Origin of the sequence: Solimonas soli DSM 21787 (assembly GCF_000474945.1) — a bacterium.
GTDB lineage: Bacteria > Pseudomonadota > Gammaproteobacteria > Nevskiales > Nevskiaceae > Solimonas > Solimonas soli.
Genome location: NZ_AXDW01000004.1, coordinates 285,776 through 387,160, shown reverse-complemented (window position 1 = coordinate 387,160; position 101,385 = coordinate 285,776). Strand labels below are relative to the sequence as shown.

Below are 101,385 nucleotides of genomic sequence, written 5' to 3'. Positions count from 1 at the left end.
CTGATCATCACGATCCCGGTGCAGACGCACGCGGTGAAGCTGGACATGCCGCAGGCGACGCCGCCGGCGACGGACGCACCGCCGCCGCCGTCCGTGGAACTGGAGATCGACTTCGACGGCACGTACATCTGGAACGGCGAGGCGATCAGCCGCGACGTGATGAAGTACCGCTTCCAGCAGGCGGCCAAGGAAGATCAGCAGCCGGAGTTTCACATCCGGCCGAACCGGCTGGTCGAGTACAAGTACGTCGCCGCGGCGCTCGCCGACGCACAGCGTCTCGGCGTCACCAACATCGGCATCGTCGGCAACGAACAGCTGTAGTGAGAGGAAGCCATGCGCGCCAGTTTTCGCACGTTCATCATTACCGGATTCCTTTCGATCGCCCTTGGCGCTGCCCAGGCTGCTGACAAGCCTGTGCTGCGTTCCGAGGTCGGCAAGCCGCTGCAGGAGGCGCAGACCGCGCTGCAAGGGAAGGACTATAAAACCGCGCTCGGCAAGATCGACGAGGCGGGACGGATCGACAGTCTTACGCCCTACGAGGCGTACATCGTGGAGCGCATGCGCGCAATCGCCGCCACCGGCGCCGGCGATATGAGCCTCGCGCTCAAATCATACGAAGCGGCTCTGGCTTCGGACCAGATGCCAGAGGGCGACAAGCTGCAGGCGTTTGACGCCGCGGCCAAGCTCGCATACGCAGAGAAGAACTACGGAAAGGCGGCCGACTACATCGGAAAATATCGCAACGCCGGTGGCGACAGTGCGCAGACGCTCAGCCTTCTTCCGCAGGCGCTATACCTGTCCAACGATCTCGCGAGTGCGCAGAAGGAACTCTCGGCGCTGATCGCGAAAACGGAGAAAGCCGGGCAGACGCCGACGGACGTGCAGCTGCAACTGCTGGCGAGCTGCGCAAGCAAGCAGGGCGACAATGCCGGCTACCTAGTGTCCTTGCAGAAGCTCGTGCGCTACTATCCCAAGGAGAGCTACTGGAAGGACCTGATCCTGCGGACCGCGGGCAAGCCGGGTTTCTCAGAGCAGTTGACGCTCGACATGTATCGCTTGATGAAGGCGACCGGCACGCTCGACAAGGCCAACGATTATATGGAGGCCGCGCAGTACGCCTTGAAGGCCGGCTTTCCCGGCGAGGCCGACCAGTACGTGCAGCTGGGATACGCGCAGAACCTGCTCGGGCAGGGTCCCGACGCCGACCGCCACCAGCGCCTCAAGGTCATGGTCGCGCAGAAGATCAAGGAGGATCGGAAACTCCTCGCTGAAGGCGAGAAGGCCGCGGCAGCACAGGCGGCCGGCGATGCGCTGGTGGCGACGGGACTGAATTATGTGGGGTACGGGCAGTACGACAAGGGCATCGCGCTGATGCAGCAAGGCATCGCCAAGGGCGGACTGAAGAAGCCGGACGAAGCGAAGCTGCATCTCGGCTATGCGCAGATGCTCGCCGGCAGGGCTGCGGATGCGAAAGGCAGCTTAAAGCTGATCACCGGTGAGAACAGCGTGGCCGACATCGCCCAGCTTTGGACTTTGGTGAAGCAGCCCGGAGAACCAGCGACTTACCGCGCTGCGGGGCAGCGCGACATGAGCTCGCCGTAGGCGCTGTCGAAAAATCAATGTTTTTCTGAAAAAAATCATAGAAATCGTTTATGTAAATTTTTTCAGCCTAAACCTCATATAAAAACCAAGCCCCCGACCCCTGGGGGCTTTTTGCTGGGCGGCGGTCATGGCTCGTCGTGCGATTGCATCGAAAATGTCGATTCGTGCCCATGTCGAAGGGGAAGAAGCGATAACGACTTTATCGATGCATCTTCATGTGCCGCGCCGACGCATCCTCGTGCATCGCCGGAAAACTTTCCTTGAGGGTCTGGTTTGTTCCATTAATTTCAAGAGAGCTGGTGCTAGAAAAACGCATTTTGCTTTAATTTTGTGCGGGTCAAAGGGATCGCTATTATCAATCCTGTGCACTTGAAAATTTTTTTGCTTATTGCCCCAAGCCGGAGATCGGCACGAAACTTGCTTTTACGATGATATCCGCAATGCAGCGGTTTTTCTCGTTGGTCCTGCCGTGGGGAGTGCGCATGGACGTTACGTCCAAAGGGGTATTTGAGGTTGACGAGGCTCAGCGATGCAATGGCGCATCGGAGGGCGAGCCCCTGTCGGTACCCGCCGCGATCCAGCGATACCATGGGTCCTTGCTTCAATTTCTGCGGCGGCGGCTACGTTGCCCCGAAGATGCTCACGATGTCGCGCAGGAGACTTACATCCGCATGATGCGCTACGAAGGGACGCGCGACATTCGCTCTCCTTCGTCAATGCTGTTTCGCATCGCCAGCAACGTCGCGAATGACCTGGAGCGGGCGGAGCAGGCCCGCCACGTCACCGGCCAGTGCACTCTCGACGACGTCGATCTCGCCTCCGACAATCCGTCGCCCGAGCGAGAACTTGCCGGCCAGCAGAATCTTGCCTTGCTCTATGAGGCGATTGCGGAACTGCCGCCGAAGTGTCAGCAGGTGTTCTTACTCAGTCGGGTGCGTCACATGACGTACCCCGAGATCGCCCGGCATTGCGGCATCTCGGTCAAGATGGTCGAGAAGCACATCAGTCGTGCACTTGCTTTTTGCGCCAAGCGGGTAGGGGGAGACGCGGACGTTACGTCATAGGCATATGGTGGATGACAAGAAAGAAGTAATGGAAAGGGTGCTAGAGGAGGCCGCCGACTGGCATGTCCGGCTGTCGACGGCGGATTGCGGTCCGAAGGATCGCATCGATTTCGAGCGCTGGCTCGCCGGGAGTGAGGCGCACGCGCGCGCGTATACGCGCGTGAGCGGCGTTTCGCGGCAGCTCGACGTGCTGGCCGAACGGGATGCGCGCCTGCGGGCGCTGGCCGATCGGGCCTACGCGGCGTCGGCGGCCGTTCGCACAGTGCGGACGAAGCGGCGGCGCGTACTCTGGGCGCTTGCGGCCAGTGTGGTCGCGAGCTTGGGCGTCGTGTCGCTTCTGCGCTACGAACTGCCCGCACACGGCGATATCGCTCGCTACGCAAGCCCGCAGTACGAGCGCCGCGACATCGGGCTCGCGGACGGCTCGACCGTCACGCTCGACGCGGACAGTGAAATGACGGTCGATCTCGCCGGTCATGAGCGTCGCATCGAACTGTTGCGCGGGCGGGCGGTGTTCGAGGTGCATCACGATGCATCGCGTCCGTTCGTCGTGCATCTCGGGCGCGAGCGCGTGACGGCGCTCGGCACCGTTTTCGAGGTATGGCGCATGGACAGCCAGACCTTGGTCACGCTCGAGGAAGGATCGGTATTGGTAGCGAACGAATCCCAGTCCGCGGGTCAGGGCGAACGACTGGCGCCCGGCGAACAGATCAGTGTGCCGGCGGGATCGCCGCCGACGTCGTGGAGCCGCCGGTCCGTCGATGCCAAGCTGGTGACGAACTGGTCGCAGGGCCGCCTGGTATTTCGTGGCACACCACTTGCGACAGCGCTTTCCGAGATCAACCGTTATTCCGCGAAGAAGGTCCTGATCGGAAGCCCGGCCCTGGCCGATGTCCCCGTGAGCGGCAGCTTCGTGACGGGCAACAACGATGTCGTGGTACCGGCGCTGGCGGCGCTGTTGTCCGTTGATGCGATCGATAACGGCAGCGAGTTCGTTCTGTATCAGCGGAATTAGGAATTAGGTTGTGAGCGTCACGCGCGTCGGCTCAGGGAAATTTCATCTAATGCGATGTCAGAGTAATGTGCAGCAGATGCAAAGGCGTTCCCTTCGGCGTTCTTCGCCGGTTAGCACGAGAGCGATCACGCCATTCTGACAAGCCCGTGAAGCGCGACAGGCGCGGACGAGGCCGGGTCGTATTGTGTGGCGCACTGCAATGGGCGTCCATCGCCTGCCAGGGACTTGCGTGCCCGGCGGCATTGTCGGCCACTCCCGTCGCCGCCACGGTCACCGCCTTGGCGAGCTTACGCACCGTGGTCAGCCATTTCGATATCCCAGCGTCCAGGCTGATCGACGCTCTGAATCGGTTTGCCGAACAGAGCGGCCTGCAGGTCGTCTACGACGATCGTCTCGTCGCCGACCGGGAGGCGCCGGAAGTTAACGGCACGATGAGCGCCGAGCAGGCGATGCAGATGCTCCTCGCCGGAACGGACTTGGTCTGGCAACGGCTCGACGATTATTCGATGGTCGTGCACGGGCCGACGTCCGTGGGGTCGTCATCGCGCGCAGAGCGACCGCTTCCGCAACTGCCCATGCTGGACACCATCGTCGTTCTGGGTCAGCACGGGCAAGCCGAGAAAGCGACTCCCGACGTAGCCAGCAGCGCTAGCTTCGGCCTGCCCAAGCGCCTGTCGGAAACGCCGCGATCCGTCACTATTCTCGACCGCGACACCATCGACCTGTTCGGCGTCGATGCGGTCGAAGACATGGCCCGCATCGTGCCGGGCACGTACACCACGACGCGCTTCGGCATCCAGGGCGGTATCGACGTGCGAAACTCCGCGGCCGACACGTTCTTTCGCGGGATGAAGCGGCTGAACCTGCAGGGACACGCGCCCTCGGTGCTGTCGGCGATGGACTCGATCGAAATCGTGCGCGGTCCTCCGTCACCGATCTACGGAATGAGTCGTATTGGGGGCTACAGCAACATGGTGCCGCGCTCAGCACACGCCGCCAATGGCGCTTACCTCGACAAGCCGCAAGGTGCGGTGCAGACCGGGTTCGGCAGCTACGACGAGAAGATGACGTCGATTGGCTACGGCGGTCCGCTCGATCTCGCGGGCCACAAGAGCGGCTACTACCTTTATTCGCTACTCGACAATTCGAACACCTACACTGAGTACGTTCCGTTGCATTCCGCGCTCGGACAGGCTTCCATTGCCATAGACCGGTTCGCGGGGCCGATGCGCCTCGAAGCGGGAGTGACCTACCAGCGTTCGCGCACCGCCGGCGCCATGATCGGCCGCGTCACGCAGGAACTGATCGACAGCGATCGCTACGTGCGCGGCACGCCGCTGATCGATCTGGACCTGGATGGCAGCGGTTCGATCAGCTACCTCGAGTACCAGCAGGCCTCGCCGGCGCGCGGCACGCTGGCCGCCGGCAATCAGCCTTTGCGCCAGTACTGGAGCTGGCCGCGCGACGCCAACGGGAAGCCGCTCAACGTGGAGCGCTTCCCGACGGTCGCCGGCATTCCCGAATCGATGCACGACTACCTCGATGCACACCCGGAGGCAGATCCGACTGGTGTGCTGCGCGCGCAGCCCGTGGGAGGGGTGGTGCCAGCCTCTGGGTTCGTTCCGATCGGCATGGTGCTGGATCCACGCTCGGTGGGCTACGACAAGCTCGACCTGCGCCGTGGCGCGTCCTACGAACGTGATCTGCTCGCACGGTTTCTCACGCTCTATGCTGATCTGATCTACGACAGCGATCCCGCTTTCACCGTCAAGAACCAACTGTTCTTCGACAGCATGGACCAGTACAAAAGCTCGAATCAGCCGTTCGGCGATATCCAGAAACCATGGGTGGCGGAAGAGAAGCTGACCGCGACGCGCGACATTCCCGGAGTTCCATCCTGGCTGCGCGTCAACGCGCTCGGCTCGATCAACTTCCGCTACACGTATTCGCCTAGCGACATCTGTTCCGGCGACTTCAGCAACACGCGGACCGATGCAATGGCGCCGACCTGGCATGACGCGCCGGGCGGCATGACGGCCAACACGACGTTCGTGAACTGCGTCGAGAACAGCGATATCTTCAATGGCGGCTATCCGTTCACGAGCGTCGGCCTGACGAAGTATTCGCAGCTGGGCATCGGCACGCTGTTCGATGTCCGGCTGTTCGGAACCACGGATCTGATGGTTGGCGGGCGCTGGGACGGCTCGGAAGCAAGGAACGTGGAGTTCGCAAGCGCGTACAACCTCAATGCCGGCACCTCCGCGTCCCCGGGCGCCCCAGGTGTCGGCTCGAAGGCGAGCGGCTGGGACGACGGCACTACCTGGTCCATCAGCCTGTCGCAGGAACTGCCTTATGGCCTACGCCCGTACCTCACCCTGGCACGCGCCAGCGTGATTCTCGACAGCTCGACCAACCGCATCACCAACAGCGTCATCAACAAGGGGCACATCGGCCAGTCGCAACTGCGCGAACTCGGACTCAAGGCCAGTCTTTTTGACGAACGCATGCTATTCAGCATGGCCGCCTACGACCAGCGGCGCATCGGGGTGACGGACGCCGACGACGCGAGCCTCGGCTCGGCCGAAGTGTCCTCGACCATCACGCGCGGAGCGGAGGCTGAGCTCAGATGGCTGTCGCCGCGCGCGATGCTCTCGCTCTACGCGCTGCGCCAGACGACGGTCTTCAGTCCGAACCGCGGCGGTCCGATGATGATCGACGCCAGGGCACTCGGCTTCCAGGACGTCGTCGATCCGCAGACAGGCGCGATTGTCTATCCCGCGGAAGCCTTTCTCTACGGCGGTCAGGCGCTCATCGTGCTTCCTGACAATGTCGCGGCCTACCGTCGCAAGCAGGGAAGTCCGAGCACGCAAGTCGGCTTGAATGCGGCTTACTCGTTCTCAAGCGGTATTGGCCTGACCTTGGGCGCTCAGTATCTATCGAGTACCTATGCGGGCCGGCTCAAGCGGATCGCGCTGCCATCGTCGTTGGTCGTTGATGCGGGTCTGTTTTGGGAATCTGGTCCACTGCGCATACAGCTCGATATCTCTAACGCTCTGGGCGAGCGCTACTTCCGCGGCCGCAACACGGACTCCTATACCGACTATCCGGTCACGGCGATGGCGGATCGCCACATGCGGACGACGATGCGCTTCGATTTCTGAGACTTCACGTCAATGCTTCGATATGCACAGGTAGGGTGAAGAAGAACCTGCATCGTCCTTGGTGATGACGGTCGTGCGCATTCTGCGGCGGCCGAAGTTATCCAGGGAGATGATATGCGTCGTCGTCGATCGAAGCCGTTCGCACCGAAGCGGCTCCTCCATGTTGCAACGTACGGGCTGTTCTCATCGTATGCCGCACTGGCTCCTGCACTTGCGCTGGCGCAGCAGATCGCCGATGCGTCTCCGGCGGCAACAGGTGACGCAACTGACGACGTGACTGAAGTCATCGTCAAGGGCGAGAAGCAAACGCCGCTCGATATTTCCACCGGGTCTTCACTCGGCTTTGACAAGTCGCTTCTCGAAACGCCGCGTTCCGTTTCGTTCGTCGATGCCGAGCAGATCGATCTGCTCGGCATCTCATCAGTGGAGGACCTGATGCGTGCCGTGCCTGGCACCTACACGACGACGCGTTACGGTCTGCAGGGTGGAATCATGGTGCGTGGTATTCCCGGCGACATGTACTTCCGCGGCATGAAGCGCCTCAACATGCAGGGCCATGCGCGCACCGACCTTTCGGCGATGGATAGCATCGAGGTCATCAAGGGGCCGCCGTCGCAGATTTACGGCATGGGCAAGATCGGCGGCTACACGAACCTCACACCGAAAGCGGGTCGCGCCGCAGACGGCTCCTATTTAGAAAAGCCGACCGGCTTCCTGCAAGGAATCGGTGGTGACTACAACCGCTCTGAGGCTTCCGGCGGCGTCGGCGGCCCGATGTCGGTGCTAGGCAGGAAGGGCGGCTACTATGTCTATGGCTTGCTCGAGGATTCCGACTCGTACGTCGACAAGGTTGGCGTCCAGCAGCGTATCCTGCAGGGCTCGATGAGCGTGAACAATGCCGTCGGTCCGTTTCGCCTCGAGACGGGTGGCCAGTGGCAAAACTCGATCACGTCCGGCGCGTACATGAACCGCGTGACGCAGGATCTGATCGACCACGGAACCTACATCAGCGGCATGCCGATGGCGAATCTAGACGTCAACAGTGACGGCGCCATCGGCTGGGCCGAAACACATCTCGGTTCACCAATTCTCGGACAGGTGAGCTCGGGCAATCGCCCGTTATACCAGACGTTCAGCTGGCAGAAAGATGCGAGCGGCAAGGCGCTGCCGCTCAGCCAGTGGACAAAAAGGCCGGGCATTCCGCAGACGATGCACGATTACCTGATCGCGCACCCGGAGGACGATCCAACCGGGATTCTTCGCGGCCAGCCCATTGGTGGGCCGACGCCCGCATCCGGACAGCTGCCAGTGGGCTTCATGCTCAATCCGGCGGACACGGCTCTCACTCCGGTGAACTACCATGGCAACGGTTCCTATGAGCGCGAGCAGAACGCCAAGCTCGGAGTTCTGTTCTTCGATCTGGTCTACGACAGCAATCCGGACCACACGCTGAAAGCGCAGTTCATCAAGGACGGCATCGATTCGTGGAAGAACTCGCAGCTGCCGTATGGCGAAAAGCAGGACATCCACGCGTGGGAAGAGAAGATCACGGGAACCTTCCGCGTCCCGGACGAAAAACTGCCGAAATGGCTGCGCATCAATACGCTGGCATCGATTAACTATCGGCAGACCACGGGCCTCATCCGCAGCTCCGGCGGCGACTACGATTATCGTCAGGACGTGATGCATCGGCCGTATCCGCAGACGCCCAACACGCTGTTCTGGAACCAACTCGACGACCAGAGCCTCGAGACCGGCGCGCCAAAGACGACTGACCGCTGGAGCAAATACAGCGAAATGGGCATCGGCTTCATGTTCGATGTCGATTTCTTCGAGCAGACCAATCTTGTGGCGGGCTGGCGTGTCGACGGCTCGGATGCCAAGGGCCACGACTACGCGCGCTTCAACGAAAACGCCTCGTACGTCGTCTACAACGAGGACGGCGACGCAGAATACCATCCAAGTTACTTGCCGTATCAGGAAGCGAAAGGGTGGGACGATGGCGTGTCGTGGAGCGTCAGCCTTTCGCAGCAGCTGCCGTGGAATTTCCGCCCATACGTCACCTACGCGAAAACGAGCACTGTGCTCGATTCGTCAAACAATATTCTCGACGTCTCGACCATAAAGAAGGGCCATATCGGGCAGGCCGAGCTCAAGGAAGCGGGTATCAAGGCCAATCAATTCGGCGGCAAGCTGTCGTATTCGGTCGCCTATTATGATCAGAAGAGAAGCGACGTCAGCGCCGCCGACGATCCGACGCTGGGTGCCGAAGTCTCGAGCACCGAAACGAAGGGTTGGGAGGCTGAAATCAGATTTCAGCCGATCCGGAACTTCTATGTTTCGGCCTATGCGAACTTAATGCAGGCGAAGTATCTGGTCGTCGCCAATACGACCTATCAGATCACCGCCCGCCAGCTAGGCTTCGAAGATGTCGTCGACCCGGATACCGGCAAGGTGATCTATCCGGCCGAAGCCTTCGTCTACGGCGGCAAGACCAACATCACGATCCCGGCGGACATCATGAAGGACTATCTGGATCGTGTGGGATTCCCCGAGCATCAATATGGCATCAATGCCAATTACAACTTTAAGTGGGGCCTGGGCGTCCTGATCGGGGCGCAGTGGTACTCGTCGACCTATCTCGACCGCCTGAAGAGCATCGAACTGCCATCGTCGACGATCGCCAACACGGCAATTACCTACGACTATCAGAACTGGCACATGAAGGTGAACGGCTACAACATCTTCGATGAGCGCTACTGGCGCGCCCCGATCAGCGATACCAACCCGAACTTGGTCTCGGCCATGCCGGGTGTTCGCTGGGAGTTCACGGCGCGCTACGACTTCTGAAATCGTACGTCAGCTGCTTCGCTTCGATGCCCATCCGGGATCCGCCACTGGTGGCGGATCCCGCGATATCGCTCCAACTTCCGGAACGCATCGCAAGAGCGTCGTTAGCATCGCCGAGCGCGGTTTCTCTTTCCGATGATGCTGCCCGTCGACAAGCCCGACACGGCTTTCGCTCTATTGCCGGCAAGCCTCAAGTCGTTCCCGTCCTGCAACTTCACATGAGCTTTCCATGAATCCGTCGCGTCTCTGTTTCCAGTCGCTGGCGATCGCACTTGCCTGTTCTGCTTCCATCGTACAGGCCGCGACGCTGAATCTCGATACTGCCACCATCGCCGATGTACAGGCCGCCTATCAGGCGGGCCTCAGTTCGGAAAAGCTCACGCTAGCGTATCTCGCCCGCATCGCCGCATATGACAGGAAGGGGCCGGCGATCAATGCCGTCATCACGCTCAATCCGAAAGCGCTCGACGAGGCGAAGGCGCTTGATGCCGAGCGCAAGGCCGGCAAGCTGCGTGGTCCGCTACACGGCATCCCGGTGGTGCTCAAGGACAACTACGACACCCGCGATCTGCCGACGACCGCCGGCTCGCAGTTGCTGCATGGCTCTATCCCACCCGATGACGCCTTCGTCGTGAAGAAGCTGCGCGAGGCCGGCGCCGTCATCGTCGCCAAGGTCAACCTTTCCGAGTTCGCCGGCAGCGGCGGCAGCGTCAGCGGAGCGACCGATCCGGACATTCTCAAGAAAGGCCGTGTGCCGAACGGCTTCAGCTCCGAAGGCGGCCAGACCCACAATCCGCACGACCTGACGCGCGGCCCCTCGGGTTCGAGCGGCGGTACCGGTGCGGCGATCGCGGCGGCGTTCGCGCAATTCGGTCTCGGCACCGATACCGGTGGCTCGGTTCGCGGGCCTTCGTCGGCCAACGGCATCGCCGGCCTCAAGCCGACGCGCGGCCTGATGAGCCGCGACGGCATTGTGCCGCTGGCCCTGTCGTACGATACCGGCGGCCCGATGGCACGCAGCGTGTACGACGTCGCCGTCGCGCTCGGTGCGATGACCGGCGTCGACCCGGCCGACGCGGCGACGCAGCCGAGCGCGGCCTACGCGAAGACCGACTACACGCCGTACCTCAAGAAGGGCGCGCTGAAGGGCGCACGCATCGGCCTCGGGCGCGACTTCATGGGCCGCAATGCCGGCACCGATGCCGTCATCGAGAAAGCCGTCGCCACGCTCAAGTCGCTCGGCGCGACGGTCGTCGACATCAAGTATCCGGAATACATCCTCGCGGCGCAGGGGCCGAACTACAACCTGCTGGTAGCGTCCGAGTTCAAGGCGCAGATCACCGACTACCTGCACACGCTCAAGCCGGGCTTCCCGCGTTCGTTCGACGAAATCGTCGCCAAGGCCAACGATCCGGCCACGCATTACCGCAGCCCCGAGAAGGCCTTCGCGCTGAAGTACACCGCCTCGCAGGCACTCGATCTGAACGATCCGCAGTACCTCGCGCTGAAGAACCAGGAGATGACGGCGATCAAGGCCGGCATCGACGCGCTGTTCGCCAAGCACAAGCTCGACGCCATTGTCTATCCGACCTCGCCGACGCCGGCGACGCCGATCAAGCCGGAAGATCCGCCGCCGAACGGCCGCAGCGGTCCGCGTTCGGCGACCAGCCTCGCCAACCAGACCGGATATCCCGATCTGATCGTGCCGGCCGGCATGACGCCGGAAGGCCTGCCGGTGACGGTGTCGTTCTTCGGCCCGGCCTGGAGCGAACCGAAGCTGCTCGGCTATGGCTACGACTTCGAGCAGGCCACGCACGCCATACGCCTGCCGAAGAACACGCCGGCGCTGCCCGGCGACCAGATCAGCTACTGAAGCGCCGCGACCGCCGGGAGATCCCGTGACAAGACGGAAGATGAAGAAGACCCTGCTGAGCCTGCTGGCCGGGGCGACGCTCGTGGCGGCCGGTCACGGCAACGCGCAGGCAGCGACCTTCGAACTCGAGACCGCTGGCGTTCAGGACATCCAGGCGGCGGTGGACGCCGGCGCACTGACGTACGAAAAGCTGGTCCGGCTCTACATGGCGCGCATCGCGGCCTATGACAAGAAAGGACCGGGCCTCAACGCGGTCATCACGCTGAATCCCAAGGCACTCGAGACGGCGCGAGCACTCGACGTCGAGCGCAAGGCCAAGGGTCTGCGCTCGCCGCTGATGGGCATCCCGGTGCTGGCCAAGGACAACTACGACACCGCCGACATGCCGACCAGCGGCGGCGACTTCCTGCTAGCCGAATCGGTACCCTACGCCGACGCGCCGACGATCAGGCAGTTGCGTGATGCCGGCGCGATCGTCCTCGCCAAGGTCAACATGGACGAGTTCGCGCACGGCGGCGTCGGCTTCTCCTCGCGTCTCGGCCAGACGCGCAATCCGCATGACCCGCGCCGCATCCCGAATGGCTCTTCCGGCGGCAGCGGCGCCGGACTCGCGGCCTGGTACGCGCCGCTGGGGCTCGGTTCCGACACCGGCGGCTCGATCCGCGGTCCCTCGTTCGCCAACGGCATCGTCGGCATCAAGCCGACCAACGGCCTCGTCTCGCGCACCGGCATCATGCCCTGCGTGCTGAGCTTCGATACCGGCGGTCCGATGGCGCGCACGGTCTACGACGCTGCACTGGAGCTGGGTTTCCTGACCGGTGTCGATCCGCGGGATCCGCTGACCAGCACCAGCGCCGGTCTCTACTACCGCGACTACACGCAGTTCCTGAAGAAGGACGCGCTCAAGAGCGTGCGTCTCGGTGTGATCCGCGATCTGTCGGGCACCGATCCGGAAGTCGATCGCGTGTTCGATGCCAGTCTCGCGGAATTGAAGAAGCAGGGCGCCGTCGTCATCGACGGCCTGCACTATCCGGAGATCGTGCTGGCCCGCACCGCCGTCGCGGACCCGATCCGCGACGAGGTCAAAGACAACTACATCGCGTATCTCGGCGGCCTGCGCCCCGGCTTTCCGCGCACGGTGACGGAGATTGCCGAACTTGGCCTCAAGCTCACGCAGCCGAAGGGTGAGTTCAGGCCGCATTCCAGCGTGTTCAAGCGTTTCAAGGCGCTCGGCGAAACGCCGCCGACCACGAGCATCAGCTACACGTATGCCAAGCAGTACGGCATGAAGGCTGTGCAGGGCGGCGTGCTGGGACTGATCGAGCAGCATCAGCTTGATGCCATCGTCTATCCGACGCGGCCCAAGCGTCCCGAGCTGATCGATCCGAAGACGCCGGAGATCGTCGATCGTCCGAAGGCGCCGTCGCTGACCAACATCGCCAACGTCACCCAGTTTCCTGACGTCATCGTGCCGGCCGGCGTGACCAGCGATCACATGCCGGTGACGATCTCCTTCTTCGGTCCGGCGTACAGCGAACCGCGTCTGCTCGCATACGCGTACAGCTACGAGCAGGCCACGCATCACCGCGTGTCGCCATCGACCACGCCGGCGCTGCCCGGCGAAAAGTTCGAGTACTGAGGCAGCGGGACAGCAGGGTAGGGAGCCGCCCGCCGCATACGTCTCATCGATGTGAAAGCCCGGCCGTTCGACGGCGAAGGAGAAACGATGCGCCGTCCGTCCGCGCACACCGTTGCACGTTCCATCTTGTCCGTGTTGTACCGCTTGCGGCATGCGATCGCCACGATGCTGATCGCCGGTACCGCCATTCTCCATTCCGCCGTGGCGGCGGCCGAGACGCCGCAGGTCGAAGAGGCGACGATCGAACGGATTCAGCAGGGCATCCTCGCCCATCGCTACACGGCGACCGACGTTGTCAAGGCCTATCTCGAACGCATTCGGGCGTACAACGGCACTTGCGTGCATCAGCCGCAAGGCGTGCTCGGGTCGGTGACGACCATCGCCGACGCGAGACAGGTCAATGCGCTGATCACCCTGAATCTTCGTCCCGCCGCGCGCAAGAAGTGGGGCTTCGACGCGCACAAGGCGCGCAGCATGACGGATGCCAGGGACGACGACCCGCGCATGCCCGATGCGCTGGAGGTGGCGGCGGCGCTCGATCGCGATTTCGCCGCGACCGGCAGGCTCGTCGGTCCGCTGCACGGCATTCCGGTGTCGATCAAGGACCAGTACGACACCTTCGACATGCGGACGACGTCCGGCGCCGACGCGCCGTACGCCAATGATCGTCCGTCGGAAGACGCAAGCTTCGTGAGCAAGCTGCGCGCCGCCGGCGCGATCATCATCGGCAAGGCCAATATGGGCGAGTACGCCAGCGGCGACCGCAGCTCGTTCGGCGGTGTGAGCTGCAACCCCTACGACACCGAGCGCAGTCCTGGTCGTTCGAGCGGCGGCTCCGGCGCCTCGGTCGCCGCCAATCTGACGATGTGCTCGGTGGGCGAGGAGTCCGGCCCGTCAGTACGCAATCCATCGAAGAACAACAACATCGTCGGCCTGGCACCGACGCAGGAACTGGTCAGCCGTGCCGGCATCGTGCCGGCCTCGTTCCTCAACGACCGCGTTGGCCCCATGTGCCGCACCGTCGGCGACGTGGCGCGCGTGCTCGACGTGATCGCCGGCTACGATCCGAAGGACGAACTGACTGCCTTCGGCGTCGGCCGCAAGCCCGCGCAAGCTTACGCGAGCAGCGCGAGCGCCACGCCGGGCCTGGGCGGCGTGCGCATCGGCGTAATGCGCGAATACATGGACAGGCGCCTGTTCACGCAGGCCGACGCGCAGAGCATCGAGATCGTCGAGCGCGGCATCGAGGTGCTGAAGCAGCTGGGTGCAACGATCGTCGATCCCGGTCCGGGCGGCGCGCTGTTCCAGGATTGCGTCGCGCGCTACACGCCGTCGGCCTTCAATTCCGGCTTCACGCGCCAGTATCCGCAGCTGTTCCCCGCCGGCGCCGATCAGCTTGCGACCCTGGTGGCGATGTCGGCCGATCCGGCGCTGTTCCCGCACGACGGCAAGGCGCCGACCATCCGCGGCATCGGCGGCGATCGTTCCTCCGGCGAGGGCCGCTTCGTGCTGGATCTCTATCTCAAGAAGCGCGGCGACGCCAATATCACGAGCACCGCCGATCTGATCGCGAAGTCGACGTTCTACCGCGACATCCGCCAGGGCTCCGGCTACTCGGACAAGAAGAAGTCGCTGGAAGGCAAGAACGCCGAGCGCACGCTCGACCTGGCGGGCCGCATGCAGCTGCGCTTCGCGCTGCAGCAGATCGCCCTGCAATGCATGGCGGGCTTGCAGCTCGATGCGGTGACCTATCCGACCGGCAACGTGCCGGCGCCGAAGCTCGGCGCGCCGACAGAACCGACCGTCAACGGCCGCTCGGCGCTGGCCTGGACGCTGCTGGGCGCCAATGGCCTGCCGGCGATTTCGGTGCCCGCCGGATTCACGACCGAGGTCTACGACCGCGTCGCCGACGACAAGGCCGAGGACGGCACGCGCCTGGTCGGGCCGGTGAAGGCCGCGCTGCCGGTGAACATCGATTTCCTCGGCCGTCCTTTCGACGAGCCCACGCTGCTGCACATCGCTGCCGCCTACGAGGCGGCCACGCATGCGCGTCGCGCGCCGCCCGGCTTCGGCGCCCTGCGCGACTGATTTCCTTCCACAGACGGATTCGTCCATGCGCCTCGCTTCCGCGTTCCCTCTGTTCTCGCGCTATGCGCTGCTGTTCGGCGCGACCCTGGCCGGCGTCGCCGCTGCGCTGCCCGCCCGGGCGCTCGACATCACCACGGCGACCATCGCCGAACTCGGCGCGGCAATGCGCGACGACGCGCTGAGCGCGGAGGCGCTCACCCGCGCCTATCTGGCGCGCATCGACGCGTATGACCAGCAGGGGCCGCACGTCAATGCGGTCATCACGCTGAATCCGAACGCGATCGAGCAGGCACGCGCGCTCGACGCCGAACGCCGCGCCGGCCATGTGCGCGGTCCGCTGCACGGCATTCCCGTCCTGCTCAAGGACAACTACGACACTTACGATCTGCAGACCACCGGCGGCTCGCAGCTCTTGCTCGGCTCGATCCCGAAGGACGACGCCTTCATGGTGAAGAAGCTGCGCGGCGCCGGCGTGGTGATCCTCGCCAAGGTCAACCTGCACGAGTTCGCGTACAGCGGTGGTGCGCCGAATGGCTACAGTTCGCTCGGCGGCCAGACGCACAATCCGCACGATCCCTCGCGCGGCCCCTCCGGGTCGAGCGGCGGTACCGGCGCCGGTATCGCCGCAGCCTTCGCGCAGTTCGGGCTCGGCAGCGACACGGCGGGCTCGATCCGCAATCCGTCGTCGGCCAACGGCATCGTCGGCGTCAAGCCGACACGCGGCCTGCTGAGCCGCGACGGCATCATCCCGCTGGCGCTGTCGTTCGACACCGGTGGCCCGATGTGCCGCAGCGTCGCCGACTGCGCCATCGCGCTCGGCGCCATGACCGGCGTCGACAAGGCCGATCCGGCGACGGCGGCCAGCGCCGGTCATTTCGAGACCGACTACACGAAGTTTCTCAAGAAGGGCTCGCTGAAGGGTGCACGCATCGGCGTGATGCGCGATTTCTTCGGCCAGAGCCCGCAGACCGATTTCGTGATGGAGCAGGCCATCCTCAGGCTGCAGACGCTCGGCGCCACCATCGTCGATCCGGTCAAGCTGCCGGAGTTCCTCGTGCGTGGCATCGGCCCGATGCACACGATGATGATCGACATCGAATTCAAGGCGCAGATCGCCGACTATCTCAAGACGCTCAGGCCCGGCTTCCCGCGCACGATCGACGAACTGGTCGCCAAGGCTCGCGATCCGAAGACCGCCTACACGAGTCCGTGGAAGCGCGACAGCATGGCGAAGATGGCGAAGGCGCCGGGCATCGACGATCCTCTCTATCTCGCCGCGAAGAATCAGGGTCTGGCGCTGACCACAGCGGTGATCGAGGGTCTGTTCGCGCAGCACAGGCTCGACGCGATGATCTACCCGAGCGTGCCGCGCCCGGCGGGTGAAATCGGCGAGGCGCGTCAGGCGCCGGCCGCGGGCGGCGGCATGAGCGGCCCGGCGGCGCTTGCCAACGAGACCGGCTTTCCCGACATCATCGTTCCTGCCGGCATGACGCCAGGCGGCCTGCCGGTGACGATCTCCTTCTTCGGCCGCGCGTGGAGCGAAGGCCGGCTGCTTGGCTACGCCTACGACTTCGAGCAGGCGACGCACGCCATCGCGCTGCCGAAGTACACGCCGGCCCTGCCGACCGACATCGTCGCGCGCTGAGGCGCAACGTGGACCGGACGGTCGAAACCTCGCGCCGCCGCTTTTTGGCGGTGTTCTCCTCGCTGGGACTGTCCGGCACCCTGCTGCCTGGCGTGCTCTGGGCGCAGCTGCAGGCGCAGGGCGCGGGCAGCGTCGACGCCGCGATGATCCGCGACGCTGCCGCGCTCGCCGGCCTCGCATTCAGCGACGCCGAGATCGACGCCATGATCAAGCCGGTCACCCAGAGCCTCGCGCGCATGCGCAAGATCCGCGAGGCTACGATTCCCAACGACGTCGCGCCGCCGTTCTACTTCAGTCCGCTGACGCCCGGCATGGTGGTCGAGCGCCGGCACCGGCCGCCGCGCTTCGCCGCGACCGGCAAGGTCCGGCGTCCGGCGAATCTCGAAGCGGTGGCGTTCTGGCCGGTCACCCGGCTCTCGGCGCTGATCAAGAGCCGGCAGGTCACATCGCTGGAACTGACGCAGATGTATCTCTCGCGCCTGCGCCAGCACAACGCGCGGCTCAACTGCGTGGTGACGATGCTCGACGACGTGGCGATCGCGCAGGCGAAGCAGGCGGACGCGGAACTCGCCGCCGGCCACGACCGCGGTCCGCTGCATGGCGTGCCCTGGGGCGCCAAGGACATCATCTCGGTCAAGGGCTATCGCACGACCTGGGGCTCGGGCGCGTACAAGGATCAGGTCTTCGACTACGACGCCAGCGTCGTCGAGATCCTGCGCGAGGCCGGCGCCGTGCTGCTGGCGAAGCTCGCGACCGGCGAGCTCGCCGGCGGCGATCAGTGGTGGGGCGGTCGCACCAACAATCCGTGGAGGCTCGACGAAGGTTCCAGCGGTTCGTCGGCCGGGCCCGGCGCGGCGACCGCCGCCGGCTGCGTGCCGTTCGCCATCGGCACCGAGACCGGCGGCTCCATCCTCAGCCCGTCGGCGCGCTGCGGCGTCACCGGCCTGCGCCCGACCTTCGGCCGCGTCAGCCGCTACGGCGTGATGGCGCTGAGCTGGACACAGGACCGCCTCGGGCCGATGTGCCGCAGCGTCGAAGATTGCGCGGTGGTGCTCGGCGCGATCGCCAGGCCCGATGGCCGCGATCTGTCGGTCGGCGGGATCCCGTTCAACTGGGACGCGACGCTCGACTGGCGCCGGCTCAAGGTCGGTTACCTGCCGGCCGCGTTCGACGATGCCGGCCGCGATGCCGACTGGAAGCGCAACGACCAGGCCACGCTCGACCAGCTGCGCGAGATGGGCGTGACGCTCGTGCCGCTGAACGTGCCGGACTTCGATATCGAGACCGTGCAACTCAGCGTCGAGGCGGCGGTTTTCTTCGACGATCTGCTGCGCTCGGGCCGCTACAGGCAGATGACCAACACCGGCCGCGCCGACCGTTTCCGCGCCGGCCGCCTGATTCCCGCCGTCGATTATCTGCAGTCGCAGCGCATGCGCTCGATCATGATGCGCGAGCTCGCTGCTGCGACGGCGGGCGTCGATGTCTATCTCGCGCCGTCGACGCTGGGCGAGCCGCGTCCGCCCGAAGGCGCCGACGCGCCGCTTCCCAGCCCCTGCCAGCGCCATTCGCAGATGGCGAATCTCGCGTGCTATCCGGGCCTCGCGCTGCCCAACGGCTTTGCCGCCAGCGGTGCCCCGACCAGCGTGCTGTTCATGGCGCAGCCGTACGCCGAGGCGCGGCTGCTCGCGCTTGCCAAGGCCTACCAGGACGCCACCGCCTTCCACCTCAGGCAACCGCCGCTGTTCGCCGTCGCCTGATCCACGCCACCTCGCACATCCGGGATTTCACGCCATGACCCTGCCGCGGACCCCTTCGCTCCTGCCGCTCCTGCTGCTCACGCTGGCGCTCGCGCTGCCGGCCCGGGCCGCGCCGCTCGACATCGAAACGGCGACGGTGCCCGAGCTGGAGGCGGCGATGGCCCGGGGCTCGCTGACGTCGGTGGCACTGACCAGGGCCTACCTCACGCGCATCGACGCTTACGACAAGAAAGGACCGACGATCAATAGCGTGATCCTGCTCAACCCGAAGGCGCTCGACGAGGCCAAGCAGCTCGACGCCGAGCGTCGCGCCGGCAAGCTGCGCGGCCCACTGCATGGCATCCCGATCGTGCTGAAGGACAACTACGACACCTTCGACATGCCGACCACGGCGGGTTCGTGGCTGCTCAAGGGCAGTGTCCCGCCGGACGACGCCTTCACCGTGAAGCGCCTGCGCGACGCCGGCGCCATCATCCTGGCCAAGATGAACCTCTCGGAGTTCGCGGCTGGCGGCGGCAGCGTCGGCGGCGCCAAGGATCCCGAGGTACTCAAGGCCGGAGCGGTGCCGAACGGCTACAGCTCGCTGGGCGGGCAGACGCGCAATCCGCACGACCTCGACAAGGGTCCGTCGGGTTCGAGCGGCGGCACCGGCGCCGGCATCGCGGCCGCCTTCGCGCAGTTCGGCATGGGCACGGACACGCACAGCTCGGTGCGCGGCCCGTCGTCGGTCAACGGCATCGTCGGCCTCAAGCCGACCAACGGCCTGGTTTCGCGCGACGGCATCATCCCGCTGGCGCTGTCGCTGGATACCGGCGGCCCGATGGCGCGCAGCGTCACCGACATCGCCGTGGCGCTCAACGTGCTCGCCGGCGTCGATCCGGCCGACGACATGACGAAGCGCGCCGAAGGCCGCGTCGAGAAGGACTACACCGCTTACCTGAAGAAGGGCGCGCTCAAGGGCAGGCGCATCGGCGTCACGCGCGATTTCTACGGTCAGAACCCGGGCGCCGACGCCGTCTTCGAGCAGGCCGTCGGAAGCCTGAGACGGCTCGGCGCCGTCACGGTCGACTTCCGTTATCCGGACTACATGCTGGCGTCGAAGGACAACATCTACTCCCTCATTACGCAGTCGGAATTCAAGAAACAGATCGCCGACTACCTGAAGACCACCAAGCCCGGCTATCCGAAGACGCTCGACGATCTCGTGCGCATGGCGAACGATCCGAAGACCGGATATCCGGACCCGCACAAGGCATTCGCCTTCAAGTACACCGCTTCGGTGGCGCTCGACCTCGACGATCCGCTCTACCTCGCCGCGAAGGAGCAGGGCATGGCGCTGGTCAAGGGCGCCGTCGACGCGATGATGAAGAAGTACCGCCTCGACGCCATCGTCTATCTCAGCAGTCCGGCGGCCGCGGCGCCGATCGTGCCGCCCGCCGATCCGAAGCCGAACGGACCGCGCGCCCTCGGCTACAACATCGCCAATCTCTCCGGCTATCCGGACATCGTCGTGCCGGCCGGCATGACGCCCGAAGGACTGCCGGTGACGATCTCGATCATGGGGCCCGCGTTCAGCGACGGCGCCATCATCGGCTACGCCTATGACTTCGAGCAGGCCACGCACGCGCGACGCCTGCCGAAGTACACGCCGGCGCTGCCGTCCGACACGCTGAAATGAGCGTGCGGCCGCGTCGCCGTCTTGCGCTCACCGGCCTGATGGCCTTCGCTGTGCTCGGCGCGCCACCGGCGCGGAGCGCCATCGATCTGCATACGGCGACCATCGCCGACGTCAACGCCGCGTTCGCCGACGGTTCGCTGACGTCCGAGCAGTTGCTGCGCGCGTACCTCGCGCGCATCGATGCGTACGACAAGAAAGGCCCGATGATCAACGCGGTGATCACACTCAACGCGCATGCGTTGGACGAGGCGCGGCAGCGCGACGCCGAACGCAGGGCCGGCAGGATCCGCGGCCCGTTGCACGGCATCCCGATCGTGCTCAAGGACAACTTCGACACCTTCGACCTGCCGACGACGGCGGGTTCGCAACTGCTCGCCGGCAGCATGCCGCCCGACGACGCCTTTGTCGTGAAGAAGCTGCGCGACGCCGGTGCGGTCATCGTCGCCAAGCTCAATCTGCACGAGTTCGCCGCCGGCGGCGGCGTCAGCGGCTCGACCGATCCGGCCGACTACAAGGCCGCGGCGATTCCGAACGGCTTCAGCTCGATGGGCGGCCAGACACGCAACCCACACGAGCTGGACCACGGTCCGGCCGGCTCGAGCACCGGCACGGCGGCCGCCATCGCCGCCGGCTTCGCGCAGTTCGGCATGGGCAGCGATACCACGAGCTCGGTGCGCGGTCCCGCGTCGGCGACCGGCATCGTCGGCCTCAAGCCGACCAATGGCCTGTTGTCGCGCGACGGCATCGTGCCGCTGGCGCTGTCGCTGGATACGGCGGGACCGATGGCGCGCAGCGTCTACGACGTCGCCTATGCGCTGAACGTGATGGCCGGCGTCGATCCGGCGGACGCGATGACGTTGCGCGCTCAGGGGCGTGTCGAGAGCGATTACACGGCCTTTCTCCGGCGCGGCGCGCTCAGGGGGCGGCGCATCGGCATCGCCCGCGACTTCGGCGGCCAGAACGCGGACGTCGACACGGTGTTCGAGGCGGCCGTGCGGACGCTTCGTTCCCTGGGCGCGGCGACCGTCGACGTGCACTACCCCGACTACCTGCTGGCGGCGCACAACGAACTGGCGTCGATCATCTGCGCCGCCGAGTTCAAGGCGCAGATCGCCGACTATCTCAAGACCCTCGGCCCGCAGTTCCCGAAGACACTCGCCGATCTCGCGCGCCTCGCGAATGATCCGGCGACGCACTATCGAAGCCCGCAGAAAGCCTACGGGCTGAACTACACGCAGGCGCACGCACCAGCGATCGACGATCCCGCGTACCGGGTTGCGAAGAACCAGGGCATGGCGATGGTGAAGGGCGCCGTCGACGCGGTGCTGCAGAAGGACCGTCTCGACGCCATCGTCTACCTCAGCACGCCGAACGCCGCGCCGCTGATCGCGCCGTCCCCGAATCCGGGACCGGCGAAGCCGAAGTCCTCGGCCTATAACATCGCGAATCTGGCCGGCTATCCCGATCTCGTTGTACCGGCCGGCATGACTTCCGATGGCCTGCCGGTGACGGTCTCCTTCCTCGGACCGGCGTTCAGCGACGGCCCGCTGCTCGGCTACGGCTACGACTTCGAGCAGGCGACGCACGCGCGACGCCTGCCGAAGTTCACACCGCCGCTTCCCGGCGACCGCATCGGGCACTGAGCGACGGGCGATCGGGATTTTTTTGATTTCCCTGTCGGGGGACTGACGTGGCGCCCGTCCAATAGCCGAGGGACTTGCAAGCTTCCGCGTTCCAGCCAGGGGCATCGGCTTGCGCGGGCGTCTGCCGCCGGAATTCCGGAGTCCGAGGCACGTTAGACAGGGGAGCCATTCGATGTCGTCGATGCGAGCAGCGCTGAAGGCCTTAGTCGTATCCGTCTCCGCCTTGTGTGCCTATCCGGTACACGCGGAATTCCATCTTGAAGAAGCCACCATCGACGGCATGCACGACGCCATCCGCAGTGGCGAAGTGACGTGCAAGCGGATCGTCGAGGGTTACGTCGCCCGCGCCAAGGCCTACAACGGCATGTGCACCGCACTGGTCACGGCGGACGGCCGGAAGGCACCCTCGGTCATGGGCAGGGTAGTGGTCGGCCAGGCGCGCAAGTTCCCGACCGAGACCATCGCGATCAGCAGGATCGTTCCCGACTTCGGCAAGTACAGCGGCGACACGCCGGATTACGGCCGCATGGAGAAGACGGCTTCGGACCCGAGCGTCCACCAGCAATATGGCATGGTCGCCGGCATCCCGAATGCAGGGCAGGTCAACGCACTGGAAGTGCTCAACATCCGCGGCGAGCGCTCGGTGACCTGCAAGGGCAAGTTCGACGCGCCGCCGGGCCAGCCGCTGCCGGCCGGCGCGCCGACGGTCTGCGAGGAATTCCGCAAGCAGCCGGACGCCATCGAGACCGCCGCGGCGATGGATGCCCGCTACGGCCGCAAGCCGGACCTCAAGGCCATGCCGCTGTACTGCGTGCCGATGGCCAACAAGAGCATCTACGACTCCACCGACATGCGCACCACGGCCGGTGCCGACGTCAACTACGGCATGGATGCGCCGCCGAAGGATTCGACGCTGGTGTCGCGCCTGCGCAGCGCCGGCGCGATCATCTATGCCGAGGCCAACGAATCCGAGTACAACGCCGGCAGCGGCGATCCGGGCGGCGCGGCCAAGGTCGAGCATCCGTACATCGGCGCCGGCGGCTCGCGTTCGACCTGGGGCGGCACGATCTGCAACCCGTACGACACCGAGCGTGAGACCAGCGGTTCGAGCGGCGGCTCGGGCGTCGCGGTGGCCGCCAACCTGACGATGTGCTCGATCTGCGAGACCACCGGCGGCTCGTGCCGCGGTCCGGCCAACTACCAGAGCGTGGTCATGGTGGTGCCGACCAAGGGCGTGATCTCGTTCGCCGGCAGCATCGGCGCCAATCCGTATCAGGACCGTCCGGGCATCATGTGCCGCTCGGTGAAGGATGCGGCGACGATCCTCGACGCCTTCCGCGACCAGACCACGGGCAGCTATTTCGATCCGCGCGATCCGTTCACCGCGGCACCGCCGCGTGCGGTTCTGCCGACGGAGCCGGGAGCGTTCGTCGCCGCGGCGACGCGTGCCGGCGGCAGCAAGCCGCTGGCCGGCGTGCGCCTCGGCGTCATTCGCGAGCTCTACGTGAAATCGACGCCCGGCGCGGCGGCGGTCAGCGATGGCGTCAACCAGGAGCTGCAGGTACTGAAGGATCTGGGCGCCGAGTTGGTCGAGGACGTCACGCCCGAGTATCCGGACGATCCGTTGATGCTGAACATGACGTTCGGCTTCCGCGACGCCTTCGCCGAAATCCTGCCGTTCCACATGCCGGAGACCTTCTCGTGGAAGAAGGACGGCAAGCCCATGTTCACAGTGCCGGGCTGGGATGTCGGCAGCCGCAAGTACCTCGTCGCGGTATCGGCGCACAAGGCGCCGCTGCCGGACAACATGAACTTCCGCACCATCTTTGCCAATCCGCCGCCCAATCCGGACGAAGTGACCGGCTACACCTTCGCGTTCCAGTTCGCGCAGTACCTGACGCTGCGCGGCGACAGCCGCGTCTACGACTGGCAGACGCTCAATGCCAACGCCAAGTACTACAACGACGTGCGCCGCGCGGCGATGAAGAACTGGGAGAACAAGGAGATGGACATCCGTACCAATGCCATCACCTACACGATCAAGCGCCGCGACGCGCTGCGCATGGCGATGACCAAGGTGCTAGAGCAGAACCGTCTCGATGCCTTCGTCAATCCGGTGAACCTGAAGCTGCAGGGCAAGATCGGCGGCGCGCAGCTGCGCACCAGCAACGACGGCTTCGGCTACGGCGCCATGCTCGGCATTCCGGAAGTCTTCGTGCCGGCCGGCTTCGCCGGCTCGATCTATGACGGCGAGTTCAAGCTCTCCGCGGACGGCAAGAAGTACGAGAGCGTCGAGGCGGCCGCGCCAACCCGGCTCGGCGGCGTCGGCCTGCCGTACAACGTCGGCTTCTGGGCCGAGCCGGGGCAGGAGGCGAACCTCATCAGGATCGGCTCCGCCTATGAAGCCGCGACCCATCACCGCAAGCCGCCGCCGGCCTTCGGTCCGGTGAAGGGCCAGCCCTGAGTCGCGCGTCGCGCATTCCGCAGGTTTCTTGAAGGAGAACGCAGCATGTCCGTTCCATCCGCCTCCGCGCGCGCCGTCCGCCGCTCGAAAGGCTTGCGCTCCGCGCTCAGCCTGATCGTCGCCGCGGCGTTCACCGGCCTGCTCGCCATCGGCAGCGCGCCGGCCGCCGCCGCGCCCGGCGGTTTCCATCTCGAGGAAGCGACGATCGACGACATCCAGAGCGCGATCCGCTCCGGCCAGCTCACGTCGACGCAGCTGGTCGAGCTGTATCTCCGGCGCATCAAGGCCTACAACGGCACCTGCGTGAAACAGCCGCAGGGCATCCTCGGGCCGATCGAGACGATCCCGCACGCCGGGCAGATCAACGCGCTGTCGACGCTCAACTTGCGGCCGGCGACGCGCAAGAAATGGGGTTTCGATGCGCGCAAGGCGCGCAGCGTGACGGACGGCAGGGACGACGACCCGAAGATGCTGGACGCCCTGGAAGTGGCGGCCCAGCAGGACGCGTACTTCGCCAGGACCGGCCAGCTGGTCGGTCCGCTGCACGGCGTCGTCATGGCGATCAAGGACCAGTACGACACCTTCGACATGCGCACCACGGCAGGCGCTGACGCGCCGTATGCGAACGACCGTCCGCCGGAGGATTCCACCTTCGTCGAGCACCTGCGCGCCGCCGGTGCGATCATCCTCGCCAAGTCCAATCTCGGCGAGTACGCCTCGGCGACGCCGCGCAGCACGTACGGCGGCACCTTCTGCAACCCCTACGACACCGAACGCATCCCGCGCGGCTCCAGCTCCGGCTCGGGCTCCTCGGTGGGCGCCAATCTCGTGACCTGCGCGATCGCCGAGGAATCCGGTTCGTCGATCCGCGGACCGGCGAGCGCCGCGAGCAGCGTCGGCATCGCCGCGACCGAGGAGCTGGTCAGCCGCAAAGGCATGATCCAGATCGGCATCAACACGCGCGTTGGGCCGATCTGCCGCACGGTCAAGGACGCGGCGAAGGTCCTCGACGTGATTGCCGGCTACGACCCGAAGGACGAGCTCACCGCCTTCAACGTCGGCCGCACGCCGGCGAAACCCTATGCGTCCTACGCAGACGCCAAGAGCCTCGCCGGACTGCGCATCGGCGTGGTCCGCGAGTACATGAACAAGAAGCTCTTCACCAAGGAGGACGAGCAGACCATCGACCTGGTCGGCCAGGCCGCCGAGGACCTGAAGAAGCTCGGCGCCACGGTGGTCGACCCGGGTCCGGAGGGCGAGCTGTTCACGGCCTGCATCCAGAAGCTCGCGCCGCAGGACGACAACATCCTGTACACGCGCCGCTATCCGAAGGTCTTCTCGTTCGACGCCGACGGCAAGCCGGTGGACGACCACACACGCCTGCTGCTCGACATGAAGATGGATCCGTCGAAGATGCCGGAGCGCCTGACGCTGCGCGATTTCAACCAGAACGAGGCGGAAGGGCAGGCGAAGTACATGCTGAACCTGTACCTGCGCGAGCGCGGCGACAAGAACATCACATCCAACGCCGACCTGATCGCCAAGGCCACCTACTACGACGAACCGAATTTCCCGACGCCGAAGCGCACGCGTGAAAATTCCGAGAAGGACATGCAGTACGACATGTCCAAACGCTTGCTGCGCCGCTTCTCGATGCAGCAGATGATCCTGCAGTGCATGGCCGAGCAGAAGCTCGACGCGCTCGTCTATCCGACGGCGAACCTCCCGCCGACCAAGCTCGGCTCGCCCGCCGGTCCGCCGCCAAACGCGCGCGCCGCTGTCTGGACCTTCCTCGGCGCGCAGGGCTTCCCGGTCATCACCGTGCCGGCCGGCTTCACCACCGAGGTCTGGGACTGGGTGCGCGACCCGAACGCGCCGGAGATTCCGGAGTCGGCCTGGAAGAACACGGGTGGTGGTGGCGGCGGTGCCGCGCGCACCGCGCGTGACCGCAAGATCCGCCTCGTCGGCCCGACGCCAGCGGTGCTGCCGGTCGGCGTGGATTTCGTCGGTCGCCCGTTCGACGAGCCACTCCTGTTCCGCATCGCCTCGGCCTACGAAGGCCTCACGCACCACCGCCGTCCGCCGTCCGAATTCGGTCCGGTCAAGAACGAGCCGTAGCCAACCGGTTGGCCCGACCCCGTCGGGGTCGGGCATCGCTCGTGTGGCATGTGGAATGCGGATCCAGCACTGCATGGTTCCGGGTATTCACCCGGGCTGGAGCATGGCAGCATCGCGTTAGCGGCGAGCCCAGAAGGGCCGGGCACATCAGCGATGCGGCCCGCTTTTTCGCGTGTGCAGTGGTGAGCGCGCTATCGGCGCGATTTCATTTTTCGTGATGGAGGTCACGCCAGCTTTCAGGCTGTCGGTAGAGCACGTTCCTTGCCGCAGGATGGCGTGACGGGCGCGCAGATGGTTGGCACCGGCGTCGGCCCGAATCCAGTCATGAATCAGATTATGGTCGATCCACAGCACGCGCTCATTCTGATAGTTGAACTCGTCGGGCAGCACGCCGCGCCCGGGCCGGAAGCCCTGGCCGGCGATCGGAAAGCGCACGTCCACCGAACGGATGCGGATCTCCAGCGTGTCGCCCGGCTCGGCGCCGCGGATGTAGACGGGACCGTTGAGCGTGTGGTCGCCGCGGCCGTCGCCCTCGACGCCTTCGTAGGCCGCGTCTCGCTCATTGGGAATCTTCTCCTTCGGCACGCCGATTTACGGTGGCGGTCTCGAGCTTGACAATGTCGCCCGAATCCAACGTCAGCACGGACTGCAGCGTGGCGTCGAAGAAGCCGCGATGCACGGTCTTCGGCGAAGCGATCAGCTCGTGGACCTTCGGCGAGTCCGCATCCGCGGCAGCGGACAGTCTCAGTGCCAAGGCGGTGAGCGACGGAGCGGATCGTTTCATGGCGGTCTCTTGGAGGCTCAGCGCTTGTCGGCCAGCGGACCGAAGTCCGGTGGCGGCTTGCGATGGTGCGTGGCCGATTCGTAGGCGGTGCCGATGCGGATCAGCGCCGGCTCCTCGCCCTGGCCGGCGAAGAAGGTGATCGAGATCGGCAGCGGATGGGCGAGCTTGGTCTTCTTCGTATCCGGCGCGAGCACGGAGATGTAATCCGTGTGGTCCGCGTTGAGCGCGTATTGCGGCTCGTAGACCACGTCGCTGAAACCCGCCGGGATCACCACGCGCGGGATCTGGAAGAACGGCGTGATGCCGTCGAGGCTGATCGTGCCGACGTTCGGGCCGAGGATCTTCGGTGTCGGCACCGTGTTCTCGGGATGCACGAAGGCGTCGATGCGGTTCTCGTGCATCACCTTGAGCAGCGCGAGCCGCGCGATGGTGCTGCGCGCCAGGCGGTCGGCTTTGCCGGCTTCCTCGTGATCCTTGAAGGCGACCCAGTTCTCGGCGCCGGCGCGCGACTTGTCTTCGCGGAACTTGGCGTTGGCCACCCAGTCGGCCCAGGTCCTGATGCGCGCGTCGCCGCGGTCGGCGAGGTAGCGGTTGATGTCGAAGGCGAAGTCGGCGCAGAGCTGCGAGACGCAGGGCGTGGCGGCGAAGTTCGCGAAGTTGGTGATGTCGATGGCGCGGGTCAGCGGCGCCTCGTGGCGGCTCAGCTTGAGCAGGTAGTCGGCAGAAGTGACATCGTAGCCGGGCACGTCGAAATACAGTTTTCCATTCTTGTCGCGGCGCGAGAAGATTTCCGGCATCAGCCTCGGCAGCAGCTCGGCAAGCGCATCGGAAAAGGTGTAGCGCAGGTTCGGCACATCGGGATCGTCCGGGTAGTCGGGCGTTGTCGTCTCGACCAGCTCGGCACCGAGGCGGTCGCGCAGCACGCTCTTGATCTCGCGGTCTATCTGGTCGGAGATTGCCTCGTGGTTGTGCGTCTTCTTCACCATGTGCTCGCGCAGGATGGCGATGCGCATGCCGGCCAGCGGCCTGCCGTTCTTGCGCAGTGCCGCGTCGTCGACGATGAAGCTGGCGTAGGGCTGCGCCGGAATCAGAGCCTTCGGCACGGCGGCGAAGGGATCGCGGATGTCGTCGTAGGCGGCGCTCGCCGGGTCCTTGAGCGCGTCGAGCACACGCGCCGCGTCGGCCAGCGTGCGTGCGTGGATGCCGGCGCGGTCGTTGAACCACTGATAGCCGATTCCGCCGTTGTCGGGGAGCACGCCCTTCGTGGTGAGCAGCGTGGCGATGCCGTTGCGCGAGGCCGGGCCCTGGCACGATGCGCCGGACTGCTCGCAGATGCCGATGGTCACGAGATTGGCCGAGACCGCCGCACCCGAGCCGCTGCTCGAGCCGCGCGTCACGCGCGTGGTGTCGTAGGGATTGCAGGGCTGGCCGGCCCAGGCGCCCATGCCCTGGCCGCCGGCGACGAGATTGGTCTTCGCCTTGACGGCGCCGCCGGCGGGATTGCCGGGACCGCCGTTGAATTCGTGCGCGACGGACTTGGCGTAGATGATCGCGCCGTGCGCGCGCAGGCGCGCGACGACGGTCGAGTCGGACGGTGGCGCATCCATCGCGAAGGCGACGTCGTTGTTCGCCGTCGTGCGCATGTCCCGGGTGTCATACGGGTCCTTGATGGCGGTGACGACGCAATACATCGGCAGCGCGGCGAGGTCCGGCTGGCGGCCGTATTTCGCGTCGAGGGCGGCGGCGGTCTCGAGCGCGTCGCGCTGCTTGCGGAATTCCTCGCAGACCGCGGGCGCGCCGGCCGGCAGCGGTATGCCGGGCGACGCGTCGAACGCGCCCTTGCAGGTGACCGAGCGCTCGCCGCGGATGTTGAGCGTCTCCAGCGCATTGACCTGGCCGGCATCCGCAATGCCGACGCGCATGCCCATCTGCGCCATGACGCCGGGGTCCGAGACGGTCGGCTCCATGCGGCCGTAGTCGAGCGGCAGGCCGCGGTACTGGTCAAGCTGCGGCAGGACCTTCGACGCCTTTACCGTCTGCGTCGGAAACAGCAGCGGCCTGCCGGCACGCACGTAGCCCTTCGCCGGCGCGATGTCGGTGCCGTCCGGCGTGACCAGCGCCGTGCACACGCCGTTGTAGGCCTTCGCGCGATCGATGTACGCCTGCACGACGTCGCGGCAGGTGGTGGCGCCCGACTGGATCGCGGCGTGGATGCTCTCGACGGTCGCTTCCTCGATCTGGAACGCGCCTGCGGCCGCCATCGCCGGCGTGGCGAAGGTGGTGAAGGTGGCGAGGCCGAGCAGGGCGAGGCCGGACACCGCGGCGTTGCGGGCGCGGGGATGGGGCAGGGGACGGCTGTTCCGGCTCAAGGCGGACTCCCGGACGGGCGAAGACGACATTGGAGAAATGGATACCGCTCCCGCCGCGGGTCGGCGGCGGGAGCGGATGGGGCAGGGTCTGCGTCTATGGCTCGCCCTTCACCGGACCGAAGTCCGGCGGCGGCTTGCGATGATGCGTCGCGTCCTCGTGAGCGGATGCGACCTTGATGATGGTGGCTTCGTCGCCCCGCGCGGCACGCAGTACAGCGGCATGGCCTTGAGGTCCGGCTTGCGGCCGTAGCGGGCATCCATCGCCGCGGCGGTCTCGATGGCGTCCGGCTGCTTGCGGAATTCCTCGCAGACCGCCGGCGCGCCGGCCGGCAGCGGCTGGCCCGGCGGCGCGTCGAACTTGCCCTTGCAGGTCACCGAGCGCTCGCCGCGGATGTTGAGCACTTCCAGTGCGTTGACCTGCCCTGCATTCGGGATGCCGGCGACCATGCCATATTGCTGTGGCACGGTCGGGTCAGACGTCGTCGCCTGCATGCGGCCGTACCCGATCGGCCGGCTCTTGTACTGGCCGAAGTCCGGCAGGACGTCGGCGGCGGCCGTTTCCATCGGGAACTGCAGCGGCAGCTTCGCGCGCACGGTGCCGGGCGCCGGCGATACCGGCGCGTCGTCGGCGGTGACGAGACGCGTGCAGATGCCGTTGTAGGCGCGAGCGCGGTCGACATAAGCCTGGACGATGTCGCGGCAACTCGTGCGGCCCTCGCGAATCGCCTGATGGATGCCGGCGATCGTCGCTTCCTCGATCTGGAAACTGCCGCCGGCGGGCATCAGCTGCAACGTAGCGCTCATCTGCATAGTCCTCCCTCCCCGCCATCACGCACACGTGCGCGAACGACCTCGCCCGACAATGCGGGCCACGACAGTTGGGACGTAAACGGCATCGCGGCCCCCACCCGGGTGCGCGATCGCGAGCGTGCCGGCCGCAACGGGTAGGGCGTGGCCGGCGGCGGCCGTCTTCAACAGCAGGTCCGCCACGCGCGGGCGCTCCGTGACCAAACGGCGGGAGGCTGCGCATGAACAATCCGGACTACGCCAGCACATTGGCACGCGCGCCCGTGGCCGGCCTCGCGCCACATGCGACGCAAGACCCGGCCAACTGGATTCTCGGACCGCGACGCGACCTGCTATTCATCATCGCGGCACCCGTGCTCGTGTTCGCGCTGGCGCTGGCGCTGTTCGGTTGGCGCGGCGCAGCCACGGCGACCTCGATGATCCTGCTGACGCACGTGATCATGACGGTCGCCCATCACCTGCCGACCTTCATTCGCGTTTATGGCGACGTCGAACTGTTCCGTCGCCATCGCTGGACCTTCCTGCTCGCGCCGCTGATCCCGTTCGGCTTCGCGATGGCGGTGCTGAGCTACATCAATCTGCGCGGCTATCCAGTCGAGAACGCCCTCTACCTGTTCATCATCCTCGCGCTGTGGGATCCGTGGCACTTCCTGATGCAGCACTACGGCTTCACGCGCATCTACGACCGCCACTGCGGCGCCCCGCCGAGGCTGGCGGCGCGCATGGACCTGCTGCTGTCGGCGAGTTGCTTCATCGCCATCATGCTGCTGTGCGGCGACTGGCTGCCGTCGATTCTGGAAGATCTCTACACCACGGCCGATCTGCCGCTCGTGTTCGCGGTGCCGCCCGGCCTGCCGGCCGCGCTCGAGAAACTCGCCGTCGCCGTCGCGCTGCTGTCGGCGGGCGCGTATGCCGTCTACCTGCTGCGCTGCTGGCACCGCGGCTGGCGCGTCAGCCGCGTCAAGCTCGCGCTGTACGCGAGCTTCTTCGCCGTGATGTACCTCGCCTATACGCCGAACGCCTGGATGCGCGAATGGGCGCCGGGCTGGACTTTCAAGGTCGGCTTCGCCGTGGTCGGCATCGTGCACATGACGCAGTACCTGGCGATCGTCTGGCACTACAACCGCAACCTCGCGCGGCGCCAGGGCCGTGCCAGGCCGGGACCGTTCGCACGCCTGCACGCGCGGGGCGGACCATGGATCGGCGCCGGCTACGTGCTGCTGTGCCTGGCCTACGGTTCATTGTTGTCCGGCAGGCACGACGCGCGCTGGCCGATGTCGGTGCTGCTCGCGCTCGGCTTCACCTCGACGCTGCTGCACTACTACTTCGACGGCTTCATCTGGAAGGTCCGCCATCAGCAGAACCGCGAGAACCTCGACATGCCGCAGGCGTCGAGCGGCGGCGAGGCGTCGTGGTGGTTCGACGGCAGGCCGCGCGCCGCCGCCGCGGTGCTGCTGCGCCAGTCGCTGTACTTCGGCCTGCCGATGCTGGTGCTCACCGTCGGCGCCATCGCCGTCTGGCAGCATCCGAACGCCGGTTACGTAGGGTACATGGTGCAGGCGCACGTCCTGAATGAGCAGGGACGCGGCGCCGAGGCCACGCGCATGGCCGAGCAGGCTCTTGCGGCGATGAAGCGGCAGCTGCCGCTGACGCAGCGTCTCGCCGAATTGCAGCCGACCGCCTCGCGCGAGGCGGCGCTGGCGTTCCTGCTGCACGACCGCGCGCGCTACGAACGCCTGCTGATTCCAGCGCTGAAGGGCGAGGCGGTGACGGCGGACGACCGGCGGCGATACCGGCAAGACGTCGGACGCGCCGCCGCCTGGCTCGAGCACGCACTGCAGCAGCGCGGCTCGCCGGCGCACGCGGGGCGCGAGCGCATGACCGCGGACGACGCGCGACGCGTGCTCGAAGCATGGCGGCGCGAAGCGACGGCCATCGAGGACTGACGGACGGCGACCGCCGCCGTATGACGAGAACGAACCGAACGACATGAAGATCCGTTTCGCTGTCTGCATGGCCCTGCTGCTGCAGGGTCTGGCTTTCGCTGGCGAGCGCGCGTGGGCCGCCGACGCGCTGCCCAAGGTCCGCCTGTTCACGACCGGCGGCACGATCCAGAGCCGCGCCTCGAACCGCGACAAGCTGATGGAGTACAACGATGGTCCCAGGGTCACGCCGTCGGAACTGATCGCCGACCTGCCCGAGCTCGCGGCCGTCGCCGACGTCAGCTACACCGAGATCTCCAACGTCGGCTCCGGCAACATCGATACCGACAAGCTGCTCGCCCTCGCCAGGTCGGTCAACGCCTGGCTGGCGCAGCCCGACGCCGCCGGCGCCGTGGTCACGCACGGCACCGCGACGCTCGAGGAGACGGCGTACTTCCTCAATCTGGTCATCAGGTCCGCCAAGCCGGTGGTGGTGGTCGGCGCGATGCATCCGTTCAGCGCGATCAGCCGCGACGGGCCGATGAATCTCTACAACAGCGTGCGTGTCGCGGCTTCGCGCGAGGCGGCCGGGCAGGGCGTGATGGTGCTGCTCAACGACGAGATCGACGCGGCGCGCGATGTCACCAAGAACAACACGTACCGCGTCGATACCTTCGTCAGCCGCGACCTCGGGCCGATCGGCTTCGCCGATTCCGACCGCATCGTCTTCTACCGCCGCTCGCTGAAGCGCCACACCAGCGCGTCGGAGTTCGACGTGGGCAATCTCAAGGCCCTGCCCAAGGTCGACATCGTCTACGGCTACCAGGAGGCCGACCGCGCGGCGATCGACGCGCTGATCGCCGCCGGTGCGCGTGGCATCGTGCTCGACGACGGCGCCACGGCGTTCCGCGATGCGGTGCGCGACGGCCAGGCCAAGGGCGCGGTGTTCGTGCAGAGCGACCGCAAGGGCAGCGGCCGCGTGCTGCTGAGCCAGGCCGCCGCCGCACGCGGCGTGGTGACCGCCGACAACCTCAACGCGCAGAAATCGCGCGTGCTGCTGCGCCTCGCGCTGACGAAGACCTCCGATCCCAAGGAGATCCAGCGCATGTTCAACGAATACTGAGCCGCGATCCGCCGATGACGAACTTTTCCCACCACGCTCCGATGCGTGCCGCACGATGGATCGGCGCCGCGCTGCTGGCCTTCGCGGCCGGCGTTGCCGTCGCGCAGGAGATTCCGCGGAGCGTGCCGCCGGAAGCGGCCCCGACGGGCGCCGCGAAGCTGCCGCATGTCGTGCTGATGTCGATGGGCGGCACCATCGCGAGCCGCGCGACTGATCGCCTCAACATCACCAACTACGGCGGCCCTGGCGTGCCGCGCGTTGATCCCCAGGATTGGATTCACGACCTGCCGGAGCTTGCTTATATCGCCCGCGTGACGACCGAGGATTTCCGAGCGCCGCCCGGTCGCGCTGCGGGCAGCGAAATTTATGACGATTTGGTTGTGGTGGCACGGCGGCTCAACGAGCTGGCGCGCGAGCCGGATGTGGACGGCATCGTCGTAACGCACGGCACCAACATCATGGCCGAGGTCGCGTTCTACATGAACCTCGTCGTGAAGACGCACAAGCCGATCGTCTTCGTCGGCTCGCAGCGGCCGTGGACCGGACTATCCGGCGATGGCCCGCTGAACCTCTACAACGCGGTGCGCGTGGCGGCCTCGAAGGACGCGTGGAACAAGGGCGTCCTGCATTGCATGAACCAGAACATCAATGCCGCGCGCGACGTGATGAAGACCAGCGCCTATCGCATGCAGACGTTCAAGGGCGTCGACGTCGGCCCTCTCGGCTTCGCCGATCCGGATCGCGTGGTGTTCTATCGCGAGCCGCTGCGCCGCCATACCTTCAACTCCGAATTCGCCGGCCGCGCGTATCCCCAAGTGCCGGACGTCGAGGTCGCGTACGGCTACCAGGAGGCGCCCGGCTATCTGATCGACGCGATGGTGGCGCATGGCGCGCAGGGCGTCGTGATCGACGGCATCGGCGCGGGTTCAGCGACCGCCTCGCAAACCGAGGCGATCAAGCGTGCGCAGGCCAAGGGCGTGGTCGTCGTGATGACGACGCGCACGCGCAGCGGCCGGGTGCAGATGACGCCGCGCCGTGCCGAATCCCACATCGTCGCCGGCGACAACCTGCAACCGGAAAAGGCGCGGCTGCTGCTGCAGCTCGCGCTGACCAAGACGCACGACATCAAAGAGGTCCAGAGAATTTTCGATGAGTATTGAAACGAACAAGATGCCGCGCCGCCGCACGGCGCTGGCGGCTCTGCTGTGCGCCATGCTGGCGCCGGCCGCGCACGCCGGTGTGCCGTTCCTCGATCACGCGCCGCGTTACGACCATTACGTGCACCAGACGCCGGCCAATGCCGTGATCGGCAATTTCCCGGCGCAGAAGGCGCCGATCCTGACGGTCAGGAGCGGCGAGACCGTGCGCATCGACGGCGGCGGCGGCAATCGCTGGGGCGACGAGGATCCGGAGGCCTGGATCAAGGCCCAGGGCCTGACGCTGACCGGCGAGCAGCGCCAGGCGGTGGCCGAGATCGCGCGCGTGCTCAAGGAGACGCCACGCCAGCCGGGCATTCCGAGCGGGCACATGCTGATCGGGCCGATCGCCGTCGCCGGCGCGATGCCGGGCGATACGCTCGAGGTGCAGATCCTCTCGGTCGAGCCGCGCATCCCGTACGGGGTGGTGAGCATGCGGCCCGGCCGCGGCGGCATTCCGGACGACGTGCCGGCGCCCTACGCCAGGGTGGTGCCGCTCGATCTCCGGCGTCACGTTGGCCTGTTCGACCATGGCATCGAGGTGCCGCTCGGGCCGTTCAACGGCGTGATGGGCGTGCTGCCCGCCGCGTCGGAGGGCGACAACCGCCGCAGCGGCCCGCCAGGACTGTTCGGCGGCAATCTCGACTGCAAGGAACTGGTGTCCGGCACCCGCCTGTTCCTGCCGGTGTTCAGGCGCGGCGCGATGTTCTTCACCGGCGATTCGCACGCCGCGCAGGGCGACGGCGAAGTGACGGTGACGGCGATCGAGACGGCGAACACGGCGGTATTCCGCTTCGTCCTTCACAAGGGCATGAAGCTGAGCGCGCCGCGCGCCGAGACGCCGAAGCACTGGATCACTTTCGGGCTCGATCCGGACCTCGACAAGGCGATGCAGATGGCAATCCGCCAGACCAACGCGTTCCTCGAGGAAAAGAAAGGGCTCGAGTTCCAGCGCGCCTTCGCGCTGTCGAGCATCGGCATCGATTTTCGCGTCACGCAGGTCGTCGACGACGTCAAGGGCGTGCACGCGATGATTCCGAAAGCTTTGTTCGTCGGCGACAAGTCGCCGGTCATCCGTTCCGGCAGGCCGTGAGCCACGCCGGCGATCACATCTTCACGTAGAGGGGGGACTGCAATGTTCGATTCCGAAAGCGCGGCGCTCACGGCGGAGACGCCGGAAGCCGCGACGACCGCGCGGCTCTCGCGCCGTCGCTTCATCGCCGCCTCGGCCGCGGCCGCCGGCGGGCTGGCCCTGGCGCGCTTCCCGGCGCCGGCTTTCGCGGCGGCGGTCGATGAACTGCTCGAGAAGTCGGTCGTCGAGATCGCCGCGATGCTGCGTGCGCGCCAGGTCAGCGCCGTCGATCTCGTGCAGCGCTGCTATGCGCGCATCGATGCGGTGAATCCGAAGATCAACGCCGTGGTCGCCACCTGCCGCGAACGCGCCCTGGCCGAGGCGCGGGAAGCCGACGCGCTGCTCGCGGCCGGCAAGCCCAAGGGGCCGCTGCACGGTGTGCCGTTCACGATCAAGGATTCGTTCGATACAGAAGGCGTGGTCAGCACCGGCGGCACGCTCGGCCGCAAGGATTACGTGCCCGGCAAGGACGCGACCGTCGTGGCGCGTGCGCGCGCCGCCGGCGGCATCCTGCTCGGCAAGACCAACACGCCGGAATTCACGCTCGGCGGCGGCGGCAAGGGCACCGTCAATCTCGTATACGGCCTGACGAAGAATCCATACAACATCGACTACCAGCCGAGCGGTTCGTCGGGCGGCGCCGGCGCGATCGTCGCCGCCTGCGGCGCCTATTTCGACATCGGCTCCGACTACGGCGGCTCGATCCGGGGGCCGGCTTTCGCCAACGGCATCGCCGGCATCAAGCCGAGCTACGGGCGCGTGCCGCGCACCGGCCACATCGTCGGCTACGGCGGCCCCTTCGACAATTTCCAAGAGACTGGTCCGCTGGCGCGCCGGGTCGCCGATCTCGTGTTGCTCCTGCCGATCTTGCAGGGTCCTGACGGCTGGGACGCGGCAATGGCTCCCGTGCCGCTCGGCGATCCGGCGGCGGTCGATCTCGCGAAGCTGCGCGTCGCCTGGTACGTCAGCAACGGCCAGGTGCCGGCGAGCGCCGAGATGCAGGCGCTGGTCAAGCAATGCGTCGGCTGCTTCGAAAAGCTCGGCTGCGCAATCCGTCAGGACGCGCCGCCCAAGATGAAGGAACTCGGCGAGGCGCGCAGCACCTTCAGCGCCGCCGACGGCCGCGAGTACATGCGGCGCCTGCTGGCTCAGCACGGCACCAAGCAGGCGTCGCCGGGCCTGCGCCTCGACGGCAAGGTGATCAGCTCGGCCGAGTTCACCGCGGCCTGCGAGCAAATGGACGCGATCAAGAGCGAGCAGCTGGCCTGGTTCGAGCAGTACGACCTCATCGTCTGCCCGGCGAGCCAGCGCGCGCCGATTCCCCTGGACTGGACGCCGCCCGGCGGCGACGCGGCGCGCGGCGGCATGAGCTACACGAGCGAGTACAACACGACCGGCTGGCCGGCCGGCGTGGTGCGCGCCGGCACCTCCAAGGAGGCGCCGGGCCTGCCGATCGGCATCCAGGTGGTGGCGCAGCCCTGGCGCGACGACATCGTGCTCGCGGCGCTGGCGCACATCGAGAAGCAGACGGGCGGCTGGATCGCGCCGTCGATCTGAACGGGAGGAATGCAATGGAAAATCGCGAACCGATGCACGAGCTGCGGCAGCACGAGGCCGACGACGAAGCGCCGCGGATGCCTTCGCGCCGCCAACTGTTCCAGCGCGGCTCCGCATTCGCGGCGGCGGGCGCGGCGGCGCTGGCCGCCTGCGGCCCGAAGCCGGCGACGCCGCCGACGCTGGGCGGCGGCGCTGCGCCGACGGGCGCGGCGGCTGCGGTGCCGGCGTCCGGCGACAGCAGCAAGGAGGTGATCTACATGTCGGCGACCAAGCTCGCCGGCTTGATCCGCGAGGGCAAGGTGACGGCGAGCGAGGCCGTCGAGGCGTACATCGCCCGGCAGATCGAGGTCAACGACCGGCTCAACGCCGTCGTGATGAATTGCTATGCGCGCGCGCGCGCCGAGGCCAAGGCGCTCGACGAGCGCGCCAAGCGCGGCGACTGGGCCGGCCCGCTGCACGGCGTGCCGATGACGATCAAGGACTCGCTCGACGCCGAGGGCGTGATCTCGACCGGCGCCACCTACGGCCGCCAGCAGTACGTGCCCGAGCGGGATGCGACCGTCGTCGCGCGCGTGCGCAAGGCCGGCGCCATCCTGCTTGGCAAGACCAATACGCCGGAGTTCACGCTAGGCGGCCTGTCCGGCATCAGCACGGCCAGCAATCTGCTCTACGGCTCCTCGCACAACCCCTACGATCTGACGCGCAGCACTTCCGGCTCGTCGGGCGGCGCCGGCGCCATCGTGGCAGCGGGCGGCGCGGCCTTCGACATCGGTTCGGATTGGGGCGGCTCGATCCGCGGCCCCTCGCACAACAACGGCATCGCCGGCATCAAGCCGACCTCGGTACGCGTGCCCCGCACGGGACACATCGTCGACTACGGCGGCATGTTCGACCTCTGGCAGCAGCTCGGGCCGATGACGCGCCGCGTCGAGGATCTCGCGCTGATCACGCCGATCATCGCCGGCCCCGATTTTCGCGACGTCTCGTGCGCTCCGGCACCGTGGCTCGATCCGGCCAAGGTCGACCTCAAGGTCCTGAGGGTGGCGTACTGCGTCGACAATGGTGCGATCGGCCGCAACGCGACCGACGAGGACACCAAGAAGACCGTGCGCCAGGCGGCGCTGTGGCTGCAGGCCTCGGCAGCCGGCGTGCAGGAGGCGGCACCGACGCAGACGATGCTCAAGCTTGCAGACGCGCGCCGCCGCATGACGATGGGCGACGGCTGGGCGTTCTATCAGCGTCTCGCCGACAAATGGGGCACGCACAACATCTCGCCGTCGCGCAAGGAAGCGATGGCGAAGGCCAAGCCGCTGAGTTCCGCGGATCTGATCAAGGCCTGGCAGGAGCACGATGCGGCGAAGTCGGAGATGCTCGAGTGGATGAAGGGCTACGACGTCTTCCTGTGCCCGGTCGCCGGCAAGGCGGCGCAGCCGATCGATCAGGAAGTCGATCCGGCCGCGGCGGCCGCGGCTGCGGGCGGCGGCCCCGGCAACGGCTGGCCGTACACCGGCATCTTCAACAGCACCGGCTGGCCGGTCGTCGTCGTGCGCTGCGGCTCGTCGGCGGACGGCAAGCTGCCGATCGGCGTGCAGGTCATCGCCGCGCCGTGGCGCGAGGACATCTGCCTCGCCGTCGCGGCGCATCTCGAAAGCAAGAGCGGCGGCTGGAGGAAACCGCCGATCTGAAGCGTTTCCTCAGTGGTGTGAGTGGTGACTGGGCGCCCGTGCATGCGGCGCCCCTTTTTCGGAGTCGCCTGTGGCCGGCATGACGCGCCGGACCACGCGATGCGAGCGCACTGATGAGCGCCGGCACGAAGCGCCGCCGTGCAGCCGCGAGCTTGCGCGGCTGCACGGCGGGAGAACACGCCTTCAATCCTTCAGGTCGGGCGGCAGCGGCGGCACGCTGGCCGGCGGGCGTCGGTAATGAGTGGCCTGTTCGTAGGCATAGGCGTAGCCGATGATCCTGGACTCGTCCCAGGCGCGGCCGAGAATCTGCAGGCCGACCGGCAGGCCCTCGCCGAGATAGCCGTTCGGCACCGATAGCGCCGGCCACTGCAGCGTGCTGCCGACGAAAGTCAGACTGCTCGACAGGCCGGTGACGCCGCCCTTGGGATCGGGCTCGCCGCTGGTGATCTGCGTATTGCGATCGCCGTTGAGGACTGGCAGCTGCGCCCAGGTCGGGAAGATCACCGCATCAATGCGAGCGGCATCCATGGCCTCGGTGAACGCTGCGCGATAGGCCTGCTCGGTCTGCAGCCCCTTGATCGTCGCTTCGTCCGTTTCGACGGGGCCGGCGGCGGCGATGTCGTCCCAGCGAGGCTGGTGCAAGGGATGCACGAGGTGCGAATCGGCGATGGCCTTGGGGCTCGCATATGGGATGCCGGGATGCGCAGAAAGATATTTGATCATGTCGTCCTTCATGCGCGCCGGCGTCTGCGGCGCGCGGGGCAGACCCTCGATCGCGGATACGCGGAAGGGATCGACGATCTCGGCGCCGGCCTTCCTCAGTTCGGCCAGTGTCTCGTTGAAATTGGCGATGATGCGCGGGTCGGTGACTTTCGGATCGAACACTTGGCGCAGCACGCCGAGCCGCGCGCCTTTGAGCGCGTCCTTCTTCAGGGCCGTCATGTAGGTCCTGGCGATGTGCCCCTTGGCGCGCGCCGTGACGGGATCGCGCGCGTCGACGCCGACGATGGCGTCGAGCAGCACGGCCAGGTCGGCGACGCTGCGCGCCATCGGACCCGCGGTATCTCGCACGCTGTTGTTCGGCTGGATGCCGTCGCGCGAGACCAGCCCCACGGTCGGGCGCAGGCCGACCAGCGCGTTGTGCGCCGACGGCATGCGCACCGAGCCGCCGGTGTCGGTGCCAATGCCGACCGTGGCGAAGCTCGCGGCAATGCCCGCGCCGGTGCCGCCCGAGGAGCCGCCGGTCGCGTAAGCCGTGTTATACGGGTTGCGCGCGAAGCCGGGCAGCACGGAGTTGATGTTGTCGCCGCCGCCGTTGGTGAACTCGGACAGCGACGCCTTGCCGAGCACGATGCCGCCGGCGGCCTTGATCTTTTCGACCAGCGTCGCGTCGCGGGCCGGGAACCAGTGCTTCCAGCCCTGGAAGCCGGCGGTCAGCGGCATGCCGGCGGCGTCGATGCAATCCTTCACGAGTACCGGGATGCCGTGCAGCGGACCGCTGAACCTGCCGCTGGCGCGATAGGCGGCGTCAAGGCGGTCCGCATCTTCGAGTGCCCGCGGGTTGAGGCTGATGATCGAGTTCAGATACGGGCCGCGCTTGTCGTAGGCAGAGACGCGCGCGAGATAGGCGGCGACGACTTCATGGGTGCTCAGTTCGCCGCTGCGGTAGGCGGCCTGAATATCGGCGATGCTCGCTTCTTCTATCGCCAGGGCGTGCGCCTCAGCGTTGAACAGCAGGGCGGCGGCAAGCGCCAGTGGACGCAGGACAGGGGAAAGCTTCATCGGCGGGGCTCCGTTCGAACTCAGGCTCATCGATGAAGACGTCCGCCGCACGCCGCGCCCGACCCGGCGATGCGACGGCAGGTGGGGGATCGCGCCGGCGCGCCGTCTGATAGCGAAAGGGAGCAGCGGCGCCTGCGGCGTGCGGTGAACCTCCCTGACCACGCTTCGTCAGACGGCCCTATGGATTCTTTGCTGAGACTTCCGCGTTCACGTCGGCGCTTCCTCGCCGAGTTGGCCGCAGCCGGCGCCGCCTCCGCGAGCTTCGCCGCAAGCCTGCGAGCCGAGGCGCAGCTGGCGGGGCCGCGCATTCCGGACGACCTGAACTTCACTTCCGCGAAGCGCATTGCGGCGCTCATCGCATCCAGGCGCCTGTCGGCCGTCGAAGCGGTACAGGCTTACCTCAAGCGCATCGATGCGGTGAACGGCCAGCTCAATGCCGTGGTGTACCCGATCGCCGAGCGCGCCTTGCAGGAAGCGCGACAGGCCGACGCCCTGCTGGCGCGCGGCCAGCGCATCGGTCCGCTGCACGGCGTGCCGTGCACGATCAAGGATTCGCTCGCCACTGCCGGCGTTCGAACCACCGGCGGCACGCTTGGCCGCCGCAACTACGTCCCCGACAGGGACGCCACCGCGGTGGCACGCGTGCGCGCCGCGGGTGCCATCGTCATGGGCAAGACCAACACGCCGGAGCTGACGCTGTCCGGCATGACGACCAACCTGATCTACGGCAAGACGCACAACCCCTACAAGCACGGCTATCAACCGGGTGGTTCGACGGGCGGCGGCGCGTCGATCATCGCGGCCGGAGGATCCAGCTTCGACATCGGCACCGACTTCGGCGGATCGATCCGCGGGCCTGCGCATTTCTGCGGCATCGCCGGCCTCAAGCCGTCGACGGGCCGGGTGCCACGCACCGGTCACATCATCGACTACGGCGGCTACTTCGATCCCTTCCAGGTCGTCGGGCCGTTGGCGCGCTGGACGGAAGACCTGGAGCTCATCGCTTCGGTCATCGCCGGGCCCGACTACGTCGACGCGGCGATCGTGCCGGCGCCGTGGCTGTCGCCGTCGACCGTCGATCTGAAGGCCATGCGCATCGCGTACTTCGTCAACAACGGCAGCACGAAGGCGCCGACGGCTGAGACCGACGCCGCCGTGCGCCGGGTCGTCGCGCAGTTCCGCTCGCTCGGCGCCGGCGTCGTCGAGGATTGCCCCGCAGCGCTGATCCGCGAGTCCAGCGACATTCGCCAGGCACTGAGTACCGCCGACGGTCGTGCTTGGGTGAAGCGCCTGCTCAAGAAATACGGGACGAGCAAGACCTCGCCAGTCATCAATCTAAGGCCGGCGCCTACGGTGAAGACACCGGAGTTCACGCGCCTGGCCGAGGCGATGGACGCCAACCGCTCCAAGTTCCTGCAATGGTTTTCGGCCTACGACCTCGTGATCTGTCCGGCCGACCGGGCACCGGCGCAGCCGTGGCCGGCCGAGCCGAAGGCCATGGTGCCGGAACCGGGCAATTACGGTTACACGCCGGTCTTCAACAACACCGGATGGCCCGGTGCGGTCGTGCGTGCGGGCTGGTCGCCGGACGGCTTGCCGATTGGTGTGCAGTTCATCGCCAAGCCGATGCGCGAAGACGTCGCGCTGGCCGCGGCGGCGTTCATCGAGGCGACCGTCGGCGGCTACCAGAGACCGAAACTGTGAAAGCGTCCGCGAAAAACGCCATGTATGACGCAGCCGTGGATACCCCGGCAGCGGCTGTTCCTGCCGACGACCAGGCAGGTGATCGTTCGGTTCCGGTGTCGCTCGCGCGGCGCGCGCTTCTGGGCGCAGCGCCACTGGCGCTCGCCGCCTGCGCCAATGGACCCCGGGGAAAACCCGCGCGCGCCGAGTTAGCGCCGCCGGTGTCGACGGACAAGCACGACGAGCTGGTGTTCATGTCGGCGACCAAGCTCGCAGGCCTGATTCGCGGCGGTGAGCTGTCGGCGACCGAAGCGGTCGCGGCGTACTACGCACGCATCGACGCGGTGAATCCGCAGCTCAACGCCGTGGTGCAGTTCTGCCGGGAGCGTGCGCTAGCGGAAGCCGGAACACTCGATGCAAGGAGCCGCCGCGGCGATTGGGCGGGGCCGCTGCACGGCGTGCCGATGACGATCAAGGACTCGTTCGATACCGAGGGCGTGATCTCGACCGGCGGCACGCAGGGACGCGCGTTCTTCATACCGCCGAAGGATGCCACCGTGGTCGCGCGGCTGCGCGCGCGGGGAGCGATCCTGCTCGGCAAGACCAACACCCCGGAGTTCACGCTCGGCGGCGTGAGCGGCCTCGGCACCACGGTCAACATCGTCTACGGCATGTCGCGTAATCCGTACGACCATACGCGCTCGACATCCGGTTCGACGGGCGGGGGCGGCGCGATCGTCGCGGCCGGCGGCTCGGCCTTCGATTTCGGCTCCGACTTCGGCGGTTCGATCCGCGGTCCGGCGCATGCCAACGGCATTGCCGGCATGAAGCCGACCACCGGCCGCGTGCCGCGTACCGGCCACATCGTCGATTACGGCGGCGTGTTCGATTCCTATCAGCAGGTCGGGCCGCTCGCCCGCCGGGTGGAGGACCTGATGACGATCCTGCCGCTGGTCACCGGACCCGATTTCATCGATGCCGCAATCCAGCCGATGCCATGGTCCGATCCGCGCAGGGTGGACCTCTCGCGACTGCGCGTTGCCTACTATTTCGATCTCGCCGAAGACGCAGCGAAGCCGACGCCGGAAATGCAGGCCACTGTGCAGAAGTGCGTCGACTACTTCGCGCGGCTCGGCTGCGCGGTGCGGCCGTCGCGTCCGCCGGATGCGATGAAGATCGCCGATCTATCGACGCGGCTGCGCGAAGGCGACGGCAACGCCTGGCAGAAGCGCCTGGTCGAGAAATACCACACGACGGTACCCGGCCCGAACCGTCGTTTCGACTATCCGTTGATCGAGACCGCAACCTTCACGGAGTTGCTCGAGGAGCGCGATGCCTGGCGCTCGCGCATGATGGCCTGGGTCAAGGACTTCGATCTGATCGTCTGCCCGCCGGCGCTCGGACCGGCGCCGAAGATCGGTGACCGCTCGGCGGAAGGCGTGCGCGGTGGCGGCTTCACGACGACCTACAACATCGCCGGCTATCCGAGCGGCGTAGTGCGCGCCGGCACTTCGCCGGAGCACATGCCGCTCGGCGTGATGCTGACCGCACAGCCTTGGCGCGAAGACATCGTGCTCGCCGCCATGCTCGCCATCGAATCCGAATTCGGCGGCTGGCAGCCGCCACCGCACTGAGAACTCACGCAAACGCTTCCCGGGTACCCCGCCGCCGCCCCTCCCATCCCAAGTGGATTCATGCGTTCCCAACCCCCAAGTGGACACATGACGGCGGCGGGTTTTTTTGAATGTCGAGTTTGAATGCCGGGCCAAGCCCGGTTCCCTGCTCAAAATGCCTGCAATCCCGAAGCGGTCGTGGTCCCTGGTGTTCGGTCTTCTCGCAGCCACCTGCTTGTTGCTGGCCTCCGTGCAGTGGCGGCCGGGCTCAGGAGGTGTGGCTCGACAGGCCGGCGCCACGCACGCGAAGCCGGCTCCGCCGGTTCTGCGTGTGTCCGCCTACGTCATCGAGCCGCGCCCGTTCGCCGACAAGGTCGTCGCTTCCGGAAGCCTGCGGGCTGAAGAAAGCGTCGATCTTCGTCCCGAAATGAACGGGCGCGTTGTCGAAATCCGCTTCCGCGAAGGCGAGCGTGTTCGCCGCGGCGATCTGCTGGTGCGCCTCAACGACGCGGAACTGAAAGCGTCGCTCGTGCGCGCCCGCCATGAACTGGAACTCGCCGAAGCCGAAGTCAAGCGCAGCGAACCACTACTGCCCATGGGTGCGATATCCGCGTCGGTCTACGATTCAACGATCAGCACCCTGAAGATTCGCCAGTCGGACGTCGATGTCGTCCAGGCGCAACTCGACAAGACTACAATCAGGGCGCCGTTCGATGGGCTGATCGGCTTGCGCGCCATCAGCGTCGGCGCGTACGTGACGACCGACACGACGCTCGTCTCCATGCAGCGCCTGGACAACGTCAAGCTCGACTTCGCGGTTCCCGAGCGCTACACGCCTTATCTGCGCAATGACATTACGGTCAGTTTCCGCGTGGCGGGCAGCAGCGAACAATACATAGGCAAGGTCTACGCGTATGAGCCGCGCATCGACACCGGCACGCGGACTGCACTGCTGCGCGCGATCTGCCCGAATCCTGACGGTCGCCTGCTGCCCGGCGCGTACGCTACAGTCGAAATGCCGCTACAGACGCGCGACGACGTCATATTCGTGCCTGCCGACGCGGTGATCCCTGGGCTCGACGAGCACGCGGTTTACATCATCGAGCGCGGCAAGGCGCGTTACCGGAAGGTGCAAACCGGCTTGCGAACGGCGGGCGAGGTCCAGATCCTCGCCGGCCTCGAGCGCGGCGATAAGGTGATTACCTCCGGTCTGCAGCAGGTACATGACGGCACGACGGTCGACATCGATGCCGGTCCCGCCGAGCCGGCCGCTGAACATTCGGCCGAAGAACGTTCATGAGCGGACTCGCGGAGCTGAGCGTCGCACGTCCGGTGCTGACGATTGTCGTATCCCTGCTGATCCTCCTGTTCGGCGCGCTCGGCATCACGCGGCTGCCCGTCCGCGAATATCCGGCCGTCGATCCGCCGACCATCTCGGTCACGACGAGCTACTCCGGCGCCGCGGCGGAAACCATGCAGGCACAGATCACCGAGCCGATCGAGGAGGCGATCAATTCAGTCGCCGGCATCACTGCGCTGACGTCCACGAGCCGGGAAGGTGCAAGCCAGATCACGGCCGAGTTCTCGCTCGACACCGATCTCGATACGGCGGCCAGCGATGTCCGCGATCAGCTTTCCCGTGCCACGCGCAATCTGCCGGCCGATGCCGATCCCCCGGTACTCAACAAGGCCAATGCGGATTCTTCGCCGATCTTCGGTATCGCCTTGCAGAGCGCTCGTCGCAGCCAGCTCGAGCTGAGCGCGTATGCCGATTCGCTGCGCGAGCGGCTGCAGACGGTGCCGGGCATCGCAGGCGTTGACCAGCCGGCGGAGAAGCGCTACGCCATGCGCTTGTGGCTGGATCCCCTGCGCCTGTTGGCCTACGGGATATCGCCGCTCGACGTTTCGGATGCGGTGACGCGCGAGAACCTCGAATTGCCGTCGGGGCGCATCGAGGGCGGGAAGGTGGAGCTTCCCGTGAAGACCGAGTCGCGGCTCAACACGGCTGAAGATTTCAACGAAATGATCGTCAAGCGCGACGGCGACCGCGTCGTGCGCTTTTCCGACATCGGTTACGCCGCACTGGGGCCGCAATATGAACGCGGCGCCCTGAAGATCGGCGACACGCCGATCGCTGGCCTCTATTTCAGGCAACAGCCCGGTGCCAACCAGATCGACATCGTCGACGAACTGCGCCGGCGCCTCGATCAGGTGCTCAAGGACGTGCCAAAGGACATCAACGTCCAGATCGCCTACGACAATACCGAATACGTGCGGCGCTCGCTGCTGGAAGTCAGCGAGACGATCTTCGTGGCCTTCGTGCTGGTGGTGCTTGTCGTCTTCGCTTTCCTGCGCGAATGGCGCTCGACGCTGATTCCGGTCCTCGCGATCCCGGTGTCCGTCGTCGGCGCGTTCGGCATCATGTCGGCCGCCGGATTCTCGATCAACACGCTGACGCTGCTCGGCATTGTGCTGGCGATTGGCCTGGTGGTCGACGATGCCATCGTCGTGCTCGAGAATATCTATTCGAAGATCGAAAGCGGCGTCGCGCCGATGCGTGCGGCCGTCGAGGGCACGCGAGAGATCTTCACCGCAGTCGTCTCGACGACCATCACCCTGGTCGTAGTCTTCCTGCCTTTGCTGTTCATGGGCGGACTGTCGGGGCGGCTGTTCCGCGAGTTTGGCGTGACCATCGCCGGCGCGGTGCTGATCTCCGCGGTGGTGGCCTTGACGCTGACACCGATGCTTTCCTCGCGTCTGCTGCGTCCGCACGAGAAGCATGGCTGGCTGTTCATGAAGACCGAAAGATTCTTCTCCGGCATGGAAGCGCGCTACGCGTCGAGCCTGCGCCGCTTCCTGCGCCGACGCTGGCTGGCGCTACTCGTTCTCGGCGCTTCCGGCGTGCTCATCACGCTTCTGCTACATGTGCTGCCGCGCGAGCTGTCGCCGCTCGAAGACCGCGGCCGCGTCTGGCTGCGCGCCACCGCGCCGGAAGGCACCGGCTACGAGAGCATGCAGAACTTCATGGACAACCTGGCCAGGGCCGCCGCCGACCGCGTGCCGGAAGCCAAGTTGATGATGACGCAAGTGCCAGGCGCAGGAAACGTCGCCGGCGCGCAGGGCGCGGTCAACTCCGGCTTCGTGCGCATCTTCCTCAAGGATCGCGATGAACGGCAGCGCTCTCAGCAGCAGATCGCTGCCGACCTGCAGAAAATGGTCCGTGCCTACGGCGGCGCGCGCGTCAACGTCACGCAAGAGGCCAGCATCGGCGAGCGCCGGTCGACGTCCAGCGGCGTGCAGTTCGTGCTGCAGGCGCTGAATTTCGAGGCGCTGCGCGATCGCGTGCCGGCCTTCATGGAGGCGGCGAGGCGGAGCCCGGTGTTCAGCTTTGTCGACAGCGATCTCAAGTTCAACAAGCCGCAGATCCGCGTGACGATCGACCGCACTAAGGCGCTGACGCTCGGCCTGAGCACCGAAAGCATTACGCGCACGCTTCAGGCCAGCCTCAGCGGCAGCCGCGTCGGCTACTTCATCAGGAACGGCAAGCAGTACGACGTCATCGGCCAGCTCACCCGTGACTTTCGTTCGCGCCCGTCCGATCTGCTCAATATCCCGGTCGTCGGCGCGAGCAATGGCCCGCCGGTGACGCTCGACAACGTGGTGCAGTTCAGCGAGAACAGCGCGCCGCCGGAGCTCTACCGCTACAACCGCTACAACTCGGCGACCGTGTCAGGCACTCTGGCGGACGGCTACACGATCGCCGACGGCATCAAGGCGTTCCAGCGGATCGCGGACTCCACCCTGGACGAGCGCTTCACGACTGCCCTGACCGGCGCGGCGCGCGACTTCGTGGAGAGTTCCTCATCGCTGGCCTATGTCTTCGTGCTCGCTCTGGTGCTCATCTACCTGGTGCTGGCTGCGCAGTTCGAGAGCTTCAGCGGGCCTCTGGTGATTCTCCTGACGGTGCCACTCGCGCTGGTCGGTGCGCTGGCATCGCTCTGGGTATTCGGGCAGACCCTCAACATCTTTTCGCAGATCGGGCTGATCATGCTGATCGGCCTGGTGACGAAGAACGGCATTCTGATCGTCGAGTTCGCCAACCAGCGCCGCCGTGAAGGCGTGCGCTCGGCGAGCGAGGCCGCGACCGAGGCCGCAGCCGCACGTCTGCGGCCGATCCTGATGACCAGCCTGGCGACCGTGCTGGGCATCCTGCCGATCGCGCTGGCCTTGGGTGCCGGGTCCGAGAGCCGGATGTCCATGGGCATTGCCGTGATTGGCGGTCTTCTCTGCGGCTGCGCGCTGACGCTTTACATCATTCCGTCGGTCTATGCGCTGCTGACTGCGCGACAGCAGCGGCGAGCGACCGAATTTCATGCGGCCGATCAGGTCGATGGCGCCTGAGTACGGCGCGGGTCCTTTTCCGTCATGAGCAGACTTCTCCTCGCCGGTACGCTCGCGATGACACTGCTAGGTGCCTGCTCCAGCATGGCGCCGGTTTATCGGCGTCCGGATCAGCCAATTGCAGAGCACTGGCGCGACGGCGATGCCGATGCCACGGGCGGCGATCGTGCGATAGCCAATCTCGCGTGGCAGGAGCTGCTTCGCGACGAGCGTTTGCGGCAGGTCGTTGCACTGGCGATCGGCAATAACCGTGATCTGCGCATGGCGCTGCTCAATATCGAGAAGGCGCGCGCCCGCTACCGTATCCAGGGCGCCGAACTCTTTCCATCGGTGGAGGCGGAAATCGCTGCCAGCGCCGCGCGCGGCCCGGCGTCACTGAACAGCGACGGGCGCGCCACGGTTCGCCGCGAATACACGACTTCCGTCGGCTTCGCCAGCTACGAACTCGATCTTTTCGGCCGTGTCCGCAGCCTCAAGAACGAAGCAAAGGAAGCATTCCTTGCGATGACCTACGCGCAACGCAGTACGCGTCTGAGCCTCATCGCGGAAGTCACCGGCACCTGGTTGACGTTGGCGGCCGACTTTCGCCATCTCGCGCTGGCGCAGAAGACGCTGGAAAGCCAGCGCGAGACCCTGAAGCTGACCGAATACCAGCGGCGACAGGGCACGGTGTCCGGGCTCGATTTGGCACACGTGCAGACCAGCGTTGCCAGCGCACGTGCCGATGTCGCCGCCTACACGGCGCAGCTCAAACAGGACGTGAATGCGCTGGAACTCATGGTGGGAGCGCCGGTGCCGGATTCGCTGTTGCCGGACTCCATGCAGGATGCGCCGGTTGTTCTCGCGGCATTGCCGCTCGATCTGGATTCGTTGGTGCTTCTGGCGCGGCCGGACGTGATGGCCGCCGAGCATACATTGAAGGCGGCCAATGCCAATATCGGCGCTGCGCGCGCCGCGTTCTTCCCGAACATCTCGCTGACGGCGGCTGCCGGCCGGGGCAGCGATGCTTTGTCCAGCCTCTTCGGCGGCGACAACCGCAGCTGGTCTTTCGCCCCGACGCTCAGCGTTCCGATCTTCAACGCCGGACGCCTGCGCGCCGAGTTCAAGGTGTCGAAGGTCGAGCGCGACATTGCCGTGGCAGGTTATGAGAAGACCATCCAGATCGCTTTCAGAGAGGTCGCCGACGCGCTCGCGGTGCGGACCACGCTGCAGGAACGTCTTTCCGCCCAGCAGGCACTGGTGGCAGCGGCGGCGCGTTCCTACGAACTAGCCGACGCGCGCTATCGGAGTGGTATCGACAGCTACCTCGACGCGCTGGTTTCACTGCGTTCCCTTTATGGGGCGCAGCAGGACTTGATCGCACTCGAGCTGGCCGAGCAGAACAATCGCGTCACGTTGTACAAGGTATTGGGTGGGGATGCCGCGCTGTCACGCCAGCGATGAGAACGTATCCGGCGCGGACTAGGGCATCCGCGCCGCACCGGCAAGGCCGGCGCGCGGACAGGGTAGTGCCATGCGCGCCGCATCGCGGCGTGCGCGCGGCCGGCCGAGGGCGGAATTCGACGAGAGGCCGCGCGCTGGCTGAAACATTGTGCCGCCGGTCACGTTTGTGGCATGCCACTCGGGACTATGGTGCCCGGGAACGTGATCGGGGGATCGCATGGGCACTGTACTCGCTGCAGGACGGCACGGTTTTTTCGCGGTGGCCGTCGCGCTCGGCCTGAGCGCGTGCCAGCTGGCGCCGTATGACGCCGAGACCTACAACGCCAGCCTGCAGAATCTCAAAAGCATCCTCACCTTCTTCGATACCGCGACGGACGCCACCGGCGACGAGCGCTCCTACGCCAGGCTGAAGGCCGGCTACGCGACGATCGAGAACGATCTCGTGCTGCTGACGGCGCGCGAGCGCACGCGCGCCTACAACAATGACTCCGCCGCCAGCGCCCGCAAGATTCTCGACGGATGGCGCGATCTGCGGCGCGTGCATCGCTGCCGCTACACCACCGCGCAGGCGCGCACGGCGGGCGAGGGCGCCGACTGCAACCGCGACCCGGCCATCGACTACGCGCCCGGCGCCATGTCGAACTGGGTTCTCGAGCGACAGCGTCAGCATTTCATCGCGATGTTCGAGCACCTCATGGCGGGCGAGGTCTACAAGGAAGGCGCGCCGGACGGCTCTCGGCAAGAAGGGGAATGACGATGGCGATCGACTGGCAGGACGTGTGGAAAAGCGCGGTGGATGCGGGGCTCGATGTCGTCAAGGACGGCGGCAAGCAGGCGCAGCGCGTGCTCAGGGACGCGGCCAAGGCCTTCGAGCAGCAGCTGGCCGAGCTGACCGAAGCGCTGGTCACCGGACAGATCGACCAGCAGACCTACGACTTCGAGATGCGTTCGTCGAAACGTGAATTCGGCACGGCGCTCGATCAGGCGAAGATTCTCGGCAAGGCGACCGCGCAGAAGGCGACCAATGCCGTCTTCAAGGTGCTGTTCGATGCGATCGCAACCGGCATTCGGTTCTAAGGAGGATTCGCATGACGACCGGTAATGACTTCGTGAAGGCGGCCCAGAAGCACGTCAGCGAAAAATATGTGCTCGGCGTGCGGGTGCCGAAGGACAACGCGAGCTGGACGGGTCCCTGGGATTGTGCCGAGTTCATTTCGTGGACGGTCTATCAGGTGGCCGGCAAGCTCTACGGCTGCGACGACAACGGCGGCAATCCGGCGATCGCCGATGCCTACACCGGCTATTGGGATCGCGACAGCCGGCGCCTGCTGACGAAGATTTCCATCGACGAAGCGGCGGCGACGCCCGGCGCCTTGCTGCTGCGCTCGCCGTCGGCGGACCTGATCGGCCATATCGTGTTCAGCGACGGCGAGGGCGGAACCATCGAAGCGGCGTCCTCCAGGCTGGGTGTCACGAACCTGAAAATCGCCGGGCGCCGCTGGGACACCGGGCTGCTCGTTCCGGACATCGACTATCGGGTCGGCACGATCGCACCGGTCACGCGGCCGGGGCTGGTGCTGCGCGTCACCAGGCCGACCATGAAGGGAACCCTGGTGAAAGACGTGCAGCGCGCCCTGAAGGCAGCCGGCTTCTCGCCCGGCGACATCGACGGCGAGTACGGGCCGCATACCGCCGAGGCCGTGCGCGCGTTCCAGATCGCCCGGCGTCTGGTCGCCGACGGCGAGGCGGGAAAGAACACCTTCAAGGCACTCGGCCTGTAAGGCTCGCCACCGCGAGCCGCCGGCCGTCCGATCCAGACTCATCAACGAGGTACAGCGCATGAAAGCGATATTCGGTGGCCTGATCGCCACGATCCTGCTGGGCATCTATCTGCACCTGATCCGCGTCGGCTATCTCGTCGCCGACTGCATGGCCACCGCCGGCTGCACGAAGTACCCGGTCGGCTACTTCAACGACGGCATGGCGCAGGCCCTGGCGGTTGTCGGCGGTCTGGTTTCCGCGCTCGTGATCGCCGAACTCGCCGCGACCAAGCCGGGCGAAGCGCCGGCCGCCCGGGCGCTCGCCGCCGGCGCCACCGACCGCTCCAAGACGCTGCTCAAATGGGTGTCGGCAATCTACATCGTCGCCTGGGTCGTGGCCGGCCTCTCGGCGTTCTTCGTCGGCCTCTACCATCCCAAGGAACTGCCGCCGATCACCAATCTCGGGCAGGCATGGCTGGGGCTCGCGGTCGCCTCGGCGTACGCCTACTTCGGCATCGATCCGAAATAGCGCGCGATGGCGGCAAGGGGCTGCGCCGGCGTGAAGCTCGCCGACGGACTCTGCGGCGAACGGGTGGTGCCGATCTGATGACGTGGCTTTCCCATGACTTTACATAATATACATTATGCATCGATCATGGCGCCTCAGCTGCTGCCTGCGAACGCGGCACGGTCCGTCTTGTCGAGGTGCTGCGGGCCGACGAGAGCCTGCTGCGCGCCGCCGATGCGCTTGCCATCGCGCAGACGGAACCGCTGATCGCGCGGTGGCCGCGGCGTACCGCGCACTCGACAGCGACTGAGACCTGGCAAAGACGCTCGCCGCCGACAGCACACGGGCGCCGTGTCGCATTGGCTGCTTCCGCCCCATGCATCCTCGGCTGCCGCCGCGACCTGCGCTTCCGGCGCCGCGGACGATGCCGCGTCCGGCGCGAGGCCATTGTCGGTCGACGCGGGGCCCGACGCCGATGATGATGCGTCTGTTGTCGCAACGCTCCGCGCCGGCGCTTGCGGGGCTTCGAGCGCGGCGGCTTTCGCCGATTTTCCCTTCGCGTGCTGCGACGCCTTGCCCTGCTGCATCAGCACGAAATGCCGACGCCGAAGTTCTTCTCTTCGATACTTGCGGTCGCACTGCCGCAACTTGACAGCACCGTTCAATAACGCAGAATCTCGTTAAATCTAAGCCACATAGCTGGCGTTCCCTACCTGGAGCAGAAGACACTGTGGGCCGGCCGGCAAAACCGTTGATCTCACGCGAGCGTGCCGCACGCGCGGCCTTGGGCGTCATCGACGTGCGCGGACTCGAAGCGCTGAGCCTCGAACTCGTCGCGCACCGCCTTGGCGTAAAAGCGCCCTCGCTCTACTACCACTTCCGCCAGAAGGCGGAACTGCTGGCCGAAGTGGCGCGCCTCATCCTGCTCGACGCCAAGGCGCCGCGTAATCCGTCGACTGACTGGAAGGAAACGATGATCGCGCTGTGTGTCGCGACACGGCACTCGATCCTCCAGCATCCGAACGCCGCGCCGCTGCTGCTGCAATTCTTCCCGCGCCACCTGCTGATCGCTTCGTACGATTACTGGGTCACCATCTGTCCGCTGCCGATGGAGCACCGCATGGTGCTGGTCGAAGGGCTGGAAAAACTGACGTTCGGCTCGGCGCTGTTCGAGGCGGCCTGCCGTGCGCGTGGTGTGGAGCCGATGCCGCCGTTCGATCACAAGGAACTGCCGCAACTCGCGGCGGCGCTGCGTGCGAGCCATCTCGATGGCGAAGCACTCTTCGTCGCGGCGATCCGGCGTTATCTCGACGGCTTCCTCGCGCCGGAGCCCGTCGCCGCGAAGCCGGCGGCGACCAGGAAGGCTCCGGCGAAGCGCAAGCCCGCCGCGAAGAAACGCGCCGCGCACGCCTGAGCCCTCAGCGCACCGCCCACTTCAGCGGCAGCGAATCGAGCGACATCACCATGCCGGCGCGATAGCTGGGCTGATAACCGTCGGCCAGCGAGAACTCGCCGATCTGCTTGATCCACTCGGCGTACAGGATGCGCAGCTCGAGGCGCGCGAGAAAGTGCCCGAGGCACAAATGCGGACCGGTCGAGAACGTCAGGTACGAACGCATCTTGCGGTCGATGTCGAACTTTTCGGGATTTTCATTCTTCATGTCATCCCAGCCCGCCATCGGCAGCAGGCACAGCACCATGTCGTTCTTGCGGAACTTGACGCCGAGGCGCTCGCAGTCCTTGGTCACGATGCGCGGCGTGTTGACGACGCCGTAGAGGCGGATCGCCTCCTCGACGAACGGTACGAGTGCATCGGGATCGTCGCGCAGGCGCGACTGCAGCGGCTTGTCGCCTGCGAGATAGCGGATCGCGAAGCTCAGCGCATTGGTGACAGTATCCAGTCCGCCGAGGAACAACAGGAAGCAGAGCGCGACCAGCTTGTCCATCTGGATCGGGCCGCCATTGATCTGCGCGTCGACCAGCTGCGAAAGCAGATCGCTCTTCTCGGCACCGGCGGCGACGGCCGCCTTCTTCGCTCCGATCAGGGCGACCAGCTCGCCGATGATGGATTGCGAGACGAGGCCGATCTCCTGCGGATCGCGTGCGTTGAAAAAACGCTCAGCCAGTTCGCGGAAATCGTCGAAGCGGTTGGTCGGGAAGCCCATGATGCGCATGAACACGGTGACTGGGAACGGCGCCGCGACATCGCGCACGAAATCGCAGCTGCCCTTCTTCGCCACCGACGAGACCACCTCGCGGGCGAATTCGCGCAGCTCTTCCTCGCGTGCCGCGACCGAACGCGGGCCGAAGAACGGTGCGACGGCCTGGCGATACCAGGTGTGCTCCGGCGGATCGAGATTCAGCGGAATCAGCAGTGGCGCATTTTCGACGCGCGGAATCTGCGACTCGCGTGCCGAGAAGGTTTCGAAATCGCGCACTACTTCCGACATCAGTTCGTGCCGCGTGATCAGCCAGTGACCGCCATTGGCCGGCGTGTAGAACACCGGCGGCGCTTCGCGATGCAGGCGCGCGTACGAGGCGTGCAGGTCCTTCTTGATCTGCGCGTCGTTGTAAATATCGAAGTCGTAGACCAGATTCGCCGGCACATGCTCCGGGATCGTGGGCGTAAGCGTCGTCTCCATCCATTCCTCTCTGGTTGTAACCAGGCCGCGCGGCGCGCGCCGGCCTTGACTGAATAATATTAGGTAAAGAAGATCATATTACAACTTTGGTAATTTGTCTCTCCATCGGCCGACACTGCCGCGCTCTTGTCTAGGCCGCCGCCCTCCGTTGCCGTCGGGAAGCGATCATGGTCCGGCGGAAAACCAGTTACTTTACATCGTTAGATTTATCGTCGATGATGAATCGTCGCCGCGGTTGTCGGCGGCGAACCGGCAACAGACCGGGCCCCGAGGAGCGAAACAACGTGGAAGGCAGCATCCCCCCTGTCCATGCCGACGGTTCGGCCGCCGACTATGTCATCGTTGGCGCCGGCAGCGCCGGCGCGGTCCTGGCGGCACGCCTCAGCGAGGACGCCGGCACCCGCGTCATCCTGATCGAAGCCGGCGGCGAAGCGAGATCGCCGCTCGTGCAGCTGCCGGTCGGTTTCGCCCGACTGGTCGGCCATCCTGCATATGACTGGCGCTACCCGCAGGCGCCGGACCCTTCGATCGATGGGCGCCGCTTCGTCTGGTCGGCCGGCAAGCTGCTCGGCGGCGGCAGCTCGATCAACGGTCAGGTCTACGTCCGCGGCACGCGTCGCGACTACGACCGCTGGGCCGAAGCCGGCGCGCGCGGCTGGGATTACGAAGGCGTGCACCGCTACTTCCTCAAGTCCGAAGACTGGACCGGCGCGCCGCACGCGGAACATCGGCAAGGCGGCCCGCTGACGGTATCGCCGATGCGCGGGCCACATCCGCTGTGCGCCGATTTTCTCGACGCCTGCCGCGAGAGCGCCCTGCCCCGTCTCGACGATCGCGTCGGCGGCCATCTCGAAGGCGCGTTCCTGACTCTCGCCACGCAGCGTGACGGCTGGCGTTGCAGCACCGAAAAAGCCTTTCTGCGCCCGGCGCGCCGGCGCGCCAACCTCACCGTGCTGACCGGCAGTGAGGTCCGCTCGATCGCCTTCGACGGTCTGCGCGCCGTCGGCGTCGATGTCGTGCGCGACGGCAAGGCATTGCGCGTCAGCGCGCGCCGCGAGGTGATCGTTTCGGCCGGCACCATCGGCAGCGCCGCGCTGCTGATGCGCTCCGGCCTGGGCCCCGGCGAGCTTCTGCAAGCCAGCGGCATCGCGACACGCGTCGATCTGCGCGGCGTCGGGGCCAATCTGCAGGAGCATCCCGGCGTCGGCCAGAACAAGTTCATCAACGTGCCGAGCCTGAACGCGCAGATGAACGCGCTCGGCGGCCTGCGCATGGCGCTCGAATTCGCGTTCGGCCGGCGCGGCGCGCTCGGCGCGCCGGCGGTACAGGCCATGGCGCTGGCGCGTACGCGCGACGACCTCGCCGAACCCGACGTGCAGCTGCACTTCCTGCCGCTGGCCTATGACATCGAGCCCGATACCGTGTCGACCGCGAGCGCCGCCATGCCCAAAGAGCCGACGATGACGATCCTGGCGACGCTGTGCCAGCCGCACAGCCGCGGCCGCGTCGAACTCGATGCCGCGCAACAGCCGCGCATCGTGCACCGCTTCTTCGGCGACGAGCGTGATCTGCGGACGATGGTCGCGGCACAGAAGCTCATCGCCCGCCTGTTCGGCATGCCGTCGCTCGCTCGCCGCGTGGTCGCCGATCGCCGGCCGCAAACGCCGCCGCCCGACGACGCGGCCTGGATCCGGTACATCCGCGCCAAGGCGGCGCCGGCCTATCACCCGGTCGGAACCTGCCGCATGGGCGGCGACGCCGACGCCGTCACCACGCCGGAGCTGCGCGTGCGCGGTGTCGAAGCGCTGCGCGTCGTCGATGCCTCGGTGATGCCGACCATCCCCAGCGTCAATACCAATGCGGCGACGATCATGATCGCCGAGAAAGCCGCGGACCTGATGCGCAGCGGCGCCTGAAGCGCAGCGGCAACGAGGAGGAGTTACCCATGCATTTCGCCCGCTATCTCGATTTCTGGGTCAGGCGCCGCGGCGACGCGACCGCGCTGGTCTGCGATCAGGAGCGCCTGAGCTGGAACGAACTCGACCGCGCTTCGGCCGCCGTCGCCACGCATCTCGCCGACATCGGCGTGCGTCGCGGCGATCGCGTCGGCTGTCTGCTCGGCAACAGCCTGCCGTGGTGCGTACAGTTTCTGGCGGCGATCCGTATCGGCGCGATCTTCGTGCCGCTCAATGCGATCTTCGGTCGCTTCGAGCTCGAACAGATCGCCGCCGATGCCGCGTGCCGCGCCGTGCTGTCGACGCCGGCACTGATCGCCAAACTCGGCATCGCCAGCGATGCCCCGGCCGACGAACTGCGCATCTTCGATCTCGAAAGCGGACGCTCGCAGGCCTACGCGGCGATCCTCGCCGGCGCGGCGCGCTTCGAGAATACCGTCCTGCCCGACGACGACATCCTGGCGATTTGCTACACGTCCGGCACCACCGGCGTACCCAAGGGCGCCGCACTGACGCATCGCGCCGTCGATTGCGCGATGCAGGGCCTGGTCATGAACTTCGCGCTGCGCGGCGGCGAGGAGCGCATGCTGATCCTCGCGCCGCTCGCGTTCACCGGCGGCGTCATCTCGAACCTCGCGCCATGGCTGGTCAGCGGCGGCACCGCCTGGATCGAGAAGGCGGTCGACCCGATGCGGGCCTACCACCTGCTGCGCGACGAGCGCATTACCTTCTTCGGCGGCGTGCCGGCGCTGTGGGAACGCATCGCGCAGGCGCCGGACTTCGCCGAGGCCGATCTCTCGCACCTGCGCAGCGCCTACACCGGCGGCGCTCCGGTGCCGCGACCGCTGCTCGAGCTGTTCCGCAGCAAGGGCGTGACGATCCGCCAGCAGTACGGCTTCACCGAAGGCTGCGCCGGCGTGTCGTCGCCGAGCGTCGAGGTCGCGGCGCGCTTCCCGGCCTCCTGCGGTGATGCGCTGCCGGGCATCGAGCTGCGCATCTGCGACAGCGACGGCAGGCCGGTCGCCGCCGGCGAGGTCGGCGAAGTCTTCGCACGCGGCCCGCAGCTGATGGCCGGCTACTGGAACAAGCCCGAGGAGACGCGCGCTGCATTTCACGGCGAGTGGTACAAGACCGGCGATCTCGCTCGCATCGACGAGAACGGCTGTTTCACGATCGTCGATCGCAAGAAGAACATGCTGATCTCCGGCGGCGTCAACGTGTACCCCGCCGAAGTCGAGCGTGCGATGGCGCAGATTCCCGGCGTGCTCGAATGCGTGGTGCTCGGCCTGCCGAGCGAACGCTGGGGCCAGGAAATCGCGGCGATCGTGCACGGCCCGAGCCTCGCCGATCCGGTGGCGGTGATCGAACAGGCGCGCGCCCTGCTCGGCAGTTACAAGGCGCCGAAACATCTGCGTCTCAGCCAGCAGCCGCTGCCGAAGACGGCGTCGAACAAAATCGCGCGCTCACAGCTCGTCGAGCTGTTCGCGCAGCTGTCGGCGTGAAGCCGGGAGTCGCCGCATTAGCACCCCTCTCGATATCTTGGTCGACGCCGACGTCGTCGCGCGCCTCGTCGATCATCTGCGGCACGACACGACCGATCTCGCCGCCGACGATCTGTTCGTGCCGGTCGCGCATTTCACCGACCCGGCGCGCGCGCAGGCGGAGATCGCCCTGCTCAAGCGCCTGCCGCTGTTCGTGGCGCACCGCTCGGAGCTGCCGAACGCCGGCGACTTCGTGACGCGCGAGCTGCTCGGCATGCCACTGATCGTCGCGCGGCAGAGCGACGGCGGCGTGCGCGCCTACCTCAACATGTGCCGCCACCGCGGCGGTCGCGTCGAGCCGGAAACGTCCGGCAACAAGCGTGTCTTCATGTGCCGTTACCACGGCTGGTCGTACGAGCGCGACGGCGGCGGCCTGCGCCACGTGCCGTACGAGAACTCGTTCGGCCCGATCGAGCGCGCCACGCAGGGTCTGACGCCGTTCAGGGCCGAGGAGCGCCACGGCCTGATCTATGTCGACCTGTCCAACGACGCTCGGCGCTCGCTCGCCGACTGGTTCGGCACCGACGTCGATGCGCAGATCGCGCCATGGCGGCTGCAGGATTCGCAGATCGTCATCGACAAGACCTTCACGATGGACATCAACTGGAAGCTGGTGATGGACGGCGCGATCGACATCATCCACCCGCGCTTCCTGCACCAGAACGGCGTCGGCAAGCTGATCGAGACCAACGTCGGCGTCTTCAAGGACTTCGGCCGCCACGGCAAGCACTTCGGCGCGCGCAGCAGGCTGCGCAGCATGGCCCGGGACGGTGGCGCCCTCGACGGCGGCTCGAAATACATCGGCTCCAATCTCGTGCTGTATCCGAACGCGATGATGATCGGCGCGCCGGAGCACGTGGAATTCTGGACGGTGTGGCCGGCGCTCGACAGCGCCGCTCGCTGCACCGTGCAGATCCGCTTCCTCGTACGCAGCGAGATTCTCGACGAGCACATCGAGAAGCGCGTGCACAAGAGCTGGGAGATTCTCGAACAGGCGGCGATGCAGGAAGACTGGCCGATGGAACGCTGGATCCAGCAGAACGCCGAAGCCTGGCCGCACGGCAGCTTCCGTTACGGCCGCAGCGAACTGGCCTGCGCGCACCTGCACCGCCAGCTCGCGCGCGATCTCGACGGCGCGCGCTGACCATGGCCGGCTACGACTTTCTCGCCGGCATCCGCGTGCTCGAAGTAGCGCAGCTCGGGCCTTCGAGCCTCGGCGGCTACCTCGCCGACATGGGCGCCGAGGTGGTCAAGGTCGAAGGACTCGATGGCGACCCGCTGCGCCACAGCAGCTCGCCGGCGGTCGGCAGCCCGGACGGGCCGAGCTTTCTGCATCTGCGCTGGAACCGCGGCAAGAAGAGTCTCGGCCTCGACCTGAAGACGGACGACGGCCGCGCCCTGTTCCGCCGCCTCGCCGCACGCGCCGATGTCGTCATCGAAGGCATGCGCGCCGGCGTGCTCGAGCGCCTGGGCCTCGGCGACGAGCGCCTGCGCGCCGACCATCCGCGCCTCGTGTTCTGCTCGCTGTCCGGGCTCGGCGGCGACGGCCCGTATCACACGCTGGGCTCGCACGGCCCGTCGTTCGACGCCTTCGGCGCGCTGTCCTCGCTGAATCCGTACGCATTGGAGCCGCACGAGCGCGAAGGCCGCCATCCGGTCGGCATGCATGCCATGGGTCTCTACGCGGCGCTCGGCGTGCTGTCAGCCGTCGTGCGCGCACAGCGCAGCGGCCGCGGCGCGCGGATCGAAGTCAGCGGCGCCGAGTCGGCGGCGCACTGGCTGCCGGAAGGCGTCAATGTCGAACTCAATGCCGGCCTGCTGCACGAGCGGCCGGGCTTCGCCAACGGCGCCGGCAAGATGGCCGGCTGGTCGCGGCTCTGTGCATACGCGACACAGGACGGCGGCAAGGTGTTCTTCCAGGGCTTGTCGGCGAAATTCTGGAAACGCTTCTGCACGGCGATCGGCCGCGACGATCTGCTCGACCTCGGCGCCGGCGACACGGCCGCCACCGACGACGCCATCCACCGCGAACTGAGCGCGATCTTCGCGACGCGTCCGCGCGCCGCGTGGATGCAGCTGTTCATCGAGCACGACGTGCCGGGCGGTCCTGCCAACACGCGCGCCGAACTCGCGCGCGATCCGCACTTCCTCGCGCGCGGCAATCTGTACGAGACCGAGCATCCGGGCATCGGCGTCGTGCGCCTTACCGGCACGCCGGTGAAGACGCCGGGACAGGCGTTCGCGCCGACCGCGGCGCCGGCGCAGTTCCAGCACTCCGACGACGTGCTGCGCGACTGGCTCGGCCTCGACGCGCGGGCGACGCAGCCCCTGCGCGACGGCGGCACGCTGCTCGGCCCGCGCGAACCAGACCCGCGGCGCTAGACGCGGTCGACCAGGCGCCGGCCGCGGCGCACGTGCCAGGGCCACGGCGTGCGCCGCCAGCGCGCGCGCATCAGGCGCAGGCGCTGCGACCAGCTGCCCCAGGGCACGCCTTCCCAGCTCTGCGACATCAGCACCGCGCCGCGCAGGCTGATGCGGTATTCGGTGAAGCCGTCGATCTCCTCACGCTCGAGCCATTGATCGCGCAGCATGTCCTGCAGCGCCAGCGTCAGATCGGTGCCGCGCAGGCCGGTCACCGTCCGCCATTGCCGTTCGAGATCGTCGGCGCCGAGCGGCTCGGTGCCGCCGCCGGCGATCTCGCGGAACAGGCGGATCAGCGCGTAGCGCCGCATTGCCGCGTCGACGATCATGACTGTCGCTCCATGCCACCGCGTGGGTCGCGCTCAGGCCTCGGCATCGGCCCGCTCGGTAGTGGCCTGCAGTTCGACGAGCTGGGCCAGGCGTTCGACGCTGCGCGCGCGCAGCAGATCGCGGGCGCCGATCGCCAGGCCCGCGCGTCGCGCGCGCGCGACGATCTGGAACAGCTGGATCGAATCGGCGCCGAGCGTCAGCAGATCGGTGTCGACGCCGCGCAGGCGCTCGCCGAGCACCTCGCGCCAGATGTCGAACAGCTGCTGTTCGAGCGCATTGGCCGGCGCGCGCGCCGGCGCTTCGGCGTCCTCGCGCGGCGCCAGCGGCAGCGCCATCAGGGCCTTGCGGTCGAGCTTGCCGTTCGGCGTCAGCGGCATCGCGTCGAGTGCGCACCAGCGCGTCGGCACCATGTATTCCGGCAGCAGCGTGGCGAGCAGGCTGCGCAGCACCACCGCGTCGGCGACGCCCTGCGGGCCGGGCACGTAGAAGGCGGTCAGCGCCGGCTCGCCGTCATCGTCGCGCAGCACCACCGCCGCGGCGCCGACGCCGGCGATGCGCCCGAGCACCGCCTCGATCTCGCCGAGCTCGATGCGGTAGCCGCGCAGCTTCACCTGCGTGTCGAGGCGGCCGAGCACCAGCGTCTCGCCGTCCGGCAGGCGCTGCGCGAGATCGCCGGTGCGGTAGAGGCGGCCGTTGTCGAACGGATTCGGCACGAAGCGCTCGCCGCTCAGCTGCGGACGGCGGTGATAGCCGCGCGCCACGCCGGCGCCGCCGATGTACAGCTCGCCCGGCACGCCGGCCGGCAAGACCATGCCGTGCGCGTCGAGCACGTAGAACTGCGTGTTGGCGATCGGCCGGCCGACCGTGATCGGCGCGCCGTCGGCGTGCAGCTCGACGCACGAGGACCAGATCGTCGTCTCGGTCGGGCCGTACATGTTCCACAGGCGGCCGCCGCCGGCGAGCAGGCGATCGGCCAGCTCGCGGCTCAGCGCTTCGCCGCCGCAGAGCATGCGCAGGCCCGGCCAGGAGGCGAAGCCGGCCTCGAGCAGCAGGCGCCACAGCGACGGCGTCGCCTGCATCAGCTGGGCGCCGCAATGGCGCAGGCATTCGCTCAGGCGGAAGCCGTCGGCGAGATCGTCGGCCGTCGCCACCACCGTGCAGCCGCCGACGCTCAGCGGCAGGAACAGCTCCAGCGCGGCGATGTCGAAGGCGATCGTGGTCGTCGCCAGCAGGCGCTCGCCGGCGGCAAAGCCCGGCTCGCGCGCCATCGATTCGAGCAGGTTGACCAGCGAGCGGTGCGTGATCTCGACGCCCTTCGGCGTGCCGGTGGAACCCGAGGTGTAGATGACGTAGGCGAGATCGTCGGCTTCGATGCCGACCTGCGGCGCAGTCGTCGGACCGGCGGCGAGCGCCTGCGCCTCGGCCAGCAGATCGATGGTCGGCAAGGCGGCGCAGAGGCCGTTGAGGTAGGCACCCGAGTCGGTCAGCACGGCGAGCACTTCCGCCTCCCGCGCGATCTGTTCGAGGCGCGCGACGGGATGCGAGAGATCGAGCGGCACGTACACGCAGCCGGCCTTCCAGATGCCGATCAGCAGCGCCGGCAGCCACTCGCTGCGGCGCACGGCCACGCCGACCAGCCCGCGCTGGCCGTTGAACGCGGCCTGCAGGTAGTTCGCGACACGATTGGCCTGGCGATCGAGTTCCTCGTACGACCAGACCGTGTCCGCGCAGGCCACCGCCTCGGCGTGCGGACGCTGGCGGACCTGCTCCTCGATCAGCTGGTGCGCACACAGCTCGCGCAGCGGCGTCGCGGTCGGCGCCGCGGCGGCGGCGGCGGGCGCGGCGCGCAGCCAGTCGAGGCGGCTGACCGGCTGCGCGGCATCGGCGACGATGCTTTCGAGCAGCGCCACGTAGCAGTCGAGCCAGCGGTCGATGGTGGCGGCGTCGAACAGGCCGCGGTTGTAATCGCAGTCCAGGCGCAGGCCCTGCGCCGATTCGATGACGTTGAGGAACAGGTCGAAGTTCACGTAGGCCTTCGGGTTCGGCGTCGTGCTCAGGCTCAGCGCGGCGGCCTGCGCCGCCTCGCCGAGGCGTTCGAGGTTGAACTGCACCTCGGTCAGCGGCAGGCGATCGGGCGAGCGCGGCAGGGCGAGCCTGCGCAGCAGCGTGCCGAACGTGTAGTCCTGATGATCCTGCGCGTCGAGCACGATGCGGCCGACATCGCGCAGCAGCTGCGCCGCCGGGGTATCGGCCGCCCAGCGCGCGCGCAGCGGCAGGAAGTTGACGCAGTGCCCGACCAGACCGTGCTCGCCGCTCAGCGACTGGCCCGCGGTCGGCACGCCGACCACCACGTCGTGACTGCCGGCCAGACGGCCGAGCAGGAGCTGGAAAGTCGCCAGCAGCGTGCCGAACAGCGTGCTGCCGTGGCGCGCGCCGGTCTTGCGCACGGCGTCCATCAGCGTCGCATCGAGCCGGCGCGTGCGCGTGCCGCCCTCGTACTGGCGCAGCAGCGGTCGCGGCCGGTCGAGCGGCAGATCGAGCGGCGCCGGCAGGTCGGCGTACTGGCCGAGCCACCAGGCTTCGGTCGCGGCCAGCGCCTGCGCGTCGCGCGCCGCCTCGCGGGCGACGTAGGCGGCGAACGACGGCGCCGGCGGCAGCGCGGCGCTTCCGCCCTCGCAGGCCGCGGCATAGAGCGCGCGGAACTCGTCGATCAGCACGTTGATCGACCAGCCGTCGCAGACGATGTGATGCGCGGTCAGCAGCAGGGCGTGACGCTGCGGCGCGAGACGCAGGAGCTGCGCGCGCACCGGCGGACCTTCGACCAGATCGAAAGGCGTCGCCGCATCGATGACGATCAGCGCCGCCATGCGCGAGCCGGCGTGCACGCCGTCGGCCGCGGCGAGATCGACGTACGGACAGGCCAGCGCTTCCGGCGGCGCGACGTGCTGCGACTCGCCGCTCGGCGCGAAGCGCAGGCGCAGCGCGTCGTGGCGGGCGACCAGCGTATCGAGCGCGCGCTGCACGGCGTCGCGATCGAGCTCGCCGTCGAGCTGCACGGTGACCGACTCGTTGAAGGCGCAGGACGCTTCGTCGCCGAGCTGCGCCGACAGCCAGATTTCCAGCTGGCTCTCGGTCAGCGGCAGCAGCGCGTCGCCGGCTTCGACGGCGCGCGGCGTAAAGATGCCGACCGCCGCCATCGCCGCCAGGCTGTCGCGGAACGCGTCGACGATGTGGCGCAGATCGGCATCGCTGTGCGCGGTGGTGAGGAAGCACGGGAAGCCGTCCTGCATGTTGACGCCACGCAGGCGCAGATGGTGATAGAGCAGCGGCGCCAGCGGATGCAGGCCGTGCAGGTTGAAGTAGAACAGGCTGCTGAACTGCTCGATCGCCGCCTCGACGCCGTAGCGCGCGAACAGCGCGCGCAGTTCGGCGACCAGCGCCGCGGTGCGCGCGGCCAGCGTCTCCTGCAGCTGCGGGCCTTCGCGGCGGATGCGTTCGAGCACCGCGGCGGCGGCGGCGAGCACCAGCGGATGCCGCACGAACGTGCCGGCGAAGAAGGTCACGCCGGTCTCGGGGAAGGAGTCGTCGCCGTAGCGCCAGGCGCCGCCGTCGAGCGCATCCATGAAGCGCGCCTTGCCGGCGAGAACGCCGATCGGCAGTCCGCCGCCGACCACCTTGCCGTAGGTCGCGAGGTCGGCGCGAAGGCCGATCAGGCCCTGGATGCCGGCCGGGTGCGTGCGGAAGCCGGTGACGACCTCGTCGATCACCAGTGCGGTGCCCGAGGCCTCGGTGATGCGGCGCAGCGCGCGCAGGAATTCGAAAGGCTGCAGATCCGGATGACGGCTCTGCACCGGCTCGACGACCACCGCCGCCAGCTCCTCGGCGTGATCGCGGATCCACTGCAGCGATTCCTCGCTGCCATAGTCGAGCACGACCATGTTCGACACCGCCGCCGCCGGAATGCCGCTCGCCGCCGGCAGCGGACGCGGCTCGCCGCCGGCGCGGCGCACGCCCTTGACCAGCACTTCGTCGAACTGGCCGTGGTAGTCGCCGCCGAACATCACCACGCGATCACGGCCGGTGACGGCGCGCGCCACGCGCATCGCCGCCATCACCGCTTCCGAGCCGGTATTGCAGAAGGTCACGCGCTCGCAGCCGGTCATCTCCGCGAACAGCGCCGCGACCGGACCGGCGAGCTCGGCCTGCGGACCGATCGCGAACCCCTTGTCGAGCTGCGCCTTGACGGCCTCGACCACGAAGTCCGGCGCATGGCCGAAGAAAGTCTGGCCGTAGCCGTTGACCAGGTCGATGTAGACATTGCCGTCGGCGTCCCACAGCTTCGAACCGGCCGCGCGCGTGCACACCAGCGGATAGACCAGCTCCTTCCACTCGGCGCGGAAGCCGGACGCGGCGCGTGGATCGGCGAGCACGCTGCGGTACTGCTGGGTACCGGTTTTCGACGCGGCGGCGAGCGCCGTGCAGCGCGCGACCAGCTCGTCGATGTGGCGACGCTGCGCCGGCGTGATCGTCGGTGCCGCCTGGCGCCGCGCCGGCGAATAGACCTGGAAGCGCGTGCCGCCGCTTTCGCGCTCGGCGGCCGCCGGCGCGTCCGCTGCCGGCGCGACGGCCGGCGGCGGCGCCGCGTTCGCCGGCGCTGGCGCGGCGCCGAGCGCCGCGAGCTGGCGCTCGATCAGGCCGCTCATCGCCTGCAGCTGTTCGCGGAACAGGGCTTCCATGCCGGACGGCGCGGTCGCGATGCCGGCGGGCGCCGCGGCCGGCATCGCCGGTGCCGCCGCCGGGGCCGGCGGCGCGCGCTCCGGCAGCCTGACGTTCTGCTCGATGAGCAGCGCGGCGAGCGCCGCGCGCGAGGGCCGCTCGCCGAGCAGCTGGCGGAAGGTGACGCGCACGCCGAAGCGGGCCTGCACCTTCTGCGCGAACTGCGTCAGGAACAGCGAGTCGAAACCCATTTCGAGGAAGCTGGCGTCATCGGGGAAAGCGTCGAGGCTCTGTCCGGACAGGGCTTCGAGCTGGGCACTCAGCTCGCGGATCAGCGCTTCGTCGGCGCGGGCGGCGGCGGCCGGGGGAACGGACATGTCGGAAGATTCCTCGATCGGTGAAGCGGCGGTGCTCGCGCGGCCGGCGGCCGGCGCGTCGATCCAGTGGCGACGGCGCTGGAAGGGATAGGTGGGCAGATGCACGAGCCGGCGACGCTCGCCGTGCACGGCCTGCCAGTCGGGCGCGCAGCCGGCGGCCCACAGGCCGCCGAGCGCGGCATGCAGCTGTTCGAGATCGCAGCCCTCGGCATCGGGCGCGCGCAGCGAAGGCCAGATGCGGGCGCGTTCGCGCGGCGCGCAGCGCGCGGCCAGCGTCGACAGCGTGCGGCCGGGCCCGACTTCGAGCAGCAGCAGCGGCGCGCCGTCGGCGAGCAGCGTGGCGATGCCGTCGGCGAAGCGCACCGGCTCGCGCGCGTGGCGTGCCCAGTACTCGGCCGAGGTCGCCTGTTCGTCGCTGATCCAGTCGCCGCTGACGCAGGACACGTAGCGCAGCGCCGGCGCCTGCCGCGGCCGCCCGGCGATCGCCTCGCGCAGCGGCGCGACGATCGGCTCGACGGCCGGCGAATGGAAGGCGTGCGCGGTGTGCAGGCGGCGGCAGACGATCTCGCGCGCCGTCAGCGCGGCTTCGAACGCGCTCACCGCGTCCTCGTCGCCGGCGACGACGCACAGATCGGGCGCGTTGACGGCGGCGATGCCCAGCGCCTCGGGCAGCATCGGCAGCAGCTCGGCTTCCCGTACGCGCACGGCGAGCATGGCGCCGGCCGGCATGCGCTGCATGAGCTGCGCGCGCGTGGCGACGATCGCCAGCGCATCCTCGAGCGACAGCACGCCGGCGATGGTGGCGGCGACGAACTCGCCGACGCTGTGGCCGATCATGGCGTCGGGCTGGATGCCCCAGCGCATCCACTGGCGCGCCAGCGCGTACTCGATGCTGAACAGCGCGGTCTGCGCGAACAGCGTGCCGTGCGCAGGCGCGGCGCCGGCCTCGTCGGCGTACAGCGCGGCACGCAGATCGCCGCCGATCTGCGGCGCCAGCAGTTCGGCGCAGCGATCGAGATCGGCGGCGAAGCCGGCCTGCGTCTCGTACAGCTGCCGCGCCATCTGCGCATGCTGCGCGCCCTGCCCCGGAAACATGAAGACCACGCGCGGCGTCGCAGCCGATGCCGTCGTGGCGGCGGGCGGCGCGCCGAGACGCGCGATCGCCTGCGCGTGATCGACGGCCACCACGCAAGTGCGATGCTCGAAGCGGCGGCGGCCGGTCTGCAGGGTCCAGGCGATGTCGTCGAGGCGCTGCTGCGGATGCGCCTGCAGATGCGCGGCGAGGCGCTGGCGCGCCGCGTCGAGCGCGGTCGCGCTGCGCGCCGACAGCACCAGCAGCTGCGGTGTCGCGCCGGGCGCACCGCCGCCGGCGTGCGGCGGCGCCTGCTCGAGCACGACGTGCACATTGGTGCCGCCGACGCCCAGCGAGCTGACCGCGGCGCGGCGCGGCGCCGGCGGCGTCCACTCGCGCAGGCGATCATTGACGTAGAACGGCGAGTGTTCGAGATCGAGCTGCGGATTGGCGCGGCGGAAATGCACGGTCGGCGGCAGCAGCCCCTCGCGCACGCACAGCGCCGCCTTGATCAGGCCGGCGACGCCGGCGGCGGCGTCGAGATGGCCGATGTTGCCCTTCACCGAACCGAGCGCGCAGGACGCCGGCACGAAGGTGTCGCCGGCGTAGACGCGGCGCAGCGCCGCGACTTCGATCGGATCGCCGAGCGGCGTCGCCGTGCCGTGGCATTCGATGAAGCCGATCGAGTCCGGCGCCACACCGGCGGCGGCGAGCGCCATGTCGATCGCGCCGACCTGGCCGTCGACGCTCGGCGCCGTGTAGCCGACCTTGCCGGCGCCGTCGTTGCTGATGCCGCAGCCGCGGATCACCGCGTAGATCGCATTGCCGTCGGCGAGCGCGTCGGCCAGACGCTTGAGCATCACCACGCCGGCGCCGCTGCCGAACACGGTGCCGCCGGCGTCAGCGTCGAACGGCCGGCAATGGCCGTCGACCGAACCCATGCCGCCTTCGACGTGCAGGTAGCCGCGCTGCTGCGGAAAGGTGATCGACACGCCGCCGGCCAGCGCCGCGTCGCACTGATACAGCTGCAGGCTCTGGCAGGCCTGGGCGACGGCCAGGAGCGAGGTCGAGCAGGCGCTCTGCACGGTAAAGCTCGGGCCGCGCAGATCGAGCTTGTACGACACGCGCGTGGCGAGGAATTCGCGGCCGGCGCCGAGCAGCGTCGGATAGCCGCCGAGCTGGAAGTTGCTGGTGAATGCCTCCAGCGCCGCGCGATCGCGGCAGACGTGCTGGAGGAAGTAGGTGTTCATGCTGCAGCCGGCGAACACGCCGATCGCGCCGCGCTCGCGCGACGGATCGCAGCCGCCGTCCTCGAGCGCCTCCCAGGCGCATTCGAGGAACACGCGGTGCTGCGGATCGGTCAGCTCGGCCTCGCGCGCGTACATGCCGAAGAACTCGGCGTCGAACTGCCCGGCGCCGTCGAGCACGCCATGCGCGGCGACGAAGTTCGGCGCCCGGCGCACGTCGTCGGCGAAGCTGTCCTGCAGTTCGGCGGCGCTGAACTGCGAGATCGACTCGACGCCTTCAAGCAACTGCCGCCAGAAGGTCGCGATATCGCCGGCTCCGGGAAAGCGCCCGGCCATGCCGACGATCGCGATCTCGTCTCCAAGGCTGCCGTCGGCCGGCGCTGCCATCCTGTCCATGTCCCTGCCCGTGTTGCGCTTCGATGCATGTGATGCTCGCCGCCACGGCCGCTGCCGTCTGTTCGACGCCACACCGATGGCGCGGACGCACCGCCCGCGCCGGGGCCTGAACCGATCCCGGACCGACAGGCCCTAGAACATGGCCTCCGTCGCTGACGGCATCGCCAGCGTGCGATCGTGCAGTTCGCGCGACCAGCGGTAGCAGGCGCAGGCGCGCGCTTCGAGGCCGGCGCGATCGACGATCTGCACGACGCCGCGGCTGTAGCGGATCAGGCCGCGATCGCGCAGACGCGCCGCCGCCAGCGAGATGCCGGTGCGCTGCACGCCGAGCATGTCGGCGAGCGTCTGGTGCTTGAGGCGGAAGATGTCGCCGGTGCAACGGTCGTGCGTCGCCAGCAGCCAGCGCGCCAGCCGTTCCTCGACGCTGTGCACGCTGGTGCAGGCGACCACCTGCGCGATCTGCGTCATCAGCACGTAGAGATAGCGGCTGAAGCGGCGGCGCAGGAAGCTGCTGTCGCCGAGCAGGCGGCGCAGCTCGCGCGCCGACACCCGGTAGCTCGCGCCGCTCTGCCGCACCACGGCGCCGAGCGGCGCAAGCGGCAGATCGGTGAACAGCGGCGCGCCGAACATGCCCTCGTCGCCGACCAGGGCGACCTGCACGGCGCTGACGCCGCCCGGCGCCAGCAGGCCGAGGACGGCGCCGGCCGGCAGATGGACGTACTCGAAGACGCTGCCGTCGCCGCACAGCTGCGTGCCGGCGCGCAGCACCAGCGGTTCGATCAGCGCGCCGAGCCGACGCGCTTCCTCATCCGGCAAGTCCGCGAGCAGGCGGTTTTTCCGCAGATCCGGTCCGTTCGGACGCGGCTCCGCCACGCCGTTCGCCGCTGACGCGTCGGTCGGCGAAAGCGACGGCGACCTGCCGGACACGGCGATCGGTCGGGCTGCGCCGGTCGCCGCGGCGGCGGTCGTTGGTGGAGCGTGGCGCATCGTGTGTCGGCTCGGAGCGGTGAGCCGCAATGTCCGGCAATGCGGACGCGCCGTCCGTACGCTGCAACACGGATGGGAGAGCGTCGCTGTTCTCGGCGGCGCTGCGCAGGCGCTCGCACTCGCTGGTGACGATGCGGTAGCACTCGCAGGCCTCGTTCTCGAGCGCGCGACGGTCGAGGATGCGCACCAGGCCGCGGCTGTACTGGATGGCGCCCGCCTCGCGCAGCTTGCTGGCGGCCAGCGTCACGCTTTCGCGGCGGACGCCGAGCGCATGGCCGAGATTCTCGTGGGTGACGCGCAGCTCGTTGCCCGGCATCCGGTCGACGCCGAGCAGCAGCCAGCGGCAGAGCTGCTGGTTGAGCGAGTGATGGCGGTTGCAGGCCACGGTCTGCGCCGTCTGCACCATCAGCGCCCGCGCGCTGGCCAGCACCATGCGCTGCGCCGTCGGCGAACGCTGCAGCGCCTGCATGAAGACTTCGATCGACAGGCGGTAGGCGTGGCCTTCGCAGTGCACGACGGCGCGGCTGGTGGTGCGGTCGACGCCGAGCATGAGTTCCGAGCCGATCATGCCGTCGCAGCCGACGATCGCCATCTCGGTCGCCGCGCCGTTGGCCATGACCTGCAGCAGCGAGACCAGCGCGTCGACCGGAAAGTAGACGTAGGAGATGGTGACGCCCGCCTCGTGCAGCACCTGCCCGGCCTTGAGCTTCACCTTGGTCAGCTGCGGCGCCAGCGTGGCGACGCCGATTGCCCGCAACAGTTGCGCGAGCAGCCGATTACTGCTGGGACCGATTGCCGTCGTCATACCTACCCCCGAAGTCCATCGCCTGCACCGCGCCGCCTTGCCTGCCGGACGGCCGCACTGTGCGGCACGACCGACACCCTGAATACCCCCGCATCGCGGCGTGTCCCGGCTACGCCGCTCACGCGGCCGCCTGCGCCGGCGCGTAGCGTTCGCGCAAGGCGGCGAAGTCATAATGCCGCTGCAGCTGCGCGGTGAAATCGGCCGGCTTGACGAGCAGCACGTCGCAGGCGGCGCGGGCAAGCACCGCCTCGGAGACGCTGCCGAGCAGCAGCCGGCTGAGAATCGAGTGATAGGTCGAACCGATGACCAGCAGGTCGATCTCGTGCGCGGCCGCGAACTGCACGATCGCCGGCGCCGGCTCGCCGGCGTCGAGCCAGTGGCGACGGTCGGCGGGAATCGCATGTGCGTCGGCGTAGCGGCCGAACTTGTCGTAGGTGCTCGCACGCACGTCGTTGTACAGGCGCCGCAGGTCGACCGAAGCGCGCACCGCCAGCACCGGGCGACGGAACGGAAAGGCATGCACCAGGCGCAGATCGGCGTCGGCGAGCGTCGCCACGCGCAGCGCGGTGGCAGCCAGCGCTTCGTTGAGCGGATGCGTGACGTCGTCGGCATCGAGGCCGGGGTCCACGGCCAGCGCGATGTGGCGCGGCAGGAGCGGCGTATCGGGGCGCACGAACATCAGCGGCACCGGGCAGGTGCGCGCCAGCCGCCCGTCCAGCGCACTCGTCGGCGCACGCCGGGCGCCGCGCCGCGCCGGCCGCAGATCCTTGATGACGAAATCCGGCTCGAGCTCGAGCGCGCGCACCAGCACGGCATCGTGCGGCTCGGCGGTCCACAGCACTTCGGCTTCGACGACCATGCCCGACTCGCGGAGCGCCGCCGCCTGCGCATCGAGCGCGCGCCGATACCGCTCGACGAGCTGCGCCCTGGCCAGACGGTAGACCTCGCTGCCGGCGTTGACGCGCGCCACCTCGACCACCGGTTCGAACACGCACTGCAGCAGATACAGCTGCGCGCCGGCACGACGCGCGAGCTGCACCGCGCGGCGCAACGCGGCCGTCTGCACGTCGACGTGCTCGACGATGACCAGGACGCGCGCGATTTTCGACATGGGGCCTCTTTGCCTTGTCTCGTTGCAGGACAGTTGAACAGGCGCGGCGGCCTGCCGCCTTGACCTGGGTCAAGCCGTCCGCTCAGGTTTTTCCCGACAGGCCGGACGTGGCGGGGACCAGCAGCAGGCCATGCGGCTGTGCCGCGGCCGCCTCGAGCAGCGCGGCCGGCGCCGTCGCGGCGACGGCGAACGCGCTGCCCGGCAGGGACCGGCAGAGCGCGTCGAGAGCGGTCGCGCAGTCGCCATCACGGTGATGGCAGTGCTGCCGCGCCACCTTGCCGGCGCTGGCGCTGGCCGCGAGCAGCGCGCGGCTCTGCGAGTGAGTGTCATGATCCGTGCCGATCAGCGCGACGTGCAGCTCGGCGCCGCAAAGCTCGGCGAAGCAGCGCGCGTCCATCATCAGCCGACCGCCGGCGACGACGGCCGGCGATGCATCGCCGGCCGGCAGCAGCGCGATCAGGCGCCGCGGCAGACGGCGCACACCTTCGTCGGGCAGATAGACCGGCACGCCGCCGGCGCGCGCCAGGCGCAGCGCCGCGCGCGAGCCGGAATCGTCCGCGGCCGAGGGCGCCGGCTTCGCGCACCACGAGATCGGCCTGGCCGGCGCGCAGCGCCGCGCACCAGGCGCGCAGGCCGCCGCGTCCCCAGAGGACCTCGACGTCGACCAGCGCACCGTTGCGCCGCTCGCGGCCGGCGATGGTTTCGAGCGAACCGCGCGCCTGCGTCAGCCAGCTATCGCGCGCGGCGCGCGCGGCGCGCGAGAACAGACGCGCGGCGAAATCGATCGGCCGCGAGCGTTCGATGCGCAGCAGCCGCAGCGGGCAGCCGCCGGCGATCGCCAGCAGCGCCGCCTGATGCACGCCGGCGGCCGGCGACGCCGGCTCGGCGAGACAGACGATCCGCCGGTAAGGCTGCGCGTTCATGCGGCGGCGGCGAAATCCTAGAGCGCGTCTTCGGCGTGGTGTTTGACGTCGCCGCGGCGGATGCGCGTGTCGTCGTCGAGCTGGCGCCGCAGCGCGTCGAAAGCGTCGCGCACGGTCGCATACGCCGCGCCCTGCGTGCCTTCGTGCAACGCGTCGAGACCGCCGCCGCGGCGCGCGATGTGGATGCCGACCGTCAGCGGTTTGCCGGCGTGCTGGCGGTGCTGCGGAATGTCGATCACCACCCGGCCGCGCAGGACGTCGCCATAGCGCTCGGCGATCGCGGCGAAGTGCTCGCGCGCCAGCTGTTCGAGCGCCGCGCTGCGTTCGAGATGACGGAATTCGATGCTGAGGGGAATGCTCATGTTCGGGAGGCCCGGCGATGGAGATGGGTCGGCTGTCTCTAGGCTCGCGGCGCCGGTCGCCGGGCGCATTGATGCAGGTCAAGGCCGCCCCGGCCGGCCTGTGGCGAGATGAGAACCGCCATGCCGCGGCGCGCTGCGGCTGGTTCGCTTTCGTGCGCCCGCCAGTCCGATACGCAATGAACGCCTACGCCCGCATTCTTCTGATCGCCAAGCCGGACCTGCATCATGCGCCGGCGCTGGAGCGCGCCGTGCGGCTCGCCCGCCGCAGCGGCGCCGCGCTGCACCTGGTCGTCTTCGACCATCGCGCCACGCTCGACGTCGTCGCCCGCCTGCGCGCCGAGGACATGCGCAGCATGCGCGAGATCTTCCTGCGGCAGCGCAACGCCTGGCTGGCCGAGCAGGCCGAGGCCCTGCGCGCGCAAGGTCTGCAGGTGACGACCGAGGCGGTGTGGAGTGCGCACGCCGCCGAGGCGATCCTCGCGCAGGTCGGCGCCTGCGCCGCCGATCTGGTGGTCAAGGATGTCGAGCAGGCGCCCGGCCTGCCGCGACCGCTGATGAGCGCGCTCGACTGGCAGCTGATGCGCGAATGCCCGGTGCCGGTGATGCTGGTTCGCGACGAATGTCAGCCGCCGCGCCGCATCGTCGTCGCCGCCGACGTCCTCGCCGGCGACGGACTCAACGACAAGCTGCTGCGGCAGGCCGCCCTGCTCGCCGCCATCGACGGCGCCGAGCTGCAGCTGGCCCACGTGTTCGACGCGATGGCGCCGTCGGCGGCGCCGGCCGCGGATGCCCTGCTGCCGCCGGGCATCTACGAAGCCATGCGGCGCACGCACGAAGAAGCCTTCGCCGCCTTCGCCGCGCGCCACGGCCTGCCCGCCGCGCAGCGGCATTTCCTGGTCGGGCCGACGGCGCCGGCGCTCGCCCACTTCGCCGCCGAGATCGGCGCCGAGCTGCTGGTGCTCGGCGCGAGCTATCGCCGCCGGCCCGGACGCATCGTCATCGGCGGCACCACGGCACGCCTGCTCGACGCGCTGCCGTGCAGCGTGCTGGTCGTCAAGTCCGACGGTGCGGCGAAGACGCTGGCCGCACGCATCGCGACGCCGCCGGCGCCGCCCGGCGGCGACACGCCATGGACGCGCGCCGCGTGAGCGGCACGCGCCGGCGCGCGGCGCCACGGTGAGCACGACGGCGCCGGACACGTCGCGCGGACGCGGACTCGGCGCCGCCGAAGCCGCACGGCGTCTGGCGGCCGACGGACCCAACGAACTCGAACGGCGACAGCGGCGCAGCGCCCTGCGCATCGCCGCCGAAGTGCTGCGCGAACCGATGTTCCGCCTGCTGCTGGCGGCCGGCGTCATCTATCTCGCGCTCGGCGATCACGGCGAGGCGCTGCTGCTGCTGTGCTTCGCCGGCATGTCGGTCGCCATCGGCATCTGGCAGAGCGTGCGCGGCGAGCGCGCGCTGGAAGCGCTGCGCGAACTGGGCAGCCCGCGCGCGCAGGTGATCCGCGATGGACGGCTGCAGCGCATCCCCGGCCGCGACCTGGTGTGCGGCGACCTCGTCGTGCTCAGCGAGGGCGATCGCGTGCCGGCCGACCTGCGTCTGCTCGGCGCGCGCGATCTGCAGGCCGACGAATCGCTGCTGACCGGCGAATCGCTGCCGGCGTCGAAGTCGGCCGACGCCGTGCGCGATGCCGACGCGTCGCTGACACCGGCCGATCAGGTCTATGCCGGCACTCTGGTGGTGCGCGGTGACGGCACCGGACTCGTCTGCGCGACCGGTCCGCGCAGCGAGATCGGCAAGATCGGCCGCCTGCTGCAGGCAATCGAGGAGCCGCCCTCGCCGCTGCAGCGGCAGATCCGCCGCCTGGTGCGCGTGGTCGGCAGCGTCGGCCTCGCGGTCAGCCTGCTGGTTGTGCTCATTCATGGCCTGTGGCGCGACGGCTGGCTGGCCGGTCTGCTGGCCGGCATCGCGCTGGCCATGGCGATGCTGCCGGAGGAGTTTCCGCTGGTGCTCAGTGTGTTCCAGACACTGGGCGCGCGGCGTCTCGCGCAGCTCAAGGTGCTGACGCGACGGGCAAGCGCGATCGAAGCGCTCGGCGCGACCACCGTGCTGTGCACCGACAAGACCGGCACGCTGACCTGCAACCGCATGCGGCTCGTCGCCCTCGCCGCGCCCGGTCGCGCGGCCGGCGGCATCGACGATGCGGCGTCGCCCGAACGGCTGGCGATGCTGACGCTCGCGCAGCACGCCAGCAAGCCGGAGGCGGTCGATCCGATGGATCGCGCGCTGCTCGACGCGGCGCGCGGCGCCGGCCTGATGCCACCGGACGTCACGCGCATCGCCCGTGAATACGGCTTTCGCGCCGACCTGCCGGCCTACGCGCTGCTGTGGCGCGACGCCGGGCGTCAGGCGCTGCGCTTCGCCGCGAAAGGCGCGCCGGAAACCATCGCCGCGCTGTGCGGTCTCGACGCGACGGCGCTCGCCGCGCTGCGCGCCGGCGTCGCCGACCTGGCCGCGCGCGGCATCCGCGTGCTGGCACTCGCCGACGGCGACTGGCCGGCCGATCGCGCGCCGCCGGCCACGCTCGACGCCGCGCCGCTGCGCTACCGCGGCCTCATCGGCTTCGCCGATCCGCTGCGTCCCGGCGTCGTCGCGTCGATCGCCGAATGCCGCGCCGCCGGCGTGCGCGTGGTGATGGTCACCGGCGATCATCCCCTGACCGCGAGTGCCATCGCCCGCCAGGCAGGGCTGGCGACCGACGCCGCGCCGCTGCTCGGCACCGAGCTCGCGGCCCTCGACGACGACGCCATGCGCATGCGCCTGCGCGGCGCCGCCGTGTGCGCGCGCATCCCGCCGCAGCTGAAGCTGCGCATCGTCGAGGCGCTGAAGCGCGACGGCGAAGTCGTGGCGATGACCGGCGACGGCGTCAACGACGCGCCGTCGCTGCGGGCCGCGCACATCGGCGTCGCCATGGGCGGCCGCGGCAGCGACGTGGCGCGCGAAGCGGCCGCGCTGGTGCTGCTCGACGACGACTTCAGCTCGCTGGTCGCGGCGCTGCGCCAGGGCCGGCGCATCAACGACAACCTGCGCAAGGCGCTCGTCTATATCGTCGCCGTGCACATCCCGGTGGCCGGACTGTCGCTGCTGCCGCTGCTGCTCGGCTGGCCGCTGATCCTGACGCCGGTGCACATCGTCCTGCTCGAACTGCTGATCGATCCGGTGTGCTCGATCGCCTTCGAAGCGGAAGCCGCGGAGCCGGACCTCATGCGCCGCCCGCCGCGCGCGGCGGGCGAAGCGCTGCTGCCCAACCGCATGCTGGCCTGGGCGGCGCTGCAGGGCTTCGCCTCGCTGGCCATGGTGAGCGCGCTCTACCTGCACGCCGCCGGGCTCGGCGCCGACGCGCAGGCGCAGCGCACGCTCGCCTTCACCGGCCTGCTGCTCGGCAATGTCGTGCTGATCTTCGTCAACCGCTCGTTCGCCGCCGGCCTGCGCGGCATGGGTCGGCCGCGCAATCGCACGCTGTGGTGGGTGCTCGCGCTCGCCCTGCTGATGCTGACGCTGAGCCAGCTGATCGCGCCGCTGCGCCGGCTGCTCGGCCTCGGCACGCTGCCGCCGGCGGCGCTGGCGACGGTTCTCGCCGCCAGCCTCACCCTGCTCCTGTTGCTCGACCTGGCGAAGCGCGGCATCGCGCCGCGCGCGCCGCGCCTACGCTGCGCGCTCCACTGAAGCGGCCGTCGCGCCGGTCTTGCGCAGGCGTGCCACGAAGTCATCGAGCTTGGCGAAATCGCCGGCCTGGATCTCGCGGTCGAGCATCATCAGCGTCGCCTCCGGCGTGCAGTCGCTGAGGCTCGCCATGTCGCCGAGCGCGTGGGCGCCGTCGCGTCCGCAGCAGCAGAAGAAGGCGACGCGCGGCAGCTCCTCCATCGTCTCCGACAGGTAGCTGCGCACCGGGCTGGCGATATGGTTGGCCCATACCGGGCCGCCGACGATCACGCGCTCGTAGGCATGCGGCGAGTGCATCGGCGAAACGATGCCCGGCTCGCGGCCGAGCCAGGCGTCGATGACGCAGCGCGCCATGCCGAGCGGACCGCGGCGGCGATGCAGTTCCACGATCTCCTCGAGATCGGCGTCGAGCCCGGCGGCGAGGCGCTCGGCCACCTGCCGCGAGCAACCGCTGTGCGAGTAGTAGACGACCAGATTCTGTTTCACATGCGCTGCCGTCGATCGCCGGTCCGGCGGACTGTGGCCGAGCCTGCCGCCGACCGGCGCGGCACGCATTGATCGCCGTCAATCCGGCGCCGCGGCAAGGGCCGCGCCTCGGCCGCCGCGCGCGCGGCGCGCGGCCGGCCTTGATCATCGTCAATGCACGGGCGGCGGCGGCTGCGCAGGCTTGCATCAATGCCGCGCCACAGACCCACCGCGCGCACCGGAGACCCATGAACACCGAAACCGCCGCCGCGCCGCGCGTCGCCGACAACGAACCGATTCCGTCCGTCGACCGCGCCTGGCTGGAAATGGATACCGACCGCTCGCCGATGGTGATCTGCGCCATCCTCGAGCTCGACGGCGTCGACGATGTCGATGCCCTGCGCCGCGAGATGTTCGAGCGCCTGCTGCGCCACCCGCGCTTCGCGCAATGCCCGGACCACGCGCGCAAGCCCTCGGCCTGGCAGCGGGCGCTGCGCGTCGACCCGCTCGACCACATCAGCGTGCGCAAGGTCGAGGAACATGCGCTGGCCGACGCGGTCGCCGCCGAAATGCGCCGTCATCTCGACCGCACGCGGCCGCTGTGGCACGTCAGCCTGCTGAGCACCACGCCGCGCCGCGTCACGGCGCTGTTCCGCGCGCACCATGCGATGGGCGGCGGCATCGGCCTGATGCAGCTGCTGCTCGGCCTGCACGACGGCGCCGCGCTGCCGGGCGTGCCCGCCGAGCTGCCGCGGCGCGGCCCGCTCGCCCGCTGGATCGGGCGCCTGGAAGCGCTCGACGCGTCGCTGAGCCGCCTCGGGAAATTCATCGCGCGCGGCAGCGAGGAGCCGCTCGGACTGGTCCGGCAGTCGCTGCAACTCGGACGCGACACCGCCGCGCTGGTCGCCCTGCTCGGCAGCAGCCGGCAGCAGCCGACGGCCTTCGGCAGCAGCCTGTCGGGCCGCCGCGCGGTCGCCTGGAGTCACGACCTGCCGAGCGTGGCCGCCATCAAGGACGCCGCGCACGCCTATGGCTGCAAGCACAACGACATCATGCTCGCCGCGCTGAGCGGCGCCTTCTCGCACTACATGCAGCGCCACGACGGCGTGACGCCGAAGCCCGATCAGGAGCTGCGCATCGCCGTGCCGATCAATCTGCGCAAATCGTCCGACGCCTCGCTGAGCAATCGCTTCGGCCTCGGCCTCGTCGATCTGCCGATCGGGCTCGCCGATGCGCACGAACGGCTCGAAGCCGTCGCCGACCGCATGCGGCGGCTCAAGGATTCGCGGCAGGCGCACGCCGTGTTCGTCGGCCTGGCCATCGCCGGCGAACTGCCGGGCCGCGTCGAGCGCGCGCTGGTCGGCCGCATCGGCCGCCAGGCCAGCGCCGTCGTTTCCAACCTGCCCGGCCCGGAGCACGCGCTGCGCTTCGCCGGCGCGCACATCCGCAACATCGTCTTCTGGCCGCCGCAGAGCGGCGGCATCGGCATCGGCATCAGCCTGCTCAGCTACGCCGGCCATACCAGCATCGGCATCTCCAGCGACATCGCCGTGATGCGTTCGCCGCGCCTGCTGCTCGACGCCTTCGCGGCCGAGCTGCAGGAGCTGGTCAGCCATGCCGGCGCCGGTGCCGCGGGCCCGCGCCGGCGCCGTGCCGTCACACGACGCGCGCACGCCGGAGCCGCCGCGCGGGCGGCGGCGGAATGAATTCGCGCCGCGATCCGCCGCACCGTCCGCCGGCCGATGCCGGGCGCGCCTTCGGCGCCGGCGGCGGGCGCCAGGCCCGCGCGCGCGCCTAGGCCGGCGCGGCGACCACGCGATCGCGGCCGGCGCGCTTGGCCGCGTACAGGGCCTGGTCCGCGCGCTTGAGCAAGTCCTGCGGGCCGCTGCCCGTCGCCGGCCTGTCGGTGGCGTGGCCGGCGCTGACCGTCACGACCGCCGCGCAGGTCGAGGCGAGATGCGGGATGCGCTCGGCGGCGACGGCGGCGCGCAGTTCCTCGGCAAAGTCCGGCACCGCGTCCGCCTCGATCGCCGGAATCAGGCAGACGAACTCCTCGCCGCCGTAGCGGGCCACCAGGTCGCGCGGCCGGCGCATCCGCGCCAGCAAGGCCTGCGCGACGCGCCGCAGGCAGTCGTCGCCGGCCTGATGGCCGTAGCAGTCGTTGAACTGCTTGAAGCAATCGACGTCGAGCATCACCAGCGCCAGCGTTTCGCCGGCGCGCGCGCAGATGCGGTATTCGCTGGCCAGGGCTGCCTCGAAGCGGCGCCGGTTGGCGAGACCGGTCAGACCATCGACGAACGCCAGATTGCGCAGCTGATCGGCCTGCGACTTCAGGGTTAGATGCGTCCGCACGCGGGCGCGCACCACGGCCGGATTGACCGGCTTGCTGATGAAGTCCACGGCGCCGGCTTCGAGTCCGCGCGTTTCGTCCTCGGCGGTGTCCGAGCCGGTGACGAAGATCACCGGAATCTCGCGCGTCAGCGGATCGGCCTTCAGACGCCGGCAGACTTCGTAACCGTCGAGGTCCGGCATCGCCACATCGAGCAGGACCAGGTCCGGCGCCGCGCGACGGCAGAGCTCGACGGCCTGCGCGCCGCCGGTCGCCATCAGCACCTCGTGGTCGGCGCCGAATATTTCGTAGAGCACGCGGATGTTCGTCGGCTGATCGTCGACGACCAGCAGGCAGGGCCTTTCGCGCGTCATGCCTGCGCGCAGCCGGCCAGGGCTTCGCAGAGCTCGCCCGCCGCCGCGAAGTCGAGACCGTCCATGGCGCGCGCCAGCGCCGACGCGCGCCCGGCATCGAGGCGCTGCAGGGCCTCGCGCAGGCTGTCGTGCAGCGCCACGGCCTTCATGTTGCGCTCGGCGAGCAGGGCCGCGAGGTCATCGAGCCCCGCCCTGACGTCGACCGTCGCCGCGTCGCCCTGCGGCGATCCGTCGGCGGCGAGCCGCGTCGCCTGCTCGGCGAGCTGCGCGCGCGCCGCCTGCAGCGTCGCGGCGAAACGCCGCAGGCGCGCATCGAGCCGCTCGGCGTGGCGGCCGGCCTCGATGTCGCGCTGCAGCTCGGCGGCCGCCTGCGCGAGCGCCGTCGCGCCGAGAGTGGCCGCCACGCCCTTGAGCATGTGCAGCAAGGCTGCCGCGGCGCGCGTGTCGCCTTCGGCGAGCTGCGCGCGCAGGCGTTCGGCGATGTCGGCGTAGGTGTGCACGAACGCGTTCGCCTCGCGCACGAACAGCCGGCGATTGCCGCCGAGCCGCGCCAGCGCCTGCGCCAGATCGCCGGCCGCGCGTCCGCGGCGGCGTGCGGCGGCGGGACGCGCAGGCCCCGCGCGTGGCGCAGCAGGACCGCGACCAGGTGTTCGATGTCGAAAGGCTTGCCGATGTGATCGACCATGCCGGCGGCGAGACAGGCGGCGCGATCCTGCGGCAGGGCGTTCGCCGTCATCGCGATGATCGGCGGCGGCGCGCCGGCCAGCTGCCGGATCTGCGCGGTCGCCGCGTAGCCGTCCATGTCCGGCATCTGGATGTCCATCAGCACGGCGTCGTACGGCGGCTGCGCGTGGCGGACGGCCTCGATGCCGGCGCGGCCGCTGCCGGCCACGTCGACGTGCGCGCCCTCGTCGACCAGCAGATCGTGCGCGATCTGCTGGTTGGTGAGGTTGTCCTCGACCAGCAGCAGCCGCAATCCGCGCAGGCGCTGCCGGCGATGCGGCGCCGCGGCGCGCGCGCGATGGCGGCCCTGGCCGGCGATCGCCGCGCCGACCGCATCGACGATCGCCGAGGGTGTCAGCGGCTTGATCAGGAAGCCGTCGAGCAGCGAGTCGTCGCGCTCGGGCGCACCTTCCAGCGCCTCGCGGCCGTGCGTGGCGGTCATGATGAAGACCGGCGGCCGCTGCGCCGGCGCGCGCGCGCGGATGCGCTCGATGAGCGTCCAGCCGTCCATGTCGGGCAGCCGCCAGTCGACCAGCACCACGTCGGGCCGGTCGTCGCCGGCCTGCCAGCACGCCAGCGCCGCGCCGCCATCGGCGGCGGTCACCGCCTGCCAGCCGAAGGAGGCGGCGACGCGTTTCAGCACCGTGCGCACGCTCGCATTGTCGTCGACGATCAGCACGCGCAAATCGCGCAGCGTCGGCGGCGCGAGCCGCGGCCGCGCGCCGCGCGGCGCCAGCGGCACCGTCAGCGCGAAGCTGAAGCGGCTGCCGTGCCCCGGCTCGCTCGTGACCTGCAGCTCGCCGCCCATCAGCGCGACCAGGCGCTGGCTGATCGCCAGACCGAGCCCGGTGCCGCCGTAGCGCCGCGTGGTCGAGGCCTCGGCCTGTTCGAAGCCGTTGAAGATGCGCTGCAGCTGTTCGGCGCTGATGCCGATGCCGGTGTCGCTGACGGCGAACTCGAGCACGCCGCTGCCGGCGTCATGGCTGCGCAGGCGCACAGCGATCACCACCTCGCCGCGCTCGGTGAACTTGATCGCATTGCTGGCGAGATTCAGCAGCACCTGCTGCAGGCGCAGGGAATCGCCGACCAGATCGAGCGGCGCCTCGGGGTCCACGTCGAACAGCAGCTCCAGCTCACGCGCGCCGAGCGTGCTCGACAGGATCGCACCGAGCTCGCGCAGCAGGGTGTCGAGCCGGAACGGCTGGCGCTCGAGTGTCAGCTTGCCGGCTTCGATCTTCGAGAAATCGAGCACGTCGTTGATGATGGCGAGCAGCGCCCGGGCCGCCGATTCGGCCTTCAGCGCATAGTCCAGCTGCACCGGCGACAGCACCGTGCGATGCAGGAGCTGCAGGGCGCCGAGCACGGCGTTCATCGGCGTGCGGATTTCGTGGCTCATGTTGGCGAGGAACTGGCTCTTGGCCAGCGTCGCCGCCTCGGCCTCGCGCGTGCGCTGCGCCAGCGACGCGTTCAGCGATTCGAGCGCCAGCTGCGCCCTCTTCAGTTCGGTGACGTCCGAGACGACGACGTAGAAACCGCGCACCTCGCCTTCATCGATGTCCGGGATGTAGTGCGCCCAGGTGTAACCCTCGCTGCCGTCGCTGCGCGTCAGCGTGCGCTCGAAGCGCTGCGTTTCGCCGCGCAGCGCCGCGCGCACGTAACGCTCGTTGCGCGCGAACAGTTCGGCGCCGAGAAGCTGCGGCAGGGTGATGTCGTGCATCTGTTCGGCGCTCTTGCCGAACCAGGTCAGGTACTCGCGGTTGGCGTAGCGGCAGCGCAGCTCGCGATCCCAGTAGCCGACCATGCCGGGGATGTTGTCGGTCAGCGCGCGCAGGAAGCGTTCGTTGTCGCGGATGCGCTGCTCCTGGGCACGCCGCTCGGTGAGATCGACGACCATGCCCATGAAGCCCATCGGCCGGCCCTGCTCGTCGAGCAGTGCGCTCACCGACAGCCAGCCCGGGAAGCGCGAGCCGTCCTTGCGGATGTAGGTCCACTCCCTGGTATCGGTCTCGCCGCCGCGCGCCCGCGCCGCGAAAACCTCGAAGCCGGGCGCAACGGCGCGGCCGAGCTCGGCGCTCAACTCCTGTGCGCGCGCGACGACTTCCTGCGGCTCGTGCAGGACCGCCGGCGTCGCCCGGCCGACGACGTCCTCGGCGCGGTAGCCGAACATGCGCTCGGCCGCCGGATTGAAGCCGCTGATCGTGCCGTCCGTGTCCGTCGCGACGATCGCGAAGGCGGCGTTGTTGAGAATCGCGCTTTGCAGCGCCATAGCCGCCTGCAGGCGCGCCGTGCGCTCGGCCACCTGCCGTTCGAGCGTGGCATTGAGCCGGCGCACCGCGTCTTCGGCCTGCTTGTGGTCCTCGATATCGGTGTTGCTGCCGAACCAGCGCAGCACCGCGCCGCTCGCGGCGTCGATCTGCGGCACCGCGCGCGTGTCGAACCAGCGGTACGCGCCGTCGTGCCGGCGGATGCGGAACTCGACGTGGAAGACGTCGCGCGCCGCCACCGCGGCGTTCCAGCGCCGCAGCAGTTCGGGGCGGTCGTCCGGGTGCACCTGTTCCATCCAGCCAAAGCCGAGCTGCGCGCGTTCCGCAATTCCCGTGTAGCGCACCCACTGCTCGCTGAGAAAGTCGCACGGCCCCTCGCCGCTGCAGGTCCACACCAGATGCGGCATCGAATTGGCCAGCTCGCGCCAGCGCGCCTCGCCGTTGCCGATGCGTTGCAGCGCCGCGCGCAGCTGCGTCTCCTGTTCCTTGAGCTGGGTGATGTCGAAGTTCGTGCCGAACATCCGGCAGGCGGTGCCGTCCTCGTCGCGCTCGACGATGCCCTTGGCAAGAAAATGCCGCAGTTCGCCGGCCGGCGTGTGAATGCGGAAGCTGGTGTCGAACGGCGCCCGTCCGGCCAGCGCTTCCGCGACGTCGTGCTCGCAGCGCTTCAGGTCGTCGGCATGAACGCTGGCCCGCCAGCACTCGCAGCTCGGCGCGCCGTCCTCGCGCCGGCGGCCGTACAGCTCGAACATCTTGTCGTCCCAGCGCAGGGCGCCGCTGCGCGGATCCCATTCCCAGAGGCCGATGCCGAGGGTGTGCGTGGTCTGCAGCAGGCGCGCCTGCGCGCGCTGCAGCTCGCGTTGCGCCTGTTTGGTGGCGCTGATGTCGCGGGCGATCTTCGCCGCGCCGACGATCGCGCCCGAGGCATCGCGTACCGGCGACACGGTGACCGACACGCCGACCATGTGGCCGTCGCGATGGCGGCGCACGGTTTCGAAAGGGTCGACCGTCGCGCCGCGCACGACGGTCTCGAGAATGCGGCGTTCTTCCGCCTTGCGCTCGGCGGGAACCAGCAGGTCGCTCAGCGTGCGGCCGAGCGCCTCCCTGGCGGCATAGCCGAAGATGCGTTCGGCGGCGTGGTTCCAGCTGGTGATGACGCCGTCGAGATCCTTGCCGATGATGGCATCGTTCGAGTTCTCGACGATCGCCGCCAGCTGCGCGCGATGCGCGAGAAGGTCGGCGCGGCGCTGCCAGCCCAGGCCGGCGAGTCCGCCGATCAGCAGCGCGAGCGCGGCGACGATGGCCCCCTCGCGCACGCTCACATGGCCGGCGGGCCGCGATCCGTCCGTGATGGGCGGCGGGCCGGCAATGGCGCCGGCGCCGGGCAACGCGCAGAGCGCCGCCAGCAGCACCGCGCGCAGGCAGCGGCGCCGTATCGCCACTGCGTGCCAGGCGCCTCGCCCATGCCGCACGCGTCAGCCCCGCCCGCCGGCGCGGCCGGCAGCGGCCGCGGAACGTCGATCGCGGGTCATGCAGGTTCTCCTCGGTGACCGCTCGCGGCGGATCGGTGCGGCCAATCTGCGGGCCGCCCGGCGCGCGCTTCCGTACGCTGGCGCACATAGCGCGACGATCGGCCGCGCGCGGTCGATCGCCGGTCGCTGGCGGCGCGCGATGCCGTCAGTGCGGCACGACCTTGCGGCCGCGCCCGACCGCCTTCGTGCGCGGGCCGCGCCGCGGCGGCGCGCCGCGCACGGCGGTGCGGCGGCGCACCGCCGCGACGAAGCGCGCCACCTTTTCCTCCGCCCCCTCGCGCAGCTGCGCCTCGGTGAGCGCCAGGCTCGGGAAATCGTCGTATTCGATGGTTTCCGCCAGCGGCTCGCGCAGGGCTGCCATCTCGGCGAGCGCCTCGGGACCGCCGGCGTCGCGATACGTGCAGAAGAAGGCGAGCCGTCGCAGCGCGCCGGCGTACTGCGTGAGGTAGCGACGCACCGGTGCCGCGACGTGACCGGTCCACACCGGCGAGCCGACGATCACCACCTTGTAGCCGCTGGCATCGAGATTCGGCGGCTCGATCGGCGGCTCGCGCTCGCGCAGCGCGTCGTAAAGACTGCGCAGGAAGCCGAGCGCGCCGCCGCGGCCGCGCCGCTCGCGGATTTCCTCGAGATCGGCGTCGAGCCGCGCGGCGAGCTGCTGCGCCAGGCGGCGCGTGTTGCCGCTGCGCGAGTAATAGACGATCAGCGCGTCCTTCATGCGCCGCGCGTCCTATGCCGCCCGCTTGCGCGGCGCCGTCTTCTTCAGGCCGGCGGTCGCGGCGAGCTTCTCGACGTGCTGGTGCGCCTTGAGGCGATTGCCGTCGAGCTGGCGGACGAGGCGGTCGAAGCGATCGAACGCGGTCTTCGCGCGCGCGGCGCCGGTCTTGCCCAGACAGTTGGCCAGTTCGCGGTTGGCATCGATCAGTTCGTGCAGCGATTTCTCGGTGTGACGCCAGCTGGTGCGCATGCGCTGCCAGGCCGCGCGCAGTTCCTGTGCGTCGTTCTTGCTGCCCTGGGTCTTCTGCATGGGATGTTCCTCTCGTTCATGGCGGCCACGACGGCCTGTTGCACGATGTTCCCGGCGCGCCGCGCGGGCATTGACGCAGGTCAAGAATGGCGCCGCTCACCACGGACTGCGGCGGATGCCGAGGCGGAACGCGAGCTGGTTCACCGCCAGATCACCGATGAAGCTCAGCGCGAGAAGCGTCGCGACGTCGCCCCAGGACAGGGTCAGCCACGGTGACAGCATGAGCAGGCCGCCGATCACGAAATCGAGCTGGTCGGCCGGAATCCAGCGCGCGCCCGGCGCGATGCCGAGGCGGCGCTTGACGAAGCTCTTGGCGGAGTCGCCGAGCATCGCGCCCCAGCCGCTCGCCATGCCGATCGCGAACCAGGGCGCGCCGGGCGTCAGGCTGCCCGGCCCGTCGACGAGCGCCTGCAGCGCCGCCACGAGCGGCGCGGCGACGAGCCCGAACGCGAAGCCGACGACGGTCTTGTGCTCGCCGAGCCAGCGCCGGCTGATCGGCGGATTCGGCCACGGCCACCAGCGCGAGAACGGCGGCGCCATGTTGGCGGCGTACACCGGCAGCATGAGATACAGCAGTTGCAGGACGTGATGCATGCGCGCCTTCAGCGCGCCGTGTAGCCACCGTCGATGACCAGCTCGGCGCCGGTCACGAACTTCGCCTCGTCCGACACCAGGTAGACGGCGCCCCAGGCGACGTCGTCGGCTTCGCCGATGTGGCCGAGCGGATGCAGCGCGGCGAGCGCGGCGTGGCCGGCCTCCGGCGCGCCGCCGTCGCGCAGGTAGCCGGCGACCATCGGCGTCCAGATGAAGCCCGGATGGATGCTGTTGACGCGAATGCGATCGCGCGCGTAGAGCAGCGCGTCGGTCTTGGTCATCAGGCGCACCGCGCCCTTGGAGGCGTGGTACGGCGGCACGTCGGGCGCGCCGACCAGACCGTAGATCGACGACAGGTTGATGATGCTGCCGCCGCCGGCCTTGCGCAGCTGCGGCACCGCGTGCTTGGTGCCGAAGAACACGCCCTTGACGTTGATCGCCTGCACGAAGTCCCACTCGGCCTCGCTGATCTCGTGGGTCGGCTTGCTGACGCCGGCGACGCCGGCGTTGTTGACGATCGCGTCGAGCCGCCCGAACTTCGTCACCACGTCGCCGATCGCCTGCGCCACTTCCGCCTCGCGCGACACGTCGCAGTGCCAGTAGTGCACGTCGAGGCCGCGTTCGCGCTGCTCGGCGGCGAGCGCCTGCCCTTCGCCGTCGTTGACATCGAAGGCGGCGACCGCGGCGCCTTCCTGCGCCATGCGAATCACCATCGCCCGGCCGAGGCCGACCGCCGCACCGGTGACGATGACGACCTTCTGCTGAAGACGTGACATGGCAGGCATCCCTTGGGTTTGAGTACCGACCCTAGCGGCGCGCGCGCGGCGCCGCCTTGATCTCGCTCAATACGGGCGCCGTCCAGGGCCTGTCGATGCGCTGGCCATCGCCGTCGCCGAGACCCTTTTGGCGCTGCGCAAGAAGCGAGGCGCGCCGCGTGTTCGACGCACGCGAGCGACGGGCGCCGCCGCGCGGCGGCGTCACGACGAGGCCCGCGAGGTCAACAGGCCCTAAGCCGCCAGCCCCGGCGGCATGCGCACCACGGTGCCGGTGTTCGGCTCGATGGTCGTCAGGTGATCGCGCACCCGTTGCACGCCGGGCTCGTTCTCGACCATCACGCACAAGGCATCACGCACGCGGTCGTCGTAGAGCACGCCATGCAGGTCGACCGTGCCGTCGCGGACATTGACGCTCACCGTCGCGCTCGGCCCCCAGGATTGCCGTGCGATGCGTTCGACGATGCGCTGGCGCAGCGCCACCGCGTCGTCGTCCACCGTCTTCGCCGGCGCGCTGCCGGCCGACAACAGCGCGCGCAGCAGATCGGCGCGGCTCAGCATGCCGGTCACGCGGCCGTCCTTGGTCACCGGCAGACGTTTGATGCGATGCCGTTCCATGAGCGCCACGGCGTCGGCGAGTTCGCCATCCTCGGCGATGCTGTAGACCTCGCGCGTCATGACCTCCTCGACGCGTCGCGCGTGCTCGCCGACGTATTCCGCGGCGAGCCGGCCCGGGCCCAGCAGCAGGCGCAGCCAGCGCGGATGCCGGCGTTCGGTGTCGAGTTCGGCGCGGTGCATGAAGTCGCCTTCGCTGACGATGCCGACCAGCGCACCGCTCGCGTCGATCACCGGCAGGCCGCTGAGCTTCTCGTCGAGCATCAGGCGCAGCGCGTCGAGCATCGGTGTCTGCGGCGGCACGCTGACCAGGCGGTGGTTCATCACTTCTGCAACTTTCATGAGGCTGTCTCCCGTCGATGGCCGCAGGATGTCGCACGGCAGGCGCCGGCGCCCTGACCGAAATCAAGGCCGCGCGGCTCGGTGGCGGGCGCGCGGCTCAGGGCGTCGCCGGCGCCGCCCACGCCGGCTGCAGCCGGCCCTCGGCATCGAAGCGGTAGCGGCCTTCCAGCCAGCCGAGTCCGAACAGCACCAGCGCCTCGTCGTAGTAGTTGCTCGAGCGGCCGAGGCGCGCCTTGCCGCGTTCGAGCTGCAGGCGCGCGCGCACGCGCGCGAGCAGTTCGCGCTCGCCGAGCGCATCGAGAAACGGCAGCGAGGCGCCCATGAAGCCGATCGGCGACCAGGCCTTGGGCACGGCGCGTCCGCTCGCCGTCTCGACCTCCTCCGGCGGCGCGCCGGCGGCGCGGATCAGCTCGGCGAAAGGCTTAAGGCGGCGCACCAGCTCGGCGCCGTCCTCGCCGGCCATGGCCGCCCAGAGGTAGACGCGGATGGCGTCGTAGCTCGCCGTCGGGCGCTGCGCATCGGCGCTGACGCGGCCCTGGCGATCGACGAGCACGAGATCGGGGGCGATGCCCGATGCGTAGATCTGCGGCCACAGCCGCACGTAGGCCTCCCACACGCGGCGCCAGGGACCGTCCGGCTCGACCGTCGCCAGATAGCGGAACAGCGGGTTCGGCAGATACGAGGGATCGATGCGCCAGCGCCCGTCGCCGAGCGCGAAGCCGACCGGCGCCGGCAGCAGCAGCGGACCGGCCTCGCCGGTCTCGACGACTTCCTGCGCCGCGATGCGCGCCAGCAGCGCACGCGCGGTGACCGCATACGCGGGCGCCTTCCACAGCCGCGCGGCTTCCAGCAGGTCGTAGGCGATCCACAGATCGGCATCGGCGGCGGCGTTGCTGTCCTTCAGTCCCCAGCGGCCGTCGTCGAGGCGGCCCCAGCACCAGCCGGGCAGCCGGGCGCCGAGTTCGCCGCCGGCGAGGTTCTGCGAGGTCCAGTCGAGGATCGCGTCGAAGCGCGCGCGATCGTTGCCGACCAGCGCGAAGAACAAGCCATACGACTGTCCTTCCGACGTGCTTTTCCGCTCGAAGGTCAGATCGACGACGCGGCCGTCGGCCTGCACGAAGCGATCGGCGAAGGCCTGCCAGTCCGGCCACGGCGGCTGCGCATGGCAGGCCGACGTCGCGCAGAGCAGCGCGCCGAGCCAGGCCAGCGCAAAGACGGCGACGCCGGGCCGGCGCGGCGCGGCGTGCAGTGCTGGCATCTCGAACATGCGACGTCCTCCTCCACACTCCTGCGCCGGCGTGGCGCGCCGTGATCCGCATCGGCCGCGCCGCTGGCGAGCGGCTCGCCGAAGCGATGCCGGCCGTGGCGACGGATGCGCCCGCGCCGGCCTCAGTCGTCGTGCGACCGCGCCACGGTCGCGCGCGATGCCCTTGCCGGCGGCGCGCGCACGATCGGGCTTTCGGCCGGCGCGTCGTATTCCAGCAGCGCCGCATCGAGCAGCGCGACGTCGCCGTCGCTCGGCTCGAACGCCGCGTCCTCGTCGATGCCGGCGTCGCGCGCCGTCGCATAGGGTTCGTCCCAGTCCGCCGCCGGCACCTGCGCGTCGTCGGCGACGTCTTCGCGCGCCACGCCATCGAACGGCCCGGTCCAGTCCTGCGGCGGCTCGGTCGCCTCGACATCGAGCGCATACCATTCCGTCAGGCGGCGTTCGCCGAGCGTGCCGTCGAAATACTGCAGTTCGATGCTCGCGTCGTGTGCGTCGACCGCGACCACCTGAAAGACTTGTCCGTCGCCGACGTCCCGATACCACTGGCCGACGCTCGGCCTCTGCTGTGGATGCATGACGGCACCGTGTCCTGATGTTCCGTCCTCACGGTACGCAGGCGGCGCATGCGCGACCTTGACGCCGGTCAAGGCGCGCCGCCGAGCGGCCACAGGCGCGTGCCAAGCGTCGGCCACCGCACCGATGGCCGCGTCGTCGCGACCGCCGCGGGCCTCGGCCGGCGTGCGCTTTGACGCGCGTCAATGAAGGCGGTGCATGGCATGCCGAGACTGGCATGGAAACCCGCGAAGGAGAAACCCATGTCCACCCGCAAGAAGAACGTCGTCGATGTCGCGCGGCGCATCCTGCTGGCGACCGAACTCGGTTGCCGCAGCGATCGCGCCTTCGAGCGTGCCGTGCAGCTGGCGCAGCAGTGGAACGCCACGCTGTTCGCCCTCTACGTGGCGCCGCAGGCCGACGCCGCGCACACGGCACCGTCATGGCGACGCGGCGCGACCGTGGCGCAGACCGTCGAGCATCAGCTGCGCGCCGACCTCGGCGATCGCCGCGTCGATCTGCAGGTCGTGGTCGATCACGGCGAACCGTACAAGGCCGTGCTGCAACGCGCGCGCGAATTCGACTGCGAACTCATCGTCGTCGGACTCAACCGTGAATCGCTGCTCGGCAGTCACAAGCTCGGCGGCACCATCGAGAAGCTCGTGCAGCACGCCGACCGGCCGGTGCTGATGGTGAAGCAGCGCGCGCACGGCGCCTACGGCGCGTCGATCGTCGCCAGCGATTTCTCACCCTGCGCGCGCCGTGCCCTGGAGTGCGCCACACGCCTGTTCCCGATGGGCGATGTCGCCGTGCTGCACGGCTATCGCGTGCCGTTCGAGCACTTCGGCAAGCCGGAGGCCAATGCCGGCGCCGCGCAGACCCTGGCCGTGAGCGAGCTGCAGCGCTTCATCGCCGCCGCCGATCTGGCGCCGAAGGTGCGCGGCCGCCTGCGCAGCCTGGTCGAGTACGGCGCGCCCACCGACGTGCTCGGCGCCTACCTGCGCGAACGTCCGCACGATCTGGTCGTGGTCGGCGCGCGCGGCGACAGCGGCGTGCTCGACCGCTTGCTCGGCAGCACGGCGATCGCCATCACCGCCGGCGTCAACAACGACGTGCTGATCGTCCGCTCGCCCGCCGACCAGGCGCAGCAGCACGCGGCATGAGCGGCGCCCGCCGTATCAGGAGCGCCGCGCATCGTGCAGCCAGCCCTCCAGCTCCCCGAGCAGCGGCCGCTGGCCCTTCAGCAGCTTGACGCGCGCGGCGTCAAGCGTGAACCACTGCGCGCGATCGACTTCCGGGAATTCGCGACGCTGTCCGGAGCGCGGCGGCCATTCCAGGGTGAAGCGGTTGCTGACGATGCGCTGCGCGTCGACCTCGCCTTCGACGGCCCAGGCATGTACCCGCTTGCCGCCCGGCTGACGCACCGGCGCCAGCGCGCGGAACACGCCGTCGACCGTCTGCCCGGTCTCCTCGACGAATTCGCGCCGCGCCGCGAGCAAGGCGTCTTCGCCATCGCCGAACTCGCCTTTCGGAATCGACCAGGCGCCGTCGTCGCGGCGCGCCCACAGCGGTCCGCCCGGATGCACGAGGAACACCTCGGGCCCGCTGTCGCGGTGTCGGTAGACCAGCAGACCGGCGCTCTGCTTGCGGGGCATCGCCTGCGCTTCGCCTGGGAGGGGCCGCACATTGTGCTCAAGCGGCGCCGCCGCGGGCAATGAAGCGCATGCGTCGCGCGACGGCCAAGCGTGCGCGATGCCGGCCTCAGGCGCTGACGCGGTTACGGCCGTTTTTCTTGGCCAGGTACAGATGGCGGTCGGCGCGTTCGACGAGGATGCGGGCCTCGAGCCCGTGGTCGGGAATCTGGCTCGCGACGCCGGCGCTGATGGTCACGCGCAGGTCGTGCCGCCCGCCGATTTCAGCGGCTTCGATGCGCTGCCGCAGATACTCGGCGGTGCGCGCCGCGGCCGGCGCGTCGGTGGACGGCAGGAGGCAGGCGAATTCCTCCCCGCCGTAGCGCGCCACGAAATCCTGCGGACGGCGTAGCGCCGACGACAGCAGCGACGCGATTTCGCGCAGGCACTGGTCGCCGCGCGTGTGGCCGAAGCGATCGTTGTAGGACTTGAAGCGGTCGACGTCGATGAACACGAGGCTCAGCGGCGTGCTGTTGCGCCGCGCGATCTGCCATTCGTGTTCGAGATGCAGGTCGAAATAGCGGCGATTGAAGACGCCGGTCAGGCTGTCCTGGAAGGCCAGCGATTCGAGCCGCTCCGAGTGCAGCCTGAGCTGCAGCTGCGTCCTTACCCGCATGCGCACCACGTCGGGATGCACCGGCTTGCCGATGAAGTCGGTCGCGCCGGCCAGCAGGCCCGCGGCCTCGTACTCGGGCTCATCGTGACTGGTGACGAAGATGACCGGCACCGACGCCGTGGCGGGGCGCGCCCTGAGCCGTCTGCAGGTTTCGAGGCCGCCGATGCCGGGCATCTCGACATCGAGGAGGATCAGATTCGGCGTGTCGGCGGCGCTGAGCGCGAGCGCTTCCTCGCCGCTGCTGGCAAGCGCCACTACGTAATCGGCGGCGAATATCTGCTGGAGCACGTGGCGCTCGGCGGCCTGATCATCGGCAATGAGCAGTCGCGGATAGGTGTCGTTCATGGCGCGGATCGCTCCGCGGCCGGCAGAACGAAATGGAAACGGCTGCCCTGCCCCGGCTCCGATTCCGCCCAGATCCGTCCGCCGCCGCGCTCGATGACGCGCTGGCACAGCGCGAGGCCGAGGCCCGTCCCGGGGAAGCGCGCCACGGCATGCAGGCGCATGAACGGCTCGAACACGTTCGCCAGCTGCTCTTGCGGAATGCCGATGCCGTCGTCGGCGACGATGAAGTGCCAGCCGTCCGGGTCCGGCTGCGCCGACAGCCTCACTTCCGGCACGGCGCCCGGCTCGTGAAACTTCATGGCGTTGCCGATCAGGTTCTGCAGAAGCTGGGTGATCTCGAGCGGATTGCCGCGCACCGTCGGCAGTTTGCCGTCGATGATGAAGCGGCCCGGCGCGTCCGCGGCGGTGACACCGAGTACCAGCATGCCGCTGCGGGCGATTTCATCGACATTCACATCCTGCCCGCGATCCACCCGTCCATCGGTGCGGGCGAGCGTCAGCAGCTGGCGGATCATCAGCTGCATGTGACCGCTGCATTCCTCGACGAGGTTCAGCGAGCGGCTGGCGTCGCCGGTAAGCACGCCGGCCAACTGCAGGCGCAGCAGATGCACGAGCTCGATGACGGAGTTGATCGGCATCTGCAGATCGTGCGCCGCGAGATAGGCGAGCTGCAGCAGCTCGTCGCGCTCGGTGCGTACGGCCTGGGTCGCGGCGGCGGCGGTAACGGCGGCGCGCGGCGCGGCGGCCGGCGCGGCACCGATGCCGCGCAAGGCCGCTTCGAGGGCGTCGAGGTTCACCGGTTTCTGCAGGAGGACCGCACCCGCCGCCCGCACATCGCGCACCGCGTTCGACTCGAAGTCGAAGGCGGTGACGGCGATGACGGGAATGTCGGGATCGCTGACATGGAGCACGGCCGTCAGCCGCGCGCCGTCGAAGCCTGGCATGCGCAGGTCGGTGATCACGCAGGCGGGTCGCTGCTGGCGGATGGCGGCGAGGCAATCGTCCGCGGTCGAGAAGCCGCGAACGTTCCAGCCGAGTGCCGACAGCAGGAATTCCAGGCTGCCGCGCGCCGCTTCATCGTCGTCGACCACGTAGGCGCAGGGAGCGCCCTCGCGTGACTTCGCTGGGACGAGGCCGCGGACAATTCGGCGCATTCGTCCGCTCCATCACGGTTCGATGCATCGGTCGGCGGAACGGACTGTCGACTCATACGCTCCGCCTGCCCCACGTCACCGGCTTTCGCCACCCGCGCAAACGCGGCGACGACAGCGCGCTACTCGTGAATACCCGATATTCATGAGGCTTTCATCAGCCAGTGAGATAGGCCGCACCTTGCACGATGCGAGCACGGCCTACAGTGCGAATTCGCACACATGTCGCGAAAAACCCGGGACGAGGCGACGGTCGGTAGTTCGAGAGCCGATCAGCGGCGGGCCGGCGTTGAACCGGAATGTTGCCGCGAGGTCCTCTCACGCGGTCGCTTGGCGCGGCTGCCAGCCGCGCGGCGTCTTCACGTACTGCTTGCCGACGGCGGCCCAGGCAACGCGGAACGCGATCTCCTCGCGGCGCCGATCGTGCGCGTAGTGCTGCCAGGCGTTGTTGAACGTCTCACGAAAAATGTCCTGTGCATGTGCCGGCAGACGCGCGCGCAAGGCCGGCGGCAGCTCGTCATTGCTGGCGTACGGCATGACGAGCCGCCGCGTGTCGCTAGTCGACGATCTGCAGGCGATCGACGACCGCCGAGACGCCGGTCGCGGACCACGCCGCTTCCTCGACGAGGCGACGTTCGGCGAGTGAATGCACGGTGCCGTCGAGCGTCACACGGCCACTGTCCACGGAAATGGTGATGGCCTGCGCATCGAGCCGCGCCGCGCGATGCAGCGCGGCCTCGATCTTGCCCTTGACGTTGCCGGCCGAGGCCTTCGGCCTGACGGTGACCTGATTGTTGACCGACACCACGCCGAGCAGATCGCGCACCGCGGACTCGGCCGCCGAGCGCTGGTAGGCCCACGGCACCTGGCCGCTCAGCGTGAGGCGGCCGTCCTCGACCAGCACCTTGACGCTGTCCTCCGGCACCAGCGCATTCCAGCGCAGCGCATCGCTGGCCGCCAGGGCCAGATCGCTGTCGCTGCGCGCCTTGCCGTCGCTGATGCGGACATCGGCTTCGACGGCCACGGCCTTGACGCCCGATACGCGCTGCGCGGCGCGCTCGGCGGCGAGCTTCTCCGGATAGCTGCGCAGATGACCGCTCAGGGTCACCACACCGTTGCGCACTTCAACGCCGACGCCGGCGGCGTCGATCGCCGGATCCCATTCCAGCTCGTCGAGGACGTCCTTCCTGATCTGCATGTCGGTTCTCATGATCGTGATCTCCAGAAGCATGGGCGCAACGCGGATACGTCGGCGAAGGCAGACGACGGCGCGCGGGCATGAAGCGTCGGCTGCGACCGGATGGGGGAATCCCGCGCGCGATGCAATCCCGGCGAGCTTCGGCAGTGCCGCGCTCCGCCGCGTTGATCTGCGTCAAGGCCGCGCGCCGTCCGGCGGCTTAGCGTGACGGGCAATACCCGAGCCGGGGATTCGCATGAAAGCCACGCTGCACCTGCCACGCCGGCGCCACGATGCACATGACCGTCCGCCCTTCGCGCGTATCGCGCGTCGCGCGCGCGGCGCGAGCGGCCTTGAAGCGGCGCCGCACATCGAGTGGAAGAAGCGCAGGCCACAGGCGCCCGACGCCGAGTCCGGCAGCCATGCGCTTCCATAACCGCCGCGAGGCCGGCAAGCTGCTGGCGCATCGTCTGCAGCCGCTGCTGCAGCAGCCCGCGGTGATCTACGCGCTGCCGCGCGGCGGCGTGCCGGTGGCCAGCGAACTGGCGCTCGAACTGGAGTTGCCGCTCGAACTCGTCATCGTCCGCAAGATCGGTCATCCGGCACAGCCGGAGCGTGCCGTGGCCGCCGTCGCCGAAAGCGGCCGCGCGGTCTTCGACGAGAACGAGCGCGCACATCTGGATCCGGCCTGGCTCGAGCAACGCATCGCCGCCGAGCATGCCGAGGCGCAGCGCCGCCGTCGGCTCTACAACGACGACCATGCGCGCGTCTTCGCGCACGGCCTGTGCGCCGTCATCGTCGACGACGGCATCGCCACCGGCCTCAGCATGCAGGCGGCGATCGCCGAACTGCGTCGCGACGGACCGAGCCGGATCATCGTCGCCGTGCCGGTCGCGCCGCGCGAAGCCATGCTCGAACTCGAGAAGGCCGTGGACGCCGTCGTGGTCGCGCAGCTGCCGGCGCAGTTCGCGGGCACGGTCGGCGCCTACTACGAAGACTTCCATCAGCTCGACGACGATGAAGTGCTGAAACAGCTGGCGCGCACGCGCGCCGTCGTCGGTCCGCATTTTCCCGCCGCGGCCGCGCAGGCCGCGGATCAACACTCAGCGAGCATCGCCCATCCATGAGCAGCCTTCCGATTCGTCGTCGCACCGTGAGCCGCCCGATCTGCGTGGTGGTCGCCGACCATGGCGGCGCACGCTTCCTCACCGCGGCGACGCCGCGCGCCGCGCTGGTCGAGCATACCGCGCTGCAGAATCCGGCCTTCCGCCTGCGCGAACACGAACTCGACGCCGACCAGTCCGGCAATCTGGCGACGCCGTCGCATGCCGGCGGCCACGCCACCGACGAGCGCGACGCGACGCGCCGCCATCTGGCCGACGAATTCGCGCGCCGCGTCTGCGCCGAGCTGCGCAGCGAGCGGCTCGGACAGCGCTACCTGCGCATCCATCTCGTCGCGCAACCGAACTTCCTCGGCCTGCTGCGCCGCCATCTCGACCGGCCGACGCAGCGTCTGGTCGCCAGCCAGATCGGCAAGGACATGGTGCGGCGCCAGCTCGCCGACATCCGCCGCCTGCTGCCGGAACGGCTCTAGTGCCTTGATCCGGAGATCAGGGCCCCTGGCCGCGTGCGCGCCGGTTCACTCCGGCGCGAGCGCTTTCTGATCCTCCGGATCGACGCTCTCGGTCAGCGTCGCCTCGGTCAGCAGCAGCACGCCGGCGACCGACACCGCGTTCTCCAGCGCGATGCGCGAGACCTTGGTCGGATCGACGATGCCGGCCTCGAACATGTCGACGTAGCGCTTTTCGGCGGCATCGAAGCCGAGGTTGCCCTGGCTCTCCAGCATGCGCGCCACCACCACGCCGTCGTCGACCGCCGAGTTGTCGGCGATCGCGCGCGCCGGCGCTTCGAGCGCGCGGCGCAGGATCTGCATGCCGGTGCGTTCGTCGCCGACGGCTTTCTCCTCGTCGGGCAGGATCGCTGCCGAGGCGCGCAGCTGCGCGAGGCCGCCGCCGGGCACGATGCCTTCGGCGACCGCCGCCTTGGTCGCCGAAATGGCGTCGTCGAGCGCGTCCTTCTTGGCCTTCATCTCCGCTTCGGACGGCGCGCCGACGCGGATCACGGCGACGCCGCCGGCCAGCTTGGCGAGTCGTTCGCGCAGCTTGTCGCGGTCGTAGTCGCTGGTCGCCGCGTCGATCTCGCGGCGCACGCGCTGCACGCGCGCCTCGATCGTCTTGCGGTCGCCGGCGCCGCCGACGATGGTGGTGTGCTCGCGATCCACCAGCACGCGCTTGGCGCGGCCCAGGCGCTCGATGCCGGCGTCCTCCAGGCGCAGGCCGAGCTCCTCCGAAATCAGCTCGGCGCCGGTCAGCGCGGCGATGTCCTGCAGCATCTCCTTGCGGCGGTCGCCGAAGCCGGGCGCCTTGGCGGCGGCGCAGCGCAGTACGCCGCGCAGGCTGTTGACGATCAGCGTGGCGAGCGCCTCGCCCTCGATGTCGTCGGCGACGATCATCAGCGGGCGGCCGTTCTTGGCCACCGCTTCGAGCAGCGGCACCATATCCTTGAGCGCGGCGAGCTTGCGGTCGGTGAGCAGCACGTAGGCGTCCTCCAGCTCGACCTGCATCTTGTCCGGGTTGGTGACGAAGTACGGCGACACGTAGCCGCGGTCGAACTGCATGCCCTCGACGACTTCGAGCGCGGTCTCCGTGGTTTTCGATTCCTCGACGGTGATGACGCCGTCGCCGCCGACCTTTTCCATGGCCTCGGCGACCAGCTCGCCGATCGCCGTGTCGTTGTGCGCGGAGATCGCCGCGACCTGCGCCTTCTCGCGCCGCGTCGATACCGGGCGCGACTGCCGGCGCAGCGAAGCGGTGGCCAGCAGCAGCGCGCGGTCGAGACCGCGCTTGAGGTCGATGGCGCTGGCGCCGGCGACGACGTTGCGCACGCCGTCGGCGAAGATCGCATGTGCGAGCAGCGTCGACGTGCTGGTGCCGTCGCCGACCGCCTCGTTGGTCTTTTCGGCGGCCTGGCGCAGCGTCTGCACCGCGAGCTGCTCCTCGAGATCCTTGAGCTTGATCGCCTTGGCGATCGTCACGCCGTCGTTGCAGACCACCGGCGCGCCCCAGGCCTTGTGGATCAGCACCGATTTGGATTTCGGGCCGAGCGTGACGCGCACCGCATCGGCGAGCTGGGCGGCGCCGCGCAGCAGCTTCTCGCGGGCATCGTTGCGGAACATCAGCGTGGTGTGGCTCATGGCAGCGGCTCGTGCGAAGGCGTCGCGCCAGCTTCGCCGTGCCGGCCGCGGCCGGCATTGACGCCGATCAAAGCGCCCGCCCGCTCAGCGCTGCCACTCGCCCAGCGCGCGGCGGAAGCGCAGCAGCGCGGCAGCGAAGAAGGCCGAGCCGATCGCCGCCACGGCGAGGAATTGCGGCCACACCGTCGCCAGGCCGGCGCCGCGATAGAGGATCGCCTGCGCCAGCATGACGAAATGCGTGGTCGGCGCCAGCTCCATGAGCGTGCGCACGGCGAGCGGCATGCTCTCGCGCGGCGTGGTGCCGCCGGACAGCATTTCGAGCGGCAGCAGGACCAGCATCAGCAGCAGGCCGAACTGCGGCATGGAACGCGCGACGGTGCCGAGGAACACGCCGATCGCCGTCGCCGCGAACAGGTGCAGCGCGGTGCCGGCGAGGAACAGGCCGAGCGAGCCGGCGAGCGGAATCGCCATCAGGCCCTTGACGGTGAACTGCAGCGAGAAGGCGGCGGCGAGCAGCACGACCAGCCCCATCGACCACACCTTGGCCAGCATGATCTCGCTCGGCCGCAGCGGCATGACCAGCAGATGCTCGATGGTGCCGTGCTCACGCTCGCGGATCAGCGCGGCGCCGGTCAGGACGATGGCGAGCATGGTGATGTTGTTGACGATCTCCATCACCGCCACGAAACGGCCGTGATCGAGTGTCGGGTTGAAGCGGATGCGGCTGACGAGCTCGGCCGGCGCCGCGCCGCCGGCGCGCTCGAACGCGGCGAGCTCGTCGGCGACGATGCGCTGCACGTAGCCCGCGCCGACGAAGGCCTGCGACTGCTTGGTCGCATCGACGTTGAGCTGGATCGCCGCGGCGCGGCCGGCGCGCACGTCGCGTTCGAAGCCGGGCGGGATGTCGAGCGCGAAGGTGTAGCGGCCGTCGTCGAGGCCGCGATCGGCGGCAACCACGTCGACGACGCCGGGCGGCGTGAAATGCGGCGGATAGAAGGCCGCGACGATGCGCGCCGACAGTTCCGAGCGGTCTTCGTCGACGACCGCGAGCGGCGCCCGGCTCAGGGTTTCCGGCTGTCCGCGCGCCGGCAGGATGATCGCCGCGGTGAAGGTCCAGACGATCAGCACCAGCATCACGCGATCGCGCGCGAGACTGCGGAACTCCTTGACGCCGAGATGCAGGACGTTGGCCAGCGAGCCGCGCGGACGGATGCCCATGTCGCCTCAGCTTCCCTGCTTGCGCAGCAGCAGCGTGCACAGCGCGATCAGCGCCGGACCGGTCAGCAGCAGCGGCCACAGCGAGGACCACAGATCGCCGAGCTGCAGCGACTTGGCGAACACGCCGCGGCTGATGGTGAGGAAATGGCTGGTCGGATAGACGCGGCCGATCAGCGCGGCCGCGCCCTCCAGCGAAGACACCGGATTGATCAGGCCGCCGAACTGGATCGCCGGCAGCATCGTCGCCACCGAAACGCTGAAGATCGCCGCCACCTGGCTGCGCATGAACGTCGACATCAGCAGGCCGAGACCGGTGGTGGCGATGACGTAGAGCAGCGCGCCGACGCCGAGCGCGAGCAGGCTGCCCTTCAGCGGCACCGCGAACAGCGTCACGGCCATCGCCGTCAGCAACAGGAAGTTGAGCATGCCGAGCGCCACGTACGGCAGCTGCTTGCCGAGCACGAACTCGAGCCGGCTGACCGGCGTGACGTAGAAGTTGGCGATCGAACCCAGCTCCTTCTCGCGCACCACGCCGAGCGCGGTCAGCATCGCCGGGATGAAGGTCAGCAGCAGCGGGATCACCGCCGGCACCATCGCATTGAGGCTGCGCAGCTGCGGGTTGTAGCGAAAGCGCGGCTCGACGCGCGACGCGGCCGCGCGCAGGCCGCGTTCGGCGGCGAGCGCGCTCCAGTACTGCGCGTGCAGGCCCTCGACATAGGCCTCGATGGTCTCGGCGCGCTGCGGCATCGCGCCGTCGACCCAGGCCGCGATCGCGGGCCGGCGGCCGGCTTCGAGGTCGCGGCCGTAGCCCTCGGGAATCTCCAGCGCCACGCCGAGCTCGCCGCGCGCCATGCGCGCGTCGAGCTCGGCGTGATCCTGCAGCGGCGGCTGCTGCCTGAAGTACGGCGAGCCCGCGAAGCCGGCGAGATAGTCGCGGCTCGCCACGCTCTGGTCGCGATCCAGGACCGCGTACGGCAGGTCGTCGACGTCCATGCTGAGGCCGAAACCCATGACGATCATCAGCAGCGCGCTGCCGCCGAGCGCCATCAGCGAGCGTACCGGATCGCGGCTCAGCTCCAGCGCCTCGCGCCGCGCGTAGCTGAGCAGGCGCAGCAGGCCCACCGTGCGCGGTCGGCGCGTGCGTGCGGCGACCGGCAGCGTGCCTTGCGCGATCTCCGGTACCACGGCGCCGAGACGGGCGATGAACGCTTCCTCCAGGCTCGCTGCGCCGCTGGCGCGCGCCAGCGCGGCGGGCGCGCCGCTGGCCAGCACGCGGCCGGCATGCATGAGCGCGACGCGATCGCAGCGCTCGGCCTCGTTCATGTAGTGCGTCGACACGAAGATGGTCACCCCGTCGCGGCGCGAGACCTCGAACATGGCGGCCCAGAACAGATCGCGGGCCAGCGGATCGACGCCGGAGGTGGGTTCGTCGAGGATGAGGATATCCGGCCGGTGGATCAGGGCCACGGCGAGCGACAGCCGCTGGCGCAGGCCGAGCGGCAGCGCGACCGGCAGCGCGTCGAGCACGTCGGCGAGATCGAAGCGCTGCGCCATCGCCGCGACGCGCGCCGGGATTTCCTCGGCCGGCACGTGGAACAGGCGCGCGTGCAGTGCCAGGTTCTGGCGCACGCTGAGTTCGCCGTACAGCGAGAAGCCCTGCGACATGTAACCGACGCGCCGACGCGCCGCGAGATCGCCGGCCGTCACCGGCCGGCCGAACAGGCGCGCGCTGCCCGACGAGGCCGGCAGCAGTCCGGTCAGCATCTTCATGGTCGTGGTCTTGCCGCAGCCGTTGGAGCCGATGAAGCCGAAGATCTCGCCGCGCCGCACCTGCAGATCGATGCCGTCGACCGCCGTGAAATCGCCGAAGCGCCGGCTCAGCCCGCGCGCCTCGATGGCGATCTCCGCGGCGCCGTCGATCGGCGCGCCTGTCTCGATGCGGCGGTTCTCGCGGCGCCGCGCGGCCGGCAGTAGCGCGACGAAGGCGGCCTCCAGCGTATCGACGCCGCAGCGCGACCTGAGTTCGGCGGGCGTGCCGCTCGCCAGCACGCGGCCGGCGTCGAGCGCGACCAGGCGGTCGAAGCGTTCCGCCTCGTTCATGTAC

The 101,385-nt window shown here is 68.7% G+C and carries 75 protein-coding genes and 2 pseudogenes (1 of these 77 running past the window's edge); 42 read left to right on the top strand and 35 right to left on the bottom strand.

Annotated features, from left to right (window positions below):
• The 15 genes from K344_RS0104360 to K344_RS0104280 all read left to right on the top strand — a co-directional run.
• Positions 1–321 (top strand): ExbD/TolR family protein (locus tag K344_RS0104360; RefSeq protein ID WP_028079632.1); only part of this gene is annotated, 321 nt, incomplete at its 5' end.
• Between the two features lie 12 nt (positions 322–333).
• A complete protein-coding gene (locus K344_RS20205) occupies positions 334–1,602 on the top strand; it encodes a tetratricopeptide repeat protein (RefSeq protein WP_051361882.1) in 1,269 nt (422 codons plus the stop codon).
• Positions 1,603–2,084: 482 nt separating this feature from the next.
• Positions 2,085–2,666 (top strand): RNA polymerase sigma factor, encoded by a 582-nt coding sequence (locus tag K344_RS0104350; protein ID WP_169729242.1) that lies wholly within the window; start codon positions 2,085–2,087, stop codon positions 2,664–2,666.
• A gap of 7 nt (positions 2,667–2,673) precedes the next feature.
• Positions 2,674–3,681, top strand: a complete 1,008-nt coding sequence (locus K344_RS20200; protein WP_169729241.1) for a FecR family protein — start codon at positions 2,674–2,676, stop codon at positions 3,679–3,681.
• Between the two features lie 146 nt (positions 3,682–3,827).
• Positions 3,828–6,842, top strand: coding sequence for a TonB-dependent receptor (locus K344_RS0104335; protein ID WP_169729240.1), 3,015 nt, complete (start codon positions 3,828–3,830; stop codon positions 6,840–6,842).
• A gap of 114 nt (positions 6,843–6,956) precedes the next feature.
• Positions 6,957–9,692 carry a TonB-dependent siderophore receptor gene (locus tag K344_RS0104330; protein WP_084196973.1) on the top strand — a complete coding sequence of 912 codons (2,736 nt, stop codon included), beginning with the start codon at positions 6,957–6,959 and terminating at the stop codon, positions 9,690–9,692.
• Positions 9,693–9,921: 229 nt separating this feature from the next.
• The gene (locus K344_RS0104325; RefSeq protein ID WP_028079627.1) at positions 9,922–11,565 is read left to right on the top strand and encodes an amidase family protein; all 1,644 of its coding nucleotides are present in this window, start codon (positions 9,922–9,924) and stop codon (positions 11,563–11,565) included.
• Between the two features lie 25 nt (positions 11,566–11,590).
• Positions 11,591–13,204 (top strand): amidase family protein, encoded by a 1,614-nt coding sequence (locus K344_RS20195; protein WP_169729239.1) that lies wholly within the window; start codon positions 11,591–11,593, stop codon positions 13,202–13,204.
• 87 nt (positions 13,205–13,291) lie between these two features.
• On the top strand, positions 13,292–15,292 hold the full coding sequence (locus K344_RS0104315) for an amidase (protein ID WP_157622758.1): 2,001 nt from the start codon (positions 13,292–13,294) through the stop codon (positions 15,290–15,292).
• Positions 15,293–15,317: 25 nt separating this feature from the next.
• Positions 15,318–16,937 (top strand): amidase family protein, encoded by a 1,620-nt coding sequence (locus K344_RS0104310; RefSeq protein ID WP_084196989.1) that lies wholly within the window; start codon positions 15,318–15,320, stop codon positions 16,935–16,937.
• Between the two features lie 8 nt (positions 16,938–16,945).
• Complete coding sequence (locus K344_RS0104305; protein WP_028079624.1) at positions 16,946–18,694, top strand: amidase; 1,749 nt, start codon at positions 16,946–16,948, stop codon at positions 18,692–18,694.
• A gap of 34 nt (positions 18,695–18,728) precedes the next feature.
• The gene (locus tag K344_RS0104300) at positions 18,729–20,372 is read left to right on the top strand and encodes an amidase family protein (RefSeq protein ID WP_051361879.1); all 1,644 of its coding nucleotides are present in this window, start codon (positions 18,729–18,731) and stop codon (positions 20,370–20,372) included.
• On the top strand, positions 20,369–22,015 hold the full coding sequence (locus tag K344_RS0104295; protein ID WP_051361878.1) for an amidase family protein: 1,647 nt from the start codon (positions 20,369–20,371) through the stop codon (positions 22,013–22,015). The genes K344_RS0104300 and K344_RS0104295 overlap by 4 nt, the downstream gene beginning before the upstream one ends.
• Positions 22,016–22,295: 280 nt before the next feature.
• A complete protein-coding gene (locus K344_RS0104285) occupies positions 22,296–24,479 on the top strand; it encodes an amidase family protein (RefSeq protein ID WP_245586104.1) in 2,184 nt (727 codons plus the stop codon).
• 45 nt (positions 24,480–24,524) lie between these two features.
• Complete coding sequence (locus K344_RS0104280) at positions 24,525–26,597, top strand: amidase (RefSeq protein ID WP_051361876.1); 2,073 nt, start codon at positions 24,525–24,527, stop codon at positions 26,595–26,597.
• Between the two features lie 147 nt (positions 26,598–26,744).
• On the opposite strand, the gene K344_RS22835 is transcribed toward K344_RS0104280, so the two are convergent.
• The 4 genes from K344_RS22835 to K344_RS0104260 form a co-directional block, all read right to left on the bottom strand.
• Complete coding sequence (locus K344_RS22835; RefSeq protein WP_028079619.1) at positions 26,745–27,182, bottom strand: acetamidase/formamidase family protein; 438 nt, start codon at positions 27,180–27,182, stop codon at positions 26,745–26,747.
• Positions 27,157–27,381: a hypothetical protein gene (locus K344_RS22830; protein ID WP_157622756.1), complete on the bottom strand. Its 225-nt coding sequence runs from the start codon at positions 27,379–27,381 to the stop codon at positions 27,157–27,159. Before K344_RS22830 ends, K344_RS22835 begins: the two co-directional genes overlap by 26 nt.
• 17 nt (positions 27,382–27,398) lie before the next feature.
• Positions 27,399–29,750 (bottom strand): amidase family protein, encoded by a 2,352-nt coding sequence (locus K344_RS0104265; RefSeq protein ID WP_169729238.1) that lies wholly within the window; start codon positions 29,748–29,750, stop codon positions 27,399–27,401.
• Positions 29,751–29,858: 108 nt separating this feature from the next.
• Positions 29,859–30,554: a hypothetical protein gene (locus K344_RS0104260; RefSeq protein ID WP_157622754.1), complete on the bottom strand. Its 696-nt coding sequence runs from the start codon at positions 30,552–30,554 to the stop codon at positions 29,859–29,861.
• A 224-nt stretch (positions 30,555–30,778) separates the two neighbouring features.
• Here K344_RS0104260 and K344_RS0104255 point away from each other — a divergent pair, with 224 nt between their 5' ends.
• The 6 genes from K344_RS0104255 (at position 30,779) to K344_RS0104230 (ending at position 39,172) form a co-directional block, all read left to right on the top strand.
• Positions 30,779–32,503, top strand: coding sequence for a hypothetical protein (locus K344_RS0104255; RefSeq protein WP_028079615.1), 1,725 nt, complete (start codon positions 30,779–30,781; stop codon positions 32,501–32,503).
• A 43-nt stretch (positions 32,504–32,546) separates the two neighbouring features.
• The gene (locus tag K344_RS0104250) at positions 32,547–33,602 is read left to right on the top strand and encodes an asparaginase (protein WP_028079614.1); all 1,056 of its coding nucleotides are present in this window, start codon (positions 32,547–32,549) and stop codon (positions 33,600–33,602) included.
• A 122-nt stretch (positions 33,603–33,724) separates the two neighbouring features.
• Complete coding sequence (locus K344_RS20180; RefSeq protein WP_169729237.1) at positions 33,725–34,762, top strand: asparaginase; 1,038 nt, start codon at positions 33,725–33,727, stop codon at positions 34,760–34,762.
• Positions 34,752–35,891: an acetamidase/formamidase family protein gene (locus tag K344_RS20175; protein WP_245586103.1), complete on the top strand. Its 1,140-nt coding sequence runs from the start codon at positions 34,752–34,754 to the stop codon at positions 35,889–35,891. Before K344_RS20180 ends, K344_RS20175 begins: the two co-directional genes overlap by 11 nt.
• Positions 35,892–35,933: 42 nt before the next feature.
• The gene (locus K344_RS0104235; RefSeq protein ID WP_051361873.1) at positions 35,934–37,487 is read left to right on the top strand and encodes an amidase; all 1,554 of its coding nucleotides are present in this window, start codon (positions 35,934–35,936) and stop codon (positions 37,485–37,487) included.
• A 14-nt stretch (positions 37,488–37,501) separates the two neighbouring features.
• Positions 37,502–39,172, top strand: coding sequence for an amidase (locus K344_RS0104230; RefSeq protein WP_245586102.1), 1,671 nt, complete (start codon positions 37,502–37,504; stop codon positions 39,170–39,172).
• Between the two features lie 183 nt (positions 39,173–39,355).
• Here the strand turns inward: K344_RS0104230 and K344_RS0104225 are convergent, their stop codons facing one another.
• A complete protein-coding gene (locus K344_RS0104225) occupies positions 39,356–40,954 on the bottom strand; it encodes an amidase family protein (protein ID WP_043113700.1) in 1,599 nt (532 codons plus the stop codon).
• A 69-nt stretch (positions 40,955–41,023) separates the two neighbouring features.
• Between K344_RS0104225 and K344_RS0104220 the strand changes: the two genes are divergently transcribed.
• The 9 genes from K344_RS0104220 to K344_RS0104180 all read left to right on the top strand — a co-directional run bounded on the left by K344_RS0104220 (position 41,024) and on the right by K344_RS0104180 (position 52,383).
• Positions 41,024–42,658: an amidase gene (locus K344_RS0104220; protein WP_157622753.1), complete on the top strand. Its 1,635-nt coding sequence runs from the start codon at positions 41,024–41,026 to the stop codon at positions 42,656–42,658.
• A 20-nt stretch (positions 42,659–42,678) separates the two neighbouring features.
• Positions 42,679–44,271 (top strand): amidase, encoded by a 1,593-nt coding sequence (locus tag K344_RS0104215; RefSeq protein ID WP_084196967.1) that lies wholly within the window; start codon positions 42,679–42,681, stop codon positions 44,269–44,271.
• A 310-nt stretch (positions 44,272–44,581) separates the two neighbouring features.
• The gene (locus K344_RS20170; protein ID WP_051361872.1) at positions 44,582–45,550 is read left to right on the top strand and encodes an efflux RND transporter periplasmic adaptor subunit; all 969 of its coding nucleotides are present in this window, start codon (positions 44,582–44,584) and stop codon (positions 45,548–45,550) included.
• Positions 45,547–48,651, top strand: a complete 3,105-nt coding sequence (locus tag K344_RS20165; protein ID WP_051361871.1) for an efflux RND transporter permease subunit — start codon at positions 45,547–45,549, stop codon at positions 48,649–48,651. The genes K344_RS20170 and K344_RS20165 overlap by 4 nt, the downstream gene beginning before the upstream one ends.
• A gap of 24 nt (positions 48,652–48,675) precedes the next feature.
• Positions 48,676–50,094, top strand: a complete 1,419-nt coding sequence (locus K344_RS0104200) for an efflux transporter outer membrane subunit (RefSeq protein WP_028079608.1) — start codon at positions 48,676–48,678, stop codon at positions 50,092–50,094.
• A gap of 217 nt (positions 50,095–50,311) precedes the next feature.
• The gene (locus K344_RS0104195) at positions 50,312–50,848 is read left to right on the top strand and encodes a hypothetical protein (protein ID WP_157622751.1); all 537 of its coding nucleotides are present in this window, start codon (positions 50,312–50,314) and stop codon (positions 50,846–50,848) included.
• Between the two features lie 2 nt (positions 50,849–50,850).
• Positions 50,851–51,171 carry a hypothetical protein gene (locus K344_RS0104190; protein ID WP_028079606.1) on the top strand — a complete coding sequence of 107 codons (321 nt, stop codon included), beginning with the start codon at positions 50,851–50,853 and terminating at the stop codon, positions 51,169–51,171.
• Positions 51,172–51,182: 11 nt separating this feature from the next.
• On the top strand, positions 51,183–51,875 hold the full coding sequence (locus K344_RS22825) for a peptidoglycan-binding domain-containing protein (RefSeq protein WP_051361870.1): 693 nt from the start codon (positions 51,183–51,185) through the stop codon (positions 51,873–51,875).
• A gap of 58 nt (positions 51,876–51,933) precedes the next feature.
• Complete coding sequence (locus K344_RS0104180; protein WP_028079605.1) at positions 51,934–52,383, top strand: hypothetical protein; 450 nt, start codon at positions 51,934–51,936, stop codon at positions 52,381–52,383.
• Between the two features lie 134 nt (positions 52,384–52,517).
• On the opposite strand, the gene K344_RS23820 is transcribed toward K344_RS0104180, so the two are convergent.
• Positions 52,518–52,949, bottom strand: coding sequence for a hypothetical protein (locus tag K344_RS23820; RefSeq protein WP_169729236.1), 432 nt, complete (start codon positions 52,947–52,949; stop codon positions 52,518–52,520).
• Positions 52,950–53,146: 197 nt separating this feature from the next.
• Between K344_RS23820 and K344_RS20155 the strand changes: the two genes are divergently transcribed.
• The gene (locus K344_RS20155) at positions 53,147–53,776 is read left to right on the top strand and encodes a TetR/AcrR family transcriptional regulator (RefSeq protein ID WP_051361869.1); all 630 of its coding nucleotides are present in this window, start codon (positions 53,147–53,149) and stop codon (positions 53,774–53,776) included.
• 4 nt (positions 53,777–53,780) lie between these two features.
• On the opposite strand, the gene K344_RS0104165 is transcribed toward K344_RS20155, so the two are convergent.
• On the bottom strand, positions 53,781–55,004 hold the full coding sequence (locus tag K344_RS0104165; protein WP_028079604.1) for a cytochrome P450: 1,224 nt from the start codon (positions 55,002–55,004) through the stop codon (positions 53,781–53,783).
• 284 nt (positions 55,005–55,288) lie between these two features.
• On the opposite strand from K344_RS0104165, the gene K344_RS0104160 reads away from it, so the two are divergent.
• Genes K344_RS0104160 through K344_RS20140 form a run of 4 tightly spaced genes read left to right on the top strand, consistent with a single transcriptional unit; the run spans position 55,289 to position 60,882 of the window.
• The gene (locus tag K344_RS0104160) at positions 55,289–56,920 is read left to right on the top strand and encodes a GMC family oxidoreductase (RefSeq protein WP_169729235.1); all 1,632 of its coding nucleotides are present in this window, start codon (positions 55,289–55,291) and stop codon (positions 56,918–56,920) included.
• Between the two features lie 29 nt (positions 56,921–56,949).
• Positions 56,950–58,461, top strand: a complete 1,512-nt coding sequence (locus tag K344_RS20150) for a class I adenylate-forming enzyme family protein (protein WP_051361868.1) — start codon at positions 56,950–56,952, stop codon at positions 58,459–58,461.
• Between the two features lie 37 nt (positions 58,462–58,498).
• Positions 58,499–59,644, top strand: a complete 1,146-nt coding sequence (locus K344_RS22820) for an aromatic ring-hydroxylating oxygenase subunit alpha (RefSeq protein WP_051361867.1) — start codon at positions 58,499–58,501, stop codon at positions 59,642–59,644.
• Between the two features lie 2 nt (positions 59,645–59,646).
• Positions 59,647–60,882 carry a CaiB/BaiF CoA transferase family protein gene (locus K344_RS20140; RefSeq protein WP_051361866.1) on the top strand — a complete coding sequence of 412 codons (1,236 nt, stop codon included), beginning with the start codon at positions 59,647–59,649 and terminating at the stop codon, positions 60,880–60,882.
• Here the strand turns inward: K344_RS20140 and K344_RS0104140 are convergent.
• From K344_RS0104140 to K344_RS0104105, 8 genes are all read right to left on the bottom strand, one after another.
• Complete coding sequence (locus tag K344_RS0104140) at positions 60,879–61,250, bottom strand: hypothetical protein (RefSeq protein ID WP_028079602.1); 372 nt, start codon at positions 61,248–61,250, stop codon at positions 60,879–60,881. The two genes, K344_RS20140 and K344_RS0104140, sit on opposite strands and share 4 nt — an antisense overlap.
• 33 nt (positions 61,251–61,283) lie before the next feature.
• Complete coding sequence (locus tag K344_RS20135; protein ID WP_084196959.1) at positions 61,284–69,059, bottom strand: hybrid non-ribosomal peptide synthetase/type I polyketide synthase; 7,776 nt, start codon at positions 69,057–69,059, stop codon at positions 61,284–61,286.
• A 132-nt stretch (positions 69,060–69,191) separates the two neighbouring features.
• Positions 69,192–69,875, bottom strand: coding sequence for a Crp/Fnr family transcriptional regulator (locus K344_RS0104130; RefSeq protein WP_157622749.1), 684 nt, complete (start codon positions 69,873–69,875; stop codon positions 69,192–69,194).
• The gene (locus tag K344_RS20130) at positions 69,865–70,851 is read right to left on the bottom strand and encodes a Crp/Fnr family transcriptional regulator (protein WP_084196955.1); all 987 of its coding nucleotides are present in this window, start codon (positions 70,849–70,851) and stop codon (positions 69,865–69,867) included. Before K344_RS20130 ends, K344_RS0104130 begins: the two co-directional genes overlap by 11 nt.
• Positions 70,852–70,969: 118 nt before the next feature.
• A complete protein-coding gene (locus tag K344_RS0104120) occupies positions 70,970–71,962 on the bottom strand; it encodes a universal stress protein (protein ID WP_028079600.1) in 993 nt (330 codons plus the stop codon).
• An 82-nt stretch (positions 71,963–72,044) separates the two neighbouring features.
• Positions 72,045–72,362: a hypothetical protein gene (locus K344_RS23815; protein ID WP_157622748.1), complete on the bottom strand. Its 318-nt coding sequence runs from the start codon at positions 72,360–72,362 to the stop codon at positions 72,045–72,047.
• On the bottom strand, positions 72,289–72,885 hold the full coding sequence (locus K344_RS23810; RefSeq protein ID WP_157622747.1) for a hypothetical protein: 597 nt from the start codon (positions 72,883–72,885) through the stop codon (positions 72,289–72,291). Before K344_RS23810 ends, K344_RS23815 begins: the two co-directional genes overlap by 74 nt.
• 17 nt (positions 72,886–72,902) lie before the next feature.
• The gene (locus tag K344_RS0104105; protein ID WP_028079598.1) at positions 72,903–73,247 is read right to left on the bottom strand and encodes an HPF/RaiA family ribosome-associated protein; all 345 of its coding nucleotides are present in this window, start codon (positions 73,245–73,247) and stop codon (positions 72,903–72,905) included.
• A 176-nt stretch (positions 73,248–73,423) separates the two neighbouring features.
• On the opposite strand from K344_RS0104105, the gene K344_RS20120 reads away from it, so the two are divergent.
• Both K344_RS20120 and K344_RS0104095 read left to right on the top strand, forming a co-directional pair.
• Positions 73,424–74,395 carry a universal stress protein gene (locus K344_RS20120; protein WP_169729233.1) on the top strand — a complete coding sequence of 324 codons (972 nt, stop codon included), beginning with the start codon at positions 73,424–73,426 and terminating at the stop codon, positions 74,393–74,395.
• A gap of 28 nt (positions 74,396–74,423) precedes the next feature.
• On the top strand, positions 74,424–76,976 hold the full coding sequence (locus K344_RS0104095) for a cation-translocating P-type ATPase (RefSeq protein WP_028079597.1): 2,553 nt from the start codon (positions 74,424–74,426) through the stop codon (positions 76,974–76,976).
• Here K344_RS0104095 and K344_RS20115 read toward each other — a convergent pair.
• Positions 76,956–77,459, bottom strand: coding sequence for a flavodoxin family protein (locus K344_RS20115; protein WP_157622746.1), 504 nt, complete (start codon positions 77,457–77,459; stop codon positions 76,956–76,958). The genes K344_RS0104095 and K344_RS20115 overlap by 21 nt on opposite strands.
• A 227-nt stretch (positions 77,460–77,686) precedes the next feature.
• Here K344_RS20115 and K344_RS0104085 point away from each other — a divergent pair, with 227 nt between their 5' ends.
• Positions 77,687–79,144, top strand: a complete 1,458-nt coding sequence (locus tag K344_RS0104085) for a WS/DGAT domain-containing protein (RefSeq protein ID WP_157622745.1) — start codon at positions 77,687–77,689, stop codon at positions 79,142–79,144.
• Positions 79,145–79,232: 88 nt separating this feature from the next.
• Here K344_RS0104085 and K344_RS0104075 read toward each other — a convergent pair whose 3' ends face one another.
• From K344_RS0104075 to K344_RS24270, 11 genes and pseudogenes are all read right to left on the bottom strand, one after another.
• Positions 79,233–80,141 carry a diguanylate cyclase gene (locus K344_RS0104075; protein WP_043113695.1) on the bottom strand — a complete coding sequence of 303 codons (909 nt, stop codon included), beginning with the start codon at positions 80,139–80,141 and terminating at the stop codon, positions 79,233–79,235.
• Complete coding sequence (locus K344_RS24275) at positions 80,138–80,290, bottom strand: hypothetical protein (protein WP_169729225.1); 153 nt, start codon at positions 80,288–80,290, stop codon at positions 80,138–80,140. The genes K344_RS0104075 and K344_RS24275 overlap by 4 nt, the downstream gene beginning before the upstream one ends.
• A 180-nt stretch (positions 80,291–80,470) precedes the next feature.
• Positions 80,471–80,641, bottom strand: a pseudogene (locus K344_RS24895) (Hpt domain-containing protein); the annotation flags it as partial.
• A gap of 146 nt (positions 80,642–80,787) precedes the next feature.
• Positions 80,788–84,444: pseudogene (locus K344_RS22815) on the bottom strand (PAS domain S-box protein); the annotation flags it as partial.
• Between the two features lie 361 nt (positions 84,445–84,805).
• Positions 84,806–85,378: a flavodoxin family protein gene (locus K344_RS20105; protein ID WP_051361861.1), complete on the bottom strand. Its 573-nt coding sequence runs from the start codon at positions 85,376–85,378 to the stop codon at positions 84,806–84,808.
• Between the two features lie 12 nt (positions 85,379–85,390).
• Positions 85,391–85,687 (bottom strand): hypothetical protein, encoded by a 297-nt coding sequence (locus K344_RS0104055; protein ID WP_028079594.1) that lies wholly within the window; start codon positions 85,685–85,687, stop codon positions 85,391–85,393.
• A gap of 96 nt (positions 85,688–85,783) precedes the next feature.
• Positions 85,784–86,281, bottom strand: a complete 498-nt coding sequence (locus K344_RS22810; protein WP_051361860.1) for a CDP-archaeol synthase — start codon at positions 86,279–86,281, stop codon at positions 85,784–85,786.
• A gap of 8 nt (positions 86,282–86,289) precedes the next feature.
• Positions 86,290–87,057 (bottom strand): SDR family NAD(P)-dependent oxidoreductase, encoded by a 768-nt coding sequence (locus K344_RS0104045; protein WP_028079593.1) that lies wholly within the window; start codon positions 87,055–87,057, stop codon positions 86,290–86,292.
• A gap of 231 nt (positions 87,058–87,288) precedes the next feature.
• A complete protein-coding gene (locus K344_RS0104035) occupies positions 87,289–88,011 on the bottom strand; it encodes a CBS domain-containing protein (protein WP_043113694.1) in 723 nt (240 codons plus the stop codon).
• A 97-nt stretch (positions 88,012–88,108) separates the two neighbouring features.
• Complete coding sequence (gene bcsZ, locus K344_RS0104030; protein ID WP_028079591.1) at positions 88,109–89,278, bottom strand: cellulose synthase complex periplasmic endoglucanase BcsZ; 1,170 nt, start codon at positions 89,276–89,278, stop codon at positions 88,109–88,111.
• A 122-nt stretch (positions 89,279–89,400) separates the two neighbouring features.
• Positions 89,401–89,853 (bottom strand): DUF6763 family protein, encoded by a 453-nt coding sequence (locus K344_RS24270; protein WP_051361858.1) that lies wholly within the window; start codon positions 89,851–89,853, stop codon positions 89,401–89,403.
• 240 nt (positions 89,854–90,093) lie between these two features.
• Between K344_RS24270 and K344_RS0104020 the strand changes: the two genes are divergently transcribed.
• Positions 90,094–90,993: a universal stress protein gene (locus K344_RS0104020; RefSeq protein WP_169729232.1), complete on the top strand. Its 900-nt coding sequence runs from the start codon at positions 90,094–90,096 to the stop codon at positions 90,991–90,993.
• A 15-nt stretch (positions 90,994–91,008) separates the two neighbouring features.
• Here the strand turns inward: K344_RS0104020 and K344_RS0104015 are convergent, their stop codons facing one another.
• From K344_RS0104015 to K344_RS0103995, 5 genes are all read right to left on the bottom strand, one after another.
• Positions 91,009–91,485: an NUDIX hydrolase gene (locus K344_RS0104015; RefSeq protein WP_028079589.1), complete on the bottom strand. Its 477-nt coding sequence runs from the start codon at positions 91,483–91,485 to the stop codon at positions 91,009–91,011.
• Positions 91,486–91,591: 106 nt separating this feature from the next.
• Positions 91,592–92,482, bottom strand: coding sequence for a GGDEF domain-containing response regulator (locus tag K344_RS0104010; protein ID WP_028079588.1), 891 nt, complete (start codon positions 92,480–92,482; stop codon positions 91,592–91,594).
• Complete coding sequence (locus tag K344_RS0104005; RefSeq protein ID WP_084196949.1) at positions 92,479–93,636, bottom strand: ATP-binding protein; 1,158 nt, start codon at positions 93,634–93,636, stop codon at positions 92,479–92,481. The genes K344_RS0104010 and K344_RS0104005 overlap by 4 nt, the downstream gene beginning before the upstream one ends.
• A 315-nt stretch (positions 93,637–93,951) precedes the next feature.
• Positions 93,952–94,170 carry a ChaB family protein gene (locus K344_RS20090; protein WP_043113693.1) on the bottom strand — a complete coding sequence of 73 codons (219 nt, stop codon included), beginning with the start codon at positions 94,168–94,170 and terminating at the stop codon, positions 93,952–93,954.
• Positions 94,171–94,189: 19 nt separating this feature from the next.
• Positions 94,190–94,843 carry a BON domain-containing protein gene (locus K344_RS0103995; RefSeq protein ID WP_028079586.1) on the bottom strand — a complete coding sequence of 218 codons (654 nt, stop codon included), beginning with the start codon at positions 94,841–94,843 and terminating at the stop codon, positions 94,190–94,192.
• A 223-nt stretch (positions 94,844–95,066) separates the two neighbouring features.
• On the opposite strand from K344_RS0103995, the gene K344_RS0103990 reads away from it, so the two are divergent.
• The 3 genes from K344_RS0103990 to K344_RS0103980 are packed head-to-tail and all read left to right on the top strand — an operon-like array spanning position 95,067 to position 96,404.
• Positions 95,067–95,246 (top strand): hypothetical protein, encoded by a 180-nt coding sequence (locus K344_RS0103990; RefSeq protein WP_028079585.1) that lies wholly within the window; start codon positions 95,067–95,069, stop codon positions 95,244–95,246.
• Complete coding sequence (locus K344_RS20085; protein ID WP_084196947.1) at positions 95,233–95,937, top strand: phosphoribosyltransferase; 705 nt, start codon at positions 95,233–95,235, stop codon at positions 95,935–95,937. Before K344_RS0103990 ends, K344_RS20085 begins: the two co-directional genes overlap by 14 nt.
• On the top strand, positions 95,934–96,404 hold the full coding sequence (locus K344_RS0103980; protein WP_028079584.1) for a host attachment protein: 471 nt from the start codon (positions 95,934–95,936) through the stop codon (positions 96,402–96,404). The genes K344_RS20085 and K344_RS0103980 overlap by 4 nt, the downstream gene beginning before the upstream one ends.
• Before the next feature lie 45 nt (positions 96,405–96,449).
• Here K344_RS0103980 and groL read toward each other — a convergent pair whose 3' ends face one another.
• From groL to rbbA, 3 genes are all read right to left on the bottom strand, one after another.
• On the bottom strand, positions 96,450–98,063 hold the full coding sequence (groL, locus tag K344_RS0103975) for a chaperonin GroEL (RefSeq protein WP_028079583.1): 1,614 nt from the start codon (positions 98,061–98,063) through the stop codon (positions 96,450–96,452).
• A gap of 84 nt (positions 98,064–98,147) precedes the next feature.
• Entirely contained in the window at positions 98,148–99,281 is a 1,134-nt protein-coding gene (locus K344_RS0103970) for an ABC transporter permease (protein WP_028079582.1), read from the bottom strand.
• 6 nt (positions 99,282–99,287) lie between these two features.
• Positions 99,288–101,385 carry the 3' portion of a ribosome-associated ATPase/putative transporter RbbA gene (gene rbbA, locus K344_RS0103965; RefSeq protein WP_028079581.1) on the bottom strand. 605 nt of this gene lie beyond the right edge of the window, so 2,098 of the gene's 2,703 nt are visible here — the last part of the coding sequence; its start codon lies beyond the right edge, outside the window; it ends in the stop codon at positions 99,288–99,290.

What these genes read in the sequence shown, in the direction of transcription:
- K344_RS20205 (WP_051361882.1), top strand. Translation starts at nt 334, where the DNA reads ATGCGCGCCAGTTTTCGCACGTTCATCATTACCGGATTCCTTTCGATC.
- K344_RS0104350 (WP_169729242.1), top strand. Translation starts at nt 2,085, where the DNA reads ATGGACGTTACGTCCAAAGGGGTATTTGAGGTTGACGAGGCTCAGCGA.
- K344_RS0104330 (WP_084196973.1), top strand. Translation starts at nt 6,957, where the DNA reads ATGCGTCGTCGTCGATCGAAGCCGTTCGCACCGAAGCGGCTCCTCCAT.
- K344_RS0104325 (WP_028079627.1), top strand. Translation starts at nt 9,922, where the DNA reads ATGAATCCGTCGCGTCTCTGTTTCCAGTCGCTGGCGATCGCACTTGCC.
- K344_RS0104315 (WP_157622758.1), top strand. Translation starts at nt 13,292, where the DNA reads ATGCGCCGTCCGTCCGCGCACACCGTTGCACGTTCCATCTTGTCCGTG.
- K344_RS0104310 (WP_084196989.1), top strand. Translation starts at nt 15,318, where the DNA reads ATGCGCCTCGCTTCCGCGTTCCCTCTGTTCTCGCGCTATGCGCTGCTG.
- K344_RS0104300 (WP_051361879.1), top strand. Translation starts at nt 18,729, where the DNA reads ATGACCCTGCCGCGGACCCCTTCGCTCCTGCCGCTCCTGCTGCTCACG.
- K344_RS0104295 (WP_051361878.1), top strand. Translation starts at nt 20,369, where the DNA reads ATGAGCGTGCGGCCGCGTCGCCGTCTTGCGCTCACCGGCCTGATGGCC.
- K344_RS0104285 (WP_245586104.1), top strand. Translation starts at nt 22,296, where the DNA reads ATGCACGACGCCATCCGCAGTGGCGAAGTGACGTGCAAGCGGATCGTC.
- K344_RS0104280 (WP_051361876.1), top strand. Translation starts at nt 24,525, where the DNA reads ATGTCCGTTCCATCCGCCTCCGCGCGCGCCGTCCGCCGCTCGAAAGGC.
- K344_RS22830 (WP_157622756.1), bottom strand. Translation starts at nt 27,381, where the DNA reads ATGAAACGATCCGCTCCGTCGCTCACCGCCTTGGCACTGAGACTGTCC.
- K344_RS0104260 (WP_157622754.1), bottom strand. Translation starts at nt 30,554, where the DNA reads ATGAGCGCTACGTTGCAGCTGATGCCCGCCGGCGGCAGTTTCCAGATC.
- K344_RS0104255 (WP_028079615.1), top strand. Translation starts at nt 30,779, where the DNA reads ATGAACAATCCGGACTACGCCAGCACATTGGCACGCGCGCCCGTGGCC.
- K344_RS0104250 (WP_028079614.1), top strand. Translation starts at nt 32,547, where the DNA reads ATGAAGATCCGTTTCGCTGTCTGCATGGCCCTGCTGCTGCAGGGTCTG.
- K344_RS20175 (WP_245586103.1), top strand. Translation starts at nt 34,752, where the DNA reads ATGAGTATTGAAACGAACAAGATGCCGCGCCGCCGCACGGCGCTGGCG.
- K344_RS0104235 (WP_051361873.1), top strand. Translation starts at nt 35,934, where the DNA reads ATGTTCGATTCCGAAAGCGCGGCGCTCACGGCGGAGACGCCGGAAGCC.
- K344_RS0104230 (WP_245586102.1), top strand. Translation starts at nt 37,502, where the DNA reads ATGGAAAATCGCGAACCGATGCACGAGCTGCGGCAGCACGAGGCCGAC.
- K344_RS0104225 (WP_043113700.1), bottom strand. Translation starts at nt 40,954, where the DNA reads ATGAAGCTTTCCCCTGTCCTGCGTCCACTGGCGCTTGCCGCCGCCCTG.
- K344_RS0104220 (WP_157622753.1), top strand. Translation starts at nt 41,024, where the DNA reads ATGCGACGGCAGGTGGGGGATCGCGCCGGCGCGCCGTCTGATAGCGAA.
- K344_RS0104215 (WP_084196967.1), top strand. Translation starts at nt 42,679, where the DNA reads ATGTATGACGCAGCCGTGGATACCCCGGCAGCGGCTGTTCCTGCCGAC.
- K344_RS20165 (WP_051361871.1), top strand. Translation starts at nt 45,547, where the DNA reads ATGAGCGGACTCGCGGAGCTGAGCGTCGCACGTCCGGTGCTGACGATT.
- K344_RS0104200 (WP_028079608.1), top strand. Translation starts at nt 48,676, where the DNA reads ATGAGCAGACTTCTCCTCGCCGGTACGCTCGCGATGACACTGCTAGGT.
- K344_RS0104195 (WP_157622751.1), top strand. Translation starts at nt 50,312, where the DNA reads ATGGGCACTGTACTCGCTGCAGGACGGCACGGTTTTTTCGCGGTGGCC.
- K344_RS0104190 (WP_028079606.1), top strand. Translation starts at nt 50,851, where the DNA reads ATGGCGATCGACTGGCAGGACGTGTGGAAAAGCGCGGTGGATGCGGGG.
- K344_RS22825 (WP_051361870.1), top strand. Translation starts at nt 51,183, where the DNA reads ATGACGACCGGTAATGACTTCGTGAAGGCGGCCCAGAAGCACGTCAGC.
- K344_RS0104180 (WP_028079605.1), top strand. Translation starts at nt 51,934, where the DNA reads ATGAAAGCGATATTCGGTGGCCTGATCGCCACGATCCTGCTGGGCATC.
- K344_RS23820 (WP_169729236.1), bottom strand. Translation starts at nt 52,949, where the DNA reads ATGCAGCAGGGCAAGGCGTCGCAGCACGCGAAGGGAAAATCGGCGAAA.
- K344_RS0104165 (WP_028079604.1), bottom strand. Translation starts at nt 55,004, where the DNA reads ATGGAGACGACGCTTACGCCCACGATCCCGGAGCATGTGCCGGCGAAT.
- K344_RS20150 (WP_051361868.1), top strand. Translation starts at nt 56,950, where the DNA reads ATGCATTTCGCCCGCTATCTCGATTTCTGGGTCAGGCGCCGCGGCGAC.
- K344_RS20140 (WP_051361866.1), top strand. Translation starts at nt 59,647, where the DNA reads ATGGCCGGCTACGACTTTCTCGCCGGCATCCGCGTGCTCGAAGTAGCG.
- K344_RS0104140 (WP_028079602.1), bottom strand. Translation starts at nt 61,250, where the DNA reads ATGATCGTCGACGCGGCAATGCGGCGCTACGCGCTGATCCGCCTGTTC.
- K344_RS20135 (WP_084196959.1), bottom strand. Translation starts at nt 69,059, where the DNA reads ATGGACAGGATGGCAGCGCCGGCCGACGGCAGCCTTGGAGACGAGATC.
- K344_RS20130 (WP_084196955.1), bottom strand. Translation starts at nt 70,851, where the DNA reads ATGACGACGGCAATCGGTCCCAGCAGTAATCGGCTGCTCGCGCAACTG.
- K344_RS0104120 (WP_028079600.1), bottom strand. Translation starts at nt 71,962, where the DNA reads ATGTCGAAAATCGCGCGCGTCCTGGTCATCGTCGAGCACGTCGACGTG.
- K344_RS23815 (WP_157622748.1), bottom strand. Translation starts at nt 72,362, where the DNA reads ATGATGGACGCGCGCTGCTTCGCCGAGCTTTGCGGCGCCGAGCTGCAC.
- K344_RS23810 (WP_157622747.1), bottom strand. Translation starts at nt 72,885, where the DNA reads ATGAACGCGCAGCCTTACCGGCGGATCGTCTGTCTCGCCGAGCCGGCG.
- K344_RS0104105 (WP_028079598.1), bottom strand. Translation starts at nt 73,247, where the DNA reads ATGAGCATTCCCCTCAGCATCGAATTCCGTCATCTCGAACGCAGCGCG.
- K344_RS20120 (WP_169729233.1), top strand. Translation starts at nt 73,424, where the DNA reads ATGAACGCCTACGCCCGCATTCTTCTGATCGCCAAGCCGGACCTGCAT.
- K344_RS0104085 (WP_157622745.1), top strand. Translation starts at nt 77,687, where the DNA reads ATGAACACCGAAACCGCCGCCGCGCCGCGCGTCGCCGACAACGAACCG.
- K344_RS0104075 (WP_043113695.1), bottom strand. Translation starts at nt 80,141, where the DNA reads ATGACGCGCGAAAGGCCCTGCCTGCTGGTCGTCGACGATCAGCCGACG.
- K344_RS24275 (WP_169729225.1), bottom strand. Translation starts at nt 80,290, where the DNA reads ATGAAGGCCGTGGCGCTGCACGACAGCCTGCGCGAGGCCCTGCAGCGC.
- K344_RS20105 (WP_051361861.1), bottom strand. Translation starts at nt 85,378, where the DNA reads ATGAAGGACGCGCTGATCGTCTATTACTCGCGCAGCGGCAACACGCGC.
- K344_RS0104055 (WP_028079594.1), bottom strand. Translation starts at nt 85,687, where the DNA reads ATGCAGAAGACCCAGGGCAGCAAGAACGACGCACAGGAACTGCGCGCG.
- K344_RS22810 (WP_051361860.1), bottom strand. Translation starts at nt 86,281, where the DNA reads ATGCATCACGTCCTGCAACTGCTGTATCTCATGCTGCCGGTGTACGCC.
- K344_RS0104045 (WP_028079593.1), bottom strand. Translation starts at nt 87,057, where the DNA reads ATGTCACGTCTTCAGCAGAAGGTCGTCATCGTCACCGGTGCGGCGGTC.
- K344_RS0104035 (WP_043113694.1), bottom strand. Translation starts at nt 88,011, where the DNA reads ATGAAAGTTGCAGAAGTGATGAACCACCGCCTGGTCAGCGTGCCGCCG.
- bcsZ (WP_028079591.1), bottom strand. Translation starts at nt 89,278, where the DNA reads ATGTTCGAGATGCCAGCACTGCACGCCGCGCCGCGCCGGCCCGGCGTC.
- K344_RS24270 (WP_051361858.1), bottom strand. Translation starts at nt 89,853, where the DNA reads ATGCATCCACAGCAGAGGCCGAGCGTCGGCCAGTGGTATCGGGACGTC.
- K344_RS0104020 (WP_169729232.1), top strand. Translation starts at nt 90,094, where the DNA reads ATGTCCACCCGCAAGAAGAACGTCGTCGATGTCGCGCGGCGCATCCTG.
- K344_RS0104015 (WP_028079589.1), bottom strand. Translation starts at nt 91,485, where the DNA reads ATGCCCCGCAAGCAGAGCGCCGGTCTGCTGGTCTACCGACACCGCGAC.
- K344_RS0104010 (WP_028079588.1), bottom strand. Translation starts at nt 92,482, where the DNA reads ATGAACGACACCTATCCGCGACTGCTCATTGCCGATGATCAGGCCGCC.
- K344_RS0104005 (WP_084196949.1), bottom strand. Translation starts at nt 93,636, where the DNA reads ATGCGCCGAATTGTCCGCGGCCTCGTCCCAGCGAAGTCACGCGAGGGC.
- K344_RS20090 (WP_043113693.1), bottom strand. Translation starts at nt 94,170, where the DNA reads ATGCCGTACGCCAGCAATGACGAGCTGCCGCCGGCCTTGCGCGCGCGT.
- K344_RS0103995 (WP_028079586.1), bottom strand. Translation starts at nt 94,843, where the DNA reads ATGAGAACCGACATGCAGATCAGGAAGGACGTCCTCGACGAGCTGGAA.
- K344_RS0103990 (WP_028079585.1), top strand. Translation starts at nt 95,067, where the DNA reads ATGAAAGCCACGCTGCACCTGCCACGCCGGCGCCACGATGCACATGAC.
- K344_RS20085 (WP_084196947.1), top strand. Translation starts at nt 95,233, where the DNA reads ATGCGCTTCCATAACCGCCGCGAGGCCGGCAAGCTGCTGGCGCATCGT.
- K344_RS0103980 (WP_028079584.1), top strand. Translation starts at nt 95,934, where the DNA reads ATGAGCAGCCTTCCGATTCGTCGTCGCACCGTGAGCCGCCCGATCTGC.
- groL (WP_028079583.1), bottom strand. Translation starts at nt 98,063, where the DNA reads ATGAGCCACACCACGCTGATGTTCCGCAACGATGCCCGCGAGAAGCTG.
- K344_RS0103970 (WP_028079582.1), bottom strand. Translation starts at nt 99,281, where the DNA reads ATGGGCATCCGTCCGCGCGGCTCGCTGGCCAACGTCCTGCATCTCGGC.